Here is a 115343-nt window from a genome sequence, read left to right as displayed (position 1 = left end):
TGAGGATCAGCGACCAGGATGGAACCGTGAGGGCTTACCTTGTGGTCTCCAACCTTCTCAACGATGAGATCCGAGTTGTGGGCGAGAGGGCAATGGTGGCAATCGGGGACCCCTACTACGGCTATCTCCGATCGACTCCCTAGAGTTTTCCGGGATGTGACCACATGGAGACGCTCCTTCTATCCAAGTCGAGGTTTTTGGCCGGAATCCAGTGTCCGCTGCGACTCTGGTATCTGATCCATGAGCCCGGCCTTGCTTCAGAGCCGTCACCGTTCCAGCAGGCGTTGTTCCGGACCGGCCGGAGAGTGGGAGAGTTGGCCAGGAAGAGGTATCCGGGGGGGGTTTTGATCGAGGAGGCCGCCTTCCGTCATGAAGAGGCGATCCGATCCACCCGGGAGGCGGTGAGGGATCGCCGGGTTCCCGCCATCTTTGAGGGAGCTTTTGCTTTCGACGGGGTTCGGATCCGTACGGACATTCTGGAGAGATCGGGGGGCGCGAGCTGGAACCTCGTAGAGGTCAAGTCCGGGACCTCGGTGAAAGAGGAGAATATCTATGACCTGGCCGTCCAGTATTACGTCTTGAAGGGGTTGGGATTCGACATAGAGCGGGCCGGGATCCTCCATGTGAACAGGGAATACCTCTATGACGGCCGGGAACTGGATCTCGAGGCGTTTTTTGTGTTCATTGACCTGAAGGGTCGGGTTGCCCGAATGGAGGAGGAAATCGGCTCAATTATCGGGAATCTAAAGGGTTTTCTGACCAGGAAGACGCCTCCTGCAATTGATCCGTCGAGGCACTGCCGAAGGCCCTACATGTGTGAGTTTTTCAACCACTGCAGACGGTCCATGCCCGATCACTGGGTCTTGGAGCTTTCAGGAATAGGGCAGGACAGACTCGACGAGTTGGCGGAAGAGGGTATCGTTGACATCCGGGACGTGCCTGAATCCTTTGACCTGTCCGAACTCCAGGCGCGGATAAGAGAGTGCGTGATCCATGGCACCGAGTACGTGGGGCCTGATCTCGGAGAGGCCCTTGAACAGTACGAATACCCGATCCATTTTCTAGACTTCGAGACGGTGGCTCCCGCCATCCCCAGATACGCCGATACCCGGCCCTATCAGACAATTCCCTTCCAGTGGTCCGACCACGTTCTCTTCGAGGATGGCACTCTCATTCACAAGGGTTACCTGTGCGCCAGAGACGTATACCCCGTGGAAGAGGTGGCCAGAACCCTCTTGATGGCTTTGGGAGACAGGGGAACCATCTGCACTTACACCATCTTTGAGAATCAGGTGATTGCCGAGATGGCCGAAGAACTAGATTCCTACCGAGGGTCTCTGGAAGCCCTCCTCACCCGGTGTCGAGATCTCCATGCCGAGATTCGGAGAGGATACTACCACCCGCTGTTTCACGGCTCTTTTTCGATCAAAAAGGTCCTGCCCGCCCTCGTGCCCTCCATGTCGTACACTCACCTGACCATCCAAGAGGGGGGACAGGCCGGCCTCGAGTATCTCCGCATGATCGACGGGGATACGCCTCCTGAGGAAAAAGAGAAGATCCGAAAAGCACTCATCGATTACTGCGCCCAGGATACCCTCGCCATGGTCATGATTCGCAGGGAGCTTCTCAAACGTGCCGGCAGGCAGAAGGGAAAGGCAATCCAGCAACCTGTCCTCCGTAGCAAGCCCTAGCCTCTTTTCCTTCTGGCGAGATACCGTGAGAGATCCTTTTCAATCTGCGGATCTATTTCGGGTTTTCTGTACGCGGCGAGCCTCTGGGGCACCAGGGCTCTTGCCCTTTCCTCGAGGGTCTTGCGACCCGAGGCGTTCCAGTTCACGTAGTCCTGCCTGTTGGCCAGGCGTGGCAGGAAAAACCCCGTCCTGCAGTGATCCAGGGTGCTCGGATGGGTGAGGTATTCACCTCCGATTCCTACCTGTTTTATCGTTTCCACATCGATTGCTTTGTCCGATGTATCGATGGGTTCAACTGCCCTGAGTACCATCCCGCAGAGTTCCTCGTCGGCGAGGAACTTCCCGTAGCTCATGGCCATGAACGATCCCATGATACCACAGGCGTGGAGAACAAAATGGACACCGGACATGGCGGCGGTTACAAGGGCGAGGGTCGACTCGATTCCGGCCTGCATGTCCGGGACATGGGCATCTGTCAGGGCTCCTCCCCCCCGCGCGGGGAGACCGTAGAACCTTGCAAGCTGGGCCGTTGCAGGGATCATCATGGAAGTCTCGGGAGCCCCGATAGCAAGGGTTCCTGTCCTCATGTCCGTGGGACAGAGGATCCCACCATAGACGACCGGCAGTCCAGGCCTGATCAACTGGGCCAGAGTAATACCGGCCAAAATCTCTGCACTCTGCAAGGCCAGCAAGCCCGCAGGAGTCATTGGCCCTGAAGATCCGGCCATGACCAGATCTGCAATCAACAAGGGTTGCCCCCATCGGGCAAACTCGATGAGGGCACCTGCCATCTCCGCCGAGTATTGGAGTGGGGAGAGGGGCGTGATAAGGGAGATCATCACGGGTTTGTCTCTGATTTTGTCCTTTCCACCAAAGGCGATGCCACCCATCTCCACGGCGTCTATAGCGGCTTCCCGAGAGATGGGGCTGCCCATAAAGGGTTTGTCACACAAGACGATCCCCCAATAAAGCATATCGAGGTGAGCTGTCTCCGGCGGCACGTCGGTCGGCTCCACCATCAAGAACCCGTTCATATTGATATACTCGGAGGTCTGAACGAGTTTGCAGAAACACCTGTAATCCTCCATCGTAGCCTTCCTCTGCTCCCCCGTTTCTGTAACCATGAAGGGTGCTCCGTAGGCCGGTACCAGGGCCGAGCTCCTTCCTCCGATGACCACATCCCTTTCAGGGTTGCGGGCTGAGAGTGTGAACCTGGAAGGGGCGCTTTCAAGAGCCCTTGCCACATGGCGCTCCTCGAGAAAGACCGTCTTTCCTTCGGTCTTTACCCCGTGCTTCTTGAATATGGCGAGAGCCTCTGGGTCGTGAAAAGCAACCCCCACTTCCCTGAGAACCTCGAGAGAGGCGTGCTGGATTCTTTTGAGGCCCTTCTCGGTCAAGGCCGTGATTCTCCTCTCCATCTTCTTTCCATTCCTTTCACAGGAGAACGATAGGGCAGGAGTGCCCCCTTCACAAAACCAACTCTGACAGCCATTTCTCTTCTCGGCCCGCCTGCAGGGCAGGTCTCTCTGCTGCCGAGCCTCGGACGAGTCAGTCTATTTTCCCGGCTTCTCTGACTCCGGGGTGTTTGTCTTTTCCCCCCGCGCCTCGGGAGGCGCCGCTTTCTGTTCGAGACCTTGTCCCGGTTTTGTCATGCGGCACTTTCCCTCGAATATCGCCCCTTCCGAAACGGCCAGCACGGGTGTCTGGATGTCGCCTAGGATCCTGCCGGGTGGATAGATAAGTATCCGTTTCTTCGCAATCACGTTGCCGTTTACGTTTCCATGAACCGTCAGGGTGTTCACGTGGATCCGCGCACTGATTTCGGCTGTCTCTCCGACAACCAGAGAATCACCTGAAATGATCTCTCCCTCGTACTTCCCATCAACCCGGAACATGCCCTGGAAACTCATCTTTCCTTTGAAGACCGTCCTTTTCCCGATAAAGGCGTTCACCCCGTCGGTAGTCGGTAGCTCGGCCCCATTCCTTTTACCCATCATGATTCCGCTCCTTTCGATCCCCTTCCCCTGCAAGGGGGTGACTATCCCATTAAAGCAGATTATCAGGGGAAGTCAAGGCGATTTCCCGGGAAGGGATTCTTCATGCTTTTTGATGGAAATGTCTCATATTGTCTTGATTTCCAAGCATATTCCCCGATTCTCAGGGGGAAACCCAGTTTGACTCCCCTTTGTTTCTACCTTACAATGTGGAGTCGAGTAGGCGTTTTGGGAAGGTGACGCGAAGACGGCGATCCCGGAGACGGAGAGATGGAGCGAGACCAAGGAGTGATTGACGACTGGAAACGGCTGTACGACGCAGCGATCCGGTTTGGAAGGATTCAGTCGTGGAGATGGATGGCCGATTCGGAGCTTTTTGGGGTTCAAAACCCATACACCGGTGAGATGGGCTACTGCTGTGTCTTGGGAAGCCTGGGGGAACTCTTCGGATTGATGGTCCACCTTGGAACGGAGGGGTTGGTGGGCTACCTCAAGATCCAGGCAGGAGAGATAGGGGCTCATGACATGGACATCGTCCACGTTCAGAAGTGCCTCATGGTCTCTTTCGAGGACAGGGAAGATCTTGATGAACCTGATCTGAGGACCATCAGGCAGCTCGGATTGAGATTCAGGGGGCGCAAGGCCTGGCCCCTTTTCAGAAACTACCTTCCCGGGTATTATCCCTGGTACCTTCAGGGGGACGAGGTTAAGTACCTGACCCTGGTCTTGGAACAGGCCAGAGAGGTTGGGCTCCGCGTAAAGGAGAACAGGACCCTGCTCGCCCCGGTGAGAGAGGGGGTCGTCTTTGTTCGGATTCCCAGAAAGGAGGAGGGGCGTTTCGTATGGAGCGACGCATGGCTTGAGCCTGAGGCACCAAAAAGAAAAGTGGTGAGAAAAGACGAGGTCTTTGACGAGTTGCGCCTGCAAAGGATCAAGAGAAGGGCCTTGAATCACGCGGGCGCGTGGGAGGTGGATTTCTTCTATTCTCCGACCCCTGTCAGGGAAGGGACCGAGCGTCCATGGTTTCCATACACCCTGCTATGTGTGGATCATGACTCGGGCCTCGTCCTCCATGTATTCCTGGCGCCCCATTGGAGGTACAGATCGGAGTTCTTGACCCAGTTGTTGTCTCTCATCGAAAGGGAGGGGAGACTGCCTGAGAGGATACTGGTGGTTAAGACCGAGGTGGATGAGCTCCTAGGCCCGGTTTTTTCGGGTCTTGGGATACGATCAGAGCGTGTGAGGGAATTGGGGGCCCTCGATGAAGCCAAGGTCAGTCTTTTCGAGTTCTTTGCCGACGCCTGATCCCCGGCCTCGCCGTCCAGATGCTGGCAAGTCGGAAAGGAGCCTCCCGATCCCTGTTTGAAGGAATCCCGGCTTGTGCCCTGGAATCCGTTTCTCTCCTTGATGGGTTGTTGCCGCGACATTGGGAAATCCCGAATTCAGAATCAAAGTCTGACCCCGGAGGGTGTGCCATGAGTCCTTGGGAGATCTATTTGAGGCAGCAGCAGGGCCGCTTCATCGATGAATTGCTCGAGTTTCTGCGCATTCCCAGTATCTCCAGCCTGCCGTCCCACGGGAAGGACGTCCAGGAAGCGGCCGAGTGGATAGGGGCGAGGATGGAAGCAGCCGGCATAGAATCGGTCCGGGTGATGCCCACAGGGGGACATGCGGTGGCCTACGGCGAGTGGATTCACGACTCTCACCGGCCGACTGTTCTGGTATACGGTCACTTCGATACGCAACCGGTCGATCCTCTGGAATTGTGGGAAAATCCGCCCTTCGAACCCGTGATAAAGCGGGGCAGGATCTACGCCCGAGGCGCCTCGGATGACAAGGGCAACCTGTTTATTCCCGTTACGGTTACAGAGGCCATGGTGAAGACCAGCGGTGAGCTTCCCCTCAACCTGAAGTTCCTCTTTGAGGGGCAGGAGGAAATCGGAAGTCCCCAGATGCCGGAGTTCGTGGCTGCTAATCGCGATCTGTTGTCGTGCGACCTCGTGGTGAGCGCCGACGGGGGACAGTGGGATGAGAACCAGCCCTCCATGACCCTTGGGACTCGGGGTCTGGTAGCCGTATACATCGACGTACAGGGGCCGGATCACGACCTCCACTCCGGTAGCTATGGGGGTACGATTGCGAATCCCATCCATGCCCTGGCCTCGATCATAGACTCCATGCACGACAGGAACGGCAGGGTCGTGGTGGAAGGGTTCTACGACGAGGTCGTTTCCCTCAGCGAAGAGGAGCGAGCCCAGCTGGCCCGGGTGCCTTTTGACGAGGAGCGGTATCTGAAAGAGACGGGTGCTTCCGGCCTTTTCGGAGAGCCGGGCTTCAGCACATATGAACGGGCCTGGGCACGCCCGACCCTGGAGGTCAACGGGATCTACGGCGGGTTTCAGGGAGAGGGCTTGAAGACCGTCCTGCCGAGCACGGCTCATGCCAAGGTCTCCTGCCGGCTCGTGGCCCGCCAGGATCCGATCAGAATCGGCGACCTGGTCGTGGCTCACGTGAAAAGGGTTTCGCCTCCCGGCGTAAAGGTAGAGGCCACCCGGACCGGGAGCGGAGCGAGGCCCTACCTTGTGCCTGCAGGCCACAAGGGCATGCGTATCGCGGCCTCGGTACTGCGGGATCTTTACGGCAGGGAGCCTTACTGGGTCCGGGAAGGGGGGACCGTCCCGGTGAACGCCCTGTTTCTGGAGCATCTTGGTGTCCATACCGTGGTTTTCGGTTTCGCCCTGCGGGACGAGGGGGCACATTCGCCAAACGAGTTTTTTCGTCTTTCAAGTTTTGAACGGGGGCAAAGGGCCTATGGGATGCTCTTCGAGCGACTGGGCGCAGAATATGGAGCGGTTGACCGAGGAGGAAAGGCGAATCGATAGGTCTATCGGTCAGTTCCTGTCAGGAGACTTTCAGCCCACTCGATGATGGGCAGGAGCCTCGGAGGAACGAGTTCTCGGGCTTCCTTGTAGCTCACCCATCGATATTCGTGGTGTTCGGGCTTCCCGATTTCGGGGTTGACGGAAAAGACTACGGCTGATTGGGGCGTTTCGGCAAGATAGTACCTTGCCGTCTTCCTCCCGCCGCTGTAAGGGGCAGTCTCCTTGAAGACAGAACCCCACCGAAAATTCAGCCTTTCAATGCCCGCTTCCTCCCGCACTTCGCGCTTTGCGGTCTCTAAGGGGTCTTCCTCGGGTTCCACGATCCCCTTGGGGAAGTCCCAGTTTCTATACGCCCTGAGGAGGAGAAACTTCCACTCTCCCCCCTCTTTCCTGACCACTGCTATCCCGGCTGACAGGATCATGATGATCGTCCCTATATCACTTTTCGGCGAGGAATTCAATCTGGAGGACGCCTGTCGATACCGGCGGCCACGGTCTTGTACCGGGGTCTGTCTCCGTGCCGCGTCTGAGGCAGGGGTGACAAAACAGGAAAAAACAGGTAGTCTGAGATACCCTTGTATGCATATGGCCGATGGAGTCCGTCATGGAATACCTCCCAGTCACCGTTGACAAGAGCCACCTGATCACCATTGGGGAGAGGCTCTATTCGGAGAGCATCGAGCTCATACGGGAGTTGGTCAACAACGCCTATGATGCCGACGCCACCGAAGTCGATATCAGGATGGCAGACGACTCTATCGAGGTCAGAGACAACGGCACCGGCATGGATAGAGAGGGATTGAGGCAGTATTTCAATATCGGCTCACCGGAAAAGTTGCTCAAAAGTAAGTCTCCTATTTTTCATAGGGATAGGATCGGCCAGTTCGGCATCGGGAAGTTCGCGAGCCTTTCAGCATGCGAGCGATTCGAGGTCTATACCCAGAAGGGCGACTTTGCCGCCCGGGTGACATTTGACAGGGTTGAGTGGGAAAAGGTTGAAGACCAGTGGAAGATCCCTCTCCAGGTTCTACCTCCTGACAGGGAGAGGGGGGATGGTACGACTGTCACCCTTCTGCGGTTGACAAGGCGGTTTGACCCTGAGGACGTGATCCGGAAGATTGTGGAAGGTACCCCACTTAAAGCTCCCAACTTTGCTGTCAGGCTAAATGGCATGAGGATCTCGCCACGGAGCCTCAGCGGACATCGGATCCCCTTTCTCGAGGGTACGGAATTTGGTCCTGTTCACGGCGAGATTGTGGTTCTACCCTCCTCCAAGGCGTCTCCCCTGGACCTTGGGATAGAAGTGAAAGTCAAGCAGGTCACCATTAAGAAGGAGCTCTTCGGGCTCGATCATTGGGGTAAGGTGGCCTCTCGAATCCGGGGAGAAGTGCATGCGGATTTCCTTCCGATCACCACCGACCGCTCGGGGTTTGTTTTGGACAGCCCACAATACCAGGTCTTCCTGAAGGTCATGGAGAAGGTGATCCGTGATGTAAACGATGTTCTCATACGTCTGGCAGGCCGCAAGGAGAAACGGAGAGCGAGCAAGGCTTTGAAAGAGGCCCTTCAGAGGGTCCACAGGGCCCTGGCCTTGAACCCGGATCTCTCCCCCTTTGGTGCTATTCCCCTGGCTGGCGAAGGGGATGGGATGGGTGGTGCAGGAGTTCTCTCGAGGAGATCCGAGGATAGGCAGAAGGAGGGGAGCCCGGATGAAGAGGGAAGACCGGGGCAGAAGTCCGGGCGATCTCCCCGGGAAACCAAGAAGAGAAAGAAATCGCCCAAGGTGAAGCGGCTGACCCCTAATGCGGTCGTTCAAAGGATGAGATTCGGCCAGATCGGGGTTTCGATTTGTATCGATGATTTCGGAGAGAACGGCCCCGAGTGCTTTACCGAGGGGACGGTGATCTATATCAACCAGCAGCACCCTCTCTATCAACGGGAGGCAAAAGGGCGCGAGGCCCATATCCTCAACATGACGCGCCTTATCACCCAGGAGATTTCCTTGATGAAAGACACAAGGAGCCCCCGCCAGGCCTTTTTGAGACAGAGCAAGCTGCTCAGGGATGCCTTTATTGAAAACCGGGAAAAGTAAGGTTCGGCCGTCTGAGGTCTCTGTCGGGCTTGGTGACCCAGAGGGGGCTGGAGCCAGGTCTTTCCGGGGAGGAGGAAAATGGGAGACCCTTTTCTCCAGGGCGAAGGGCTTCTCTTCTTTGAGCCCGCCGCGGCGGCAAAATCCCTGAAAAACCGGTGGACTCGCATGGCAAGCACCTATGGGTCGATTCAGGTGAGTCTGTCCCGTGACTGTCTGTCGATAAGACCCCGGTGGCCTATCAAATGGCTTACAAGCATTCTTCAGTTGGATCTGGACCATACCATATCGACATCTCAGATCAAAGCGGTCGAGAACATGGGGGAACGCATGGGTCGTGGCAAGATTCTGATCACCTTCGTAACCGTGGAGGGGACCGAAAGAGAGGTCCTCCTCTATCTGAAAAAGCACGGGGAGTTCCTCGCCAGGATGGGGGAACTGACCGGGAGACCGACCCGATGAGCGGGATCTCGGCACGGATCCGATGTTGGGCTCCCCTGATCCTGAGTGCTCAGGAGTGTCGGCTTGAGGAGTTGCCTTTCCTGAGAAGCCGGTACAACCACTTCAACAACTGCGGAAACCGCGTGTCTGGACATTGCGGGGGCACCACTGGAGATACGCGGTTTTGGAAGGCTTTTGCCACAGAGAAGGTGTTCATAGAAGTCGGTCCCGGGGAGTTCTACCGCTTTCCGGAATGATTTGGTCCCCCTCCCGTTTCCTAGGTTACATACAGAACCTTTCGTCGTCTCCAAACCGGTTTCTTTTCTCGTCGGACCGTCTCTGGATTGTTGCTTCTTTCCAGCTGGCGCTATCCCCCAATCGCATCAGGAAAGGATCATTTGCTCAGATCTGGCCACGGCGTCTTGCCGGGGTATGGATTAAAGTAGTTGACCAAGTGGTTTGGCTATGCTAGAAGAAGGTGAAACTCAATCTGGTAATAAGGGCGTCAGTGCTGGCCTGAGAAGATTGGGTACATACTTGGGCTCGGAGACCGGGAAAATGGAAGAGGCCTTGATGGGTGAATTACGGAAGATTGCCATTGATAGTGATGAGTGTCGTGTGGCCGGAGATTAGACGAAAGGATGGATACTGCTATGGACGCTGGAAATGGCGGGAAGTTGTTCGGGCTTTTTGCCACCTGTTGATGAGAGAGGAACATAGATGTGAGGGATGTCTCAGAGGGTGTTCGCAATGAGAGGGAGGTCGTCGATGTTGAGTTTTTGGGAAGTGGCGGATAGGGCTATCACCAAAGGGCCGTTGATGAAGCTCAGGGATTTCGATTTTAGGATTTTCAATACAACGTCTCGTCTGGTAAAGGAGTATGGCATAAGATACGATAAGGAGTTTCCAATTCCCTCTGATGATGACCTTGCAGACCGGGTATTTGAGGGCGGTCTGAGGCTCTATTCAGAAGTCGGGACGTATTGTATGGATACGGAGAGAGTCATTCAGTTTACCGAAGAGGAAATCCGTCAGGCTCTGGTTGATCTTAGCCGGTTGCCTGAAGAGATTGAGATAGGCGAGGGAACTGAGAAGAGACGCTTGATTCGGAGAAAAATCGGAGATCCTAGGAAACCTACCATAGTTGGTGGAGTGGTTGAGAGCAACCCGATTGAAGGACGGGATTTTGTTCAACTATACAAAAGTGTGGCTCAAGAGAAAATCATAGATGGGATCTACTACGGTCCTCCTCCGAAGAGTATTGAAGGCAAGAAATGGCTGTTGAATTCACCGCTGGATTGTCATGCCGCCAAGAGTGCTGTTTCGTGGATGAGAGAGGCATTGAGATCCGTGGGGAGACCGGGGCTGCATTTGCTGGATGCTTGCCCCTCAACCCTTGGGACTATTTCAGCCTTTGATCCGGGGAACGGACTGAGGAAGACAGATGCAATCAGTCTCCCTACGATAAGCGAACTAAAGGTAGATTTCGAAGTGCTGAATAAGGTCGCCTATGGCCTTCACTCTGGATGTCTGGAGAACCCGTTCTGGACCTCAGTAGTAGGAGGCTTTGCTGGCGGCCCCGAGGGTTGCGCGCTGGTCAACGTAGCCTCTGCTCTAAGTGCTGTCATGGTGTACCACGTGGGGGGTAGAGGATACGTATGCAATGCTAGTCTTCTCCAGAATCCTCCGATAAATACGGCGCGCTCGACTATCTGGGTTAGGAACGTCAGTACTCAGGCCCTTGTGAGAAATACGAACCTGATTTGTGGGGGTGGAGGACTTACTGCTGCAGGTCCTGGTACTGAACAGCAGCTGTGGGAGATCGCCGCTCTTGGAGTTCATATTTCCTGTGTTGGCGGGCACATCTTTCACGGCTGTCGTAAATCCGTATTGGTGAAGCCCAACCAGGGAACAGGCATGGAACCCAGGTGGGAAGGCGAGGTGGCGAGAGCGAGTGCTTCCTTGCGACGAGACGAGGCAAACGAGGTGATCGATTTCATACTGAGCAAATATGAGGAGAATATTTCCCATGAAAAAGCACCCCCTGGATACAGTTTCGAGGAACTCTATGATTACGAGAACGTGAAGGTGAAGTCGGAGTATTTCGATCTTTACGGAAAAGTCAAAGGGGAATTGGAAAACAGAGGTCTGAAATTTGATTAGGTGTGGTCGCTACGGGGGCTACGGGATGTTTGTACCCGGAACGGGGAAGAAGTTGTGCCGTTCGGAAAGGAGGTGATCCTGGGTTCCGTGTTTTTTGGAGTTCGGTCAAGTCCATAGACAAGGAGGTTAGAGCGGGATGAAAAGACGGATCATCATGGTTTTTGTTTTCGTGGGGATTCTCGGGTTGGCCTTGAATCCAGGCCGAGCTGAGGCTCAAACCAAAAAGATCAGGTTTTGGTCTGACCAGAGTGAGCCGTGGCAGCAGGAAGTTATCGGGAAGATGATCAGCGAATTCGAGTCGCTTAACCCTGATGTCAAGGTTGAGGTTGAGTACATAGGGTGGAAGGATCGCCAGGCGAAGATGACTGCCGCCATGGCGTCAGGGACAGAGCCAGAAGTCGCTCTGCTTTCGTCTCAATATGCCACCTCCTTGCCGGCTCAGGGCGCTTTGGCAAGGATGGACGATGTAATGGTCGATCTTGGTGGTCCAGAAGCCTTCTATGGAGCAGCACTCAGCCTGGCGTCTTATGAGGGCCACTTCTACAGTATCCCGTATTCGATGCTGCCTGTCGTGATATGGTATCGGAAAGATCGATTTGACAGAATTGGATTAAGACCACCTGAGACGCTGAGCGATTTCTATGAAGCAGCAAAGTTGTTGCATGAAAAGAGCGGCGGAAAGTATTTTGCCCTTGGAACGCCCTACGGAAGGGGCGAGTATACTGATGAAACATTCAGGGCACTCGCCTTGTGGCCAATGGGGGGTAGTGTGTTTGACAAGGAGGGCAAGGTGGTTTTCGATTCACCCGTTACGGCAAGGGCGCTCAGTTTTTACAAGAGCCTTTATCCTTTCACGCCACCTGGAAGCGAGACATGGGGATACAGTGACACCATGAAGTCCTTTGTTAGCGGAAGTTGTGCGATGACCATCTATTTTGGAAGAACTCTGAAGAATCTGCAGCAGTACAATCCCGAGATTCTACCGAAGACCGGCGCGATGCTTCCTCCAAAGGGCGAGTATCAGAGAACTGTGAATCCCCCCCAAAGTATCGGGGTCTTCAGAAATTCGAAATACCCCGAGTTGGGTAAGAAATTCGTGAAATTCTTTTTTACAAGTGACCAGTATGTCAGGTTTCTCTGGGCTACTCCGGGGCACAACGTGCCCGTGCTAAAGGCCAAGGCGGCTGCTTGGAGGCAGAACGAATTGCTTCAGAAGTACCCTGAAATAGTAAAGGTTCTGCTGAAGGCATGCGATCCGAAAATAGGTTTCAGCCCCACAAAACCGCCGGGGAATCCTGTGGCGAGCCCGTATTGGCAGCCGATTAGAGGATCCCGTGTTATCCCAGATGCTGTTCAAAGGGTGACGTTAAAGAACGAGGATCCTGAGAAGGTCGCTAAATGGGCTGCTGAGAAGATCAGGCAGATCATGGCTGAATTCAAGCTGTAGACAACCTGGGACGTCTGTGTGGGATGGGTGAGTCGCCTCTGCCGGTCTTATGAGAAGATTAGAGGCAGGACCTGGGGAGCTTTGAAGACACCGGTACGTGCATGGGAAGGGACAGGTCCTTTCATGACGGACTGTTGGAACGGCAGAGGCGACTCATGGCGGGGTGAATTGGTTTGCGAGCCTGAAAGAAAGACCCCTTGCTCTGGCTTGGGATGACGACAGTTGTTCAATCTAATCAGGCTAGCTTTCTTTGACATGTTTGGGAAGCAGATGCGGGTTTCCGGGGTCGTTTTTCGCCCTCTCATTCGCCCGGCTTAAGATGCATGTTAAGAAGAAAGGATTTAACTTATTCACAAAAGGAAAGCCGCCTTGGCCTCAAGCTGTTGTTGCCAAGTGTTCTGTTCGTGGGGGTCCTTATTGTCCTGCCTATTTTTTACAATATTTATCTCAGTTTTCATTTTGTGTCCGGTTATGATCCGACACATCCACGGTTCGTTGCGCTGGATAATTATGTACGCCTCCTGGGTAACGAGGTCTTCTGGTCTGACCTTAGAAACGCGATCATCTATACATTCGGGTCGGTTCTCTTACAACTTTCTTTAGGTCTGTCGATTGCTCTATTTCTGAATCAGGAGTTCACGGGTAGGAATCTCCTGAGAGGGATAGTCTTGCTTCCATACCTCATTCCCACTGTCTGTGCAGTTTTCATGGCTAGGTGGATGCTTGACCCGGTTCAGGGCATAACCAATGTCATGCTCCGCACGATTTTCGGCTTCACGGTAAACTGGTTGGGTTCACCGGGTAGCGCCATGTTTTCGGCGATGGCTGTAAATACCTGGAGGTTCTTCCCATTCGTCGAGATTGCCCTGCTGGCCAGGCTTCAAACCATTTCCCCTTCCCTCTATGAAGCCGCTGAAATCGATGGTGCTTCTAAGTTTCGAAGGTTCGTCCATATCACCCTCCCGGAATTGGCAGCCGTGCTTTTCGTGGTAGCCCTCCTTAGAACGATTTGGGCTTTCAATGACTTCCAGTTGATCTATATCCTGACCGGAGGAGGGCCGATGAATAGCACAGAGACATTGCCCCTTCTGGCTTACAGAGAAGCTTTTGATAATAACAATATAGGAATGGGTTGTACAGTAGCGATGTTCATGACTATATTTCTTATCTCTGTTTTTGGGCTGTATTACAAGATCTTCAATCCTCTGAGAGAAACTAAGTAGTTACAGTTGAATGTAAATTTAAGGGGCTGCCGTACGGTGGATGAAACGCGTCCTAGTTTTCTTGAAAGCGATAGGTGAGCATGGCCTGTGAAGAGTGGGTTACAAAATGAAGAGCATAATGAAAAGCGCAGTTACGTTCTTTATAGGAATTCTTATAGCACTGTTCATACTTGCACCGATCATATGGACTCTCATATCTTCTCTCAAACCGAGCAGTGAGATTCTGAGATACCCTCCTACGGTACTACCGAATGAGATAACTTTTATCCACTATGTGGAGCTTTTTCGAGAAACTTTGTTTCCATCCTATTTTCTTAACAGTCTATTAGTAGGCATCATTGCGACGCCACTTACTCTCCTAGTTGCTGCTCCAGGTGCATATAGTTTGACCAGATTCAGATACCGGGGAAAGGATATTTACGCTACGTTCTTACTATTCTGCTATATGGTACCCCTTCTTCTGTTAGGACTGCCGATGTTCATGATTATGAGCCGACTGGGAATTCTGAATACGAGGTTGAGTTTAGTTGTTTCATATGTGGCTTTTTGTTTGCCCTTTTGCATGTGGGTGCTGAGATCCTTTTTTGCCAGTATTCCCACCTCCCTGGAGGAGGCTGCCATGGTAGATGGAGCAACCAGGATCCAGGCACTAACTAAGGTGGTTCTTCCGCTGTCGATGCCAGGGTTGATTTCCTGTGGGATTTTTACGTTCATACTCGTTTGGAATGAGTATACACTCGCTTTGCTGTTTATCAGATCCGAGCACCTTAAAACGTTGCCCCTCGGGATGGTGGCTTTTATGGGAAGGGTGGCCTCTCAGTGGAACTACCTTTTACCCGCTATAATCCTGATGATTGCTCCGATACTTGTGGTTTTCATGATCGTTCAGAAGGCACTGGTAAGGGGTTTCCTTGCCGGAGCCACGAAAGGATGATTTTGGGATTCTTGGAATACACGAGTTCCAGGCTTCGCCTCCGGTGCCGTCCCCGGGTGTCTTTTTCCCCTTATCTTTGTGGGCTTGTCAGGAATGAATGGTTGGTTGGGGGAAGGAGAGGATGAGCCCCTGAGAAAATGCTTGACTGTGCGTTCCCGCTGTGCTACGCTGTCAAATCTCGTAACACGAATGAGATCCCAGGATTCGGTGTGGTGGGAAGGTAGATCGCAGGATTTCCAGGTTTTGGGAAGGAGTCGGACTGCTAGTTTCGCCCTCTGTGTTTTCTTTCTGTGCAGTCTGGGATGATGAAGAAGGGCCGGTTCTTCTTGGCTGGCTCAGAGATCCGATTGGGACAAAAGAAGCGTGGTGAAGGGAGAAGAAGATGGAACAAGCTTTGATGGATCAGCTACGGGAGGCCGTCATTGGTTGTGATGAGGACGGTGCCAGGGAGGTATCGGAGAGAATCCTGGAGTTGAACCTGGACGCCTATCAAGCGATTACGGAGGTGCTGACACCGGCAATTCGAGAGATGGGGGATCGTTTTGAGAGGGGAGAGGTGTTTTTGCCACAGCTTATGATGGCGGGCGATGCGATGAACGTGGCGGTCGGAATATTGAAGAAGGCGATATCGAAGGAGGATTTGAAGGCCGCGGAGAAGGGGACGGTTGTGTTGGGAACCGTGAAGGGGGATATTCATAACATCGGGAAGAACATTGTGGGAATCATGTTGACCACGGCGGGTTACGAAGTGGTCGATCTAGGGGTTGACGTGGAGCCCTCGAAGTTTATTGAAGGTGCGGAGAAGGCTGGAGCTCAGATTATAGGGGCATCGGCTTTGATGACTTTTACGGCGTCGAATATGAAGGTAATAGCCGAGTACATGGAGATGGAGGGTGTCAGGGACAAGTACAAGCTGGTATTTGGTGGTGGGCCCTTGACGGAGAGCTGGGCAAAGGAGATGGGTGCCGATGGTTATGCCCGAGATGCGATTAAGGCGGTGGAGGTTGTGGAGGGGCTTATGAGGAAATAGCCAGGGGATTCGACTGACTGTTTTTTTTCGGGGAAAGGGGTGGAATCGATGGTTTCGTTCATCTATCTCAGCCAGGAAGATGTTCTTGCCACGGGAGTCGACATGCCGAAGGTCATGGGTATTGTCGAGAAGGTTCTGGCGTTGCATGACGAGGGGAAGGTAGTTCTTCCCTCCAAGGTGATTTTGGATTTGGGCGAACGAGAGCGCGGGCGGATCAATGCTATGCCGGCTTATCTTGGTGGGGAGTTCGAGTTGTGCGGGATGAAATGGATAGCAGGGTTTCCTCCTAATCCCGTCAAGCATGGAATACCAAGAGCTCATGCACTCACCATACTAAATAGCGCCGACACGGGTGTGCCGTTGGCCGTGATGGACGGCACATATATTAGTGCTATGCGAACGGGGGCAGTGACCGGTGTTGGGGCGAAATATCTTGCCAATTCCGATTCCGAAGTTCTTGGAATCATCGGATGTGGAGTTCAGGCCAAGACGCAGGTTATGGCGATCAAAGTAGCCCTGCCTTCGGTGAAGCGGTTGAAGGGGTACGACATACGGTCTGAGTCGAGAGAGAGATTCGCCGAGTGGGTTTCCCAGGAGCTGGGCATAGAGGCAGAGGCTGTGGGATCGGCGCGCGAGGCGGTGGAAGGTTCGGACGTCGTTGTAACCGTTACGGTCGCTGACGAGCCGATCGTCAAGGACAAGTGGCTTAAGAAGGGAGCTCTTCTTGTGCACGTGGGATCTTATCAGGAGGAGGAGGAAGAGGTGATTCTCAATGCCGACAAGGTGGTTGTTGACCTGTGGCGTGAGGTACTTCATAGGGGGACGCCTCTCCTGGCGAGGCTTTACAACGCGGGTAGGATCAAGGATGAGAGGATACATGCAGACATAGGTGAGATCATTCGTGGCAAGAAGCAGGGCCGGACGAGTAAGGAGGAGAGGATATTCTTCTCACCTTTGGGGTTGGGTAGTGAGGATGTGGGCGTAGCCGGCTTTGTTTATGAGGAGGCCAAGCGGAAGGGGTTGGGGGTCACACTCAAGCTCTGGGAGAAACCTAAGATTCTGTGAAGAGGGACATGGATGATGGCAAGAGGTGGTCAGATCAGAATTCTTTCTGATGATGATATTGAGAACATTCACCTGAGTGCTCTGTCGATCTTGTGGCAGACAGGTATAGAGGTGAGAGAGGACCAGGCTTTTGAGATCCTCAAAAAGGCTGGTTGCCCTACCAATGGGAAAAGGGTTCGCATACCCTCCCATTTGGTTGAGGAAGCGATTCGTTTGGCTCCAGAGGCCTTTACCCTGTATGGGAGGGATCCGAGTCTCAGAGTTACCCTTGAAGGTCGTCGAGTGCATTACGAGCCGATGATTGGTAGGTTGAATATTCTGGATCTGGAGACAGGGATGAGGCGTAGGACGACCCTGGAAGATGTGGCTGACCTGGTTCGCTTGGCGGACTGCCTCGAGCATTACACGCTTTTGCACAGCGGGGCGATCATGCCTCATATTGAGGGCGTTCCGGACGAGGTCTCTCATGTCCGGGGGTACTACGTAAGTGTCAAGAATTCCTCGAAAGTGATCAAAGGCGTTGTCAGGGGAAAACAGAAGGCGAGGGACTGTATTCGGATGGCTTCGGCGGTCGCGGGGGGAGATGAGATCCTGAAGAGGCGGCCTAACATCTTTACCACGTGTAACGTGATATCTCCCTTGCAGTTCAATGTGGAGCAAACCGAGGGCTTGATTGAATACGCGAAGATGGGCCTTCCGGTGGACATCGCATCTGAGCCACAATCAGGTGCTACGTCTCCTGTGACTCTTTCCGGGACCCTCGCTCAGCAAACTGCAGAAATCCTGTCGATGCTGGTTGTGGCCCAGTTGGTCCACCCCGGCACTCCTGTGTTGATGGGTACGGTGGCGGCTGCAATGGACCTTCGCAACGGGACGATTGCGCTGGGCGGGGTCGAGGCTGCCATAATGAATGTCGCCCATGCCCAGATGGCCCGGTTTTATAAGATCCCGAGTCGCGGGACGGGGAGTAATACCGAGTCCAAGACTCTAGACATGCAGGCGGGTTACGAAAAAATGCTCACCCTCTTACTGCCTGCATTGGCTGGTATCAATATGATCTTCTATCCGGGCACTATGGATCACGCCTTGACCGTAAGCCTGGAGAGTTTGTTGATCGACCATGAGATGTGCGAGGCGATCGGTCGGATACAGGCTGGCGTCTCGGTGACGGATGAAAAGCTTGGGGTGGACCTGATCGATGTGGTTGGCCCTGGGGGACATTTTCTTAACCAGAAGCACACCCTCAAGCATCTGGAGGAGGAGCATTTCTTGCCCAAGCTGAGCGACCGGGATTCTTACGAGGTCTGGCTGGAGAAAGGGAAGGCTGGCGTTGTTGAGAAGGCTAAGGGGCAGGTAAAGAGGATTCTCGAAGAACACAGGCCCCTCTCCCTTGACAGCGCCGTGGACAAGGAGTTGGTTGGAATAATCAAGGAGGTCGAGAAGAGAGAATTGGGGATTTGATAGGGAAAGGGGGTGATGAAATCGGTAGATGTTTCGGTTCTTGTCATGAGGAAAGGATTTTCTTGAAAGCTCTTTTAGAGGCGGACTGCATCCGCGCGGGGGAATGAAAACCAACGTGAAAGAGAGTGGATGTTCGGTCCGCAGCTGTGGAGGAGGAAGATATGGAGAAGAAGGGTGTGTTTGTTGGGGTTTTGGTGTGTGTGTTACTCTCGGCTTTCCTCTCGTCAGAGGCGTTCGCGTCTGAAATCAAGCTCCTTAAGATAGGGACTGCGTCACCAGGAGGGAACTGGTACCTTTCGGGGGCGGCTCTGGCACCGAAATTAGAGGAGGTGCTTCCAGGTGTGAGGGTGACCAGCACTACCGGAGGCTCGGTTTCCAACACGGTGAAAGTGAATAGCGGCAGGGAGCTGCAGATCGGGTTGACCATTGCAAATGTACAATACCAAGCCTACAAAGGGATGCCTCCTTTCTTCAAGAAAGCCCATGAAAATATACGCTTCATCGGAACTATCGAGACGATGATATGGCAAATGGTCGTCCCGAGGAAATCAAACATATTTAGCGTCTATGATTTGAAAGACAAGAGAATCAATCCCGGAAAGATAGGCTGGGGCGACCGGGTGATAGCGGAACTGGTTTTGAAAGCCCATGGGTTGAGTTTCAAGATCATCGAGGCCAACGGGGGGGTGGTGAACAGCCTCGGTTTCAATGATGCGGCCACAATGATGCAGGATGGACATCTGGACTGCGAGATGACCTATGGAGCCATCATGCCGTTTCTGCTGAACCTGGACACGAGGCCGGGCCTTCGATGGTTGCCTTTCGGAGGCAAGGAAAGGGATACTTTCCTTTCAAATGAACTGGCCGTTGGATGGGCAAAGGCCACCCTAAAAAAGGGAGCCTATGCGGGTGTTACTGAAGACATTCCTGCCGTGGGAGTTCAGACTACCGTGATAGTCAACAAGGATCTGCCCGACGATATGGTTTACAAGATCACCGAGGTTTTGTTCGAAAGTGGTTTTCAGAAGGACATTTTTGCTGCCGCCGAGAGGAAGGGATTCCCCAAAACCTGTTGCCTGGAAACCGTGATGAACGGGGCCACAATACCGATCCATCCGGGCGCTCTTCGGTACTTCAAAGAGAAGGGAGTCCCTATCAGGAAGTAGATTTTCCCCCCGTGTTGCCGTGAATCCGGCTGTTTTTCGATAGGGGTGTATTGGATAGTGTGAAAGTGGCTGGCGGCGGTTCTTCGTAACTCAACCGTGAAGGGCCGCCGCAAACAATCAACCCAGCAATCGTTGAGGAGGCAAGCAGTGTTATCTTTTTGGGAGGTGGCAGATAGGGCGCTCAACAAGGGCCCACTGATGAAGTTGAAGAATTTTGATCTCAACCTTTTCAAGGTCGCAACGGGCTTGGTCAAGGAGTATGGCATCAAGTACGATCCAGAAGTTCCTATCCCACCGGATGATGGGCTGGCAGATCGTGTCTTTCAAGCCGGGTTGAAGCTTTATGCCGAGACGGGAACCTACTGCACGGACACCGAAAGGGTGATTCGATTCGAGGAGGAAGAGATCCTAGAAGCCCTGTCTGAACTCGGCCGGATGCCTGAAGAGATAGAGATCGGTGAAGGATCCGACAAGAGGCGGCTGTTCAAAAGGACCATTGGAGACCCGAGGAAACCGCTGGTTGTTGGAGGGGTGGTAGAGGACAATCCGGTAGAAGGTCGGGATTTTGTCCAGTTATACAAGAGCATAGCTCAGGAGAGGATCATAAACGGGATCTACTACGGACCTCCTCCACGGAGCATCGAAGGTAAGAAGTGGACCATCAATTCGCCTCTGGACTGCCACGCTGCAGTGAGCGGGGTTGGATGGATGAGAGAAGCCATCAAGAGTGTGGGAAGGCCGGGTTTACACCTCCTCGACGCTTGCCCTTCGGCGCTGGGGACCATATCGGCGTGTAGCTTGGAAAATGGGCTTCGGAGAACCGATGCCATCACTCTTGCTACTATAAGCGAATTGAAAGTCAACTTCGAACTCCTCAACAAAGTCGCCTATAGCCTTCATTACGGCTGCTTGAGAAGTCCGTTCTGGACCTCAATTGTAGGAGGTTTTGCTGGAGGCCCTGAAGGTTGCGCCCTCGTGAACGTTGCTGCGGCCCTAAACGGAATCATGGTCTACCAGGTGGGAGGGAGCGGGTACATCATGAATTCGAGTATCCTCCAAAACCCCCCGATAAACACGGCTCGCCAGACTATCTGGGTAAGAAACATCAGTATGCAGGCCTTGGTGAGGAATACCAATCTTATATGTGGTGGCGGTGGACTCACCTCTGCGGGTCCTGGAACGGAACAGCAACTGTGGGAGATTGCTGCCCTTGGAATTCATACCTCTTGTGTGGGAGGTCACATTTTTCATGGTGCCCGGAAGGCTGTCTTGGTAAAGCCGAACCAGGGAACAGGATTGGAGCCCAGGTGGGAGGGAGAGGCAGCTCGGGCAGGTGCCTCGCTGAGGCGGGATGAGGCGAATGAAGTGATCGACTTCATACTGAGGAAGTATGAGGACAACATCTCACCAGACAAAGCTCCCGCTGGTTACAGTTTCAATGAACTTTATGACTATGAGAATGTCACCGTGAAGCCAGAGTACTTTGACCTTTACTGCAAGGTCAAGAAGGAACTGGAAGACAAAGGGCTGAGATTCGACTAGGCTGAATCCCCCTCTCCTTGACGCCGTAGAGGCACAACCGGGACATCCGTAGAGCATTTCAGGTTGCTGCTACTATTGACTCTTACGGGAAGAAGCGCAGTAGTGAACCAAACTCACGAAAGCCAGATGATCGATCTTTCCCTGGAGGAGAAGAACGATGTTCTATCCTGGACGATCACCAACCCGAGAATGTCCGTCGAGTTTATCTTGGCTGTTCTCTTCCTGGTAAGCGCGGTTTTTTTCTCTGTTTACCACCTCTACACGGGCTACTTCGGCCAACCAGAAGCGCACCTGCACCGTTCGATCCATCTTACCGTAGTCTTCGTGATGGTTTTCATAATGTATCCGATCGACCGGAAACCTTGGAATGCCCCTTTCCGGTGGGTACGGTTGATAGATCTCATCCTTATGTGCATTGCCCTGGTAGCAGAGTTCTACTACCTAGCGGATCTTGAAGGGTACCCGTACCGAATTCCCTCTCCGAGTCTCATGGACATGATTATGGGGGCCACCGTCTATTTCCTCGTTCTTGAAATTACGAGACGAACCGTAGGCTGGCCTATGGTGCTGATAGCTCTGTTTTTCAGTATTCACGCCCTGTACAGTAACTACTTTGTATCAATCCTTTATGGGAGCCCCACCTTCTACGACACCTTTATCGCTGAGACTGTGATGACATCCAGTGGTATTTTCGGGATCCCTATAGCGGTTATGGCCTCCTTTGTGGTGCTTTTTCTTATCTTTTCAGCACTGCTGATCTATACAGGAGCGGGAAAATTTTTCGTGAATCTCGCCTATGGAATCGCTGGGAATCAGGTAGGTGGCCCTGCCAAAGCAGCGATAGTTTCGAGCATGGCATTTGGAACCATTTCGGGGAGTACGGCATCGGACGTCGTTGCTACAGGAAGCTTCACGATTCCTCTCATGAGACGCCTGGGCTACCACAAGCGGTTTGCTGGAGCGGTCGAGGCTGTTGCCTCAAGCGGAGGAGCCTTCATGCCGCCGGTCATGGGGGCTGTGGCTTTCATTATGGCGGCTTTTCTCGGAATTCCTTATTTTTCTGTGATTCTCGCAGCCTTGTTGCCCGCTTTGCTTTACTACACGTCCCTTTTCCTGATGGTGGATTTCCAGGCCAGAAAAAAGGGACTGGCCGCCATTCCCAGGAAAGATCTTCCGGATCTGCGGATGGTCCTGAGGTGGGGCGGGCACCTCGTGATCCCAGTAATAGTGCTGGTGGGTATGCTTGCTCTCAACTACTCAGCTTCGGCGGCAGCCTCCTGGAGCATAGCAGTCTTGTTTGGCGTTACTCTCTTGAAGAAAGAGAGCAGGCTTGGACCAATCGAGATCTTGAGGGTCTTCGAATCCGCTGGAAAGCGTGTGTTGCCTGTTTCCTCGGCGTGTGCCTGTGCAGGGATTATTATCTCCGCTACCACTCTATCAGGGGCGGGTCTGCGGCTTGGCCAGGTGATCATCGAGACCAGCGGAGCCTCCATTTTGGTGGCTCTTGTGTTTACTATGATCCTTTCGATTGTCCTGGGGATGGGTTTGACCACCACAGCCGTCTATATTACTTTGGTGGTCACAGTGATTCCAACAATAGTCAAGCTCGGTGTTCTCCCTATTGCCGCCCATTTGTTCGCCCTTTACTTCGGCGTTCTTTCCAACATAATTCCGCCGGTCGCCATTGCCGCATTTGCTGCCGCCGCTCTGGCTGAAAGCAATCCCATGAAAACGGCAGTCACTGCCTTTGGCATCGGTATAGCCGGTCTTATCGTCCCATTCGCTTTTGTTTACAGGAGAGAGCTACTACTCATGGGTAATCCAGCGGAGATTCTACTGGCTGTTCTTACCAGTCTGGTCGCAGTGGCCGGATTGGCCATGTCCATTCAGGGATGGGCCCGGAGGAAGGTTTCCCTGGTATGGAGGGCCGTCCTCTTTCTTGCCGCAATCGGGTCGTTTAGCCACAACCGGGCGGTCTATGTGACCGGAGCCGTGGTTATCGTGTTGTATTTTCTCATAGGCCAGGTAAAGGGGAAAAGGGCACAGCCTGCTTGAAGGTGATCGATTTGTCGGAAGGTCGATCGGCTGCCCGCGTATGCCGGCCGTGTCCCGCAAGAAAAAGGCGCCCGTCAAAGCTTCTCAGAGGGCGCCGGGTGCAAGCCGGGACTCGAGTCATTCCTGGCTACTGCCCTTGCCTGTGCACGGCCCGCATGGTCCTTGCCAGTTCCTTGATCTCGCCAAGGTCCTTGAGCATCATATTGTAACCATACCAGTAAGCATAGTCGGGGTTGACATGGAAAAACGCCTGGTAGGAACGCATGCGATGCTTCATGAACATCTGGACCAGAACCTGGTCGATGTAGGAGAGCCTGTCGAAATCCGTGTTTCCCTCAGCGCCGCCTGTATGCATGAAAGTGAGCAGGAAGGGATAGTTGGCGGGATAGTCTGCAGGTTTTTGGATGATCCCCTCCTTGTAGAGACCGGCGACCGTCTCAATGGCATCCGCCATCAGGCGATCCACCTTCTGGAGTATGGAATCCCCCATGGCCAGTTGCTCCCTGGCATAGGCTTCTGAGTGACATTGCGAACAGGTCTGGATCATCTTGTCCCGTTCCCTTTGCCAGGAGGGCTGATCGAGGCGCGCCATATCAACGGCTTTGACCGCGTCGAGAATCGGGGTCGCCTTGCCCGTCCCGGGATCGAGAACGCCTAGTGCCTTGAGGATGGTTATCCGGTCAGCCGCCCACTGCTTGTCCTGAGGCAAAGGCAGTCTCACCCCCAGAAATCCCCAGGCCGTGTGGTTTTCGTGGTTGCCATCAGGCATGTGGCATTGCTGGCATGTGGGAGCGACGGCATCTCTCGGGAGGTCGCCGCTGCGAAGGGCGAACCAGCGTTCACCGTGTTTGGAACTCGACCACATCTCCCATTGGGGATGATCGTATCCCATGTGGCACTGCTGGCAAGCTCTCGGGTTTCTTGCCTCCTTCTTGGAGAAACTGTGTCTGGTATGACATTCATCGCATGAGTTGTTCTGGTAGCGGTATCCCTTTTCCTGGAGGTCTCTCTTCTGCTCCTCCGACTTGATGCCCATATTGTGACACCCGCCGCAGCCCCGACCACCCTCTATCAGTTCGTCAGGGGCAAGGTGGCTGGCGGGCAGGGCGTTGAGCGATGTCCAGCCGAAGTTATGTTTGCCCTTGGAGAACTGGTTGAATTTGTCTTCGTGGCAATCGGCACAGACCTTCTCGTCGGGCAGTCTGGCCAGCTTGTAATTCTCAGCCCTTGTATGTCTGTCGCCGTGGCAGGTTGCGCAGCCGAGGTCTTGCCGGGCATGTTCGCTACTCTTGAAGTCCTGAACCTGCCCCGGTGAAATCTTCTCATGGCAGGCGATACAGGAGTCTTCGGCCGCATGGGATGTTCCAAAAAGAAGGATCAATACCAAAACAAGAGCCAACACCAAATGTCTGGTCTTTCCCACAGGTCTTCTCCTTTCCGTCCGGATTCTCCTGGTACAATCGAGAAGCCCGAAACTCCCGGGAAATTCGTCACCCTCCTTGAAAAGCGATACTGGGAAGGCAGAAGGGCGAACTCGGCTTTCCCCGAAAGATCTGGAAAACGGACATCATGGGAATCATATTCAAAGAGGACCGCCGGTGTCAACACCATCTTTGTTCGAGTTTCCTGGCTTTCGGAGAAAACACCCGTTCCCGAGCGACGTTGCCGAGGTGGAGGGGCACCAATCAGGGCGACCGGACGGCCTGCTGTCTGTGTGGTTCTTGGGTACGTGGCCTCCTCTGAAGAACCGCCATGGATCGAAAATTGCCGCTTCTTGGAAGCCGGTCTTGCCAGGCCTAACCAACTCTGTCCGGTCTCAATCGGACGCGCCTCTGTCCTTTGAGCGCCGATTGTAAGCCGGAGATTCGTAGACTTCGGGGTTGACGACATTGGGGGGTCTTCTCCCCCTGAGCATGGCCAGACCGTTCTTGGCGGCCAGGAGAGCCATCTGTTCGCGGGTATCCACCGTTGCACTCCCTATATGGGGCAGCAGGACCACGTTGGGCAGTTCCGAAAGCCCAGAACTGAGCCTGGGCTCGTCCTCGTAAACGTCGAGCCCGGCCCCTGCTATCCTTCCCTGCTCCAGAGCCGCCACAAGGGCCGTCTCATCCACGACCGGGCCCCTGGAGGTATTGATGAGAATGGCGGTCGATTTCATTAGATGGAGTTCCCTTTTCCCGATGAGATGCCGGGTTTCCTCGGTCAGAGGGCAGTGGAGGGTGACAAAATCGCTCTCTTTCAACAGCTCGTCGAGCTCCCTGTATTCCACTCCGCGGCTATTCTCAATGGCATCCCTTTTGTAAGGGTCATAGGCGGTGACCCTCATTCCGAACCCTCGGCTGCGCTTCATCACGGCCTGGCCGATTCTTCCAAAACCTACGATGCCGAGGACCTTCCGCGTTCTGGAGCCACCGGGTCCTATATCGAGCCCCATGAATCGCTTCCAGCCGTCTTGTTGCCATTGGCCGGAGACGGTGTAACTATGGGCCTGGGGGATCATCCTCGCCGTTGCCATGAGCAACGCCCAGGCAAGGTCCGCCGTAGTATCCGTCAGGACTCCGGGGGTATTGGTCACTGGAATACCGAGTTCCGTGGCAGACTTTGTGTCGATATTGTCATATCCCACCCCGTAGTTGGCAATGCCGCGCAGCCTCGGGCCGGCCGTCATCACCTCTCTCCGAATCCGCTGGCCTCCCCTGGGAAGGAGGAGATCCGCCCCTTTTACCGTCTCGATCAGCTGCCCCTCTGCAAGAGGTTCACCTCGTGGTCCATGGATCACCAGAACATCCACCCCAGCCCTGCTCAGCGCATCCACCCCCGCTTTGGGTATCGGCCAGGGAACGAGAACCTTCCGTGCCATCTTGCCTCCTTCATGGGGAAATGCCATCCTTGGCTTTCCCGTGGGACCTGACAGGAATCACCACCACATCACCGTGTTTTCAGGAGAGCCGTCTTACTGCCTCTTTTCATACTCGATGGTTATGGTCACGGTGCGGTTGAGGGCACGGCCTTCAGGGAGGCCGTTGTCGTACAGGGGATCGTGGGGCCCTGCTCCCCTGTATGTGATCCTCTCGGCCGCCGGCATGATCCCTGCCAGTATCCCGTCATAGACGGCCTTTGCCCGGCGCTCTGAAAGCGCCATATTGTAACTCTCATTCCCGATTGTGTCCGTATGGCCCACAATCGTCACCGTGGCCTCGGGGAGGGCTTCGATCCTCTTGATGATCCGGTCAAGGACCGTCTTGTTTCGGTCCTCAATATCCGCCCGGTCAAAATCGAAGAGGATGAGGGCATACCTCTCCATGACTCTGTAGCCCAATTTCCGGGCAACCCGCTCTTCCCTCCTGACGAAGCGGACAGACGAGGTGGCGTCGGTATTGAATGTGTTGCCGGCTTTGTCCGTTACCCCAAGAGTCGCCCTGATCTTCTGGAAAGAGCGAATCCTGTGGAGGCCTGTCTTTTCCAGATCAAAGGTATAGACCGGGAGAAGATCGCCGTCTCCCTCAACCGAGTCCATCTGGAAGCCATCCCCCTCCAGCTTGATACTCCAGTGCTCAATACCGTAGCCGGCCTGGATCCTGGGGAAGACCCGGATCGATTCGGTATCGGCGATCTCCTCTACATAGCTGCTCTTCACGGTATCCAGAATCTCCGGAGAATTCGAATAGATCTCCACACGCTGGTTCTCTGCCCTGCCTTCCTCCAAATTGCCCGGGCTTGCGACGACGGGTGAGTTGCGAGCCTCTATCGCCATTCGCCATGAATCTATCCCCCATATATACCTCAGGTATGCCCGCACCGCTTCTGCTCGGCTCCGTGAGAGGTCGGTCCTCCCTCGCTCCACTCCGCGGTTAGAGTTGCAGCCGACGATTCTTATGCGGGTTTCCGGATTGGCCACCAGGCGCTGCCCGATTATGTTGAGAAGGTGATAGTACTTTTCCATCTGGCCTCTCAGACGCCTCTCATCAAAGGACTCTGTCTCACTCTGGTTCGAAAAGACCACGTACCTTTCGGGAATCTCGCTCTGGCCCGTCTCAAAAAACACGTAGTTCAGCAGGGGAGAGCTATCCACTGTAGTCAGCTCTTCAACGGTGAGGGTCTCCGGTTCTATTTTGAGTTCACCGTGAGGAGGACCGACCAGTTCCCTTATTGCTTCCCTCTTGGAGACCCGAACCACAGAAAGGCCCGTACAGGTGTCAAAGGTATCACCATAAATGTCGGTGACCCTGATACAGGCTCTTATGTTCCTGAATCCTGCCAGCTCGTCCAGGCCGAACTCGTCTAGAGGAAAGGCGTAAAAGGGTTCGAGGTCGCCGGTACCCTCCAGGATCTTAATAGTCCGGCTGTCACCCGAGATGGTAAGCCTCCAGTGAGAAAGGCCGTACTCTGCCGTTATATGGGGCACGATCCTTATCTGGTTTATATGATTTATCTCGACGATGAACCGTTCAGCCGCGGCTCGGCGCAACTCCTCCGATTCGAAGAGTATTTCCACCCGCTGATTCTCGGCTCGGCCGCCCAGAACAATCATGGGTGTCGGGTGGGACGGCAGGTTCCGGGCCTCCACTTCCATGCGGGAGGCGGCTATGCCCCAGACACCGGACAGGTAGTCCCTTACGGCTTGAGCCCTGCGTCTTGACAGATCGAGGTTTTTCTCTTCCGGGCCGGAATCGGAATTACACCCCACGATACGGATCCGGGCCGCAGGATTCTCGGTCAGCCGTCTGCCCACGAGATTGAGGACGTTGTAGTACCTCTCCATGGCGTCTGTCAGGTCTTCTTCCCTAAAGGATTCCGCCTCGGCTCTGTCAGCGAGAAGGACGTATTTGTCAGGGATCTCGGCTTTGCCGGTTTCGAAAAATACCATGTCCGCTATGGGTGCTCCCCCTATCATAGTAACCCTGTTGAAATCGAGTTCAGCCGGCGCCATGGTCAAAGTTCCGTGGGGCGGCTGTGGAATCCGATAGGTCACAACGTAGCGATAAAGCAGCGTGGTGGTAAAGGACTGGAAGATAGGGAGGAGTTCCTTTGCCGACTTGGCCTTCCAGATGCGGCCGCCGTGATTGCCGGCAAAGGATTTGAGGAAAGGATTCATCTTCCTCCTCGGCATGTAGTCCACACAGTAGGCCTCGAAGTTTGGAATTCCCGATGCTTCCTCCTCGACCGTTCTCTCGGTTAGCCTGCTGTTGATATCCTCGCCGTCCGAGAATACGACCAGAAACTTCTGGTCTTTTCCGGGCATCCGGCGGACGATGTCGAGGCCCGCCACCATGGCTTCGTAGAGGTATGTGCCGCTGGTTATTGCACGGCCGAATGCATCCTTGAAAAAATCCCTGAATTGCCCAACGTCATTCGAATGAAAGGCCCTGGTGTGTAGGGTCCTCCCTCCCACCAGCATCTTTTGTCGTTCATCGAACACGACGACATGGATATTGTCTATGGGGCGCACGGTCTGCAGAAAAGAATCAAGGGCGGAAAGAAGGGGCCCTACGGCTCGGCGCTTCTTCATGGAGAAGGAGTTGTCCACGACGAGAACGATGTTCAAGGGAACCTCTTGGGTGGTCTCAAGAGGTTCCGCGGAGAGTATCCTGGCCTTCCTGTCCCCCTTTTGAACAAGGAAATCCTCGGCTTTCAAACCACGGATAGGGCGGCCGTCAGGGTCCAAGACAGAAACCAGGAGCCTGTTCTCATCCACTGTCTGGTATCCCACCCGGGCGCTTCGGCCCGGGGTAAGGACCTGGATGTCGTCAGCAGCACGGCAGTGCAGGGGATGTGCGACGCCAAAGACAAAGATCAACGGCAGGAGTATGCCCTTTTTCATCTCTCCCTCCAAAAGGGTCCATGGGACCGAAAAAAGCGGAAAAGATTCTTTCCTTACAGGGGAGTCAAGGTACCACCAAGAACCTGACACTGTCAAGAAAGAAGCCTGCCCGGGTTGCCTCCCATTACGATCGAGGACTCTTGCGGGTTGCCAACCTCACGACTGCCTCTCTTTCTGACCCGTTAGGATCGAGCCTTTTGTCTTGGCGAGGGTAGCTGGGAGAGCTCGATTCGAGTTTGAAGCCGGATGGGTGCGTGAGGGGCTCAGGAGGATTCCGATGATTTGACGGGGTCTCTTTCAACATCTCTGGAGAAGACTTGACATGGCGAGCCGGTCTAGCATACTCATTAGTCCGGCGTTCTTCTCGGGCTTTACGGGCCTTCTAAAGCATTCGTGAATCAAAAAGGGAAACGGCAGATGATTAAGGGTGTTTTTCTCGATCTTGACGGGACGGTCTACTGTGGGAGCGAGGTGATTCCAGGTGCTCCGGAGTTCATATTTCGCCTCAAAAGAGAAGGGCGGAGATACCTCTTCGTCACGAACAGGTCCAATAGGACACCACGCCAGATAGCCTCACATCTCCAGGACTGCGGGATACCTTGCGAGCCTGGAGATATTGTGACATCCGCCCAGGCAACGGTTGAATACCTGAAGGAGGGCCGCGTCTTCTACATCGGCGAAGAGGGCCTGCACGAAGCCATCGTCCGCGGTGAATTGGAGATTACGGAGGAGGCGCCCGATTACGTCGTGGTGAGTCTTGATCGCCATATTACCTATGAAAAGATGGAGAAGGCAAGCCGGCTGATTCGGAACGGAGCCAGGTTTGTGGCTACCAATGCGGATAGGGTTCTTTACACCGACAGCGGCCCTTCGCCAGGGACCGGTGCAATCGTGGCGGCCATTGCCGCTGCCTCGGATGCTCATCCCGTGTACGTGGGGAAACCCGAGACCATCATCATCGATATGGCCCTGGAACGTCTAGGTCTGTCCAGGCAAGAAGTGGTCATTATCGGGGACAACCTGAAGAGTGACATCAAGGCCGGCAAGAACGCCGGAATTCGTACGATTCTCATTCTTACCGGCGTCTCCTCCAGGGAGGATCTGAGACGGGCCACAGACAAACCCACCTGGGTTGTGGAGGATTACAGAGAACTCGAGGAACTGTTCGACACCATATGAGCAATCCCCTCTCGCACGGCTCCTGGGAAGGTGGCCAGCTCCCTTCTTCCTGCTATCATCGACTGCCGGGAGAGGGCGAGGAGATGGAGAATCCTCCGGCAGCTGCGGCCCCCGCCTCAGCCTCTGTCCACAATGGGCCTCACCCCGGTTATCCTGAAACGAATCGCCGCATGGATCATCTCGGCGGCCTGCTGGCCTGCGGCCGTTGCAATATCGTGTTTTATCTTCCTGTAGAAAGGGCCGCTCGTTTCCATATCCACAGCCTCGAGGTAGACCCTTGCTCCCTTCCAGTCCATAACGGTCTGACCCGGTTCCATGACGATGAAAACGGCCTTGGGATTTCTCTGGAGGTTTCTGAAAGTCCGGTTCTGGCCGATCCCCATGACCACTGTGTTCTCATCGGTCATCCTGGGTGAACCGGACACTGCAACGTTTACATCGCCGGTCTTGTCGGCCGTGCTGAGCGTCCCGATCCTCGGCCACCGGTTGAACAATTCCATTAGTTCCTTTCTCTCCATGAAGCGCCTCCTTTTCGATCCCACCCGTACCGAGCCTCTCCCTGTCACGGGGATATGGAGCGTGAGCAGGGCAGGTCGAGCGGATTGCCTGGTGCATTGCCTCCTGAAGTGTCGTGTTCCCCAATGCCGCCCGGGCCAAAGGGAGTTCTTCAGAGCCGGGGAAAATACCGGGCTGCCCCTCCTTCGATCTTGACTATTTCCTGAGCCCCCTTTCCAGGAGGTCACAGAACTCCATGGCCATGAAAGGGCACCCGGGGAGGAAATACTTGCCCTTGAGTTTCTTGGTGCAGTTTCCCAGGCAGAGAACTCTTTCCCCGGGTGGAAGGCCGCCTATCTTTGAGCCCAGAGCCAACTTTAGATCCGGGAGTCTCTCCAGGAGCCCCCTTTCTTTGGCCCTCTTGAGGCTTAGATAGAGGCTCGCCACGCACCCTGAACAGGGTTGGCCGTCGACGATTTCCACCTCTGGATAGAGACCGGCAAACCCTTCGGTTCGATCCGGGGCGAGCTTCAGGTTCAGGCGGCTTTCGGACAAGGACTCCCCCAGGATATCGATTCTTTCGAGATCCAGGGCTCCGAGATCGGCCCTGCCTGCCAGGCGCAAGTACTCTATTTCATGGGGATCCAGACCGATGACGCTCGAAGCGACCGCATCCACGGCTAACACATCACCGCCTGCGATCAGGATATTCGTCTCTCTCGGCTCGTAGAGTTCGCTTGAGATGATGCCGTCCACGACAGTAAGCCGGGGCCTGACCACCTTGTTCAGGTCGACGATGGCCTTGCTCAAGTCCGTATGATGGAAACGCTTCTTTTCAGCGTCCGGCAGAAGGCCTTTCAGATTCTTCATTCCGATGCTTATGGGTACGGCAAAAATCGTCTTGAGCTTGGGAAGGTCAAGGATCAGATCGACCTCGTCGATTATGGAACTGAGCCGTATTGAGGGCAGGATCAGCGGATCCGGGACCTCCCTGGTCACGATCCCGTGTCTTTTCAGGTCGACCAGCGGTATGCCATACTGCCGTGCAATCCTGTCTACCCCTGCTGCGCGAAATGCTTCGAGCGTGTCTGTGCCCACAACCGAGGACTCTCCGATGATAATCTCCCCTACACCGACTTCTCGGAGCAGGATTATCATTGCCTCGATGACTCTGGGATCTGTGTTCCTCCCCTCCTCGGGTGTTGCCGCCACCCCTATGTTCGGTTTCAAAAGCACCATCGAGCCCTTGGGTGCGAAAGGCTCAAGCCCCCCGAGCGGTTCCAAGCCCCGGTGCAAATCCTCACAGACCGCTTCCAGATCTGGTGAACTCGCGGTACGCAGAATGGAAACTCCGGCCTTCACCGTGTCCTCCCAATCTCCATATGGGTTCTCACCTTGAGCCCCTTGTCGATTCCGGTTCTATCTCTTTACCAGATCAAGGACGACTCCCTCCAAACCGGCTACCACCCTGGCCATCTGGTCGTATCTCACCCTGTCAGGAGTGTCATAGGGGCTGTGGTAATAGGGGTAGCGGAAAGGAGCAGTGTCTGTCACCATTACCGCCTGGTATCCTTGCTGCCAGAAGGCCCAGTGGTCCGATGAGCCTATCCCCGGAATGAAGCCTGGCAGCGCCCCACCCTCTGAAGGATACTGCGCATGGGATCGAAAGGAGGCCACCACCTGGCAGACGAGTCTTCTTGACGAAGTGTTTCCAACAAAGGCGACGAAGTTCCCCGTAGACGGATAGACCAACCCGAGGGGTGCGGGATAGTTCTGGCTTCCCTTTTCGTCGGAATAGTAGCCTATGGTCTCGAGGCTCAGCATGGCGACGATCTTTTCACCACGCTTGCGGCAGTGTCTCGCGTAGACCAGGCTTCCCATCTCATGAGACCTGAAAAAGGGGGGCTCCTCGTTCACGAACTCGACCAGGCGGAGGGTCCGTGAAATCGTCTTGCCCCTGAAAAGGCGGCATAACTCAAGCACAGCGGCGGCGCCGGTCGCATTATCGTTTGCACCGGGCGAGCCACTTACGGAGTCATAGTGGGCTCCAACAACAACAATCTCCTCGGGCCGGTCCCTTCCCTGAATTTCCACCTCGATGTTCTTGCACCTCATTTTTCCTACATCGTAACCCTCCAACCGGACACGGTAGCCCATCTCCGAAACCGAGGTTTCGAGAAAATCGGCCGCGGCAGCGAGGTTCGCGTAGAGCATGGCGTTGCGCTCGCCGATATCACCTGCCAGGGTCTCTACATGGCGCCGGAGGGCATCGCGGAGTCTTGTTTCGGCGTCCGTGAGGGGCGGCACGGATCCCTGATAGCTCTCGCCCGGCATCCGTAGCTTGACAAGCACTTCTTTTCTCCTGGTGAAATACATATCTGGAAGCCCACCCGGATGTCAAGCAGGATGAGGGAAAGTGAACCAATCGGTGATGGGGGGCGAGAGTCTCAGGCTGAAGGGCTTTCCGGGGCATAAGGTTTGACAGGGGAAGGGGGTCGTCCTATACTCGTTTCCAGTAAAAGGAGAGGGAACCGGAGGGGTCGTTCCAGTGGGAAGCCTTTTGCACCGGTTTGTTTGAGACGCCATGCCTGAGGGGGTCTCCCGGAGGGAGCAGGGGCCTGTGAGGCAATCCGGCGTTGTGGATTTCCGGGAGTCTGTGATGAGCACTTATCTGTGGATGAAGATCCTCGAATCCACTCCCGGCTGGTACGACAGGGGTGTGCGTGCTCTTACCCTGGGGAGGCTGGAGAGGACCTACGATCGTCTGTCATCCTGGATAGGGGAGGGGCAGAGGGTGCTTGATCTCGGCTGTGGGACAGGAGCCCTGACGATCAGAGCCGCCTGCAAAGGAGCAAAGGTGAAGGGGATCGATACAAGCCCCGGGATGTTGGAAATTGCAGCGAGGCGGGTAGAGGAATCCGAGCTTTCGGAGAATGTGGAGCTCTGCCAGATGGGTGTGGCCGAGCTTGGAAGGGAAGGAACCGGTTTCTATGATATTGTCATGAGCGGCCTCTGTCTTTCCGAATTCACCGGGGAAGAGATCGCCTTTACGCTGAAAGAAGTTGAAAGAATCCTGAAGCCAGGGGGACTTCTGCTCGTCGCGGACGAGACAAGAGCCACGATCTGCTCAAAGAGGATCCTCAACTGGCTGATAAGGCTTCCCTTTGTGGTTCCGGCCTATCTTTCGGCCCATGGGATGCCAAGGCCTCTCAACAACCTCCCTGAGAAAGTAGGATTTGCAGGTTTGGAGATAGTCTCGGTGAGATCCAATGGATTGGAGAGTTTCATGGAAGTGGTCGCAAGGAAACCTGTGAGGTAAAGACATTGAACGGCCTCGGCTATGCGGCTGTGAACGTGGCAGAAACTCTGTTGAGGGTATCGCCCTTTCCCTGCAAGACAGGCCTTGTCAGGATAGGAGACCCGGGCAGGGATTCCCCGGTCTTTGTCACAGGGAATTACCATCTCACCTTTGTCAGAGTCAGAAGAGCTCTGAAAGGGATAAACGCCTATCTCCTTGTTGCAGATAGCAAGGGGATCAACGTATGGTGTTCTGCCGCGGGGGGGCACCTCACCAACCACGGGGTGATTTCGGTTCTCAAGACCAGCGGAATCGAGGCACTGGTGGATCACAGAAGGGTCATACTGCCGCAACTTGCCGCGGCCGGTGTGGAGGCGAGGGTCGTGGAGAAGAGGACCGGATGGAGGGTTACCTGGGGCCCGGTCTATGCCGCAGATATCCCGGCCTTTGTTGAGAGGGGTTTCTCCAAAACCCGGGAAATGCGAGAGACTGATTTTCCCTGGAAGCAGCGGCTGGAGATGGCTGTTGCCTGGGCATTTCCCATCTCCGCGGTCTCCTCCCTGATCGTGCTCCCCTTTTGGAGAGAAGCGGTTCCCTGTCTTGTCTCTTTAATCTGGGGCTTGTCGCTGGTAATCTTCCTGTCTTTTCCCTTGTATGGCCGGCTGCTGGATTCCGGGGGTAAAAGGCTGGGCGTGATCTTCTTTGATTTTGGAATCTGGGGGCTGCAACTGGTCCTGTGGGGCCTTTTTGTGGCAGCCCTTCTCGTCTATGCGGTCGTGTCCGGCGATGCCGCCTGGGGCTTGGTCCTCCGCTGGGCTGTTGCATCGTTCACCGTCCTTGTCGTGTTGAGTCTCGACCTAAAAGGGAGTACTCCGGTCTACAAGAGCGGGTTGCACGAAGAGGGCAGGGCGAGGGTGATCCTTGACCCGGAAAGATGCAGGGGTGCCGGGCTCTGCGAGGAGGTCTGCCCCCAGGAATTGCTATCTCCTTGACCGGAGGCGTCACATTGCGACGACACCGGGAGCGGATAGGTGCGTTCAATGCGGCGCATGTATAGTCCAATGTCCCTTTGATGCCCTCTTTATTTCTAGGCCCCGATGACAGGGTGGTATCCCCGGAAACGATCAGGATGTACAAGTTAAGCCTCATGGGCAAGCGTCCTGTGAGATCCACGGCAAAGCCTTGGCCCTGAGCCCTCTGGTCCACCGGGGCGGCTGTCGGCGGCAGAGGCCTGGCATCCTGCAGAACTGTAAAGGTCCGAGCCATGAAAAACAGATCTAGGGCCCCTGTTGCGCGGGGTGGAGGCCCGGCAAGAGGGTCCGGAGAGATAGGCATCGGTTTCTTCGGAAGGAACACCCTCCTTGTCGCCCAGGATCTCCTGGGAAAGAAGATCGAGTACAGGGGCTGTACGGGTATCATCGTGGAGACAGAGGCGTATCGGGATGATCCGGCCTCGCACAGCAGGGTGAGATCAAAGAGGACACGGCTTCTCAGGGAGACCTATGGCTCGATTTACGTGTATCTCGCCTACGGCATCCATGTCTGCCTGAACTTCACAACCGAGGCAGACGGTGCCGGTGCGGTACTCGTCAGGGCCGTTGAACCCCTCGAGGGCATCGAGATGATGGAACTTCGGAGAAAGACAAGAGACCGCTATCACCTTACAAACGGCCCTGGAAGACTCTGCCAGGCCTTTGGTATCGGGATGGATTTGTTCGGAGAACCTGTGGGACGGAGGCTGAAGATCCTCGACGGGATTGAACCCCAACGGATCCAAAGAAGCCGCCGGATCGGGATCTCCAGAGCACGCGATCTGGAATGGAGGTTTTTCATCCCGGGCAGCCGCTTTGTCGGTCCTGAAAGAAGCGGCCGGAGCAGACCCGGTACCTGACCCCTATCCCTTTGCAGCAGTCAGCTTCATCATCCGCAGGGCATCATCCCTCATGGAGTTGTTATTGAAGAGGAGGTAGGTCGGTCTCCTTTCAGCCCATCCCTTGAGCCGCACCAAATCGTGATCCGAGTAACGGTAGCCGAAACCCGTGATGCCGTGAAGCCGGAAGTACTGGAAGTCTCCGGACTGGGGCGTGTTCTTGAAGGGGTCGACGCAGTGGACCAGGTCCAACTCCTCGCAGAGCTCGGCGATAAGTCCTTCCGGCCAGAAGCCGCGCGGCTCCCAGGCAAAGCGGAGTCCCCGCCGGTCTATGAGACCGAAAAAACGACGCATATTGGAGAGGTTGTCACGAGTAGGGCCAAAGCTTGCGGGACACTGGAACAGCATGACGGAGGCTCCCAGCGTCCTGGCGAAAAGGCCGGTTTTGTCCCAGGCCTCGAGCACCTCTGCCGTAGGTTGGAACCGCCCGTAGTTTCCTGACCTCGACGGGTCGATTTTGATTCTCAGGCGCCTGTATGTGGGGCTACTTGACTGGTGAGTGATCAGCTGCCAGGCCTTCATGGTGAACTCAAATCCCGGTGGTGCCGAGTCACGCCACCTCTGGGCGGTCCTGAGCTCGGGGAGTTGGTAGAAGGTGTTCTGGATCTCGATCAGCTTGAAGAGTTGAAAGTACTTTTGCTGTGAAACGACGAAACCGCAGCAGCCGACCTTGATTCCGTCTCTTTTCCCCATGGAGTCCGAGCCGTTTCTAGGCCCCCCTCGCCACAAGGCGGCACCGTGGCGGGAGAGGGACCTGAGGGTATCCCCCGTGAGGGTATGATTGAATATAGCACAACCCCTGTGAAACGTCACTCTCATCAGACCGGGGGTTAGAGCCTGTCTGTAAGAAAGGAAGAGATAAGGAGGAAGAAGGGTAGGGCCTCAAGAATCGCCATAACCCCGGCGTTTATTGCAATGGAGTTCGCAAGAGCCGAGTCGAAGGCTCCCTCAACGGTTTTCTCCAGGCTGGACAGGGCCCTTTGCCTGGCCTGACTGGCGGCGGGAGGTCCTTGACCGGGTGCGAGGGAGATGTTGAGCAGGATCATTTCAGGGATACGAGAGGCCATGTCGAGGATCCTCAAGGAGAACCTCGAGGTCATTCGGCACAGGTGGGATCTGCCTGAGGTCATGTGCTCTATCGTCCCTGTGAGGTCTGGTCTTGCCTTCTCGATTCTGGCTTGGATCCCTGCCAGGAGTTGATACTGTTCATCCCTGGAAGGCTTGTTGGTGCCGAGAAATACGTACATCCGGTCGGCTACCGAACCGAGCAGGTCGGAAAGGATGCGATCCTTGAGAATCGACCTTCTCAGCCGGGTTTTCAAACCCATCCATAGAGCTATGGCGGCCCCGCCCGCGGCGTTCACCCCGATCAGGTAAGGGTAGATCCTTGTGGCTCCCATGATCAGAGTGTCGGACCCGTGAACACCGGTACAGGACGGCAGGGCATTGTAGACATAGGCCAGGCCGGTTCCCATGAGAGCTCCCAGAGCGAGCCCTCTGAGTGCACTCGGCATGCTGGCGATAAGAGACCGAAAACATCCCTCGAGCACCGAAACGGCCAGGGCAGGTGCTCTCTCGACGATGAGTGAGGCCAATTCCTGGTCGAGTGGCACCTGACCCGCTGCTTTGTGATCTTCCACGTCCGCTGGGGCCACTGTATCCCCTTTTGACTGCGATATCAGAGGGAGCAATTAAGCAAGAACCATACCAAGCCGATCGGTCTCCTCCGGCCCCACGGGTCGTCTTCCAGCTTTTGTGGTATAGTTCAAAAAGGCCATCAAAGGAGCTCCCAGGAGACCTCCGGTTTCCGTGAGGCCGGGGAGGGAGACGGGGAACGGCCTTTTGACGTATTTCATGTCTCCAGCATCATTTTCTCCGAGGGGAAAAGGTTGTGGTTCTGTCACGTTTCGAGTCTCCGGAAGGGGAGATCTTCTCCTGTTACAAGGCCTGCAGGCTCTGCCCGCGCCAGTGCGGGATAGATAGGACCTCGGGCCAGAAGGGATTCTGCGGGGAGGGAGCCCACATGAGGATCGCCGCGATTGTGGCACACCATGGGGAGGAACCGCCAATCAGCGGTAAAAGGGGCTCTGGTGCGGTCTTTTTTGCCGGCTGTTCCCTGGGCTGCCTCTTTTGCCAGAACCATCAGATATCAAGGGAGGGCGTGGGCAGGGTCTGGTCCGTGCAGGAGGTGGCGGATCGGCTGGTCGAGTTGTATGAGGAGAGCGGTATCCACAATGTAAACTACGTGACATCTGACCACTTTTTCCCTCATACCATGGAGATCGCCAATCTCCTGCAGGAAAGAGGTGTTCGCATACCGGTGGTCCATAACCTTTCAGGCTATCAAAGCTTGGAATCTCTGAGGATGATCGAGTCAGCCAGCGATATCTACCTGGCCGACTTCAAATACGGGGAGAGTGCTCTGGCCCAATCCCTGGCCCGGTGTGCCGACTATCCTGCGGTTGCTCTGGAGGCCCTCTCGGAGATGGTGCGGCAGAAAGGGTTCCTCGATACCTTCTCCGGATCGGATGAGAATCTCGCAACCTGGTCCCAGGGAGAGAGTATCCTTTCAACAGCCGGAAAAGGCGTTCTCGTACGCCACCTCATTCTACCGGGATACGTTGAGAATTCCCTGGAAGTGCTGAAGATGCTCTTCTTGGAGTTTGGCAGAGACTTGCCCTTGAGCCTTATGAGCCAGTATGCTCCGGTCCGTCGGTTCCCTTCCGGCTCTCCCCTCAATCGAAGGGTGACGGGCAAAGAGTTCGACATGGTCCTCGACTACGCCCTGGAACTCGGCTTCAGAAATCTGTTTGTACAATACCCCGATGGGGAAGGGGAGAGCCTGCCGTTTCTACCGGATTTTCGAGAAACAGACCCCTTTCCCGCCACAAGGGCCGGGAGGGAGGGTTGAGGGAAAAGGTCTTCTTCGGCCGGATCCCCCGCGAGCTCGGGAGGAAAGCAAAAGGAGCTCTTTCCCTGAGGATAGAGAAATTCGTTAGAAATCAAAACACTTCGCGACAGGTGTTTCGGAAAATGGGAGAACTTCCCAGAAAAAGAATTGACATTCTTAAAGGATCGTTGTATGGGTAGTACGTGAAGATAGGAAAAACCCTCTATCCTCTCCTTCCGGTGAGGCAGCCTTTCCATGGGGAAAGGGGGACGACTCTTGTCTCTCCCAGGGGTCGGGCCATCCGGAGAAGCCCTGCCAGGGCCTATGCCTCTGGCGAGAGAAGCAGGGTTTCCGGATTCTCCAAGAACCTGCAGGTGGAGCAGGATTGCCTGGCGGTTTCTGCCGGAGATCCCCGGTGGGAGCCCGTGGGAAAGGATTTTCTTCTCTCCCCGAAAGAGATTGAGACTCTCTGGTTCGGCCGCACCACCGTGGAGATCTGTCCCCTTATCGATATCTTCGTGTGATTCTTGCCCGAGTCTTACTTTCCACTCTATTTGCCTTATCTGTGGGGATCCCGGTCCGAAAGAGGCCTTTTCGTTCCTCATGCAGAGACCGGAGACACTGCCCATGGACCGGCTCTGAGCCGGCGGTCTCGGACCGGTCTCACCCGGACTTAGATCATCGCCTCGAGGGCTTTGGAGACCGATTCATGAACGACGACTTCTGCAAGTGAATCGAGGGGAGTCTTGTCTCGGTTGATAATCATCAGTTTCGCCCCCTTCTCGACGGCGTGGACCGGTATGGATGCAGCGGGATAGACCACGAGGGATGAACCCAGTACCATGCAGAGATCACACTGCTCCGCATACCTGAGGGCCTGGGCCATTTTTTGCTCGGGCATGGGCTGACCGAAAGATATTGTATCGGGTTTAAGGATGCCTGAGCAGTCGTCGCAGTAAGGTACTCTCACTCCTGACCTGATCCGCTCTTCGATCTCATCCCTGTCGTACTTCTTCCCGCAACTGAGACAGGAGACCGAGAAGGCGGTTCCGTGGAGTTCGATGATTTTCTCCGGAGAGTTTCCGGCCTTGTGGTGCAGGGAGTCGATGTTCTGGGTCACGATGGCGAGCAGTTTTCCCCTGTCTTCCAGTGTTTTGACGGCCAGATGGCCCCGGTTGGGTGCGGCCTTCTTCATGGTCTGGTAAGCCTCGGTGCTCATCTGCCAGTATCTCGTCCTGGCGCCTTCGTCGGATATGATTCTATCAAAATAGAAGTCCGCGGGATCGTATCTGCTCCAGACTCCCCCGGGGCTTCTAAAGTCCGGAATGCCGGATTCGGTACTGAGCCCGGCTCCTGAGAAGACCAGGATCCTCCGGGCTTCTCCTATCAGGGCGGTACCTCTGATGATTTGAGTATCCATAGCATGCTTTCTCCCGGTCGTTCTGATTTCGGTCTTCTGGACCCGGCCGTCTCAATCGGGGAAGTCCCGTCCCTCCGGGCGAGATCGATCTCCTGATGAGACCCCCAATTTTCCCAAAGATCCGGAGACTCCTCCGATCTTCCAGGGTGACTATGTCTGCCTCTTGGGTACGTATCTCTTGAGTTCGCAGGCCTGGTTGGCCGGACAGACGGAACACCCTCTGGGATGTGTACGGCAGCCCGAACGGGAGGCGTAGGGCCCTGCAAGTCGCGCCTCATCCGATGTGTACTTCTCTCTGGCCCTCGGTTCGGTTTCGGCAACGGTTCCCGGAACGTCGGTCAGTCCGGCCCAGTACGCGTGCTTAAGGCCGGCATCCCCAGCGATCCTGACACAGTCGTCCATGAGATTCCTCCCTGCCCCGGGATGGCGGTCCAGCACGAAATTCGGCCTGAATGCCAGAAAACAGACAGGCAAAGATCGATCGATATCGGCTACGAATCTTACGAGGGGCTCTATCTGGCCTTCGTTGACCCTGGGTATGACGAGGATACGATACTCCCAGAGCTTGTCTTTTGCATATCTTCCGATATATTCGGCGTTCCTCAAGACGGGGTGACTGGATGCCCCCGTGAGGGCGAGGTGAAGCTCATCGTCATAGGCCTTGAGATCGTAAGTGATTGAGGTGGCAAAATCGAGCACTCTCTTCAAACTGGCCTCGGTCATATAGCCGTTGGTATCGAAATTCACTTTGGTTTCCGGCTCTATTCTTCTCGCCTCTTTCACAACCCTTTCGAGATAGGGGAGGTGGAGGGTCGGTTCCCCTCCTGAAAAGAAGATTCGGTCAGCGCCCATCACCTTGGCCGAAAGAGAGCGGAGTCTGTCTATGCACTCCCTGGCCAGTTCCCGGGGATCGATGTAGCCGCGCTGAATCGAACCGTTGTCCGGGTATTGGGAGATGGTACAGTTCTGGCAGTTCAGGCACTTGTAATTGCACCCGGCCATGAAGACAGTGTAGCTTTCAGGCGGGGCAGGATGCAAAGTGGCCGAAGCAACGACTGGCATGTCTACCCGGCAGACGCCTTTCTCTCCTGCCAGCCGGTTGACCCTGCATCTGTGTTCGCAGAGCTCACAGGCAGCCAGTTCCTTGAGAAAGTCCGGGATTTGCATCAGGCCCGCTTCCCCCGTCCAGTGGCCAGAATTCAACGAGTCCCTTCACGAGAGAAATAGAGACCCGTCCCCCCTGGATATCCTTTTCTTGGGGGGCGAGGGTGTCCCTACCGCTGGGTTCATCTCTTTTATATCCAAGGTCGAGCCATTTTTCAAATGCGGGCTGCCCCCCTTGTGGGCTTGTTTTTTGATTAGCCTCTGGTATGATATAGTTTCAAAATCCTACAGGGCCGAGCGAGAGGAGGCGATAGTCGATGAAGAAGGTACTCATTATAGGAGCTGGGGCCCAGGGCGGGCCTTGTGCCTCGATCCTGGCCAGGGACGGAGACGTATCCGAGGTGGTTTTGGGTGATATAGATCTCGATCTGGCTAACAGGGTGAGGGAGAAGATCGGGAGTGAAAAGATCAGGGCAGTCAGGCTCGACGCGAGCAGTATCGAGGACGTGCAAAGAGCTGCTGAGGGGGCGAAGGCTATCATAAATTTGACCCTCACGGCCTTCAACTCGAACATAATGAAGGGTGCCCTGGCCTCCGGATGTCATTACGTGGACACGTCCTTTGGCGAACCCGTCCTACTGGACATAAGGGCCAGGGATAATATCCTGTCGCAGATAATAGAGAACAGACCCCTTGAGCTGGATGGAGAGTTCAAGAAGGCGGGGCTGACGGCTCTTGTGGGGTGCGGGAAGTCTCCGGGGATGGTCAACGTGCTTGCCAGGTATGTCTGTGACAGGCTGAATCGCGTGGAGGAGATTCGCATTCGGCTCTGTACGAAGTCCCTCAAGGGCTCTCGCGAGGTCGTCCGACCTTGGGAACCCACATGGTCACCCTTCCGGGCGCTCTGGGGATATGCGGTTGAACCGACCATATTCGAAGACGGGGAGTACAGAAAACACCCTCTCTTTGACGGTTGCGAAGAGTACGACTTCCCGGATCCGGTCGGCCGGGTTATGATTTCCTATCATCAACATCAGGAACCGATAACGCTTCCCCATTTCATAGGTAAGGGGATCCGATACTGCGACTTCAAGTATGCCGTCGATCCCATCGCCGGGGCTCTTGTCAAGATGGGGTTCGGAGACCCGGAAGCCATCGAGGTGGGAGGCGTGAGGGTGGTGCCACGAGACGTTTTGCTTAAATTGGTCCGCCAGCCTGTAAACGCATTTCTTGCAGAAAATGAAGAGGTTGTCAGACGTCCGCTTGAATCGGCGAGCTTCATGGTTACCGATGTGGCGGGCTTGGTGTCAGGAGAGAGGCTGAACTACACGATAACCTGCCCCTTCTGCTTTCCTCAAGTGGAAGAGAGGATGGAGGTTTACAGGAGATTCGGAACCACCCTGATCGGTGTTGCCCTGCCCGCCGTTGTTGGAGCCAAGATGTGTATGGATGGGGAGGCCGAAAAGGGAGTAATCGCGGCCGAATGCCTTGATGCGGGGAACTTCCTGAAGAGGATGGCCAGGATGGGTGGGCCTGTGAGGTTTCATGAGCTCTGTTCGAGGAACGTGACCGTTACATGATTGGTCGCCTGCGGTTTCTGAGGGACGATCCCCTCAGATGAGGAGCGGTTGTGCAGTGAAGAAGGAGATCGATCCGAGAATGCACTCGGCAGAGCACATCCTGACCCAAACCATGGGCAGACTCTTCGGTTGCGGGCGTCCTGTGACCACCCATATCGAAAAAAAGAAGTCAAAATGCGACTACCCCTTTGACCGACCTCTCGCGGATGCGGAGATAGAGGAGCTCGAGAGGCGGGTCAACCGGGTGATCGAGGCCGATCTTCCGGTGAGCGTGGAGTGGATGTCTGTCGAGGAGGCCGAGAAGCGGTATGATCTCGGGCGGTTGCCGGAAGAGGTCGGCGGCAGGGTCAGGATAGTAAAGATGGGTGACTATGATGCCTGCCCGTGCATCGGACCTCATGTCGAATCGACGGGCGAGGTCGGGAGGTTCAGGATCACCTCCTCGAGTTTTGACGGCGGGTTGTTGAGGGTGAGATTCAGGCTGTGCTGATCATGGAGCGGAGTGACCCGCGGGGACTGAATTCTGGCGGTAAGGTTCAGTTTGTTTTCCTTTCCCATTTTCGGTAGATGAGCCCCCGGAGAGTCATATACTTGAGAAGGCTGAGGTCGACGGGTTTGTTCAGATAGCCGTCGCATCCCATTTCCAAGGCCGTGACGGCGCTCTCCGTTGAGGGATAACCCGTAAGGATAAGGGCGGCTGTGTCCGGGAGAAGATGCCTGATCTCCTTGAGGGTCTGGAGGCCGTCCAACCCCGGCATCTTCAGGTCTGTCAGGACTACATCGAAGTGCTCTCTTCTGGCGAGCTCCAAGGCATCTGCCCCGTCGGCCGCCTCGAATACCTCGAAGCCTTCTCCCTCGAAGAACTCCCTCAGCACGTCCCGAATGCCTCTTTCATCATCGACGATGAGGACCCGTGTGTTGGGCATGGGGGTCTTCCTCTCTGGTGGTGATCTGTCGGATAGGGCTGGTCTGGCCCCTCCAGGTGGTGAAAAACCGTCCTGCTGGGTCGCAGGCTTCTCCCCCCTCTGATTCGATATCCCGGGCGCACGGAAGGGGAGACTCAGAGATCCTCTGATCTCCTGAGCCGCCAAATACTCCAAAGGTGATCTAGCAAGGTTTGTGCCAAACCCGGGAACACCTGTCCCGGCCACCGGCCCTTCGATCTTGGAATGTCTCGAGTTTCCCGACGTTTCGATCAAAGATTCATGCAAGTTGTTAACCTTACGATTGTTTCTCTCTTTGACATGAGCACACCCTTGTCCGTTCCATTCGGCTGGGGTCAGACGCCCCCTCTGACACGCCTCTTCAGCTCCCTTGTCTTTCCGTCCCGGACAATCAGACATTTTGTGTATCCTTCCCTGCAACTCTCTGCCCTGCGTGTTCCGGGGGAAGAGACAAAAAATCACTCGGAAAACCCGTATGAGATCGCCTGTCCGGTTCTCAGTTGGAGTCCACGATTTCTGAGATCCGGTTTTCGAGTATGGAAGTCTCCTTCACGATTATCCTGAGATACCGTTTGTTCGGGTGGTCGTCAGGTGTCTTTTCATACATCCTCCGGGCAAAACCGCCGATGATGGTGAGCGGATTCCTCAGGTCATGGGCCACCCTGTTTGCCATCTTGCCGAGGGCTGCGAGCTTTTCCACTTCGACCAGTTGTCTGCTCTTCTCCTGCAACTCCTCGGTCCTCTCCTGAACCTTCTTCTCCAGTTCCTGGCTGAGTCTGTATAGTTCATCGTGAGTCTGGCGCAGCGCCTCTTCTGCCTGTTTACGCTTTGTGATATCCCGGTTGCTTGCTCGCCTGCCAAGGAGGTCTCCGTTGGTAGCGAAAACCTGCTGGCAGACATGGGCTATCCATCTCTCCTGGCCGCTCCGGTGGATAATGCGAAAGTCCAGGGACAGGATGCCCCGGCTCTTCAACTCCTCTTGCAGGTGTTTCGAGACCGCAGCACGATCCTGGGGGTGTGTGATCGCCTGAAGCAGATCCGGGTCTTTCTGAAACTCCTCTGGGCTATAACCGGTTATCCGCTCACACGACGGCGAAACGTAAACATAGGTTCCTTCCGGGGAGATCCAGTACTCCCAGTCGAACGTAAAATCTGCGACAGCGCGGAACCTCTCCTGTGTCTCGAGCATCGCCTCCTCTGCCTGCCGACGCTCAAGGAGTTCTCTTTCCAGTTCCTTCACCCTTTGTTCCAGTTCTTTGTAAGTGAGTTTTCTGCCCATCAGGGGAACCTCTGTGCATGCGGGAAAAGGGGATCCAAGTGCCGGGCAACCAGCCTCCACGATACGCCCCGAGCCTCAGGGCGATCCCTTTCCGAGACGGAAAGATGCAAGGTATGTCCCATAGGCCCTCAGCGACTGCAATTCAAGTCATATTTACAAAAAGCGACTCCCTTGTCAACGCCTCCGGCTCACCTTGCCTCTCAGGCGCTTCCTCACCTCCCGGCAATGGGCGTGCCTGGCCAATAGAGGAATCTTGAAAGACCGGCTCAGAAGGTATACTACTTAGTCTCGTCAAGCCCGTCTGAGGGCCAGAGCGGCCCTGAGGGACAAAGGGGGCGGTAGGGTATTCGACTGGCCGACGGTAGGGAGAACCGGAGGGGTCGTCACATGGGGAGACTCACAACAATGAGGCCGACGATTCTCCTTGTGGGTCTCGGCGACTTGGGAGGGGTCGTGTTGGATCGCCTCGCCGGGGAGGAAGGATTCGGGCGAATCGTGGTGGCCAGCCGAAACAGCACCCGGGGCATTGCTCGCTGCAACCTTGCCCGATTGAGCGCTCTGGCTGAGGGTCATTCCATTCCGATCTGCTTCACCCCTCTCGACATCAATGATAGGAAGGCCGTAGTCAGGACCGTACGAAGAGAGGCACCCCAGATCATTCTACTCACAGCTACCATGCAGACCTGGTGGCTACCCGATCTTCTGCCGCCCGAGCAGGCTGCCCGAATCAAGAGTGCGGGATTCGGCGTCTGGCTGCCGGTCCACATGACCCTCACCATGAAGTTCATGGAGGCCTTGCAGGAGATGGCCTATGGGGGGATAATCCTGACTGCGCCTTTCCCGGATGTGGTCAACTGTGTCATGGGCCGTCTGGGTCTTGCGCCCACCTGTGGTCTGGGCAACGTAGAGGAGATCGTGTCCAAGGTGCGGCTGCTTGCCTCTGAGCGACTCGAAGAGCCGCTCGAGTCGGTGCACGTGATCCTGGTAGCACACCATGCATTGCAACCAGCAGCTTTCGGAGAGGCCTTCAAAGAGGTTCCGCCTCACTTCCTGCGTGTCGAAGTGGACGGACGGGACGTGACCGAACAGATTCGGGCCGAGGAACTGCTGCTGGCTCCTTATCCAGTACCGCCGGGCCGTGCGATCCACTCCCTTACCGCAGGCTGCACAATGTCCCTTGTCAGGGCATTACTTTCTCAGGATAGAAAGGAACTCCACGTGCCCGGGCCCGGGGGGTTGCCCGGAGGGTACCCTGTTCTCGTGAGCCGTGAGGGGGTGGAAATCGCGCCCATAGAGGGGATAGGGCTGGAGGAAGCAGTAGCCATAAACGAAAGATCCCACCGGTTCGACGGGATTGAGAGAATCGAGGATGACGGGACCGTTGTTTTCTGTCCCGAGGCGGTGCAGATCCTGCGAACCGAACTCGGCTATGATTGCCGGGTCCTCCGGCCCCAGGAGGCTGAAGAGAGGGCTTTAGAGCTGATAGCCAGATTCCGGGAGTACGCGGGGAGTTACGGCGTCGATCTTCAACTTTCCGGAGGTGCAGGTCATGTCTTTTAGCACCGATAGGTCGGGGGCTCTATACGACCGGGCCTTAGGGGTCCTGATCGAAGGGGGAAGTTCTCCTTCGCGGGGACCTGCCAACTACGGGGATTACCCTCTTTTTATCCGGGAAGGGCGGGGTGCGTCTATCTACGATGTGGATTCAAACCGGTACATCGACTGGATGATGGCGTATGGCGCCCTGCCTTTGGGCCACGCCCACCCCTCGGTTGTCGAAGCGGTGAAAGAGGCGGCTTCGGGAGGGACCCTTTTTGCCGCTGCCACCGAGATAGAAATCGAGGTGGCCGAGATGATCCAGCGGCTGGTTCCGAGTGCGGAACGGGTGCGGTTTGCCAATACGGGAACCGAGGCGGCAATGGCCGCTGTCAGACTGGCCAGGGGTTACACGGGAAGGCCGAAGTTCATCAAGTTCGAGGGGCATTACCATGGCTGGTATGACGACTTCCTGGTCAACGCCCATCCCCATCCGGTGGTCTCCCTGGGCCACCGGAACGATCCCATCAAGATCGCCGAGAGTTCGGGCCTCAACCGCCACGCTCTCGAGGACACGGTGGTCGTCCCGTGGAATGATCTCGAATCCGTGGAGCGAGCCATGGAGACTTACCGGGGGCAGATTGCCGCTGTCATCACCGAGGGAATCATGGGAAACATGGGGGTCATACCTCCTGAGCCTGGTTACCTCCAGGGGCTGCGGGATTTGACCCGGGAGAACAGGATACTGCTCATCCTCGATGAGACGGTTACGGGTTTCCGCATCGCTCCAGGCGGGTGTCAGGAGTATTACGGTATCGTCCCAGACATCTCCACCTTCGGCAAGGCCCTAGGGGCGGGCCTCCCTGTGGCTGCTCTTGTGGGCCGCGCGGAGATCATGGAAGCTCTCGCCTGGGGGGGAGTGCTCCACTATGGTACCCAGAACGCCTCGCGTGTGGGACTGTACGCCGCCAGGGCTTGTCTCAGGGAGCTCACCCGAGACGGAGGCGCCGCCTTTCGTCACACCTGGATGATCGGGGATCGCCTCTGTTCCGGGTTGAGGGAGATATTTCGGGGGAAACGTATCAGTGCCATCGTACAAGGGGTGGGACCCATGTTTCAGATCATGTTTACCGGAGAGGAGGCCGTGAGGGATTATCGCCAGTTCTGTGGTTCCGTGGACCGCGGGAAATACCAGAAATTCGTCCTGGCCCTTTTCAGACACGGCGTGTACATGAGCCCTTCTGCGGCTCTTCATTCGGTTGCGACAGTGGCACACCGGGAAGAGGACGTGGAGTTCACCCTCGAGGCGGTCAGGGAGGTTGTGAACGATGGATAGTGTCGAACCGATTCCGGCCAGGGGCCTTCTCAAGGGGAAAGCAGCCCTTGTCACGGGGGGCGCCTCTGGTATCGGGCAGGCCACGGCGCTGCTCTTTGCCAGGGAGGGGGCTGTTCTGTCTGTGGCGGATCTGGACGGCAGGGGTGCTCTTGCCGTTGCACAGTCTATTAACGAGCAGGGTGGGCGCGCCGTGGGTATTCAGTGCGATACTACCCGGGCGGAGGATTGCCGGAGAGCGTTGGAGACGACTCTTCAGGAGCTGGGCAGAGTGGAGATTCTTGTCAACTGTGCCGGGATTATTCGGCGGGCTTCCGTTACAGAGACCGAGGAAGCCGAGTGGGACAGAACCATGGCGGTCAACGTCAAGTCTGTGTTCCTCCTTTCCAAGTTTGCCATCCCCCTCATGGCCGAAGCCGGAGGCGGAGTGATTGTCAATATCGCCTCTGGTTGGGGGCTCGTGGGCGGACGAAGGGCAGCGGCCTATTGTGCCTCCAAGGGAGCCGTGGTCCTGCTCACCAAGGCGATGTCCCTCGACCACGGAAAGGAGGGAATCCGGGTCAACTGCGTCTGTCCAGGCGACACGGACACGTCGATGCTCCGTCATGAGGCTGAACAGCTGGGCCGCCCCCTTGCTTCCTTCCTGGAGGAGGCGGCCGATAGACCCTTGGGGCGGATCGGGAGGCCTGAGGAGATCGCCCAGGCGGTTCTGTATCTTGCCAGTGATGCCTCTTCCTTTGTCACCGGGACCTGCCTGGTAGTGGACGGTGGGGGGCTGGCAGGCTAGGGAGGAGACGGTGCGTGGATTGAGAGGCAAGAGGGTTCTTGTGACAGGTGGAGCCAGTGGCATTGGTGCAGCAACGGCCGCGCGTTTTCTGGAGGAGGGTGCCAGAGTCATTGTGCTTGACAAGGACCAGGCGGGGTGCCGTCGGCTTGAAGCGGAAATGCCATCTCTTTCCGGAACCATCACTGCCGACGTCTCGGACGCTGAAGCAGTAAGCCGCGCCTTCGAGAGAGTCGATGAAAGAATCCAGGGATTGGACATACTGATCAACAACGCCGGGATCAGCTTCCGGAAGCCCTTTGTCGATATCATGCCGGACAGCTGGTGCCGGGTGATCGAGGTGAATCTCAACGGAGTGTTTTGGGTTGCCCAACAGGCGGCGCGACGGATGATCGAGCAGGGGGCAGGCGTCATCCTCAACATGGGTTCAACCAACGGCCTGGTTGGATATCATCACTACGCCTCCTACAACGCCTCCAAGGCGGGGGTCATCGAACTGACCCGCTCCATGGCATTGGAACTCGCCCCTGCCGTTCGTGTAAACGCAGTCTGCCCCGGTTATATACTCACACCCATGCAGGAAGCAGAATATACGGCCGAGATGCTCCAGGCATGCGCCGGTAAAGTACCTCTGGGAAGGCTGGGAAGGCCGGAAGAGGTGGCTGCCCTGTTTGCCTTTCTCGCCTCTGATGATGCTCGATTCATTACCGGACAGGTCTATGTGATCGACGGGGGGGAGACTGCGGGAGGGTTGGCGAGCCAGAAGTAGGTCTTCCCCATGATTGGATAGGACTGTGGAGGTGGGGTCTTTTTCAGTCTCGGGTACCTGCGGCCGCCACGCGCCGGTAGATGGCATTCGCGCCGGGCGGGCATTCATCGATCTTCAGATCTGCGTCAACCTCTCTGGCCGCACACCTGCCCACGGCGACGGACGTCTCAGCTCTGTCCCGGGAGAGCCCGGGACCCTGTCCTACGAGGAAGTGGAGCCTCCTCGAGAGAAGCCCCTTTTCCTGCAACCGTTCCAAGGCAAAAATCAGATTCCCCACGCAGGTGCAGCAGGCCCCATGAGAGCTGATACGGCAGGGAAACCGTTTCGTGAAGTGGGGAGGCGGCGCGAAGCGGGTATCCTTGGAGGGGCGGTTGAGGCGGCGGATGGAGATCTTTTCCAGGTCACATGTACCGAGCCCGGCATCAGCGCTGTGAGCGATATGGCGGATCGTCCTAGGCGCATATCCGAGGATGTCCGCCACAACAGAATCGACTTCAACCGGATTGGTCCCCAGTATCATCGTCTCCATGGCAACAGGGTTCCGGCCTGTCTCGGAGCTTAGATCTCCCTGGAGGCCGTCTACTAGGATCAGGTCCGGCAAGAGGACGCTTGCCAGTTGTGCGATCCCTCGGTGAAGGCCCATGCGGTGAAAGGCCGTCTTCATCTCCCTGGGCATGACACCCTTGAGGTTTTTCAGGCTGCAGGTGAGCAGGGTTTCGGAGTGGGCCTTCATGACCGGCAGGTTGATGAGAAAGTCGCACTCCGTGACGGTCGCCGCTATCTTCATGGTCTCGAAAGGACCGTCGATCGCCACCTCTCTCTCGACGAAGCGGTCCTTCTCGAGATCGACCAACTTCAAACCATACCGCCTGGAGAGATCCCGGTATCCGCAGATGTGAAACGCTCGGGTAGCACTGTAGCCCATCCCGCTCCCATCGGCTACTGTGATTCGACGGACTCCCCTCTCCTTGAGCACCTTGACGAGAGCTTCTACGATCCGCGGGTCTGTGTCGACCCCGGCCCACTCCTGCCGGGAGACGACCAGATTCGGTTTGATGACCACGGTATCATCCGGCCGGAGCGAGCCGAGAGCACCCTGGGAGAGTATCAGCCGCTCCACCATCTTGGTGACATCGTTCCCGTAAACGATGGCTACCCCCATGGCTGTTGAGTTTCCCCCCATCTCCCACCCGGTCCCGTGGTCATTTCCTGGTGACGGCCGCCTAGGATTCTATTTTGGATCCTCCGAATTCTTCCACCAGGAGGGCCAGCGCAGAGTGGTCCAAATCGCCTCTGCCGGTTGCCAGCAGTCCATTCATCAACTCCGCAACCTGTGCCGTGGCCAGAAGGGGGAGTGACGACTCGCGGCCTGTCTGAAGGGCGATGGCCAGGTCTTTCCGGTGGAGTCTGATCCTGAAACCGGGCTCGAAGTTCCGGTCGAGGATCCGCTGTCCGTGGAGTTCGAGGGCGCGGCTCTGAGCAAAACCGCCCAGCAACGCCCTCCTTACGTTGGCCGGGTCCACTCCTGATTTCGCGGCCAGGGTCATGGCTTCGGCTACGGCCAGGATGTTCAGGGCCACTATTATCTGGTTGCACGCCTTCGCTATCTGCCCGGCGCCAGGACCTCCTATGAGAACAACGTTCTTTCCGAGCACCTGGAAGATGGGCAGAGCCCTCTTGAAGGCCTGTTCCGTGCCTCCCGCCATTATGGAGAGGGTTCCCTCGACGGCTCCTTGCTGGCCGCCGGATACCGGGGCGTCGAGACCCTCCACGCCCAGGGCGTGGAGGGTCTCGTAGATCTTCCTGGAAGTACTCGGCGCGATGGTGGACATGTCGATGTAAAGCATTCCCGGGTGGAGCCCCTCCCTCACACCCCCGGGCCCGAGAACCACCTGTTCCACGTCTGGCGAGTCTGGAAGCATGGTTATGACCACGTCGGTCTTCTCTGCAACCTCTCTGGCAGATGAGGCCGGGGTGGCCCCCTGACCGGCCAGTTCCTCCACGGGGCCGTGGCTGCGATTGTACACGACGAGACGGTAACCCCCTTTGATCAGGTTCTCTGCCATGGGTCTGCCCATGATTCCCAAACCGATGAATCCTATGCGCTCCATCTGCCTCCTCCATGTCGAATCTAGTCACAGCATGGCCGCTTTCCCGAAGGGAATGCCGGCCCGATTCCTCTTTTTCATTCAACCCGGCTCAACGTCCCCGATTGGATCTGCGTAACATCATATCACATCTGCTGGAATCACTACAAAAAGGCGTGGTGGTTCTGGTACCCTGCTCTCGCCCAATGTAACGCTTAAGCAAGTGGTTCCCCGAAGAAGGAGCTCGCCGAGGAGATGAGCCTTCTCCAGAGGGTTACACTGTGGTATGATTGAGGAAGCAGAGGAGACCTCGGATGGACAGGCAGGAGTTTTTGCGGGGGCGACAGAGTCTGAACAAGACCCAGAGCCAGATGGCGCGGCTGCTGGGTGTTTCTCTCAAGGCCGTGCAGAGCTTTGAACAGGGGCTGAGGAGGGTTCCTGTCCATGCGGAAAGGCAGCTGCTTTTCCTCCTGGCTTTGAAGGCTTTTTCCAAGAGCAAGCCCGAGCCATGTTGGGCCATAGAGAGGTGTCCCCTGGAGACGAAAAGAAAGTGCCCTGCATGGGAATTCCGTGCCGGTCATCTCTGCTGGTTCATCAATGGCACGATCTGTGAGGGAAAGGTGCAGGAGAGCTGGAGCAAGAAGATGGAGCTGTGCAGGAAGTGCGAGGCCTTCAGACCTATTCTGTCTCTTCTTACCGCCTCACCCGGGAGGTAACCGATGGGAGGGAATACTCTCTCAGGGGATGGAATCGTTGGCGGAGCCGTTTTGGAAGGAGGATGTACCATACCGGTTGGCCCTGTGGGGTGTTGGTAAGCCGGGCAGAGGTGTGGAATGTTTCGGTCAACCCTAAAGGATAGGAGAAGAACCCGAGGTGCTCTTGTTCCGTTTCCGGTCATCATGGCCCTGGTACTCCTTGTGGTTTGGCCGGGTCCCTCTGCGGCAGGCCCGGTGGCTTGGATGGTCTCCGACACCTCCATGCCCCTCTGGTTGGTTCAGGGATCGAGCCCCGGGGAGGGACTGGCTTCCGGAGAGTTTCTCGTGGCAAGCACGCACCTGAGAGATCCCAACTTCTCGGAAACGGCGGTCCTCCTGGTGGATTATGCCCGGCACGGTGCCATGGGTCTGATCATCAACCGGCCGAGTAAGTTGAGGCTCTCCAGCCTCTGGCCGGGGATAGGGCCCCTCGATGAGCGGGCAGATACCGTCTACGTGGGGGGACCGGTGGCAAGAGGCCAGATGCTCATGCTGATCCGATCGAATATCCGGCCCGAGGAGTCTCATCGCGTTCTTGAGAAGGTCTACGTCACTGGCAGCAGGAGCGTAATCGAGGAGATGCTCCATCATCCGAGAAGAGAGGTGGACTTCCGGGCCTTTGTCGGCTATGCCGGCTGGGGCCCCGGACAGCTCGACCATGAGGTGTCCAGGGGCGACTGGTACGTCCTCAAGGCCGACGGAGAAACCATTTTTGACATGGAGCCATCAGAGATCTGGCCTGAGCTTATCCGGCGGAGCTCGGTTCTATGGGCCAAGTTACGGGTTGGCGGCGAGAAGACATCAGGGATCAGTGTCACAGCCCAAGGGAACATCCGGTCAGACCTCTGGAAACGTCACAGACGGGAATCCTGCAGGCCATGAGCCAGGTGGAGGGCGGGGTTCTCACTCGTGATCCCTCATCCTTTGACCCTACTCGGGGAACCCTGATTCTCTGGATTCTGCTTTCTCGAGGAGATATGCTACCAGGACCACTCCCAGCCCTCCAAGGCCGAATACTCCATATGCCCAGCCCCAGGATGCATAGCCAGTTCCCTGGGAACGGGCAGGGTTGAGAATGTCGAGGACGGCTCCGAATGCAAGGGGCGAGATCGCTCCAGCCCCAAACCCGAGGAGGGAGCGCAAGGCGAAAGCTGCTCCCAGGTATGCGGTGCTGACCGACTCGGTGAGCCCTGCAGAGAGGATGGGGGAGTCTCCAAGAGCTGAAAAGGCGTAGATCATGCCCAGAGCGATGACAAAGACCGTGGGAAACCGGATTGACCAACCCATTGTGAAGGAACAGGCCGCGCTCACGCTTCCCACGAGAAGGATGACAGAAGCGCGGCCGAACCTGTCAGACAAGGAGCCCATGGAAAGTGAGGCGACTACTCCCATGAGGTGGAAGGAACTGACGATGTACGCACCGTTGCCTGCTGCCTTCGAGATCCCGGCGCCACCCTTGACCAGGCAGGCCGAGACAAAGGCCGGCGTCCAGGCCCACATTCCCAAGAGCTCCCAACTATGGAAGGTATAGCCCGCGACGTATAGAACCGCCGTCTTGTTATGGAGGACCTCTCTGGAGAACCCCTGGTCTTGGAGCCTGGGGAATGTCCTGTTGGGCGTGGATCCAAGGGCCAACCATGCCAGGAGTAACCCCACTGTCGGCCCTAGACAAGTCAGAAGAAAGCAGGTAGGATAGCCGGCGCGAGACAGTACCAGCCCGCTTATCCCCAGGGAGAGGGCATAACCGACGGAGGTGCTTGCGATGAAAAACCCCATCGCCCTGCCACGCCGGGCGCTGGGGTACCGCCCGGCGATCATCATGAGGGCGGGGGGATAGGTTCCGCCCATGGAGAGGCCGACAAGCGTATAGAGGAACAGGCCCGAGTGATAGGTCCGGGCAAAGACGGCAAAGAGCAAAGCAGTGGCAGCCGTCAGGAACTGCGACCAGAGAAAGACTCTTTTGGCCCCGAGCCTGTCGGCCAACTCGGAAAAGAAGACCAGAGAGACGGCATAGCCGAGCTGGAACCCGGTCGAGATAGATCCTGCAGCAGCCCCGGACATACCCCACTGGTCCCGGAGAACCGGCAATGCCGCGGGGTAGGCCATGAACACGAGGTATGTGAAGACTCGGGCAGTGCAGACCCCCAGGAGCCACCCGTCGATGTTCTTTGAATCTCCTCCCACCGGGGTCTCACTTTCCTCCTTTTCGGAAGAGTGCCTCCCATCGGGCCTCTGCTTCTGTCTTGCCGTCATATTGAGCAGGACCTGCGGTGGAGGGGCGGAACCGGAAGTACTCGCAGAAATTGCCCTTCTCGCGATCAGAGACAGATTCGGCCTGGGGCTCCCTGCACCGGTTGTGAGCGTATTCGTCGTAGAAGAGGCAGTTCACACAGCAGTGGAGGTCGCTGCCACAGTGGGGACACTGATCCTGCCTGGACACCTTTCCATCCAAGCTGATCTCCCTGTGACAGTGGAAGCAGAAGAACGGCATTTTTCTCTCCTGAATGTTTCTGTTGGCAACGCCTTTCTCGGTCCTTCCCCGGGTCCTGGAAGCCCCACCCCTGGTGGGAGGTCTATTACCTCCTGGCCTGCTACGAGTGGTGCATCCTTGAATGGATTTCCAGCTTCTCAAGGGAGAGCCTTATGACATCCCTGGCCAGTTCCTTTTTCTTCATATAGTCCTCGAAGAAGGCCCGCACTTCCTCTTCTCTCCCGATTCCACCCACCGGGACGATGGCCTCGATGACCCTCTCGTAGTGCATGGGATGAAACTGCTCGAGTCTTTCAAGATTGGAGACATACCAGTCCCACATGGAGTCGACTGCATAGGGGTTCAGGGCCATGGAAACAATGGGAATGAACCTGTTCCGGCTGGGTACACTCTCCAGGACGAATTCTCTTGCCTTCTCGATCAGCGGCGTCTCCCTGAAGCACCCTAGGGCGGCGAGCAGATTCATCCTTTCATGCTCACTCTCTGACACCAGGAACTTCCGGGTCAGCCAGTGGAAGGCCCGGTCATGGCCATTCAGAGCGCCCACCTGCATCACACTCTTCAGGATGTCGGGATGGACAGCCTCTCCCCTCATGAGAGACTCGAACTTGTCGCGGGCAAACCCTTCGACTTCGGTCGAACCGTAGATGGCACTATGCCAGATGATCCGGTCCCTCAGGACAGACATGGTGTGTTTTTCGCCCGGTCTCGGTTCAAAGCCTATCTCTGAGAGAGTCCTCTGGAACATGGACCTTGTCAGGGAGCGGATCTTCTCTTTCTCTGTCTCTTTTGCCACGAGAAAAGCCTGGAAGAGATTCCCGTCCATGCCGGCCAGGGGCAGAAAGGAATCCTCCTTCTCGTAATAGGAAAGGAAATTCAGGTAGTCGCCGATAGGGACGTCACCTCGCCGGACCAAGGCATAGAGGTCGTTCTGGAGGCCCCACCTGTCCTCTGGCAGGAGGTCTTTTGCCAAAACTCTCCTGCCCAGTTCACCCAGATCCTTTCTGTCTCTGTATCGGACCCGGTAGAATCCCATCTGCCTGTCATTTACCTTGTATGCCACAGGCTCCATGCCGATCTCCACGACTTGCTCTTTCCCCTCAAGAAGAGTGGACAATAATTCCGTTTTGCCATGTTCGTAGAAGAGCCGCACCGTGAGAGGGATCAACCACTCTTGCCGAGATTCGTGTGGCAGGTATGTAAACCTCGTTTGGCTGACAAAGAGTCTGCCTTCCCTTCTTTCGACCTCCACTATTGGGAATCCGGGCTGTTCGATCCAGCTCTTCGCTATGCGAATGATCGGCCTCTCCGAAACGGCCTCGAAAGCCTTCCATAGGTCGTGGCTGGCTGCACAGCCGTATTCGTGTTCTTTCAGGTAGCTTCTCAGCCCTTCCCTGAAGTTGGGCTTGCCCATATAACCTTCGAGCTGCCTCAGGATACTGCCTGCCTTGTTGTAGATGATTGGAGCCGTCGCTCCGGTGATGGCCGCTCGTTCCCCTTCGGGCAGTTCGATGGGGAAAGTCTCCCTGAGGGCGTCGCGTTCAAAGGCTTGCTGGGTTTGACCCTGCAGGAATTCGTTCCAGATATCCCATTCCGGGTAATAGTGGTCGACAATGCCGTAACCGAAATAGGTGGCAAAACTCTCATTGAGCCAGAGGTATTTCCAATCCGAAGGACTCACCAGATTCCCAAACCACTGGTGGGTGATCTCGTGGGCGACGACCTCGCATATCCTCTCCTCGCCGGCCCTGGAGGTGAGATTCGGGTAGCGGAGAAGAAGGTTCTCACGAAAAGTGATGGCCCCCCAATTCTCCATGGCCCCAAAGGCAAAATCCGGAACGGCGATGAGGTCGAGCTTGGGAAGGGGGTAGGGTATCCCGTAATAGTCCTCGCAGAACTCAAGGGATTTCCGGGCGAACTCCAAGCCGAACCCGGCGTATCGTGACATGCCGGGCACGGTGACCCCACGAACCCTCTGATCCTCAGGATTTGTGGCAAACTCGAACCTGCCGACACCGAAAAAGAGCAGGTAGGTGGACATCTTGGGGGTCTGCCCGAATCTCACGATCTTCTTCCCACCCTCCACGGGTGTCTCTTCGATGACCGGTCCGTTCGATATAGCCACAAGGTCTTCGGGAACTCTCATTTCCACGTCGAAGGTCGCCTTCTTGTGGGGGTGGTCAAAGCAGGGGATAGCCCTTCTTGCGTCACGCTCTTGAAATTGGGTTACTGCGATGTACTCTGTCCTGCCCTGAGTCGAATATCGACTCCGGTAGAAGCCTGTCATCCCAGCGTTGATCGACCCCTCGTACTCTATTCTCAATAGGATTCTACCGGTCTCCTTTTGGGGTAGTAAGACGAGTAGGACCTGCCGGCTCCTGTCCACATGGAAGGAACAATCGAGATATCCGTCTCCTCTCTGCATCTGGCAGCTCATAACGGTCAGGTCCAGGGCGTCCAGAGCCACTTGACTCACCGGCGAGGGGGGCTCAAAGGTGATCTCCACCGTCCCTGAGAAGATGAATCGTTCAAGGTCGGGTTCGAGGTTGATCTTGTAGTTTATTGGTTTCTCACTCTTCATCTCTCCTCTCCTGGGGTTGCCTGATCTCTTCTAAACATAATCGATAAGGAGAGAGAGATCCAGTTTTTCAGGAACAGAGTGAGGGGCATCACCCAGGGGACACCTCCCCTCCAAAGCTTTCTCCCGGGGTCGCGGCCAAAGATCATCCCCCTTTGCCGGCTCTAGGGTTTCAGGGGGCGATTCCGGCACGGTAGCTGGCTTGACAGGAAGCCGGGCGATGGGATAGTAGTGAATCATCCCGATAGAGAGGAGACGGGATAGAGTATCCCGGGTCTCCCCTCTTCCTGTAGGTTGGATCATGGCGACTCGTAAAGGAGGATCGATCCTCTGCCCCAACTGCGGCAGACTCATCGGCTCGGATGAGCTCCGTTGCCCCCACTGCGGTCTGAGCAGTCCTGGTTCATGGTGGAAAAACAACATCTGGACTCGTGGGTTCCGTAATGCCGATCAGGTTGTGAGGGCCATAATCTATACCAATGTGGCCATCTATGCGATTTCTGTTCTCCTCTACCCAAGGGCGTGGAGCCTCTCCTTCAATCCCTTCTCCTTCCTATCTCCCACCGGCCGGAGCCTCCTGCTTCTGGGTGCCACAGGGACCATACCCATCGACCGTCTGCACCGCTGGTGGACCCTCCTCTCTGCCAATTACATCCACGGGGGCCTTCTCCACATTCTTTTCAATATGTTCGCCTTGAGGCAGTTAGGCGGTCTTGTCGCTCAGGAATACGGGATCTACCGGATGGTTGTTATCTACACCCTGGGCGGCGTCATCGGTTTCCTGGTCTCTTATCTCGCAGGTGTGCGGCTGACCATCGGTGCCTCTGCAGCTGTGTGCAGCCTTATAGGAGCCGTCCTATACTACGGGAAGAGCCGGGGAGGGTCATACGGCCAGACGATTTTTCGACAGATCGGCGGTTGGGCCGTGGGGATCTTCCTTTTCGGCATACTGATGCCGGGGATCGACAACTGGGCCCATGGCGGGGGTATCCTTGCAGGCGTGTTTCTCGGCTTCTCGCTGGGGTATCACGAAAGGAGCCGGGAGAGTTTCTCTCACAAGATCCTTGCGGGTATCTGTATTGTCTTGACATTGGCGATTCTGGGGTGGGCGGTTCTATCGAGCATCTACTACCGAATCGCGGGATAGTCTCGAGCGGCCCAGAGGAATCTGCCGGGTGCATCCACGAGACGGAGCCTTGTTGTGCCGTCTGGTCGGGATTTCCCCTTTTTTCATTGTGGGTCTTGCTTCATCTCGCCGTTCCGTGATGGTTACCATGAGTAGGAAGGTCGTGTTGATTGCCAACCCTGTTGCGGGGAAGGGAAGGCCTGAGGAGTTGTTCCACCTCTTCGTACAGGCCATGGAAAGGCGGGGTTACAGAGTTGAAACCCATATCACCCGGACGGCAGGAGAGGCCACCCTTTGCGCCCGGACCGTCAAACCCGAGGTGGAGGCACTTGTCGTTGCCGGAGGCGATGGGACACTCAATGAGGTTCTTAACGGGCTGGTCGATCCCTCACGGATCCCCATAGCTCTCCTGCCCACGGGGACAGCCAATATCCTGGCCCACGAACTGGGGTTGCCCACCCGTGCGGAGGCCGTGGCCGAGACGGTCCAGGGGGGTCGCGTCCGCCGGCTCGACATGGGGCTTATAGGGGGACGCCGGTTTCTGGCGGTTGTTGGTGCGGGTTTTGATGCGATGGTGACGCAGGAGGTCCGCAGGACAAGGCAGAGGGGCCTGGGATACTCGGGATATGTCCTTCCTGTCTTGAGGAGCCTTGTCCGGTACCGCGTACCCGAGTTGAGGATTACGGTGGACGGAGCTGAACAATTCCAGGGAGCCTTCGCTGTGGTCAGTAATACCCGGAACTACGGTGGGATCTTCACGTTTGCGGATCAGGCCCGCTGTGATTCCGGCCATTTTGATGTCTGTGTCTTCCCAAAAGGGACCGTATTCGCACTTACGAGGTACTACTTCGCCGCACTCCGGGGTGGCGTATCGGGGATACCGGAAGTAAGATACGTTACGGGAAGGTCGGTGAGGATAGAGTCTGAAGAACCCGTGGCCGTCCAGGTGGATGGAGACCCCTTCGGTGCAACGCCGGTGGAGATAGACCTCGTACCTTCCACGGTTCCTATCATAGTCTCTCGTCCTGTATCTTAGGAGTTTGGAGAGGGGCTCAAAAACTCAGGATCTCCTTCCACTGGATAATTCTCCCTCCGGAGAGCGTCTCTCATCTCTTCCAGGGTGATCTTTTCATCATCGAAGGTCACGGTAGCCGTATGGTCCCTGTAATCTGTTTTCACGCCTGTGACGCCCCGACCAGACTTTTCAGGATAGAACCTACCCTGGCTGTCGTGGCGGGTCACACACACCCTGGAACCTTCAGTCTCACGATCCGTTCGGCTCCGAGTGCGCCCCTCTGAGAGGCGAGGAGAAGAAGAAGGTTTGCTGCCAGCAGCACCACCAGGGACCTCTTTGCACCCATGATCCGTTCCTTTCTCTCCTGACCAGCACTGGAGGATGGTGGTCTTATTCGACAGGGTTACAGAGACCATCTGAGAGTGTCATACAGCTCGGCTGGCCCTTGAGCTTCCTTATGGCCTTCTGCTCGATCTGCCGCACCCTCTCCCTCGATATGCCGAAGTGGTTTCCAATCTGTTCCAGCGTATAGGTTGAGCGCTCGCCTATGCCGAATCGAAACCGGAGAATCTTCTCCTCTCGGGAGGTGAGTGAAGAGAGAAGGTTTTGGGCTCTCATGGACTTGTCCATATCCTCTATGAGATCTTCATGGACCGTCAGATCCCCCTCGTTCCCGACGGTGTCTTCCAGCTTGCTGCCCTCGTCCCCCACTGGGGCGTCCAGCGAAAGGGGTTCCTGAATTACCTCCATGACCTTCTGGACTTCCCTGACCGGGATCATCAGCCTGGTGGCGATCTCATCGTATCGGGGTGTCCTGCCGAGTTCCTCGACCAACTGGTGGGAGGCTTTGAATATCTTTCTCCTTGTCTCCAGCAGGTGGTTCGGGATACGGACGGTCCTGCTCTTGTCGGCCAGAGCCCTGGTAACCGCCTGTCTGATCCACCAGGAAGCGTAGGTACTGAACTTGAATCCCCTGCGGTAGTCGTATTTTTCCACGGCCTTCATGAGGCCGAGATTTCCTTCCTGCAGGAGATCGAGGAGGGGGAGCCCCTTGTTCACATAGGCCTTGGCGATTTTGACGACGAGTCTCAGATTCGATTGAACCATCTCGGCCTTCGCCTCTTTCACTCTCCTCTCCGTGTCGTTCAAGTCTGCCAGTATCTCATCGAGTCTCTGTCGGTCGTCCGGGGAACGCCCCCCACCGTTTTCCAGTCTTTGCATAGCCCTGGTGACAATCTCTTGCTTTGTCTCGGCCTGAACCTGGGCACCGGCGGGATCTGCCCCCCCTTTGCCTCGCCGATCATCTCCGTCGAGGGCAGCAGAGCATTCCGCAAGGAGTTTCCGGATTCTCTCCCCTCCCTGCCTGATCTGCCTGGCCAGTTCGATCTCTTTCCCCTTTGTGAGCAGGCGAAACCTGTTCATCTCCCTGAAGTATATGCCCGCGATGCTCATATCCGGGTCGACGGATTCCTCTTGGTCGATTGGATCCGTCTCGCCCTCTGCCGGGCAGAGATCGTCGTCCGTATCTTCCCAGAAGGAAGTTGCCCGCTCAAGTGTCTCCCCTGTGGTGAAACTGAAAGCCATAACCATCACCTCCTGTAAGGGATCCCCTCTTCCAGGTGCTGCCGGGTTTGTTCCTAGGGGAACCCTCCAACTTCTGCATTTCTGAATCGAACAATCGGTTTTGCTTCAATTCATGCATAGACTAACCTTCCAGAACGATAAGAAAAATGGGGGAAACCCCGTATTCGCGTGCGGGGAACCGAGTATTTCCCGTGCAATGTCGGAGAAGTCCGCCGTATTCAACTTACCCCAAAGGGCATTTCCTTCTTCCAGGGAGTGGAGAAAGACTCTCACTCATCCGGGTCGGACGGCCGTCTTAAGGGCCGAAATCGGGGCCTCCCTTCAGCAGATGATCGATTCGATCAATCTCACCACCTCCTCCGAGGAGGTGCTCTTTGAAAGAAAGTGGTTGGCCCCGCATCCCCGGGCAGCCTGCCTGTATTCGGGCAGGTCGTGGCTTGTAAGGATGACAAGGATGATATGCGGGTAGTCGCTTTTGATCCTCCTGCAGAGTTCCAGGCCGCTCTGCCCCGGGAGTCTGATATCCATGAATATGAGGTCCGGGATGGCGGCATGTATCTCCTGGAATGCCTGCTTCCCATTCTCCGCCTCTCCGACTTCCATCAGGGGGAACCGGTTTGCCAGAAGATCCCTCAGCGACTGGCGAAATGGGGCACTGTCCTCGACGATCAGTATTCTGGTCATAATGACTTACCTGAGCTCCAAGAAGTGGCTGCGGAAAAGGTATCTCCGAATCCTCGCCTGAAATCCTTCCCATTCCAGCCCTAGCCTGCGGGTTACAGAGGCGGCCAACCAAGACTTCGCCATAAGGATTCGCCCTCGAGGGCTGTGGCTTCTGGCGTTAACTTTACGAATGATCACCTTTGTGATAAATAGGGTGTATCCTGTATTTGCTGCCTCTTGACACTGTAGTTTCCCTGATGCGGCGGTAAGTGGGGGCGGGGTGAAGGTGGTCTGGAGCGGGCCGGCGGGTCCGGTTCCTCACGGGCGGGGTCATTCTTATTGCGGAGTGGGCAGTGAGCGGGAAGCCGCGGATCCTCATTGCAGAGGACCATACGATACTCAGGGAAGGCCTACGGGCGATGCTCTCCTCCAACGCTGATTTCGACGTGGTGGGGGAGGCCGAGGACGGCCGGGAAGCCGTCCGGTTTGTTGAGAGTCTCGCGCCCGACCTCGTGCTCCTTGATCTCTCCCTGCCGAGGATGAGCGGGATAGACGCGATCAGAGAGATCAAGAAGCGGCATCCGGAGACTAAGGTCATCGCCTTGACGGTTCACAAGACCGAGGAATACGTCCTGGAAGCTTTGAGGGCAGGAGCGGACGGATACATCTTGAAGGATGCCACGTTGAATGAACTGCTGATGGGGATCAAGAGCGTCTTGAAGGGGAGGGCATATCTGAGCCCGGGTGTTTCAGACAAGGTGATAGAGGGGTATCTGGCCGGAAAGAAGACCGCCCGGATTGGAACTCCATGGGATACCCTGACTCGGAGGGAGAAAGAGATCCTGAAACTTATCGCCGAGGGTTACAGGAACAAGGAGATCGCGGGTTACCTCTATATCAGCGTCAAGACCGTGGAGAAACACCGGGCCAATCTCATGAAGAAGCTCAACCTCCACGGTATTTCCGAATTGACGGCCCTTGCCATAGAGAAGGGACTGGTCACGAAATAACAGCGGTTCGCCACGTTGCCCGGATCAGTGTACCCTTTGCCCTCGTGGACCGGACGGAAAACTTCCCACCTGATAGTTCGATTCGCTCCTTCATGCTGACGAGTCCCAACCCCTTGTTCGTTGTCTGCACGTCGAAGCCCCGGCCGTTATCCTGAACCACCAATTCCAGGGAGCCTCTTGTTTTTCTGAGAGAGAGGCGTACCGCATCGGCCCGGCTGTGTTTGGTTACGTTGTTCAGGGCCTCTTGGAGGACGCGGAAAATGACCGTCTTCACGATATCCGGCACCTGATCTTCCTGGACCGTGATGTCTTGCTCGATGCGGATTTCCGGGTAGGTCCTTTGGGACTCCCTGCAAAACCACCCAATGGTTGCAACGATGCCGAGATCATCAAGGATCGAAGGGCGCAGGTCCGACTGGATCCTTCGGACCTCCTCGATGGCGGCCTGTACCATTGAGATCAGAGAAGTCAAAGAATCGGTGAGATGCCCCGTTACTTCCTGGCTTGCCAGCTGCACGAGACTCTCCATTCGAAACTTCAGGGCTGCCAGTGTCTGCCCGATGCTGTCGTGAAGCTCCGCGGCGATCCTCTTTCTCTCTTTCTCCTGGGCCGAAAGAAGCTCTGAGGAGAGTCGCCTGAGCTGTCTCTCCGAATCCCTAAGCGCTCTTTCCGCCAGTTTGCGTTCCCTTATTTCTCCCTTTAACTGAGCCGTCCTCTGTTCTACCCGGTGTTCCAGTTCGTCGTTGGCGCTCTGGAGTATCTCCTCGCTCCGTTTGCGCTGGACAGCAAGAGCATAAAGGGCCGCCAGCCGTTCGATGACCGCCAGATCCCGCTCGGTGTAGTCACGGCCCGGATTGGCAAGAGCGATCTGTCCAACCAGCGTTCCATCCAGAAGGGCGGGGACCGATAGGAATCGATGGATAGGCACGTGGCCCACGGGAGTGCCCGAGGATCTGGGATCAGAGGATGGTTGGTTGGTAAGGAGTGATTTGCCGTGGTTGAGCACCCATCCCCAGAGGCCCTTGAACTCTTTGAATACCACGTCCTTGTCCGGGACCCGGCAGATCTCCCAGATGTCCCTCGTCAGTGTGGAACTCACGTTGTAGCCTGTCCGTGGGTCGATGAAGGAGACATATCCGAACTGGCTGCCGGTTATCCGCTTTGCGTGCTCCAATATGGCAAGAGATATCTCCTCTATCGGCTTGGGCAATATCAAGGCCTTTGATAGATCGGTCAGGGCTTCGTTGACCGAGGTCTCCCAGAGAAGCCTCTCCCATATCCCTTCGACCCCCCTGACCAATCGGTTGATGAGCTCTTCCTTCGGCCTGTTTCTCATTCTCTCTTACCCGTGAGATATGGAGGCCTTTCTCTTCCGGCCCTCAATCCCCGCACTGGAAGGGTACACAAGAATACGCCCAAACCACCGGCCAAGTCAATTCCGGGAAAGCCCGAGGTTTCCGCCCTTTGGATTCGATGCTTCCGGGCAGGGAAGCATACCCCTGCCTGCCGGCGGGGAACAGATGACGCCCGGCACTAGTCGATGGGTGGCACACCCCCTGCTCGGTGTCGCTCTCGGATGGGGATGCCGGAGTCGCGAAGCTCGAGTGGGAAGGCCTTGGAAGGCAGAGGAGAAAGGAGGAGAAGTTGTGCTATAATAATTAAAATTGGGGAGGTGTTAGAGGTGAAATATTCGGGATTCGTTTCTGTTTTTGCCGTCTCGGTCTTTTTGGGCCTTTCACTTTCCGCTCCCCCGGGACACACCGAAGTGTACAAGTGGGTGGACGGGAGCGGGACTGTCTGGTTTTCCGACGATCCAGCCAAGCTACCCAAGGAGTCTTACGGCCGGGCTGAAAAGCAAGATCTCTCTGAAAAGGCAGGGGAAGACACTGGCGCCAAGAGAGCGGGTGATTTTTCCACAGAGGAGGCCGTGACTTCTCCGCCGAGTGAGACCCCCCCGGTGGATGCTGCGGGGCGGGCCGAGGAGAAAAGAGCCCTCCTCGAGGATATTTCACGGCTCGAAAAGGAACTCTCCAGGGCCAGAATGGCACTGGGTCGGGTCTCCTTGACCAGCCGACGTGGATTCTGGTACATCATCGACGCCGGGGGAAACAAGGTAAGGGCCTCGTACAAAGATCCAGGGGCGCGCTGGAGTACCTCCACATGGCCGGGGGCCCCACCGGCTACCAGAACGAGGGAATCGGATGAGCGAAGGCGGATCCAGAGAGATATCTCGGAGATGGAGAAGAACCTGGGTCGGATGAGAGAGCGGCTGTCGGCCGTCTCTCGCGGGCTGTAGGTAGACCGAGGAGTCTTCCGGAGAGTTACGGGCCCGAGGCAGATCGGCTCCGGTCGGAGCAGAACCGAACCTGCGGAAGACGGAGTCTACCGTTCGAGTCGTCCGGTTCCTGAAACAAGGGGCTAAAGTTCTGCCCTAATTCTGCCGATAAGGAACGATGAAGAGGTGTCCCAGAAACTCGGCCTGAGAGGCTGTGAAAGGGGAGTTCGTGGGCAGGTGCCAGCAAACTTGCGGGCTTCCCGGGAGAGAGATGAACGGGGATGATTGAGATTCGGCCCGTAAATCCGAGATGGCGTTTCCTGGCGGAACGGATCGAATCGGAGATTGCCGGGGACTACAGGTCCAGACACGATCGGAACGGTGACGGCCTCGTGGAGAGATCGGAGTTCTCCGGTACGAGTGCGGTCTTCCAGAGGATCGATCAGAACGACAATGAGCGTCTTGAGTCTTCCGAACTGAAGCGTTACGTGGATCTTCTGAAACGCCGGTGGCCGATGAAAGATTCGGAAGCCTCCGGGGAGAAGGCTCAATCTGACAATGAGCTCTCCTTCTCGGCTTCATCCTATGCGAGGCTTACCGGGGCTGTGAGGGAGTTCTTTTCCGAGGAAGTGTGTAGTCTCGACAAAAACGGAGATGGTTTTGTCGGAACCGATGAGTTTGTCGGCACTACAGAACAATTCTCTGCCCTGGACCGGGATGAGAACAACCTGATCAGCTCCCGAGAGTGGGCCGAGGGCTTTGTGGAGACTCACAACCAGATTCAGATGGCTCTGAAGGCATACCGGTTTTCCCAGGGCATCTTCCAAAACACCGGTGGTATCGTTCAGATGACCGTCTAGCAAGTCCCCTTTTTTCCCTCGGGCCGGCATCCCGTCCTCTCATCCGACCGGTGAAGCAGTCTGATCACCGTTATTTCAGGAGTCGAGAGGAACCGTATCGGAGGACCCCATGTACCTGCCCCTCTGCTCACATACAGAAGAGAGCCTTCGGCCAGCCGGACGAGTCCGGCTGCGACCGGGAAGAAGAGCCGAGTTATGAGGACGAATGGGAAGATCTGTCCATTGTGGGTGTGTCCTGAGAGTTGCAGGTCAAAGAGACCCAATGCACCGGCGTCGACAACGGGTCTGTGTTTCAGAAGGATAGTGAATTTGTCCTCGGGCAGACTGGAAAGCAGTTCTCTCTCTGAAGAACCCCTGACAAAGCCGAAGTGTTCGCCTGTCGGATCGTCGAAACCGACGATGTTTACTCCATCCACCGTGACCGCCTCTCCCCTCAGCACGGTGAAGCCCGCCTTTTCCGTGAAATCGATTGCCCGATCAAGGCCGGCGTAAAACTCGTGATTGCCTGTGACCGCGAATTTTCCGTATCGCGGATGGATGGCTCCGAGGGGTTCTGCAAGACCCTCCAGGTCGTCAACCTGTCCATCCAAGAGGTCACCCGTGGACACAAGGATATCAGGTTCCGCCCTCTTCACTTGTTCGAGGATTCTCTCCAGCCTCGCTCTTTTTGCGAGGAGCCCCAGATGGATATCAGAGAGGGCGACGATGGTCATCCCCCCGCTCTCTCGCGGAATCTTGGGGCTCTGGATGGTCAGGGTTTCGTTCCTAATGTTGCGGGCCTCAAGACAGCCGTAAGAGGCGATGGCCAGGGTGACGAGCAGGGGAAGTGTAAAGGTCAATCGATGCGAATGGATGAAGGGCGAAAAATCCCTGTGGAGAAGAAGCCCCGTACCATGAAGGGTGAGACGAAAGAGGTCGACAAGAAGAGAGAACGAAAAGAACAGAAAGGCAAGGCCCATCCAGGTATACCCGATGTGCGAGATGGCCCGGGCCAGGAGGCTCAGCCCGCGGCTGGTGGATATCCTGACCAGAAGCGGTGCGGCCACCATTATGCCCATGAAAGCCGCCAGAATTAAAGAGAGGGCAGGTCCAAGGACCAAAGCGTCTGTCACTTTCACAAATACATACAGATGGAGGGAACCGTAGAGGAGGAAGAAGGCTATCAGGGGAAGAATCATTTCCGTCTCTCCCTTTTTGCACCAGGGCCCGGCTGCGAGGGCTAATCATATCAGAACCGAGTGGACTATTTCAACCATCCTGGTCGGTGGCTTCACGGAACGCGGTCCGCCCCGCCATGCGCAAATTGGCATCAAAAATGCAGGAAATCCCACCTGTCTATCGATAACAGATGAGTTCGGGGAAGACGCATGCTTGCTTTGAGGTTCCTCCAGTTTTCCGACCTTCATTTTGAGAGCAGGGATTACGAGCGCGAGTGGCAGTGCCCGGAAGAGAAAAGAAAGATCCTCGAAGACGAGATGAAGCAGGTGGTGGAGAAGATCGTAACCGTCGCCAGGGAGTATGAGGTCCGTGCGGTCCTTGTTGCCGGTGATCTCTTTGATGGGCGGACCGTGAGTCTCGAGGGTGTGCGTTTTCTCCAGGATTGCTTCCGGAGTGCCGGGGATATTCAGATCTTCATCGTGCCCGGAGACCAGGATTGTTTTGGTGTGAGCAGCCTCTATAATCCTGAGCTTCTCAAGGGAATCGGGATGAACCCCTGGCCCGAGAATGTCCATATCTTCAAAGAAGGGCCTTCCTCTTCGATCCTTCTTCCAGGAAGCGACGATATCGCCATAACAGGAATACCCCACATTGGGCGGGGGCTGAGAAGAGAAAGGCCTCTGGCGGTTCCCATACCAAAGGACGCCACGCGACTGAACGTGCTTCTTCTCCACGGAGCATTTGAAGAAAACGGGGGATCCAAAGCCGAGGCAACCCTCTGTTTCAACCGCGAGGAGGTCCACTCCCAGCATTTCGACTACATCGCCTTCGGGCACTTCCATCAAGGGGAGGAGATCAGAGACGAAGAAGGGAAAGTCCGAGCAGCCTCATCGGGTTGTCCATATGGTCTGAGGACCGAAGAGTTCGGGGAGAAGAGTGTTATTGTAAGCGAGATCGAAAGGGGAGGAATCCGGCCCGAGAACATAGAGAGAATCCGCGTGGCGCCTAGAACCGTGAGGGAAGTGAAGATCCATTGCAACGGTTTGAAACGGGCCGATTCGTTACGGCAGAGAATCGAAAAGGGACTCCACCGAGAGAAGATCGAGGCTACGGACCTGGTACATATTCGTATCGAGGGGCAGGGCAGCCACCAACTGGCATGGAGGGTGTATGAAGAATCCATAAGAGAGGGGTATTTCCTGGCCAGACTCGATACTTCCGGGCTGAGGCAAAAGTTCGATCTTCGGAGGTACACTCGGGGTGTCGATACCGAACTCACCACAGAGGGGCTCTTTGTCCGAAAGATGAAAGAGCTTCTCGACAGTACCGAAAATCTGCAACAACTGAGAGCCGTCGAGAAGGCCCTTGAGTGGGGATTGGAAGCACTAGCCGGCAAAACGATCGAGTTCAACCATGAGAATCAAGAGATTTGAGACCAATGGATTTGGGTGTTTGAGGGGCTGTTATGAGTTCCGGTCCTCGCCTTCTACGCTCATAATCGAAAAGAACGAGAAGGGGAAATCCACATTCGTTGCCGGAATCCTCGCAGCCCTGTATGGATTGGATGAGAACGGGTCGTTGGAGCTCGGAGAGATAGAGCGGTTCAGGCCCATGAGATGGGAAGGCTTCGATGTGGCCCTCTCCATCCAGATCGGGGAGAGGGAGTATCGAATTGTGCGGGATTTCAATACAGGCTCTGTTGCGGTCTGGGACGAGAAGGCCGGCCGCGAAATCACTTCGGAATTCACGGAGCAGGACGGCGAGATAACGGTTGGAGAGAGGCTCCTCGATCTTTCCAGAGAGGGTTTTCTCAAGACCGCCGTGATTCGCCAAAACGAAATCCAGAGGCTCAACGACCCGTCCCAGATAGCGGAGAAGATCGAGGCCATGATCGACACCCTTTCGGGAGACGCGACCGCCCGCCAGGCAATCGGCCTTCTCGCTCAAGCCCGTGACCGATACCGCAAGAACAGGTCTCTTGAGGGGGAAATCGATAGTCTTCGCGAGAACCTGAATAGTTACCGAAACGAGCTGGAAGCCCTGGAAAAGGAGCGGGAGATGATTGACGAGAAGGTCTCCCGTCTTGTCGAGCTCGGCGGTCGGAGGGATGAGCTTAAAGGTCTGCTTGAAAGAAAGCGGTATGCATCTCTGGCATCACAGAAGGATGTACTCGAGGGGAGGATATCCCGTTCTAGAGAAAACAGAAAGCGCCTCCGAGAGCTGGAGGCAGAAATGGAGTCGCTGGAGGATACGGCTTCCTTCCCCAGGGACGGCAAAGAACGCCTCACCCGGGCCGTAGCAGAACTCGGTGGTATCAGGGAACAAATCAGGGAGTTGAAAGCAGAACTGAGAGAGGCGAAAAAGCGGGTCAAGAGGGCAGACAGACGGGCAGCCCAAGAGTTCAGGGGATTCGATTCCCTTGCAGAGGAGGAGATTTCCGAGATTCCCCTTATCATGAGAGGTCTTCAGAGGGACCTTTCGGCAGTCGCGGAAATGCGGAACCAGTACCACAAAGAGAAAACCAAGATCATCCAGGAAGGCTACCCCCTGAAGGAATACTCGAATCTGAAGAAACTCCTCGGGGGAATCACCGCGGAAGAGAGATCCCGGGTTGCGCGATACCGAAAGGAGTTGGCCACAACGAAGAACGAAATCATCTCCCTCAAACGGGATATCCGGACCGAGGAGGGGAAAACGGAGAGCCTCGAGAAGGAATTGGCAAGGACAAAAGGGTCGAGAAAACGGGCTCTTCTGTTTGGAGCTTTTCTCGTGTTGCTCGGTGGTGCCGCCTGGGGTCTGGATAGGGGCCTACACCTCTGGATCTTTACATTGTTGCCCTTAAAGGCGGGACTGGTCCAGGCAGTATGCGGGGGTCTCGGCTTCTTTGCGATCCTGTGGGGGTTGATGAGAGGTGGGAGGGGCCTGAAGGAGACGAGCGAGGCCTGGTCCCAAAGCCTGAAGAGCCTCGAGGGCCTGCTTGCAAAGAAGGAAGAGATGGAGAAGAAGTTCGAAGGCGAAATAGCCAGGATGGAGGAACTGGCCCATCGCTGTGGACTTCGCTCTCCTGATGAATTGTTCGAGAAGTTGAGAGAGCTCGACCGTCTCGAGGAAAGGACGGTGGATCTCCGAGCGCTGTTGGCCCGTTTGAAGGAGACAAAGTCTCGCATAGTGACAACCCGTTCGAGATTGTCGGATTCCATGAAGAAGGTGGGACTGGAACCCGGAAAGACTTCCTGGGCGGAAACGGTCCGTTTCTACCGGAAGGCCGGGGCCTTCCCGCGGGTCAGATCTGAAAGAGACGGAGCCAGACAGAGGCTCGCGCAACTGGAGAGCTCTTTCCGGCAAGCTGAGACCGAGAGAAGGCAGACAGAAGAGGAAATAGGCCGTATCCTGGGTCAGGCGGGGATTACCTGGGATGGAGATAGTGAAAGAGCGATCAGAGAGTTCGAGGAGAAACTGCGGCGGTTCCATCGATTCGTAGAACTCAGAGATGAGCTGATTCCAAAGGCCCGGCTTGACCAGATTCCAGCAGAGACCTTTGAGAGTATCTCTTCCACCCTGGACAAGGTCGGGGCTTCCATGATGGAGATAGAAAAGAGGTATCCTGAAGTGAAGAGCAGGGCATCCCTACCCCCGGAAGCCCAAGGTGCAGGCTCAGAAGGCGAAACAGAGGCTGAAATCGAAAGAATCTCTGAAGAGCGTCGTCTTCTCAGCAGTGAGATCGTCAATTTCCTGGTGCGGTACAGGGAGGAAGTAGCCAGGTTGCAAAGGGAGATTGATGACTGCCGGAATGAACTCGAGAAGGCAGAATTTTTCGACAGAGCCGCAAAACTCGCTATCCAGTATCTGGAAAACGTGCAACGGGAACTCCATCACCGGTGTGCAGAGTTTCTGAATCAAAAGGCGAACGCCGTGGTCTCTCATATCATGCCGGCGTGCGACTCCATTCAGGTCAACCCGGACCTCTCCTTTTCGATCAACCACAGGGGGCTTCGAACCACGCTCGACCAGGCCCACGTGGACGGATTGCTCAGCGTGGGTGCAAGAGATCAGATCTATCTGGCCCTCCGGCTTACCATCGGGCAGTATCTTTCAGCCTCGGGTATTCATCTCCCATTCATACTCGACGATGCCTTGATCACGAGTGATGACGAGAGGTTTGCCCAGACCATGAACTTCATCATCAAGGATTTGACCGGAGACCACCAGATAATCCTCCTCACCTGTCACGAAAAACGCCATCAATGGTGGCTCAATCAGGTACCCCGGGAGTACAGGGGCCGGGTAGAGGTCTCAAGGCTCCAGGATCGGGCCTCTGCCTAGCAGAAGGGGGACGTCTCGGCTCACCGTGCCGCCGCTGGTCCCTCTTGAACGTTCTGCTTCCACCGTAACAGAGGTGGGTGGCCGAAGGCCATCCCCTTTCACTGCTGTTCCATTCCCTTGAATCGTTTTGTCATCCTCTTGACCACATCGATGGAGAAGTGGCCCTTTCTGACTACCTCCACGTCACTTAAGAAGAGGATTCCCGCATAGTTGGGCAGAATTTCGGAAACCCTCTCCACGATCTCCATGATCACGCGCTCGGGGGCGATCACAAAAATTCCGGTATTCTTGTGGGGGTGAGCGAAACCGATGTCCGCCCTGGATTCCCTCATCCCCTCTCCATCCACCTCGGAGTAAAGGGTGTAGCCTGTCGCCCCTGATTTCTTGATAATATCGATGAACTCGTCCCGTTCCGCCGTCTCGATGATGATATCGAGACGCTTCATCTTTGCCAGCTGCATGGAGGCCTCCTTCTACGCCGCTCTTTCCGTTGCAGTCTCTCTTCTGTTTTGGTACCAGAGAATCACCGTGATGTCAAACCGCCTGGGGGCCGGAGCTGCCTACAGACCCTGGAGGATCGGCCGGAGCACTGAGAATGGGGGACCGGGGGGCTCTTCCGGCCGGCCCCACGCCCTTGACAGCTTGCTTCGGGCTCTGCTAGGCTTGATAAGGAAAACGGGTCTTTGAGGAGAAGAATCGTCCATGGTGAGACCACCTGTTATGATGGCCTGCCAAGTACTTCAGGACATGATCCGGAACGAGATACCCGGGGATATACCTTTCCACGTGACCTTCTTCGAGTACGGACTCCACAGAAATCCCCGCGTGATGAAGCGGGTGCTCCAGAATGCTCTGGACGAGATCGAGGAACCGAGGACCGTGGTTCTGGGCTACGGCTTGTGCGGGAACGGCCTTGACGGACTCCGCGCAGGACCCCATACGCTCTTGATACCGAGGACGGATGACTGTATAGCCATTTTGCTGGGTTCCTATGAGGCTTATCAGAGGGAGTTTTGGTCGACGCCCGGAACGTACTATCTGAGCAAGGGGTGGCTTGAATGCGGGAGCCATCCTCTTAAGGAATACGAAGAAGTCGGGGCGAAATACGGCAAAGATGAGGCTGAATGGATCCTGGACATGCAGTATAAGAAGTACGAACGACTCTGCCTTGTAGCCCATAGCAGGGCCGATCTGGAGAAATATCGCCCCCAGGCTCAGGAGGTCGCCCGGTTCTGCGAGCGGTGGAATTACAGGTACGAAGAGATCTTGGGCTCTTCCGCCTACGTCAGACGGCTCCTGGAGGTTGCAGTCGATCTTTCGAAGGCTGACAGCGACTTCGTCCTGGTCCGGCCTGGCGGTGTGGTGACCCAGAGTCTCTTCATACGCTGAAGCCACGGCGGTATCGGCGAGTCGGGAGACCTTGGTGCGGCCAGCCAACTACCGAGTAATTTCAGGCTTGGTAAAATAGGCGATCTGAGAGAGGATGATATTGATCACGATGCGCCTGTCGTAGGCGTTCAGCCTGGACAGATACCCGCCCCCTTGAGCCGACTCCCTTTCCAGAAATGAGAAGGCGCGGCGATAGCTGTCGTAGCCGTCGATGCGGATCATGCGGCGGGGAGCATCTCTCGCCTGGAAAGAGCTTTTCCACTCGCCTCTTATGTTTTGGGGTAGGTCATCGAGGGATACGATGGTCCTTTTGGCAGGATCGAGATCGGCTTCCTGAATGGCAAAATTGGCCAGCCTGTAAGGCCGGTTGTTCTTGCAGAGGATGTCCTTGACCGTGATGAATCGGAGGTACGGTCTTTCGCCGCGGTAGTAGATCGTCTCCCCAAGGTCGTAGAACCTGTTCTTTTCCTTCAAGGTCAAGGCGAACTCGAGTCCCAGGCCAGTCCCGAATATCTTGACACCCAGGTCGATATCGGCCTCTGCGCCGACCCTGCATCGCAATGTTTCGAGGTCTGTGAGAAATGAGGTGATCACCGCGACGTCCATGCCGACTATTTCTCGGATCCTTTCGGCGATTCTCGACAGATAACCCTCGTCCTGAACCGTGTCGCCCCCGGAGACCCGGGGGTGTTCCGATGGCAGGGCTTCGGGGGAAAGAATCAGCACCTCACCGTCGGCCACCCATCTCTTTCTCAGCCTTCCCCTGTCCGGTGGGCGTTTGGTGGTTGCTGTCCACTGCAACTCGACATCGTAGAACTCGGGATCACGGTCGTCGACGACGGTAAGATAGACCCCGTCAGAACGGGAAAACTCCGACAGCGTCCGGGCCTGATACTTGGTAGAAGCCTGGGTGCGAATAGGAATGCGCCGATTTCCCACAGGGATGAGAACCTCCTTTTCGCCAAGATCGACCTTGAGGTCGTTCCTGAGGAGTCCTGCCAGGCCCATGTCTGTCCGTACGAAAAGATACTGCTCGTACCCATCGAGGGCGTAGTTGAACAGCTCCCTCATCTCCGTATTCGGATCGAAATACACGACCGTTCCGATGGGAAGGTAGCCAACCAGATCGTGAACGAGTCTCCCGTTTTTCCAGACTCGGGGCTTCTCGCTCAGCAAAAAGGCACCCTCCCTGACAAAAGCGGCGCCTGCCTCGAGAGCCCGGACATGGACAGGAACAAACCAAACCACCACGGCTAGAGCGAACAAGAGGCCCTTGATTCGTCCATGGCTGCGCAGGCCCATCGATTCCACCTCCACTATCCGATTCAGACAACCCAACTAACGTTGAATGGAGTATAATCAAAACTGCGGGAAAAGGAAACGGCCGCTCAGAGGGAAGGATGTTCCCTGTCCGGGGTCCCTTTTGTCAGGCTGTTGCCGTAAATCCCTTTCATGGCCGGATGGGCCTCTCCACTGCCGGGCATGAAAGGCAAAGCAGCCGCCCCGGCGCAGCGGCCGAGGAGGATGAAATGCACAGACGCGGCTTCACCCACAGGAGAAGGCCTGCCAGAGGAGCAAGACCTCTCAGAAAGAAGAGTCTCGAAGAGAAACTCAGAAGGCTTGATTCGACTCAAGACGACTACCGCCGCCAGTCTCTGGCCATTCACGGATCGATTTGCGCAAGGTGCGGCATGGAATTCAACTCCTCGAACCTCCACCTCCTGACGGTCCATCATAAGGATGGAAACCCCCACAACAATCCGAAGGACGGGAGCAACTGGGAGAATCTCTGTATTTACTGCCACGATGATCTCCACAGCAGAGGGGTCCTTGCCGACTATCTGACGGGGGACGAGAAATAGGAGCTCATCCTACCGGGGGCTTGTACCGGATTCTGCTCCGGTTTAGAGTCTCCTCCTCGGTTCAGCCCCTGAGGACGCCGGTGATTTCCTCTACAAGAGGCTTCGAACCGACATAGAGGGCTGTTCTCTGATGACACTTTTCCGGTTGGATGAGGAGAAGGGGGGTTCCGGTTTCATCCACAGCATCTCCACCCGCCTCGTGGCACATGAAAGCCACCACGGCTGCCTCATACATAAGGCGGAGTTTTCCATGAGGCCGGTTTTTTTCTGGATTCGGATGATTGACGATGGCAGGATACATGAACATGCCGCCGTTGGAGAGAATCCTGTGAAAATCCCCTGCCAGGGCCCCGAGATATCGAAACGCGTATTTTCTCTCATTCTCCGCAATCCACTGCTGAACCCCTCTGGCAAAGGTGTAACGGTTTGCCTCGTTGAAGGAAAGCTCCCAGGTCTTGGTATCCTGGGGAAGCTTTACCTGTACCGGTCTCACAAAATTCATGGTTTCATCGATATGGAATCGCCAGGTTCCTGATTGATGAAGTGCGAGGGTGAAGGTGCCGGTTGGGATCACGAACATGCCGGCAGCAATGTAGTCTTTTCCTGCACGGAGGTGACCGTCCTCAGGCCCTTCGAGATTTCGCTTGGCGATACCGAAGAGAAAACCGACCGGAAGCCCGTGGGAGACATTCGAAGAACCGTCGAGGGGGTCGAAGTAGACAAAATACCTGCCCCCTTCCACATTCAGGGGGATTATTCCTTCTGACTCCTCGCTGATGGCATGGATCACTCGTCCGGAGCTTTTCAGATAGTGGATGGTGATCTCATGGGCGATTTGGTCCATGCGCATCACTTCTTCACCCTGGACGTTCACGCGGCCCGCAAGCCCGAGATTCCCCTTCAGAGCCCCGGTCAGGTAGTAGTGCTGGATATGCTTGGCCGCACTGATCAGGGCTTCCATGAGGATCAAAAAATGATATGTACGCCTGTGCTTCTCCTGATGGTGAAGGATAAAGTTCATGAAAGTCTGTTCGAGACGCATGCTCCTCCTCCCGGCAGTACTCGGATCACCCAGACAGGGGGGTGAGGGGCTTCTCTCCCTTGGCCCGGGCCCGCCCCACCGAGTAAATATAGGGCAACACTCCGGCAAATACAACCCTGAAGTCTCCTTGATCTGCGATCGAGTGTTCTCAAAAGCCGTTGACGTTACGAGGTCTTTTTCTTCTTCTCCTTCAGCGATGAACGCGTTCTCCGGTCATGGGCAATTTGGAGGCGCACGGTCTACCCGGTTTCGGGTGAATTTTCTCGGGCCCTGGCGCTTGACAGGAGAGAAGTATCTGGCATAGATGTTCTGTGGGACGCGGCGTTTCCTAGGCGAAGCGAGTCCCCAGTGTGGACAGGTCGAGGCCCGGATACCGTGGCACAGACATTTCGTAAGGATCTACAGTTCTACAAGTTTTGCCTCTATGGGTTCCTCAAGAACTTGAGATTCTTCGAACCCTTCTTGATCCTCTTTTTTGCCGAGAAAGGGATCTCCTATCTTCAAATAGGCACGCTTTACGCCATACGGGAGGTGCTGAAGAATCTTCTCGAAATACCCACAGGAGTCGTTGCCGATGCGCTAGGCAGAAGAAGGACGATGATATATTCATTTGTTTCCTATATAGCATCCTTCGTCATTTTCTTTTTCTCCTCACAGTACGGGCTCTTTGTGATTGCCATGGTTTTTTTCTCCTTTGGCGAGGCATTCAGGACTGGCACACACAAGGCGATGATCTTTGAATACTTGGCTATCAAAGGATGGAAAGATCAAAAGGTGTACTATTATGGAAACACGCGGGCATGGTCTCAGATAGGATCGGCATTGTCGTCCCTAATTGCTGCTAGTATTGTTTTCCTAAGCGACAGCTACAAATCGGTGTTTCTATATGCAACGATACCTTATGTAATGGATCTGTTGCTCATGATTAGTTACCCGAAAGAACTGGATGGCGATATCCGGAATATAGAGGGAGATAAGATAAAACGGAATTTCGTGAAAGTTACGAGAGAATTCATCCATTCATTCAAAGATATTGAAATACTGAGAGCCGTTGCAAACATATCGGTCTATAGCGGTTTCTACAAGGCTATCAAGGATTACATCCAACCGGTTCTAAAGACATTCGCACTGGCCTTGCCTATCTTACTCTCTCTCGAGGGCAAGCAGAGAACTTCTATCGTCATAGGCGCCGTCTACTTTGTCATATACATACTCACCTCCTTTGCTTCGAGAATCTCAGGGAAAACCGCTGAGAGGTTCAAGAGCCTTCGTACTCCTCTGAATATTACGATGATTGCGGGATTTTCCATGGGCATCTTAAGCGGGATTTTCTACAATACCGGGTTGCTTGCAGTGTCGATTGCACTCTATGTGGGAATATACCTAATAGAGAATCTAAGGAAGCCGATGGGGATATCCTATATCACAGACATGATGCACCGCGACATACTGGCTACGGCCCTCTCAGCACAATCCCAGGCATCCTCGCTTGTTGCCGCAGTGGTGGCGCTCTTGATAGGTTTTCTTGCCGACCTGTACGGTATCGGATGGAGCCTCGCCGTGGTGTCCATCCTACTGATCTCGGCCAGCCCCTTTTGCATGGCCTGGGAGAGGCAGAGAAGGTGACCGCCATGATGCCGGAAGCTGCCGGGTAGGGGTATTGGCGGCTTGTTCCTTTTTTTGTGACACATCGAGTGTGGCTCTTCCATGTCCGGTTCTTCGAGGGACTCAGGGTTACCCCGGAGGTTACCAGCCTCTTGGCGAGGGGAGAGTGCGGCCTTAAAGGGCTTCGGTTTCCCTGCCGATAGAGCAAGGGAGAGCGGAACAATCCGGTGGACTGCCATGGAACCGTATGAAATCATCCACGCCATCGCCGAAATGACGGAAAATCTGCAGCCCATTCCCCAGGTGGCGGCAAGAGTGATGGAGATGATGGGGGACGCCGATACGAGTTGCAAAGAACTCTCGAGTGTCATTTCAAAGGATCCCGGGTTGACTTCAAGGATACTGAGCCTCTCCAATGCGCCTTACTACAGGCGGATGGAGTCCATAACGTCCCTCAACATGGCTGTCATGATACTGGGCTTCGGCACCATCCAGAGCCTCGTACTGACCATCGCGGTGGGTCTGATCTTTGGCCGCACCACGGCCCGGGGGAGCCTTGCCCAAATCTGGGAACACTCCGTGGCTGCGGCTCTCGTTTCGGAACTCCTGGCCAAAAGGCTCGGCCTTCGTGAGCAGGAGACTTACTATATTGCCGGGTTGCTCCATGACGTTGGCAAATTCGTCTTCTGCCAGAGGTTCCCGGAGAAATTCAGGGAAGGGTTGAAGATGGCCCGGACAGAAGGTATTCCCTTTTTCGAATCGGAAAGAATTCAGTTCGGTTTCGACCATGCGCAGCTCGGACAGGCGGTCTTGCGAAAGTGGCATCTGCCCGAGATCTACCATGCCCCTGTGGCCCACCACCACAGGACGGATAGCCTGCGGAGAGGCGAAACACCCACTCTCGTCGTCCACGTGGCTGACAACATGGCCCACGAGATTCTGCAGAGCGAGGGGGACGGGGAATGGAAGCCCGAGGCGGTGGCCCTGGAAAGGCTCGGAGTCGGAGAGGCAGATATTCACGAAATGGCCAGCAAAGACAAGGGGATGATTCTCGAGAATCTCGAACTGATAGTCAAATCTTGAAACTGAAGAGGATTTACATGAGGTCTCAGAAGGCATTGAAGCTTGTAGAGGAAGAAGAGAATCTTCCGGTTCTTCCTCAGCTTTTCTACAGGATCGTCGAGGCGGCATCTAACCCCGAGACACCGGTTTCGAAGCTCTCCAGCCTCATCCTGGAGGATCAGGTCCTCACGGGAAGAGTTCTGAGAATGGCCAATTCGGCCTATTATTCGATGCCCCAAAAGATCTCCACTGTGACCAGAGCCGTCATGGTCCTGGGGTTCATCACCCTGAAGAACTTCATAACCGCTGCAACCGTTGTCGACACCCTCTACAAGGGGGGTTTCAAAGGTGGGCTGTATGAGACCTTTTGGATCCACGCCCTGACCTGCAGCCTCCTGGCCAGCCTGCTGGCGGAAAAGCTGAAGGTTGATCAAAGGGAAGTAGCTATGGTGGCGGGCCTCGTACATGATTGCGGCAAGCTCTTCCTCGACTATCATTTTCCAGAGACATATAGAAAGGTGGCCGAGGAGACCCTGAAGGGCAGGGATTTTCTGGCGGCTGAGAGGAAATTCTTCGGTGTCACCCATGTGGACGTGGGAGAGAAAATCGCCCGGAAATGGGGCCTGCCGGCAGCCCTTATCGAGGCCATCCGGGACCATCACCGTTTTTCAGGTGCATCGAAGGACCTGGCCCTTTCGGACGTCGTCTACATGGCTGATCTTCTCTCTCCCTATGCCATCCCGGAGAGTTGGGCGGACCGGATCGGAGGGATATATCCCAAAGAGAGCCCGGACGAATGCTGCCGCGGGATATGGGTGGGGTTGGGTCTCACGGAGGAGACGATTCAAAGACTCATCGAATCGGCGAAGCAGAACGTCCAGCGCGTGGCCGAAGACCTCAATCTCACGTTTCTCAGTCCATCCGCCCAAGACCTGGAAGAGCCCTCTCCTGAGATATTCCGGCTCCAGAGGGAGATGGAGAGGAAGGAGCGGCAGCTGGCAATGGTCAATGAGATCAGCGGATTCATCCTGGAGAATCCACGGCCGGAAGAACTCATTCAGATCGTGCTTGAGGCCGTCCACAGGGGAATAGGTTTCAATCGGACCCTCTTGTTTCTCCTCGACGGAGCGGGCAAGACCGTGGCGGGAAAGTTCGGCTTGGGCCATGACGTCCCTCCTTTTCTGAAGAGTATTTCGGTCCCCATAGACTCGGATGGGTTGATGGGCAGAGCCATTCGAGAGAAAAGGGCTTTCAATGTCGTAGACTCTAATTCCCGTTCCTGCAGTGACCTTCCGCGGTTGGAGGTTCCTGTTCTTGCGGAGATAAAGACCTTCGCCCTAGTCCCGTTTATCGCGGGAAGGGAGGTCATCGGCCTTGTCATGGTGGACAATTCGGTCACCCGCGAACCCATCAGAGATCAAGAGGTGGAACTCATAAGAACCTTTCTCACTCTTGCAGGAGTCTACCTGGAGAGTTACAGCAAGAGGCCGGATTGACGGAACAGGCGTCTGGGAGAGGTCTCTTGGAGACCATGTGTTCTTGCTGAGAAAGACCCAAAGAGAAGCCGACCTTGACAACCATACTCATCATCATTGGATTTCTTCTTGTCCTGGCCGCTCTGGCCGGCTGTTTCCTGCCCGCCATCCCGGGGCCTCCACTGGGTTTCCTGGCTCTGATCGTTCTTTCCTTTGCAAAGGACGGGGAAGCCTTTAGCACGACTTTCTTGATTGTCATGGCATGTCTCACCGCACTGGTGACTGGCCTTGACTATGTGCTCCCTGCAATCGGGGCAAAGAAATACGGGGCTTCGACATCGGGTGTGTGGGTTTCCATTGCCGGGATGGTAATCGGCTTTTTTCTGTTGCCGCCATGGGGAATGCTTGCTGGTGCCTTCCTGGGCGCACTGATTGGAGAACTCATAACCGGTAAGGGAGGAAAACAGATGTTCCGAGCCGGTTGGGGTGTTCTAGTCGGAAACCTCCTGGGAATCGGACTCAAACTTGCCCTATCCGGGGTAATGTTCTTCTTCTATGTCAAGGAGATGTTTTGATGCTGCTGCCGGGAGGAACTTGCCCGGGCGCTTCTTGGAAGTCAGGAAAGTCGATTTCATTCGCTTGTGGAGCCTCCCGAGTTTTCGGCCGAGGATTCTTGCAAGTATCTGACTTCACGATTTTTTGCTGTTTTGGCAGTAGAACGCCCTTGTCCCCTCGCTCCTGAGCTCACGGGGTGACCCTATCAAGGTTCGCAGGTGGACAGTTCCTGCCCCTTCCCCACGAACACGAATCACGACCCACGAACACGACCCACGAACACGAATCACGAACACGAACCACGAACACGAACCACGAACACGAACCACGAACACGAACCACGAACACGAACCACGAACACGACCTTTCCCCTCCCCGCTCACCCTTGATGGGTACCCCACCGCTTCCGCAATGTCGCCCGGAGGCAAGGGTGTCTTCCAAAAGTCAGGAAAGTCGATTTCATTCGCTTTCTTGACAACCAGGGTGTTTCCTGCTAATAGACGGGTTCATGGAAGAACTTATGACGACCAAGGAGCTTGCCGGTTTGCTCCGCCTCAACGAAAAAAAAGTCTACCAACTCGTACGGGAGGGAGGCCTTCCCCATGTAAGGATAGCAGGAAAATGGCTCTTCCCGAAAAAACATATCTTCCGTTGGATCGACGAGAACGTTCGACGGCAAGAGGACATCCTGATTGCTGGGAGTGACGATGTCCTCCTCGGGAGGGTGTTGGCCTCCTATTCGGGAGAAAGGTTTCCCACGTCCCTGGTGTTCTATTCCCCTGTGGGGAGCCTCAGGGGTATCGAATGTCTCCGCCGGTACAAGGCACAGGCCTGCTGTGTCCACCTGTTCGATGAAGAGACCGGACAGTACAATATTCCCTTTCTGGAAAGGCTCCTTCCCTCTGTCGGCTATGTAGTCGTCAATCTCTGGTATAGGAGCCAAGGCCTTATCGTGAGAAAGGGGAACCCCCTCGGGCTCAGGGGCCTTGAGGATGTCGTCAAGAAGAAGGCGAGATTCGTAAACCGGAACAGGGGATCTGGTACAAGATTCCTCCTTGAATACCTCTTGAAGCTCAGGGGGTTGCAGAAGAGTGATCTGGCAGGCTTTGAGGACGAGACCGACAGCCACCTTGAGGTTGCCTTCCGGGTTTTTTTCGGCGAGGCCGATGTCGGACTCGGCATCGAGTATGTCACCCATCTCGTCCCTCTGGATTTCATCCCCCTTCAGGAGGAACGGTTCGATCTTGTCGTTGCGAGCGAACTCTGGCCGACAAAGGCCTTGAAAGGGTTCATGGAATACATAAACCCTGCCGGAATTCGGAACCTGTCCCGGTCTCTGCCCGGATATCGATTGGATGACACAGGGAAGGTTCTCCTGAAAACCCGCTGAGAGAGCCGGGGTTGAAGGCTCGCCGGAGAACCCTTTGCCTCTCATCTCTTCAAGGGCCCTGCAGAGGCACTCCCCGCCAGCCCCGATCGGTCGAGACCTCTAAGGCACGGCCAGGGGGATGAAAAGAGATTGGCCGAATATGTCTTTCCCAAAGTTCCTGATTATCTCCTGCCCCTCCGCAGAGGTCACCCATCCTATGTAGGCCATGGCCAAGACATAGTTGACTGCGGGGTATCTTGCAGGATTGACGGCTATGATTCCATATGGATTGAAAAGCAGCCGGTCTCCCTGGGCCAGGATGACGAGGTCGATCTTCCCCCTGTAGGCGAGATATGTGCCGCGATCGGAAAGGGTATAGGCCCTCTTCTCCTGAGCGATCTGGAGGACCGCGCCCATGCCCTGGCCGGACTCTATGTACCATCGGCCTCTTGGAGCGAGACGGGCTTTTTTCCAGAGAGCCTTCTCCCTTTTATGCGTTCCTGAATCGTCACCTCGTGAGACGAAGGAGGCCTTGGCAGAGGCGATTCTTTTGAGCGCTTCCACGGCGTCTTTGAGACCGGCTATTCCCGCAGGATCCTTTTGGGGGCCGACGATGACAAAGTCATTATACATGACGTCCCGCCGGTTCACACCGTAACCGTCTCTGACAAACTTCTCTTCAGCCGGGCGGGAGTGGACAAAGACCAGATCACAGTCGCCCCTTTCGGCTGTTTTGAGGGCTTTTCCGGTCCCCTGGGCAATAACGTCGACGGCGGCGTGAAATCTATTCTCAAAGGGAGGGTTCAGCGCACCGAAGAGCCCGGTGTTATCGGTACTTGTGGTGCTGGCGACTCGCAGCCTCTCGCTTTGGGGATGTCCCGAGACCGGGATCCAAAAACAGAACATAACAGAGAAAAGAACAACCGCCTTCTTCATGTGACGTCTCCTTTCCTGGGCTTGTGTCGATCTGCATGGCGTGAGGTGGGCGCGGGCGGTTCCCCAGCCGTTTGCAGACGTTGACTTCGGGGACCAAGGTGGATATAGTTAGCATAATTGGAAATCTCTGTCAATAACGGTAAGTAATTATCCTTTTTCACGCTTTTGAAGGCCTTTCTGGGATAATTTTGGTCTCGGAACCGAGCCCTGCGGGGGGGGTTGTGGGCTTTCTGTTGAGTGCTGTCGTGAGATCCTTTGATCTGATTCTCTCTCTCGACGGCGAGATCTATGGAATCGTCCTGCGATCTCTGCGTTTCTCCCTGAGTGCCACAGCTCTCGCCGTGCTCCTGGGGGTTCCGGTTGGATTCCTCATCGGGTCGAGACGATTCAGAGGGAGATCTGCGGTCATCACCCTGCTCAACACGGCCATGGCCTTACCCACCGTTGTCGTTGGGCTCTTGGGTTATTCATTTCTCTCGAGAAGCGCTCCCCTTGGTTTCTTGAATCTCATGTTTTCCCCCATGGCCGTGATTCTCGGAGAGTTTCTGCTGTCCCTTCCGGTTATTACGAATCTCACGGTCGCGGCTGTCCAGTCTGTGGACCCAAGAGCACTGCTCACCGCCAGGGCCCTGGGGGCAGGGGCTTTTCACACGGCTTGGACTGTCCTGATGGAGGCGAGATTCTCTCTGATGGCAGCGATTGTCGCGGGTTACGGCCGTGCGGTCTCAGAGGTGGGATCGGCCATGATGCTCGGGGGTAACATCAGATTCCACACGCGGACAATGACCACAGCGATAGCACTCGAGACCAGCAAAGGGGAATTCGGTTTCGCCCTTGCTTTGGGCTTTTTTCTTCTTCTTCTGGTCTTGTCAATGAACATTTTCTTCCATTACTTCCAGATAAAGGCCCGCACTTGGTAAGAAGGCATGGGGATTCTCGACCTCAGGGGCATCGTCCACGTTTGTCAGGGCAGGAAGATCCTGGAGATACCGAGCCTGTCTGTTCAGAGGGGAGAGATCTACGGTGTAGTGGGCCCGAACGGCTCCGGTAAGACCACGCTCCTTTCGATAATGGGTCTTATCCTCAGGCCGACACAGGGAGAGGTCTACTTCGAAGGGCACCGGGTTGTCCCTGACAAGAGATCCCTCATGGGATTTCGTGAATCCGTGGTAATGGTCTTCCAATCTCCCTATCTTTTCAAGACGTCCGTGGCAAGGAATGTCTCTTACGGATTGCGCCTGAGAGGAGTTCCGCGGAGGAGATGGGAGGCCAGAGTAAAGGAGGTCCTCGAATTGGTCGGTCTGACGGGTTTCGAAAAGAGGAAAGCCGGTGAACTCTCAGGGGGCGAGACCCAGTTGGTCGCCTTGGCCAGAGCGTTGATTCTCGATCCCAAGGTGCTTCTTCTCGACGAGCCCACGGCCAATGTCGATCCCAGGCAGGTACATCGCTTTGAGGGGATCATCTCCAGAATAAACAGCGAGCGGGCGACCACGGTCGTTCTGACCACACATAATCTGGCTCAGGCCTACCGGTTGAGTCAAAGGGTGGTTTCCCTGTTCGAAGGTTCTTTGGTGGAATCGACCACCCACAACCTATTTTCAGGAAGGATCGTTCAGACCGGGGAGGGCCCGTGCTTTGATACGGGAACCATCCGTATTTGGATCGTTCCAGGATACGAACCCCTTGATGCGAGGTACGCTTCAATCGATCCTGAAAATGTGATTCTCTCACGAGAGCCCTTCTCGTCGAGTGCGAGGAATCAGTTTCATGGAAGGGTCGCCGAGATTACGGAACTGGGCGGGAAGATCCTGCTGAAGGTGCGCTCGCAGGAAGACTTCTACGTCCAGATCTCGGAGCAGTCTCTATCGAACATGGCCCCCACCGTAGGTTCACCGGTCTATCTCACTTTCAAGGCTTCCTCGGTCAAGCTCCTGTAGAGGACGAATCCGCCAGAGATGCCCGAGCAATGAAAACAGGCCGTCTGCGAGCCACGCGATTGAACATAGAATGGCACGACAATTGCTGGGATCGCGAGGTTGAGGGCGTGCCTAGGGAACCGATCCCTCCCCCATAAATCGTCACTCACTTTTAGATCCTCCCCTCCCGGGGTATCCAAAACAGAGGCGTGGACCGACCCGAGAGCTGAAAGGAGACCTAATGGGGCAGTTGGAGACCTCGGAGACCGGCCGGGCCCTTGGGGAGACGCCAGCCGAGCCAAAAGAGCTGAGGCCCCAGGCTGCCCGACTGGCCGGCCTGTTGGACCGCATGGCAAGAGGGGGTACTGACGCCGAGGGCAGGGACATTTCCTCACTCCAGGCGGCTAAGGAAGAATTCCTGGAAGGGCTCGGGGAATTCCTGGCAAAGGCCCCGAGTCTCAGTCTCGAGATCGGCCCTTTTGCCTTCCTATGGCAGGGAGAGACGATTTACGAAAACACCGATCCCAGCGCTGTTCCACACAGGCTGTACAGGGCAGGGATGAGGAGAATCGAATTCCACCCTGGAATCGATCAAGGGGAGTTGGTGAGGTTCCTCGGCTTGCTCGGAGACTCCGGCCCTGGCACCGGGGAGGGAGAGCCTTGTGTCTTCCCGCTCCTCGATGAGGATCTCCCCCACCTCCGTTGGGTAGAGGCCGATGAGTACATGAAGGTCCACCCCCTGCCTGTGCCCGGGAGTCTGGAGGATCTGAAGCACCGGTACCCCCGGTGCGACATGCCAAAGCGGCGGCAGTCAAAGATCCTGAGAGAACACTGTCCCGGTTCTGAAGCCGATTTCTTGGAGCCTCTGGGGGAGAAACACTCCCGAGCAGCCGTGGGATTTCCGGTCCTGGGCAAGGTCTATCACATCACACTTGATGAAGTGGAAGCCATCAACCGCCGGATAGTCGATGAATCGACACCGCCCTTCAGGTTGAAGACACTGGAGACCCTCATTGAAGTCCTTTTGATGGAAAGATCGCATCGAGACTTCGAGGAGATCATCTCGACGATCCTCGGAATCCTCGATGCTTCTCTGAGAGCAGGGGATTTTCATGGAGCGGTCCGGGTCCTCAAGAAGTTCTACCGGTGTCTTCACGTGGCCGGGTTCGACGAGACACAAAAAAGACAGATCAGAAAAGCGATCTTCGAAGCGGGAAACGAATCCCGCGTGCATGCCGTACACGAGGGCGTCAAGTCCTCGGAGGAGCAGGACTTCGACGGGCTTGCCGAGTACATCGCACTTCTCCAGAGAAACGCGGTTCCTCATCTGTGCCGGCTTCTGGGGGAACTGGAGGGCTCAAAACCGAGGAGGATCGTCTCGGATGCCCTGGCCGAGCTCGGCAAGACGAGTGTCAGCGTTTTTGGCGCGTTTCTCGACGATCACCGCTGGTACCTGGCCCGGAACATGGTCTACATTCTGGGTCGGATCGGTAGAAGGGAGTGCTTCCCCTATCTGGAGAAGGCCCTGGACCATCCAGATCCCAGGGTTCGGCGTGAAGCCGTCCAGGCGATCCCGGCAGTGACGAGTAAGGAAGAGGCCATAGCTCACCTCACAAGGAAACTCGACGACCCGGACAGTAAAATCAGAAGCATTGCCTGCCTCCAATTGGCCAGAGTGGGCAAAAAAGAGGCCCTGCGCCCTCTGCTCGATCGGGTGGTATCCAAGGCTTTCCGGAAAAGGGAGACCCGGGAGGCGAGGCTTTTTCTCCAGGCTCTCGGCCTCGTGGGTTCTGATGAGGCGGTTCCAGTGCTTCTTCGTATCCTGATGAAGAAGACCTACCTCGGCAGGATCAGGGGGGATGAGATCAGGAGAAGTGCTGCCGATGCCCTGGGGGCCATTGGAACTGACAAGGCCGTAGCGGCCCTACAGAGGAGCACCGTCACGGGGGACGAGGTGGCCAGAGAGGCCAGCCTCGCCGTTCTCAACCGAATCAGTAGATGACAGACATGGTATCGCAACCCACGAATCGGGGTCTTCTCATCTCACCCCGGGGAAACGAGCTGGTCCTGAGGCTTTACAATGCCATCAGATCTCTCGTCAGGGCCCGCCACGACGTCTCGGCCCTCCACGAGACCATCGGGCGTCTCCTCGAGGAAGAGGGCCAGGTCTCGATTGAGATCCGCAGGGATCGCTTCTTGCTGAACGACAGGAAGGTGGAGATGCGCTCCGGCCATGCGGTCAATCGAATACTCTTGGCCGAACTTAGGAAGAGGGGAATCGGCAGGATCGAATTCTCTGGGCTTCCCGATTGCCCGGGACTGGAGGACTTTCTCAAATCCCTGATGGGGATGGGGGGCGAGGAAGGGTTGAGTGGCGAGACCGCCGTCGAGCCCACGGATGAGGTAAAGATCGGCTCTGTGCGCGTGAAGGGCCTGGAGCCGGACGTCAAAAGTCGGGAAGCGGGTCCGTCCGGTGGGGAGCGTGCCTGTTACGCCTGGGTCTATTTCTACGCCATTGATCTGGTCAGAGAGTTGTTTCTCCAGGCCGAAAGGAATGAGCCCCTGGATCTGGCTCTTGCCAGGCGAGTCACACGGGCGGTGGTTTCTGGGTGTGGAGATGCACCGGCAAATTGGATGGGCCTTGCAACCTTCAAGACCAACAGCGAATTCCTGGCGAACCATTCGGTAAACGTCGCCATCTATGCGGTCGCCCTCGGTGACCGGTTGGGACTACCCCGCAGGTTTCTGGTCGATCTGGGTCTGGCGGCTCTGCTCCACGATGTAGGTGAGGTTGGATTCCACTTCTTGGAGGACGGGCAAGGACCGGAATTGACCCTTGACCAATGGGAAGAGATACAGAAGCATCCTGTTCTGGGTGTCAAGAAGGTTCTCGGGTCGAGTGGGTGTGATGAGGCCGCCATGGACCGCGTGATCGATGGGATTTTCAGCCATCACCTTCACTACGACCTCTCGGGATTTCCGAAAGGGAAGAGAAAGGGGCGAACCTCACTGGTGGGGAGTCTGATCTCATTGGCCGACTTCTACGACCTCGCGGTAAGGCCATTTGGTGAACGTCGATTTCCCTGCTTTTCCGACCGGGTGTTGGAGCTTATGATCGACAGGGCTGGGACGGACTTTGATCCGCTTCTGGCCAGGTACTTCATCCGTACGGTTGGAGTTCCTCCTGTCGGAACTCTGTGCCGGTTCGATACCGGCGAGCTTGGGATTGTTTCCACCATCATGGGAGAGGGGAGCGGGGAAGAAGGGTCCCGCGTCCAACTCCTGGAGCGTACCGGGGAGAGATACAGAAGAGGTGAGTTGATCTCGCTCGGCCCTCCTGATCGCAAGGCGGGCAGGACTCCTAGAGCCATCCGGGCAGTGGTCGATCCGAACGAACTCGCGATCGACGTCGCAGAATATCTCATTGAGTTCTGACCCGATCCGGAAGCCGGTGCGACCTTGCATTCTGTACTCTCAAATCCGAGGTCGAAGGCCGTTCCATGTCGAGGGCGGTTCTTGAACCCTCCGTGTAAAGCCCTTTCCACCTGGGCATGAACCGGATCGTACCCCTCTGGGCGGGAGAACACTCCTATCGCTTTGATCCCAAGCTGCCGCCACTCGGGATTCACGGGCGAGCCTTCCAATTCCCTTCGGCTCCACCCAGGACAACGGCCACTCACTCCTGACGGGCATCCCGTACCTTCGCAATATCACACAGGTAACGGGTGTTACCCAAAAGTGAAGGAACCCAAAACGAGCCCCGTGTTGACCAATCGGTCTGGAAATGGAATAATGAACGTGAAAGAAGGGGGGACATGATAAAAGACACTCGTGAAAGACGGAAGTATCCACGATACGAGATCTCCTTTCCCATTAGCTTCCGGGTCTCCGGGCTTGCCCCGGTGGTTTCAAAGGCTGAGAGCATCGAGGGAATCGGGACCAGAACCACCGGGAAGGTGGGGAATATCTCCCTGGAGGGTCTTCTCATTGAGGCGAACCCGACTCGGGATCAAGTGAGTGAGATCATCAGGGCCAAGCAGGGAGACGACCGGTTTGACATCGAGATCGAAACCAGCCTGGGTGGGGAGAGCGTCAAGGTGACCGGGAAAGTCGTCTGGTACGATATAAACTTCTTGGAGGAGGCCCCTTACCATTTTCGTGCAGGCATATTCTTGGAAGAGATGGACCTGGCAACGAGGAGGGTCTGGAAGGCCTTCATTTCGAGAGCAAGGGGTTAGCAGGGAGTCCCTTGCAGGGTGCAGTTCCAAAGGGATCCGCCTTGATTGTCGAGTGCCCCCGGTGTCATACCCGGTACAGGATTAACGAGCTTCTCTTCATAGAAAATTCCAGGAACGTTCGTTGCTCTCGTTGCCGTCACGTGTTCACGGTGGCAAAAGTATCACGCCTCAGCTGCTCCATCTGCGGCAAGGAGATCTCACGCACCGAACAATACATGATCAGATACTACAGGAGGTCCCCCTACGCCATCTGCCCACTCTGTGCCAACACCTATCGGGGAGCGCTGGGAAGAGACAAACAAAAGGGATAAGAAGCGGGTGACGGGACTCGGACCCGCGACCCTCAGCTTGGGAAGCTGATGCTCTACCAACTGAGCTACACCCGCACTCGATCTACCTCTTACCGACTATCTTCAAGATATTGCAAAACCTATGCAAGGTCAAGAGTCAAGGAGAGTGGAGTTTCCTGACTTTTGGAGAACACCCTTGCCTCCGAGCGACATTGCGGAAGCGGTGGGGGTACCCATCAAGGATGAGCGGGGAGGGGAAAGGTCGTGTTCGTGATTCGTGTTCGTGGCGGAGGGGCAGGAACTGCCCACCCGCGAACCTTGACAGGGTGACCGCGTGAGCTCAGGAGCGAGGGGACAAGGGTGTTGTCCTGCCAAGACAGAAAAAGATCGTGAAGTCATATACTTGCAAGAATCCTGGGCCGAAAACTCAGGAAACTCCACTCCATGAGACCGGAGTCTCCCGACTTTCGGAGAAGGCGCTTCTCCTGCCAAAGAGAGAAAATAACGGTAGAGCTATCTACCAGAAAAAATCCTCGACCGGGAGCCAAGAAACCCAGGCCCTGACAAGACACCGAGGAAGCCCCGTGAAGGGCTACTTCACCCTCTCGATATACGCGCCGGTCCTTGTGTCGATCTTGATCACGTCCCCTTGGTTCAGAAAAAGGGGTACCTGAACTGTTGCCCCGGTCTCCAGGATGGCCGGCTTAGTCCCACCCGAAGCGGTGTCTCCCCTCACACCCGGCTGTGTGTCTACGATCTCGAGTTCCACAAAAATGGGCAGCTCGATCCCTATGGGCTTCCCGTTGTAGTAAAGAAGGGAGACATTAATATTCTCCTTCAAAAAGTCCTTGCTCTTTCCCACCTGATCTTCGGTAAGAAAAAACTGTTCGTAAGTCTCATTATCCATGAAACAGTATTTTTCTCCGTCCCGGTATAGATACTGCATCTGCCTCTCCACGACGTCCGGACTCTCCAACCGGTCGGAGACGCGAAAGGTCTGTTCCCGAACGTTTCCTGTGATCAGGCTCTTGATCTTTGCCCGAGCGAATGCACCGCCCTTGCCTGGTTTGACGTGTTCGTAGTCGACGAGTACAAAGGGTTCTCCGTTGAGCTCGATCTTGAGTCCTTTTCTAAAATCGTAGATGGTTAACATAGCGGCTCCTTCAAAAGACCCTGAGACCCTTGTCGATCTGGGTCAGGACCTCGCACTCCTCTTTTCTTACCAGAACCATGTCCTCGATTCGGATCCCCCCCCATCCTGGAATATAGATACCGGGTTCGACGGTGAAAACCATGCCGCCTTCGGCAACACCCTCACTGTCGAAGGAGATTCTCGGCTCTTCATGAATCGCCAGGCCCACCCCATGGCCGAGGCCGTGCCCAAAACGAGCCCCGTACCCCTTATCTGCGATATACCCCCTGGCGACTCGGTCGATCTCCTGGAGGGACACACCGGCTCTGATCGAAGAGATGGCTCGATCATGGGCTTCTTTCACGATGGAGTAAATCTTCCGCTGTTCGGCAGTGGGCTCGCCCAGGCAGAAAGTACAGGTTTCATCGGAATGGTATCCGTTGAACCGGCTGCCGAAATCGATGAGAAGGAGATCTCCCCTTTTCAGTCTCTTTTCGGTGGGTTTACCATGAGGGAGGGCCGCTCTGTAGCCCGAGGCGACGATAGTCTCAAAAGCGACTGTCTCTGCGCCGAGCCGCCTCATCTCGAATTCGATCTCCCGGGCGAGTTCCTTCTCCGCGATTCCCGGTTCCACCCGGCAGAGGGTATTGAGAAGGGCCTTTTCTGCAATTGAGATGGCTTTTTTCATGAGGCGAATCTCAGAAGGGTCCTTTCTGATTCTTGCCGCCCGGACCTCCCTTTCCAGCGGGACGAGAGCGATACCTGTGAGCTTTGCCGAAAGCTCGGCCCAGAATGCATAGGTGACGTGCTCTGATTCGAAACCCAGCCGTTTCACCCGGGAAGCGAGGATCGCGTCTGCAATCCCTTCCACCTTTTTGGAGTATTCGGCCAGCTCGTAACCGGATGCCTCATCTGCGGCCTGGGTTATGTACCTGGAATCAGTCAGCAGCCGCCTCCTATCTCCTGTGAAAAGGAGGGCGGCATCAGAACCAGTAAAACCGCTCCAGTACCTGACGTTTTCAGGAGAAGTGACCAGCAGCCCGTCCAGGTTCCTGTGGTTGAGAAGTCTGGTCACCCATTGGAATCGTCGTTTCTTCAAACTACGTCCCCTTGTCTTCGCCGCCTCTGGATGTTCCGAATCTTCTCCCTCCATTTTTCCAGCTTCTTGATCTTTTCACTCCTGCCAGTCCCGTCTCCTTGATCCACGGTATTGGCCTGGGCAGGCCGCTTGACCCTGGACTCAAGCACCCTGATAGCCTCGCGGATCTCCTCGTTGGAGGGCTCTTGCTCGAGTACTTGCTGGTAGATCTCAAGGGCCTTCCGAGTATCTCCCTGCTCGAGATAGAGCTCGGCGAGGGTTTTTGTGGCGATTTTCTCCCCCACGGTTCCCCTCCCGAATTTTAGAGAAAGTTAAGGATGTTTGCTTGAAAAGTCAAGAGAACTCGCGGCCCTCAATCTCATGCTTGAATTCCAACGGCTTGCAAATATGGGCTGAATCGGGGTTTGCCGACTCAATCCGGATCGTCTCGAGTCGGCCCGGTTTGCATGGAGTGAGGCCGTCGAGAGGGTGAGGTTTGTGCCCACAGGGAGTTGACAAAGTGTGTTTCAACCATATAAGATTCCCGAAAAACGTGAGGGGTCCATGGCAAAGAAGCTGAAGAGACGCACGAAGAAGATCGAGGAGCCAAAGGAATCGGTTGTTTTCAAGGAGATCAGGGATCGGTTTGTTCGAAACTGGAGACTTTTTACCCTGGCGGCTATCCTCCTGGCTGTGCTGGCAGGCGGGATTGTGTGGTGGCGTGCCAGTCTCCGGGAGAGGGAGAGTAGGGCCTCCTTCCTGCTGTCCCAAGGGGTGGAAAGATTGAAGGAGGCGGAAGGCTTGAGCGGGAAGGAGGCCGATGGGGCGTATAGGGATGCCCTCGAAAGATTGACGGATCTTCTGAAGCGATACCCTTCCACGGAGAGCGGTAGGCTCGCCCTCATCTATGCGGGGAGGTGCTTGTCAAGAATGGGGCGGTACGGGGAAGCTATCCAGAAGTATCAGAAGTTTCTCTCTAAGGACGGCGGTAAGCCGCTGTGCCGTTGTCTTGCCTTGGAGGGGCTCGGATATGCCTACCTGCACGAAAAGAAGTATGAGGAGGCTCTGGCCTCATTCAAGGAGTTGGGGGGGCTGGATCAGTGCTTTCTCGGGGGTGAGTCGATTCTGGGGCTTGCCAGGACATATGAGGGAATGGGTCGAGACAAGGAGGCCCTCAAGGCTTACAAGGACTTCCTGAGCCGGTACCCCGACGCCGCCGAGTCGGATCTGATCAAAAGGCGGGTGGCGTTACTGGAAGAGAAGCTCCGCTAGTCCCGGGCTTGGAGGCTTTGGCTCAGGAGGAATTTCTCCGTCTTAGGTCAGAGGGGGAAGCAGGATTGAAAGATTCGAATCATGGGGAAGAGGGGATGAAGAGAGTCTTGAAAGGGAACGAAGCGATTGCAAGGGGAGCTTACGAGGCGGGGGTGAGATTCGCTGCAGCCTACCCTGGCACACCGAGCTCGGAGATCCTGGACACGATCGGAAGAGAATACGAAGAGATATACGCCGAATGGGCACCCAACGAGAAAGTCGCTCTGGAAGCAGCTATCGGGGCGAGTATCGGTGGAGCCCGTGCGATGGCCTGCATGAAGCATGTTGGGGTCAATGTGGCCGCAGATCCCCTCATGACCCTTTCCTACACGGGGGTGAGGGGAGGGATCGTGTTGGTTACGGCAGATGATCCGGGGCTCTATTCCTCGCAAAACGAACAGGACAACCGCAACTACGCGAAGTTCGCAAAAATCCCCATGTTGGAGCCGAGCGACAGCCAAGAGGCCAAGGATTTCGTCAGGATCGGGTTTGACTTGAGCGAAGGATTCGACACACCGGTGATGGTGAGAAGCGTGACGAGAATATCCCATTCCAAGACCGTGGTGAGGCTGGAAGACCGGTGTCAGGCTCCGATCCCCGTAAAGGTGGAGAAGAATCCGCCCAAATGGGTCATGCTGCCTCTGTACGGGCGAGAGAGGCACAAGACAGTGGAAGAGAGGCTCGCCGAGCTCGAGGCTTACGCGGCGGACTTCCCTGAGAACCGCATGGAACTCAATGACCCGAAGAAGGGTATCATCACGGCTGGGATTTCCTATCAGTATGTCAAGGAGATTTTCCCTCATTACTCGTGCCTCAAGCTCGGAATGGTCTGGCCTCTTTCAAAAACCCTTATCCAGAGGTTTTGCGACCAGGTGGAAGAGGTCTATGTGGTGGAAGAGCTGGATCCATTCCTGGAAGAGAACCTGAAGATCATGGGCTTCCCTGTCAATGGAGGCAAGCGGCTCTTCCCACGCTGTGGTGAACTCAACCCTCTCCTCGTCGAAAAGGGATTGAAGGGGCCCGACTTCAGGGAACCGGCTGGCGTCGAGGCGGGTACATTGCCGCCGCGCCCCCCCAACATGTGTGCGGGGTGTCCCCACCGGGGGATATTCTACGTCCTGAAGAGAAAGGGCTTCTTTGTGGCCGGTGACATCGGATGTTACACCCTCGCTGCTCTTCCTCCATTGACAGCCCTCGATTCATGCATCTGTATGGGGGCCAGCATAGGGCAGGCCCACGGCCTTTCCAAAGTGCTCGGCCCCGATGACAGACGGCGGGTCGTTGCGGTGATCGGCGATTCCACCTTTATCCATGGTGGAATCACACCACTGATCGACATAGCCTACAACAGAGGCGATGCTACGGTTATCCTTCTTGACAACCATGCAACGGCCATGACCGGGTTTCAGGAACATCCGGCCACCGGTTTTACGATAAGGGGGGAGCCCACCGAGCGTCTCGACTTTGTCGGTCTGGCCAAATCCGTGGGGATCAAGAACATACGGGTCACCAACCCATGGAATCTGGAGGAGATCGAAAGGGCGATCACCGAAGAGACGGACAGCGGGGCTTCGTCGCTGATAATCAATCAAGGGCCCTGCGCAATGCTTCGCAGGGAGATCAAGGAGTACCATCCCCCGTATGCCATTGACCAGGATAAGTGTACGGGATGCCGGATGTGCCTCGGCCTGGGGTGTCCCGCCATCTCGTGGAACCCGGTGAAGGGAGACGAGGCGGCCCAGGCTGAAGGGAGGAAAGGAAAAGGATTTTCGTCGATCGAGAAGAGCCTTTGCCCTGGGTGCGGGCTGTGTGTGCAGGTGTGCAGATTCGATGCCATTTACCCCACGGGGGGTGAGGCCGTCTGCGGGTTCGAAACGAGGAGTCGGGAGTCTTCGGAGGGTCGCACCTCTTTGGAGGGGAAGCATGGAAAATGAGGTGACAAACATCCTCCTTGTCGGTGTGGGAGGGCAGGGAATCATTGTAGCCAGTGATATCATGACAGACGTCTTTCTGGAGGCGGGATACGACGTGAAAAAGAGCGAGATCCACGGAATGGCTCAGCGGGGAGGGAGCGTCACGAGTCATGTCCGTTTCGGGAAGAAGGTCTATTCTCCCATCATTAAACAGGGGGACGCGGACATTCTCCTGGCCTTTGAACGACTCGAGGCACTGAGATGGGTGAACCACCTCAGGGGAGACGGCACGGTTGTCATGAATGACCACAAGATCAACCCGCCGGCAGTAAACCTCGGGCAGATGTCATATCCCGAGAGAATCGAAGAGATCCTGGAAAAGCACTGCGGCCGTCTCCATGTACTGCCGGCTACGCGTCTGGCTGAGGAGGCGGGTGACATCCGTTCAACCAACGTGGTGCTCCTTGGAGCTCTATCGCACCTGTGTTCCATCCGTGAAGGCCTTTGGATCGATGTGATCCTCAAGAGGCTTCCCCCCAAGGTCCACTCACTCAACCAGAGGGCTTTCTCCCTGGGACGGCGACATCTCCGGGGGTGACCCGACAGGAGATCCTCAGGGTCGCCGGGGGATCTACTCCCGCCGTGATTCTGGGCATCTACCACTCCCAAAAGGCCTGTCGACACCGCTTTTCGCCGTCGACACCGAAAGAACAGGATGTTCGTCAGGAGATCCACAGAGCTGCATGAATCCCCGGTTGTGAAAGAGGTCCGGGTGGAGGACTTCGATCTCTCCTCGACCCTGGAAAGCGGGCAGATCTTCCGCTATGTTCGTGCTCCCGGCGGATATCTCGTCCACCACCGGGACCGGGTTTTCAGGGTCTGGCAGAGAGGAAACGCTCTTGGTTTTGAAGGTGCGGACGAAGCCGCTGTGCTTGAATACTTGGGTCTTCGTCACAACTACGGGGAGATCATGAGATGCCTGCCTAGGCAAGGACCGCTGGGGGAGGCAGTGAATCTCTACTGGGGGCTCCGGATCCTTTGCCAGGACCCGTGGGAGTGTCTAATCTGTTTTCTCTGCTCATCGGCAAAGAGCATCGCCCAAATAAAGGTCGTCGTGGAGGGGCTGTGCCGGGCCTTTGGGAAGCCCGTCTCTCTAGGGCGCTATCAGGGGTTTACCTTCCCCCGGGAGGGAACGATTGACGATTCCGAAAGGCTCAGGTCCATAGGCCTCGGGTTTCGAGCCCGCTATGTTTATGAGGTCAATCGGATGGTTGCGGGAGGATACCTGTCCGGCCTGGCGGGCAGACCTTACCAGGAGGCGAGGGCGCTGCTCATGGACCTTCCCGGTGTGGGGGAGAAGGTAGCCGACTGCGTGCTCCTCTTCTCTCTTGGTTACCTGGAGGCCTTCCCGGTGGACAGGTGGATAAAGAGAGGGATGCAGGAAGCCTACTTCCACGGCAGAAAAGTATCTGCAGGGAAGATCAGCGAGTTTGCCCGCAGGCATTTCGGGCAGTTTGCCGGATATGCCCAGCAGTATCTGTTCCACTATTGGCGGAATTCATCCACCCGCTTATCGACGCAAAACCCGTAGGGTCACGGTGCGCGGCGGTAGACAAGCTCTATCCTCATGACCCTGCGCCGGTAGGGGCCGCCTGCACCGAAATGGATGACCACATAGGTGTCCGAATAGCCATCATCATAAGTCCAGCGGTCCTGCCCGGTATAAGTGGGGGCTCCGCACTTGCTCATCACGTTACTGTCCAGATCCCCCAGATAGACGACGTTCAGCCCGCACTGGATGGACGAGACGTCGAGGGCCAAAACCGGGGTTGCAAGCAGTGCTACCAGAACAAGTATCGCAACAAGTCTCACCGTTCTCATAAGATACTCCTCGTGAGGGAACCCCGAGAGGTTCGTCCCAATTTGTTGACATCCCATCTGTTAACACACAAGCCCCTGGAGGGGCAAGCCTTCTTATTCAACCCTGGACCACCCGGCCGCTTCCTCCTCCTTTCTAGCTCCGATAAAAGGCCCCGATTTTCTCGACCACGTATCGCTGTTCCTCAGGGGTAATTTCCGGGAAAATCGGGAGTGCCAGTGCCGTCCTGCATGCCTCTTCTGAAACCGGGAATTGCCCCTCCTTGTATCCGAGATGGTGGTAGCATTCCTGAAGATGGAGAGGGCGGGGATAGTAGACATCTGTGCCGATGCCATGGGCCTGGAGAAACAGGCGAAGCCGTTCCCTTTGTGGCACCCGTATGACATATTGGTTGAATACGTGACGGTTTTCATACTGGACAGAGGGGAGTGAAATCCCCAGATCTTCGTATCCCATCTCTTGAAACAACCGGCTGTAGCGGGCTGCATTCTCTTTCCTGGCGTGCGACCAGCCGTCCAGGTACCTCAGTTTGACTCTGAGAACAGCTGCCTGGAGAGCATCGAGACGGCTGTTCAAACCGACAAGGTGGTGGTGGTACTTGGGTCGGCTTCCATGAACCCTGAGCATCCGCACCCTTTCGGTCAACTCCGTGTCTCCTGAAACCACCATACCTCCGTCTCCAAACCCGCCCAGGTTCTTGGAGGGATAGAAGGAGAAACATCCGGTTGTGCCCATGGTGCCCGCTTGGCGTCCAGGCCGGTGGGGGCTCGGTCTGTACTCAGCCCCGATCGCCTGAGCCGCATCCTCGATGACCAGCAGCTGGTATCTCCCGCATATCTCCATTATGGGGTCCATGTCGGCGCACTGGCCGAACAGATGGACGGGTACGACCGCCCGTATGGGAACGCCTTTGTCCTTGTGGAAGAGTCGGCCGCTGCCATCCACCCGGCAGTCGGTTTGAACAAAGGCTCTCAGTTTTTCTGGATCCATATTCAAGGTTCTCGGATCGATGTCCACAAAGAAGGGGATGCAGCCCAGCCGGGAGATGGATCCCGCAGTGGCGAAAAAGGTAAAAGGCACGGTGACGACGCCTTCCCCTTCCTTGAGGCCTAAGGCCATGATCGAGACGAGGATTGCATCGGAGCCGGAAGCGACGCCCACCGCTTCTGCGGCTCCACAGTAACGGGCGAGCTCCCTTTCAAGGCCCTCCACCTCCTCGCCCAGGATGAATTTCTGGCTCTCCAGAACCGCACGGACCCTCTCCAATATCTCCCCGCGAATAGCCTGATACTGCCTCTTCAGGTCGAGGAAAGGTACATCCATGGAATATCCTCCTTTGAACCCGCCAAAACCGGCGAGTAACCTCCCCTGCTTTGATCGCCATGCACGGCTCGTGCCAGAGAGTCTTTCTCGGGCGTTGATCTCCTCCCGTCCCTTTCTCGACAGCGAGATCCCAGGAGACGCAAATAGAGTGCCGGTCTGGCCAGGCGCCGGGAAACCCCTTGGACATTTCCGGAGTCCTCTCAACGGGGCAGAAGCCGTCTCCTGGGATGGAGGTCGGAGAGAATGGAGAAGAGGGTATCCTCGTCCCCCTCTTGCAAATGCTCCCAGCCTCCCACGTGGAGCAGTTTCTCAGGTCTCGAGGAACCGAGAATATCCCTTATTTTCCCGGCCATGTAGCGGTCCCTCAAGAAGAGTTCCCAGCCGTCCTGCCTCCGAAAGACCAGGCTCCGGCCGCACTCAATCACCATCGATGCGAGGACGTACTCCCTGTCGACGTCGCCCCGCACCTGGTCGGGAGCCAGCTGACTAAGTCTCCTCAGGTTTTCCATGGTCAGGAGTTCTTCTTCCAGCCTCGAGATCTTGCTCCTGGAGAGGTCCGATCTGTCGATACAGTGGAAGGGAACTCCTCTGGATCTGGAAAAGGCAGAGGCCGCCATGTATTCATATGGAAAATCGATCACAGACAGGACGTTTTCTATGGCCGGATGGAGAGAATCTCCTTTCCAGTGAGGCTGACGGATTTCCCGGTTCAGTCGGCGCATTGCCTTCTCCACCCTGTTTCTCAGAATTTCCCGCTTCTCTTCCCTGAATCGAACCGCATAGGGACTCATCTCGAGGGTGATACATTCCGGGTCCTCCTCCTCTAGAATCGAAAGGAGCTTGCCGTATCCATCTGGATCTCGGTGAACCGTACCCACCAGAACGACTCGAGCCATACCGGGATCCCTGGTTTTGCAGCGCCCTGAGGTCTCTCGTTCCCCCCTCTACCGAGAAAAGACCGTCACTCCTTCCTCTCTGGAACGAGCTTCTCCAGGATCGGCTTGAACAGGTCGATGGGTATGGGAAAGACAGTAGTCGAGTTGTTCTCCGTGGCGATCTCGGCCAGGGTCTGCAAATACCTGAGCTGGAGGGCCATGGGATACACACTCATCACCTTCGCCGCCTCCGATATCTTCTGTGCAGCTTGAAACTCACCCAAGGCCCGAATCACCTTCGACCTTCTCTCTCTCTCCGCCTCGGCCTGCTTGGCCATGGCCCGCTGCATCTCCTGGGGAAGATCCACGTGCTTGATCTCCACCATGGAGACCTTGATGCCCCACGGGTCGGTATGGCGATCGAGAATCGTCTGGAGTTCGTGGTTGATCTTGTCTCTTTCGGATAGGATTTCGTCCAGTTCGGCCTGCCCTACAACACTCCTCAGGGTGGTCTGTGCCAGTTGCGACGTGGCGTAGAGATAGTTTTCCACCTGAACCACAGCATCAGCCGGATTTACAACACGGAAGTACACCACCGCATTGACCTTGATCGAGACATTATCCCGGGTGATCACGTCCTGGGGAGGAACGTCCATGACCACGGTTCTCAGGCTGATCTTGAGCATCCGGTCGATTCCCGGAATAATCAGAAACAGCCCAGGCCCCTTGGGTGGCAGAATCAGCCGGCCCAATCGGAACACTACCCCTCGCTCGTACTCCCTGGCGACTTTCACGGCAGAGAGCAGGATGATAATAACAAAAAGAACCAAAACCGGAAGGAAAACTGGCATGGGTTTTCTCCTTTCCCCTGTCTAGTGTCACACCTTCTTGACGGTCAGTCTCAACTTGTCGACTCCGATCACCTCCACCTTGTCCCCCTTTTTTATCTTGTCTTCGCTCTCCGCAGTCCAGATCTCTCCGTAGACCGCCACACGGCCGTCTGGCCGGAAATCGACCTCTGCCACACCGATTCTCCCCACCAGTCCCTCGACTCCGGTGGTGGGTTTCTTGAGGCGGGCCCGGATGGCCATGGTCACGGCGAAGATGAAGAAACTTGCACTAACGGCCACTGCAGGTAAGATGACCTGCCAGGAGAGTCTCAGGTAATCGGTAGGATTGTCTATGAGCATGAGCGAACCCATGAGAAGACAGAAGACCCCGGCCACGGAGAGGAGCCCGTAACTGGTCACCTTGATCTCCGCGATAAAGAGGATACCTCCCAGGATTATCAGCGCGAGACCCGCGTAGTTTATCGGAAGAACCTGCATGGCAAAGAAAGCCAGGATGATGGCGATGCCTCCGATAACCCCGGGCAGGATGGCGCCAGGATTTGAGATTTCGAAATAGATTCCCATCATGCCTAAAAGGAATAGAAGGTAGGCGATCTGGGGATGGGAGATGGCGTCTAGAAGGCGGTCTTTCCAGTTCATGGGGATTCGATGGACCAGGGCGCCCTTGGTATGGAGAATGACGGCCTTACCATCGAGATCGATCTTCCGGCCGTTCAGCTCTTGAATCAGGTCCTCCAGGCTGGGACTCACGAGGTCGACGACCTTCAGTTTGACCGCCTCATCGTCGGTGATGGAAACGCTTTTTTCCACGGCCTTGGCGGCCCAATCCTGGTTTCTGCCCCGTTTCCTGGCGATCGACCTTGCATAGGCCACCGTGTCGTTGACGATCTTCTCCATCATCGTCTTGTCCTGTTCTTTGCCCCCGAGTGTAACAGGATGAGCAGCACCGATGTTGGTGCTGGGAGCCATGGCAGCAACATGGGCCGCCATGGTGACAAAAACACCGGCCGAAGCCGCCCTGGCACCGCTCGGGGCCACGTAGACCACAACGGGAACCTCGGCAGAGAGCATCTTCTTGACGATTTCCCGCATAGATTCCATCAATCCCCCTGGTGTATCCAGGGTGATGATGAGACATTGAGCGCCCTCTTCACTGGCACGATCGATTGAGCGGACGATGTATTTCGCCGAGACCGGGTTGATGATCCCATCGACTTCAATCACATCGATGTGACTCTCCTGGTGGATCTGTTCCTCCGACTCGAAGGAGACAGAACCCAAGGAAAGAAAGACCAGCAGGACCACGACAAAAGACCAAATCTTCATTATTCCTCCCTTGTCTTACTATATATCCAATGTTTCAGTAGTGTCAACACGGGCAAGACTCCAGGAAATCGACCCTCGGGCTCGGACCTTCTGGAAGTGAACGCCGAGTTCGGACTCATGGTTTCGGTCTCAAGGGGCCGCTTCTTCCCTACACGGCCCAGGACACAGCAGAGACTGCCCGAACGTTCCGCCGCTGCCCTGGTGACGGCAAGAGTCCGGAAAGGATGGGACGGGCGGATTCCCGGTCTCCGCCGGTGGTGGGAGCCCAAAAGCTCAACGGGGCAGGCCGGCAAGGAGGGTGAGGATGTAGCCCCCGCGTTTCACCTTCTTGTAGTGGAGTTGGGAGAAACTGAGTTCGGACTGGAATCCTTTGGTCGGGATCAATCCCACATCTACCAGATCCTCAAGAGAATCGGGGTACTCCCCGTTTTCGAGATAGTAGAGGGTGAGAGCCTTCCTGATCCCTTCAGAGGCAACCTGCTTTACGAAGGACCTGGGCAGGGCGATACGGGTTGGACTCATCCCTGCCTCTGAGAAGAGGCCGAATCTAGCGGAGAAGACCAGTGCAATCGAGATGGCCAAGACCATGCCGTAGGTAACGAGGGTGGAGGTGCTCTTGAAGGAGCCGAGACCCACCTTGGCCCCCATCATCCTCGTAAAACTGGGCTTGCGGATGCCCACCCGTTCGACATAGCCCTTGTCCCACAAGTCGACCATGGCCTCACATGCGTTGAACTTCCCGAGAAGGCTCCTGTCTATCACCTCCCGGAGAGTGAGGTTGCCATCGGTCAGATCGTAAACCACACGCTTCTCAGGAGAGAACTCTTCCTGGTTCTCGGGCAGGGGTTTGACCTTCCTGAATACCACATAGAGACTGGAGATCTTGGACTCGATGTCGGGCCACTCATCGATCATCCGTAAAACATTGAGCAGGACGTGCTCCGGGCTCAGGGCGATGGAGATCTTCTTGTAGCTTTCGACCGCCCGCAGTTCGAAGCGGAACTCGCCTTCTTTCCACGTCAGCAGGTCGTAAATGGTCTCATATACCTGCGTGGAAATAACCCGTATGATCTCCTCCTCGGTCAGGATCTTCAAGTCGACCATTATCTCCCCCGCATACTGGAGGGTCTCGGCTTGGAGCTTCAGAACCTTTTCGAGCTGGTCCTGGGAGATCTTCTTGGCTTTGAGGAGAATCTCACCGAGCAGGTCCTTCTTGGACCGGTAGTTTGCCATCACATGTACGATCAACCCATCGAGGAAAAAGACTTCCACGAATTTTCGGCCGCTCTGGACGTGAAAAACCCCTGTCTTGAACTGCTGTCCGATGAGCTGAATGATCTCGGTGATTCTGAAATCCGTCAGTGACCCCTCAAGGCCCATATTCAGACTCCACTGGACCGGATGCGCAGGGAACTCCTGAGCACTCCGAGATAGAAGACTCCAAAGACTGCGAGGAAGACAAGCCCCACCCAGAAACCCGGGCCCTGTCCCACGAGGGTGGTTGGATTCCGGACTATTCCGTTCCAGAAGAAGAACTTCAATCCAAAGAGAAAGAAAACGAACAGAAAGGCCGATCCCTTTACCGGCTGATCCTTCCAGAGGTGTCCGCCCCCGGGGAGGATGAAGGAGAGGACGTGCCAGATCACCGACTTTTTTCTCCCGTATCGTTTCACCTGGTTCATTCTTCTCTCTTTCATCTTCGGATCGATGCTGTCCTTCTTCACAAAGAGGCGGTTGCACCCAAAGCAGACCCGGTCGCCCTGTATTCTTCTCTCAAAGAACCTGACGCTCGGCGTTCCACACATGGGACAGCGCTTTGGGAATTTTCTCCTGGAAGAGAGCAACGCGGACACTATCAGAAAAACCAGGAAGAAGAGGGGACAGGTGTACCTGTATCTCCCCGGGACCTCCTTGATCCAGGCCCGCAGCATCCTTTCCCCGAAAGGGTACCGCCCTTGGAGAAGCCGAGCCACCTTGCCCGACAAGCGGCCGACCGAGAGAGTATCGTCGACCACGGACCGGTTGCTGTTTTCCGAATATATCTCCGTCTGATATGCCACCAGATCCTGATCCAGCTTGTTTGCCATCTCGAGCGCCTGTCCCACCTTTTCCGAAGAGAGGACAGAGTCCCTGGCAAAGGCCCTGTGGAGGTTGAAGTAGAAGGACGCTCTCCCGGGTGAGAGTGATATGGCACGCTCATACTGCTCGATTGCATCTCTCAGCCGGTTGGTGACGAGGTAAACATTTCCCAGATTGGAAGTACACTCGGGCCAATCAGGGTCGTACTGGAGGGCCTTCTTGTAGTAGCGTTCCGCCGCATCATAGCGACCCTCCCTCTTGTTGAGAAGGCCCATGGTGAAGAGAACATCCGCATCTCCGGGGTTCCTCCTGATCCATCTCTTGAGGTCCCTCTCGATTTGTGGATTCCAGTTCTCCTGGTTGGCCTGGTGGAGGGTAATCAGGACCTTTTGATCCGGACCTTCCAGCAGGCGGTTTGTCTGGTCCAGACACCATGGAACATAGACGAGGACGAAAAGGAAGACCACAAGGGTCTGCCTCTCTCTCCTTGCCATATAACCCCACACCAGAATAGTCCAGTAGAGGAGACTCCAGAGGAGATCAAGCCTGAGTAGGACGGGCACAACAAAGACGGAGATTTTGGCGAGGCCGGTCATGAACTTCACCGGCGTGAGCTCGAACTCCCTCCTCACCTCATAGAAGTAGAGAGAAAGATACTTGATCAACATGATCAAGGCGAAGCCGACAAAGGCCAGCAAAAGGGCGCCTGCGATCATGTACAGTGTGTTTATGGATTTGAAAAAGAGGATTCCAAAATTCCTGAATATCGCCCAGATTCCGGCCAGATCCTCCCGGACGGCCAGGTTGACCAGCTTCTTGCTGCGGGTCCAGTAGATCCTTGCCATGGTGAAATAGGGGAGGGGAAAATCCCGAGCAAATTTTTTCGCGTACAGGCAGAGAGACTGAGCGGTTTCCAAGTCGTTCCTGTCGAGAGCTCTCAGGCTCTCGCGCACGAGAAGAGAGGAGAGGATGGGAAGGTTTCTGACTCCGTGGTTGAGCTGGGCCTCGTAGATGGCGTCGAGCTCCTTCTTGCCGAGGCGATCCCCGTCGAAGAGAATCCTCTCTTTTCTTTGAAACCAAAGAGTAGCGACGAGCTTGCTCAGTTCACTTGAAAGTTCAACATCGTGGGACCCGTCCACTTTGGTGGGGAAGAAAGAATGGGCTTCGACCGCGAAAAGCAAGAAAAAACCGATCCAGCCGACGATGGCGAGGAGGCCCCACGGAGTCTTTCTCATTGAAAGGTCCCTGATTCCAGGTTTGAATCAGAAGGGGAATATTCAAAAACCGTACCAAGGCAGGCTCCTCCTTTCCTATTCCACGCGATAGTTGGGGGCCTCCTTGGTTATGATGACTCTATGGACGTGACTCTCCCTCAATCCGGATGGCGTAACCCGGATGAACTTTGCCTTCTTCCTCAGGCTTTCGATATCGTCGCAGCCCACATACCCCATCCCGGACTTCAATCCGCCGACCAGCTGATGGATGCACGAGGAAAGGGATCCCCGGTAGGGTACCCTTCCCTCGATACCTTCGGGAACGAGCTTGGATCCCATTTCGTCTTCCTGAAAGTACCTGTCTCGGCCACCCTGTTTCATGGCCTCCACGGATCCCATACCCCTGTAGACCTTGTAGGACCGGCCTTGGTACAGAACCATCTCGCCCGGGCTCTCATCGGTTCCGGCAAAGAGGTTTCCGATCATGGCACAACTCGCCCCTGAGGCGAGGGCCTTGGTGAGATCCCCAGAAAACTTTATGCCCCCATCGGCGATTATGGGAATTCCGAGGGGCTCGGCAGCACTCGCCGCAGCCATAAGGGCACTCAATTGAGGGACTCCTATCCCGGCCACGACTCGGGTCGTACAGATGGATCCTGGCCCGATGCCCACCTTCACGGCATCGGCCCCAGCCTCGATCAAGTCGCGCGCACCTTCCTCCGTCGCTACGTTGCCGGCAATCAGTTGGACACCCGGATAGTCCTCCTTAATGGCCCTCACCGCCTCAAGCACGTTCCTGCTGTGCCCGTGGGCAGAATCGAGCACCAGCACGTCGATGCCCGCCTTGACAAGAGCCTCGGTTCTCGCCTCCCTGTCCTTCCCTATACCCACGGCGGCCCCCACTCGCAACCTCCCGAGTTCGTCCTTACAGGAGTTCGGGTATTTCCTTCTCTTCTCAATGTCCTTTATGGTAATTAGGCCCTTCAGGTTGTTCTTCTCGTCAACCACCAGGAGCTTCTCGATGCGGTTCTCATGGAGGATCTTCTTTGCGTCTTCAAGAGTGGTGCCCATTGGCACGGTGATCAGATTCTCGTGTGTCATGACAGTGGAAATCTTTTGATCGAGCCGTGTTTCGAATCGGAGGTCACGGTTCGTCAAGATCCCGACCAGCTTCTTGCCGACCGTGATGGGAAGTCCGGAGATGCCGTGGGTCTTCATAACCTCCAGGGCCTCATAGATCTTCTGATCAGGGTGCATGGTGATCGGATCCACGATAATCCCGCTCTCATACTTCTTCACCTGGTCGACCTCTGCTGCCTGGCGATCTATGGTCATGTTCCTGTGGATGATTCCTAGTCCGCCCTCCTGAGCCATGCGAATGGCCGTTCTTGACTCTGTCACCGTGTCCATAGCCGCACTGATCAGGGGGATGTTGAGGCGGATCTCCCGGGTCAGATAGGTCGAAACATCCACGTCCTTGGGCAGAACCGAGGACTTGCCCGGCAGGATCAGAACATCGTCAAAAGTCAGGTATTCGGGAAACTCTCTCATCTCTTCCCTCCTTTTCCCTTTTCAATACAAAAAAGGGAACCTGTCGGTTCCGATTTTTCTCAAATATTGAGCATACCTTTGGATCCAACTCACATCGGGCCTTGCTCACCCTCCTCTGGAGGGGCAGAAACAGCCCTCTTTTTGGAAATCATATATCAAAGGGGTTCGGCTTTGTCAACGACGCGTCCCCGTGGCGTTCGGACCTCAGGGAACTTCCCCTCTCGTATTCATCGTTGCTATGGCGAGGGGGCCTCCAAAGCCTCTCCTCGATTGCGGTTAGAAGGCGGGGAAGGGTGGACCGGCGGACCGCCGAAATCGGGATTCCACCGAAGCGGTGGCACACGTTTCGAACCAGGTCCTCACCCACCAAATCCTCCTTGTTCAGAACCAGAAGCCTCGGGAGGTGCATGAGATCCAGGTCGGCGAGGATCTTTTGTACAGAACGGATATGTTCCTCAAACCGGGGATTACTGATATCGACGAGATGGATCAGCAGGTCGGCGTCTCTGAGCTCATCCAGAGTGGCGCGAAACGCCCCTATAAGATCAGGGGGCAGGTCCCGTATAAAACCCACCGTATCTGTAACGATGACGTCCCGGTCTCTGGGAAAGCGGAGTCTTCTCGTAGCAGTATCGAGGGTGGCAAAGAGCCGGTCTTCGACCGCAACATGGCTGTTTGTGAGGCTGTTGAGAAGAGTCGACTTACCCGCGTTTGTATAGCCGATAATGGAAAGGATGGGGATTCCGTTCCGCAGCCGTTTGGAACGTCTCTGGTTTCTCGCCCTGGAGAGAAGATTAAGCCTCTTTTCCAGGGCGTGGATTCGATCCCGGACCCGGCGTCTGTCGATCTCGAGCTTGGTCTCTCCAGGACCTCTCCCTCCGATTCCCCCGGCCAGCCGTGAGAAAGCTGTGCTCTTGCCCGAGAGGCGGGGCAGGAGATACCTCAATTGGGCCAGTTCAACCTGCACCTTCCCGTCCGGGCTCTTGGCTCTCTGTGCGAAAATGTCCAGGATCAACTGGGTTCGGTCGATCACCCTGACCTCGACAAAGTCGGCGATGGCGGCTGCCTGAGTCGGTGTCAGATCGTTGTCGAATATGATCAGATCGACTCCCAACTGGTTGCACCGAATCACGAGGTCTTTCAACTTCCCCCTGCCGATGAGGAAGCGAAAATCGAGCTCATGGGGACGCTGAATCACACAATCTACCACGGTCACTCCGCTGCTCCGGGCAAGATCCTTCAACTCCTCCATCGATTCTTCTGCACGGTGCCTGGACTTCCTATGAACCCCTACGAGAAGAGCCCTCTCACCGTCTCTAGGGGAGCCGCTGAGCCCCTGCGACCTCCGGAACTCGTCCTCCAGGGAACCTATGAAGCTCAGGAACTCGATGTCGCATTGGCTGGGTGACGGGTAGGACGATACGGCCCAGCGCTCTCCTCTGGGATTGTCGGCCAGTAGGTGGCCAACCTCCATGCGCCGCGATCCGCCGTTTGCATCGACGGCAAGGGCGGTCATGAGATCCAAGCGGAGAAGGGCAAGATCGGTCAAGTCATCGTCTGTCAATCCTTCACCCCGCAGATGGGTGTGGATACACCGGAGTCCCCTCAGCCGATTAGGACCACCTCTGTGGCGGGAAAGATCCGGGATCAGGATCCCCTTTTGATCTCCTACAATTACGTATTCGACCGTACCTCTCCGGTTTACTAGGATGCCAACTTGCCGCCCTATCTCTAGGGATACTTCCGAGAGGAAACGGGCAGCCTCTGGAGAGATGACCTTGTCGGGGTGAATTTTCCGTCGGTAGAGGCGCTGGATTCTGTCGATTTGACTGGGCTTTAGACCTGTAGCGTTGCCGTAGATTCTAATTGAGGTTGCTCCTCCAAAAACCAAATTTTTCGCACACTTATAGTATATTTTAGGGGGCGTCAGAAGTCAAGACGGGCGGCCCTCGGCGTGCTGGCTGTTTCCCTGGAAGGAAGAATACCCTTTGCCTGCCCCCTGCTTGACCGATTCGCCGGGTAGCTGATAAACTTGAGTGAGATCCACCCCCGGGCAGCAACGGCCGGAACAGAGTTTCTTCTGGGAGGGCCGATGTCTGGGCGGATGGTTTTGCCGGCTCGGCTGGCGAGGGATGGCGAATAGGAAAGAGGTGGTTCCATGGGTCCGGAAGGGGACAGGATCCTTATTCTCGACTTCGGCTCTCAGTACACACAGCTGATCGCTCGACGGATCAGAGAGCTGAAGGTATACTGCGAGATCCGTCCCTTCGACGTATCAAGGGCAGAGATAGAGGCTTTCTGCCCAAAGGGGATCGTTCTGTCAGGAGGGCCGGCGAGTATCTATGAGCCGGAGGCCCCACGGTGTGACCCTTCCGTTTTGGAGATGGGGGTACCCATTCTGGGAATCTGCTACGGGATGCAGCTTACGGCCCATCTTTTGGGGGGTAGAGTGGCTGCCTCACCCAGGAGGGAGTATGGCCAGGCCAAGGTGACCATAGACAAGGAGGTCGATCTGTTTCGGGGAATCTTCTCGGAGGGGTCCGATAGAGAGGTCTCCGTTTGGATGAGCCACGGGGATCATGTTGAGGCCCTTCCAGAGGGGTTCGAGGGACTTGCTCATTCCGAAAACTGCCCGATTGCCGCTTTTGGAAGCACCCGGCGGAGGATTTACGGCCTGCAGTTTCATCCAGAGGTGGCCCATACCTCCCATGGCACGGCGATGCTCAGAAATTTTCTCTTCGAGATCTGCCACTGCGAGCCGTCTTGGAGCATGGAATCCTTTGTCAGGAGAACCGTGGAGGAGATCCGGAACAGGGTTGGCCCTGACAGGGTGATATGTGCTCTAAGCGGAGGGGTGGACTCTTCGGTTGTAGCGGTTCTCTTGCATCGTGCGATCGGCGATCGATCGGTCTGTATTTTCGTGAACAACGGTCTTCTGAGAAAAGGGGAGGCCGAGAGCGTGATAGCGGTCTTCCGGAACCGCATGCATCTGAACCTTCGGGCCGTGGATGCGGAAGATCTCTTCCTTGCAAAGCTCAGGGGTGTCTCCGACCCGGAGGAGAAGAGAAGAATCATCGGGAACGAATTCGTGTTCCTCTTTGAACGGGAGGCGCAGAGATACGGAAATGTTCGATTCCTGGCTCAGGGGACCCTCTATCCGGATGTTATCGAGAGTGTCTCCTTCAAGGGACCGTCTGCCCGCATAAAGAGTCATCATAATGTTGGGGGACTTCCGGACAAGCTGAACCTGAGGCTCCTCGAACCCCTCCGTGAGCTTTTCAAGGACGAAGTGAGACAGGTGGGGCGGGAACTCGGAATCCCGGAAGAGATCGTGGGTCGGCAGCCCTTTCCAGGCCCCGGGCTGGCCGTGAGGATAATCGGGGAAGTCGACCGTGAGAGACTCCGGATCCTGAGAGAGGCCGATGCCATAGTTACGGAGGAGATAGCTAAGTCGCCCCTCTCTGGTGAGATCTGGCAAGCCTTCGCCGTATTGCTGCCCGTTCGGACAGTGGGTGTCATGGGGGATTCGAGAACCTATGAGCACGTCATCGCTCTTCGGGTGGTGAGCAGCGTGGACGGTATGACAGCGGACTGGGTCCGCCTTCCTTACGAGCTGCTGGGAACCCTTTCAAACCGGATCGTCAACGAGGTGAAAGGGATAAACCGGGTGGTCTATGACCTGAGTTCAAAACCTCCCAGTACTATTGAATGGGAGTGAGCGGCGGCACGATCATGAAGCGATCGAATTTTGTCCATCTCCATGTACACAGTCAGTATAGTCTCCTGGACGGAGCTATCCGTTTTGGGGATCTCCTCGATAGGGCCCGCCAGTTTAAGATGGATTCCCTTGCCCTCACGGACCACGGGAACATGTTCGGGGCAATCGAGTTCTATCAGAAGGCGATTCAGAAGGGCGTTAAACCCATAATCGGTTGTGAGGTCTACGTGGCACCAGGCAGCCGTCACGAAAAAAAACCGGGAATGGAAAAACCCTATCATCTGACCCTGCTTGCGAAGAACAGAACAGGATACCACAACCTGGCACAGCTGGTCAGCCTGGCCCACCTTGAGGGTTTCTACTACAAGCCCAGAGTGGACAAGGAGCTCCTCGGCCGGTACCAGGAGGGTCTCTTTGCCCTGAGCGGATGCATGAAGGGAGAGATATCCCTGTCCATCCTTAACAACGACATGGAGGGTGCCGTCAGGACGGCACAACAGTACAGGGAGATCTTTGGTGAGCGTTTTTTCCTGGAGATTCAGGATAACAGGGTGGAGGGCCAGAGGCGCATCAATGAGGGAATTGCCGAAATCGGAGAGAGACTCGGAATCCCCCTTGTTGCGACCAATGACTGCCACTATCTGAGCAGGGAAGACGCCAGGGCCCACGACGTCCTCCTCTGTATCCAGACGGGAAAGACGATCAATGATGAGGATCGTATGAAACTCTCCTCTGAAGAGTTCTATTTCAAGTCGGCCGAGGAGATGGGGGAGCTCTTTTCCGGGTACCCGGAGGCTCTGGAAAACACGCTGCGGATTGCCGACCAGTGCAACCTCGAGTTGAGATTCGGCGAGTACAAATTCCCGCGGTTTACGCCGCCCGAGGGTAAATCTCTCAATCTCTATCTCGATGAGCGCTCCAGGGATGGTCTCAGGGAACGCTTGCACCGCATTCCAGAACCTCACGACAAGTACTGGACCCGCCTTGAAAAGGAGCTGGAGATCATCAAGTCGATGGGGTTTGCGGGATATTTTCTCATCGTTGCAGATTTCATCAACTTCGCCAAGGAGAGGGGCATCCCAGTCGGACCTGGGCGGGGGTCGGCAGCGGGCAGCCTGGTGGCCTTTGCTTTGAAGATCACCGATATCGATCCCCTGCGATACGGTCTTCTCTTTGAGCGGTTTCTCAACCCCGAGCGGATCAGTATGCCCGATGTGGACGTCGATTTCTGTATGGAACGAAGGGATGAGGTGATCCAGTATGTGACCGAGAAATACGGCAAGGATAACGTGGCCCAGATCATCACCTTCGGAAAAATGCAGGCAAAGGCGGTGGTTCGGGATGTTGGCCGTGCTCTGGACATGCCCTACAGTGAGGTGGATCGAATAGCCAAACTCATCCCCAATACGCTCAACATAACCCTCCGACAGGCACTGGACCAGGAACCGGCTCTGAGGGAGATGGAAGAGAAGGACGAACAGGTGCGAAACCTCATCTCCATAGGCCTTGCGCTGGAGGGACTGACGAGGCATGCTTCCACCCATGCTGCGGGTGTCGTCATTTCCAACAGACCCTTGAGGGAATACCTTCCCCTCTACCGGGGGCAGAACGGTGAGGTGATTACCCAGTATTCGATGAAGGATATAGAGAAGATCGGTTTGATCAAGTTCGATTTTCTAGGGTTGAAGACCCTTACCGTGTTGCACAAAGCCGAAGAGGCGGTGAGAAGGCACAGGGATCCAGGCTTCAAGCTCGAATCGATCGATCTTGCCGATTCAAAGACCTACGAGCTTCTCGGCTCCGGGGCCACCAACGGGGTGTTTCAGCTTGAGAGCCCGGGGATGAAGGAGCTCCTGGTCAAGCTCAAGCCCGAGACATTTGAAGACATAATAGCCCTGGTGGCCCTGTACCGGCCCGGCCCCCTGGGCAGCGGGATGGTGGACGACTTCATCAGGCGGAGGCACGGGGCCGAGGCAGCAGAGTATGTGCTCCCCGAACTCGAAGAGGTACTGGGAGAAACTTACGGGGTTATTGTCTACCAGGAACAGGTAATGAAGATTGCCACTCTCCTGGCTGATTTCAGCCTTGGAGATGCAGACGGGCTTCGGCGGGCCATGGGTAAGAAGATACCCGCCGAAATGGCGAAACAACGAGAGAAGTTTATGGAGGGTGCCCGGAAGAAGAGAATCAGCCCCGAGAAGGCCGAAAGAATCTTTGAGCTCATGGCCAAGTTTGCCGAATACGGGTTCAATAAGTCCCACAGCGCCGCCTATGCCCTCATCGCCTTCCAGACCGCGTACTTGAAGGCCCACTACCCCGTGGAATTCATGGCTGCTCTGTTGACGAGCGAAGTGGACACCACCGACAAGATCGTCAAGTACATCGCCGAATGCCGGGATATGAAGATAGAGGTCCTTCCCCCGGATGTGAACGAGAGCTGGAGGGATTTTACGATCGTAGGCGACCGGATCCGTTTTGGCCTGGCGGCTATCAAGAACGTGGGGACCGGGTCCATCGAATCGATTCTGACAGAGAGAGAAAGAGGGGGGAATTTTCTTTCCATCTTCGATTTCTGCGGCCGGGTCGATCTGCGGAGGGTCAACAAACGGGTCCTGGAGAGTCTGATAAAGAGCGGCGCTTTCGACTTCACGGGACTGGCTCGGGCTCGGATGATGGCGGTCCTTGATGAGGCCGTAGACCGGGGCCAGAGTCTCCAAAGAGCAAGGGAGAGCAGGCAGATGGGGATATTCCCTCAAATGGAAGGCGGAGGTTCGAAGGAGGATGGGGAAGGGCTCCTTCCAGAAATCGACGAGTGGCCTGAAAATCAGCGGCTGGCTTTCGAGAAGGAGGCGGTCGGTTTCTACATTACCAGCCACCCCCTTGCCCGTTTTGAGGATGAGATCAGGCGCTACGGCCAGGATGACACGGTCAGTATTCTGGAACGGCAGAACGGCAGTGAGGTGAGTGTCTGCGGGGTGGTGAACTCCATCAAGGAGATTCAAACCAGAAAAGGGGACCGCATGGCCTTTCTCTCCCTGGAAGATATGAAGGGCTTTGTGGAGGTGATTCTCTTCCCCGATGTTTTCAAGGCAAGCCTGCAGTATCTTAGAGCGGACGGCCCGGTGGTGGTCCGTGGAATTCTGGATATGGAGGATGAGAATCCCAAGATCAAGGCTTCCCAGGTTTTGCCCCTCTCCCAGAATGAGAGGACTCGCGTCTCCAAGGTCCATTTCATTCTGAAGAGCCCGGGGATCGGGCGGAATGAGCTGGTGGATTTGAAGAAGATCCTGCTGGAGAACCAGGGAGAGAGCACGGCCTTCCTCCACCTGATCGTGCCCAGCAAGGGTGAAACCGTGATCCGTCTTCCCATAAAGGTCGATCCCTCTTCCGCTTTGCTCGCCTCTCTTGAGGCGACCTTCGGCTATCCTGTCGCGAGGTTTGAATAGGTTAGGGTTCCGGCCATCGTCGCTCGATCGAACGGCTCTGGAGAGTCGAGGCTTAGAGGCGGGGATTCGATATTCACATATACAGAGGTTTGCCATGGCCCAGAAGATCCAAGTCCTTTCCGGCGAAGTGGTGAACCGCATCGCTGCAGGGGAGGTCGTCGAGAGGCCGGCCTCTGTCGTTAAGGAACTCGTTGAGAATGCCGTCGATGCGGAGGCGAGGGAGATTCTTATCCATGCAAGGAGTGGAGGGCTCCGTAGTATCCGGGTCGTGGACGATGGAACGGGCATGGAGAGGGAGGATGCCCTTACGGCTTTTCAGAGACACGCAACGAGCAAGATCAGAGTGAGCGATGATCTGGAAAGGGTCAGTACACTCGGGTTCAGGGGAGAGGCCCTGCCGAGCATCGCTTCGGTTTCCAGAGTGAGGATGGTCACCAGAGAGCACCGGTCCCTGATCGGCACCGAGATCCTCCTTGAAGCCGGGCAGGTCAAGGAGGTCCGCGAGACCGGGTGCCGGGGGGGAACGGATATTACGGTGGAGGATCTTTTCTTCAATACCCCTGCCCGAAGGAAGTTCCAGCGGTCCGTGGCCACGGAGTTCTCCCGTATCACGGAGGTGGTTGTCCGAATCGCCCTGGCCGAGTGTGGGATTCATTTCAAGCTGTTTCATAACGACAGGCAGGTGCTCGATATTCCACCAACAGGGGAGAGATTGGAACGTATCGGGGTCCTCCTGGGCAGGGAGGTCTACAGGGCTCTGCGTCGGGTGAAGGTAAGGATGGATTCTGTCGAGATTGAGGGTTATCTGAGCGATCCGGCATTCACCCGCCCCAATTCCAAGGGATTCTATTTCTATGTAAATCGTCGTTTTGTGAGGGATCGAATCATCCACCATGCCGTCATGGAGGCCTACCGGAATCTCATACCCAAGGACCGGTATCCGGTGGCGATCCTTTTCCTTGATGTGCCGTTCTGGAATGTCGACGCCAACGTTCACCCCACCAAGATCGAAGTACGCTTCCGCTCGACAGACCTGATTCATAGGGGAGTAATCGGCTTGTCCCACGGCCTGCCCGGGCAGAGGAGAGGGCCCCCGGCTGTTCCTTTGCCGGCAGGCCTGGGGGAGCATCGGGCGGACTCTCTGGCCGTGGCAGAACCGGCCTTCGTGTACGGTCCTGTTCCGGGGGCTGAACCTCAAGAGGCTAAGGTCGACTCCCGGGCTCCGGATGGAGGGCTCTTCAGCAGTACAAAAACCTCCCTGAGGATCCTCGGACAGATCGGAAAGACCTATTTGGTCTGTGAATCCTCAGGAGGGCTCATCCTGGTGGATCAACATGCGGCCCACGAACGAATCGTTTTTGAACGGCTGAAAAGAGACGCAGAGGGTGGTATTCCCGAGGTTCAGACTCTTCTTTTCCCTGAGACCGTGGAACTCTCCCCTGCAGAATGGGAGGGGGCGAACCGCTACTTTTCGGATTTGAAACGGATCGGTTTTGACCTGGAGCCCTTCGGGCACAACACGGTTGCCATCAAGTCCGTGCCCTCCATCCTCTCCCGGAGTGACAGCCGCCGGATCGTCTCGGATATCCTTCGAGGTTTGGCGCAAGAGGAAGCCCGGGGAGGTGAGGCGGCTTTTGAGACGGTACTCAAAGTAGCAGCCTGTCACGGCGCCATCCGGGCAGGGCAGGTGTTGTCTCACGAGGAGATGACGAGGCTTGTCGAGGAGATGGAAAAGGAGGGGTTTTTCTTCACCTGTCCCCACGGAAGACCGGCATGCCTGGAGATCGGTCTGCCGGAGTTGGCCAGGAGATTCAAGCGATCCTCATGAGTCGTCTGGGTTGTCGATGCCGTATTTCTCCAATCGATAGCGCATGGATCTGAAATTGATATGGAGAAGCTCGGCCGCTCTCTTCTTTATCCCTCTGGTTTTTTGCAGAGCCTTAAGGAGGAGGGTTCTCTCTAGGTTCTCCACTACCTGTTCGAGATCGATTCCCTCTCTTGGAATCTCCAGATCTATGTCCATCCTGGCCATGTCGCGCTGCTCGTCTATGTAAGAGGAGAGGTTCTGAGGGGTAAGGACATTCGAGCTTTCCAGGGCAACGGCTCTTTCGATCATGTTTTGGAGTTCCCGGACGTTTCCTGGATAGTCATAGTTCATGAGGAGTTTCATGGCGTCGGGGGAGATTTGCCGGATGTCCTTGCCGAGTTCAGCAGAGAAGAGATTGAGAAAATTCTGAGCCAGTAGAGGGATGTCGTCCTTCCTCTCCCTCAGATTAGGAAGCCTTAGATGGATCACGTTGAGCCGGTAAAAGAGATCTTCACGGAACTCGCCCTTTCGGACGGCTTCTTCTATGTCTTTATTGGTGGCGGAGATGATCCTAACGACCACACGGATCGGCTCGGTGCCGCCCACTCTGGTAAACTCGCGATCCTGAATC

100 protein-coding genes, 1 tRNA gene and 1 pseudogene (1 of these 102 running past the window's edge) are annotated in these 115343 nt (G+C 55.9%); 59 read left to right on the top strand and 43 right to left on the bottom strand.

What is annotated here, in order from left to right:
- Together JRJ26_00510 and JRJ26_00505 are read left to right on the top strand one after the other, a co-directional pair.
- Positions 1 to 143, top strand: partial view of a hypothetical protein gene (locus JRJ26_00510; GenBank protein MBW2055957.1) — the final stretch only. Its footprint begins 295 nt before the window's first position; only the last 143 of its 438 coding nucleotides appear in the window; its start codon lies beyond the left edge, outside the window; its stop codon occupies positions 141 to 143.
- A gap of 21 nt (positions 144 to 164) precedes the next feature.
- Positions 165 to 1691, top strand: coding sequence for a DUF2779 domain-containing protein (locus JRJ26_00505; GenBank protein MBW2055956.1), 1527 nt, complete (start codon positions 165 to 167; stop codon positions 1689 to 1691).
- Here JRJ26_00505 and JRJ26_00500 read toward each other — a convergent pair.
- Together JRJ26_00500 and JRJ26_00495 are read right to left on the bottom strand one after the other, a co-directional pair.
- Entirely contained in the window at positions 1688 to 3109 is a 1422-nt protein-coding gene (locus tag JRJ26_00500) for a trimethylamine methyltransferase family protein (protein ID MBW2055955.1), read from the bottom strand. The genes JRJ26_00505 and JRJ26_00500 overlap by 4 nt on opposite strands.
- A 135-nt stretch (positions 3110 to 3244) precedes the next feature.
- Complete coding sequence (locus tag JRJ26_00495) at positions 3245 to 3688, bottom strand: polymer-forming cytoskeletal protein (protein ID MBW2055954.1); 444 nt, start codon at positions 3686 to 3688, stop codon at positions 3245 to 3247.
- A gap of 267 nt (positions 3689 to 3955) precedes the next feature.
- On the opposite strand from JRJ26_00495, the gene JRJ26_00490 reads away from it, so the two are divergent.
- Both JRJ26_00490 and JRJ26_00485 read left to right on the top strand, forming a co-directional pair.
- Complete coding sequence (locus JRJ26_00490; GenBank protein ID MBW2055953.1) at positions 3956 to 4990, top strand: hypothetical protein; 1035 nt, start codon at positions 3956 to 3958, stop codon at positions 4988 to 4990.
- A gap of 170 nt (positions 4991 to 5160) precedes the next feature.
- The gene (locus JRJ26_00485) at positions 5161 to 6567 is read left to right on the top strand and encodes a dipeptidase (GenBank protein ID MBW2055952.1); all 1407 of its coding nucleotides are present in this window, start codon (positions 5161 to 5163) and stop codon (positions 6565 to 6567) included.
- 2 nt (positions 6568 to 6569) lie between these two features.
- On the opposite strand, the gene JRJ26_00480 is transcribed toward JRJ26_00485, so the two are convergent.
- Complete coding sequence (locus tag JRJ26_00480) at positions 6570 to 6989, bottom strand: NUDIX domain-containing protein (protein ID MBW2055951.1); 420 nt, start codon at positions 6987 to 6989, stop codon at positions 6570 to 6572.
- Positions 6990 to 7159: 170 nt separating this feature from the next.
- Here JRJ26_00480 and JRJ26_00475 point away from each other — a divergent pair, with 170 nt between their 5' ends.
- The 13 genes from JRJ26_00475 (at position 7160) to JRJ26_00415 (ending at position 23183) form a co-directional block, all read left to right on the top strand.
- Positions 7160 to 8659 (top strand): ATP-binding protein, encoded by a 1500-nt coding sequence (locus JRJ26_00475; GenBank protein ID MBW2055950.1) that lies wholly within the window; start codon positions 7160 to 7162, stop codon positions 8657 to 8659.
- Positions 8660 to 8737: 78 nt separating this feature from the next.
- A complete protein-coding gene (locus tag JRJ26_00470) occupies positions 8738 to 9118 on the top strand; it encodes a hypothetical protein (protein ID MBW2055949.1) in 381 nt (126 codons plus the stop codon).
- Positions 9115 to 9354, top strand: coding sequence for a hypothetical protein (locus JRJ26_00465; GenBank protein ID MBW2055948.1), 240 nt, complete (start codon positions 9115 to 9117; stop codon positions 9352 to 9354). The genes JRJ26_00470 and JRJ26_00465 overlap by 4 nt, the downstream gene beginning before the upstream one ends.
- 511 nt (positions 9355 to 9865) lie before the next feature.
- Positions 9866 to 11260: a monomethylamine:corrinoid methyltransferase gene (locus JRJ26_00460; protein ID MBW2055947.1), complete on the top strand. Its 1395-nt coding sequence runs from the start codon at positions 9866 to 9868 to the stop codon at positions 11258 to 11260.
- A 136-nt stretch (positions 11261 to 11396) separates the two neighbouring features.
- Positions 11397 to 12707, top strand: a complete 1311-nt coding sequence (locus JRJ26_00455; GenBank protein ID MBW2055946.1) for a sugar ABC transporter substrate-binding protein — start codon at positions 11397 to 11399, stop codon at positions 12705 to 12707.
- 323 nt (positions 12708 to 13030) lie between these two features.
- On the top strand, positions 13031 to 13930 hold the full coding sequence (locus JRJ26_00450; GenBank protein MBW2055945.1) for a sugar ABC transporter permease: 900 nt from the start codon (positions 13031 to 13033) through the stop codon (positions 13928 to 13930).
- Positions 13931 to 14036: 106 nt separating this feature from the next.
- Positions 14037 to 14864 carry a carbohydrate ABC transporter permease gene (locus JRJ26_00445; GenBank protein MBW2055944.1) on the top strand — a complete coding sequence of 276 codons (828 nt, stop codon included), beginning with the start codon at positions 14037 to 14039 and terminating at the stop codon, positions 14862 to 14864.
- Between the two features lie 382 nt (positions 14865 to 15246).
- A complete protein-coding gene (locus tag JRJ26_00440; GenBank protein MBW2055943.1) occupies positions 15247 to 15894 on the top strand; it encodes a corrinoid protein in 648 nt (215 codons plus the stop codon).
- A 39-nt stretch (positions 15895 to 15933) separates the two neighbouring features.
- Positions 15934 to 16959, top strand: coding sequence for an ornithine cyclodeaminase family protein (locus JRJ26_00435; protein MBW2055942.1), 1026 nt, complete (start codon positions 15934 to 15936; stop codon positions 16957 to 16959).
- A 12-nt stretch (positions 16960 to 16971) separates the two neighbouring features.
- Entirely contained in the window at positions 16972 to 18420 is a 1449-nt protein-coding gene (locus JRJ26_00430) for a trimethylamine methyltransferase family protein (GenBank protein MBW2055941.1), read from the top strand.
- A gap of 161 nt (positions 18421 to 18581) precedes the next feature.
- Positions 18582 to 19586 (top strand): TAXI family TRAP transporter solute-binding subunit, encoded by a 1005-nt coding sequence (locus tag JRJ26_00425; protein MBW2055940.1) that lies wholly within the window; start codon positions 18582 to 18584, stop codon positions 19584 to 19586.
- A gap of 147 nt (positions 19587 to 19733) precedes the next feature.
- Positions 19734 to 21128, top strand: a complete 1395-nt coding sequence (locus JRJ26_00420; protein ID MBW2055939.1) for a monomethylamine:corrinoid methyltransferase — start codon at positions 19734 to 19736, stop codon at positions 21126 to 21128.
- A 102-nt stretch (positions 21129 to 21230) separates the two neighbouring features.
- On the top strand, positions 21231 to 23183 hold the full coding sequence (locus tag JRJ26_00415) for a TRAP transporter fused permease subunit (GenBank protein MBW2055938.1): 1953 nt from the start codon (positions 21231 to 21233) through the stop codon (positions 23181 to 23183).
- A 127-nt stretch (positions 23184 to 23310) separates the two neighbouring features.
- Here JRJ26_00415 and JRJ26_00410 read toward each other — a convergent pair whose 3' ends face one another.
- From JRJ26_00410 to JRJ26_00400, 3 genes are all read right to left on the bottom strand, one after another.
- Positions 23311 to 24588, bottom strand: coding sequence for a cytochrome C (locus JRJ26_00410; GenBank protein MBW2055937.1), 1278 nt, complete (start codon positions 24586 to 24588; stop codon positions 23311 to 23313).
- Between the two features lie 411 nt (positions 24589 to 24999).
- Positions 25000 to 26043, bottom strand: a complete 1044-nt coding sequence (locus tag JRJ26_00405) for a D-glycerate dehydrogenase (GenBank protein MBW2055936.1) — start codon at positions 26041 to 26043, stop codon at positions 25000 to 25002.
- Positions 26044 to 26136: 93 nt separating this feature from the next.
- Entirely contained in the window at positions 26137 to 29004 is a 2868-nt protein-coding gene (locus JRJ26_00400; GenBank protein MBW2055935.1) for an OmpA family protein, read from the bottom strand.
- Positions 29005 to 29421: 417 nt separating this feature from the next.
- Here JRJ26_00400 and JRJ26_00395 point away from each other — a divergent pair, with 417 nt between their 5' ends.
- Positions 29422 to 30183, top strand: a complete 762-nt coding sequence (locus tag JRJ26_00395) for a TIGR01457 family HAD-type hydrolase (protein MBW2055934.1) — start codon at positions 29422 to 29424, stop codon at positions 30181 to 30183.
- 116 nt (positions 30184 to 30299) lie between these two features.
- Here the strand turns inward: JRJ26_00395 and JRJ26_00390 are convergent, their stop codons facing one another.
- The 3 genes from JRJ26_00390 to JRJ26_00380 form a co-directional block, all read right to left on the bottom strand.
- Positions 30300 to 30683 (bottom strand): pyridoxamine 5'-phosphate oxidase family protein, encoded by a 384-nt coding sequence (locus JRJ26_00390; GenBank protein ID MBW2055933.1) that lies wholly within the window; start codon positions 30681 to 30683, stop codon positions 30300 to 30302.
- A 211-nt stretch (positions 30684 to 30894) separates the two neighbouring features.
- On the bottom strand, positions 30895 to 32040 hold the full coding sequence (locus tag JRJ26_00385) for a DUF362 domain-containing protein (protein ID MBW2055932.1): 1146 nt from the start codon (positions 32038 to 32040) through the stop codon (positions 30895 to 30897).
- 57 nt (positions 32041 to 32097) lie between these two features.
- Positions 32098 to 33012: a M28 family peptidase gene (locus tag JRJ26_00380; protein ID MBW2055931.1), complete on the bottom strand. Its 915-nt coding sequence runs from the start codon at positions 33010 to 33012 to the stop codon at positions 32098 to 32100.
- Between the two features lie 325 nt (positions 33013 to 33337).
- Between JRJ26_00380 and JRJ26_00375 the strand changes: the two genes are divergently transcribed.
- From JRJ26_00375 to JRJ26_00365, 3 genes and pseudogenes are all read left to right on the top strand, one after another.
- A complete protein-coding gene (locus tag JRJ26_00375; GenBank protein ID MBW2055930.1) occupies positions 33338 to 33997 on the top strand; it encodes a class I SAM-dependent methyltransferase in 660 nt (219 codons plus the stop codon).
- Positions 33998 to 34002: 5 nt separating this feature from the next.
- A pseudogene (locus tag JRJ26_00370) lies at positions 34003 to 35168 on the top strand (4Fe-4S binding protein).
- A gap of 72 nt (positions 35169 to 35240) precedes the next feature.
- Positions 35241 to 35867 carry a DNA-3-methyladenine glycosylase gene (locus tag JRJ26_00365; protein ID MBW2055929.1) on the top strand — a complete coding sequence of 209 codons (627 nt, stop codon included), beginning with the start codon at positions 35241 to 35243 and terminating at the stop codon, positions 35865 to 35867.
- Between the two features lie 3 nt (positions 35868 to 35870).
- Here JRJ26_00365 and JRJ26_00360 read toward each other — a convergent pair whose 3' ends face one another.
- Both JRJ26_00360 and JRJ26_00355 read right to left on the bottom strand, forming a co-directional pair.
- Positions 35871 to 36599: a DUF72 domain-containing protein gene (locus JRJ26_00360; GenBank protein MBW2055928.1), complete on the bottom strand. Its 729-nt coding sequence runs from the start codon at positions 36597 to 36599 to the stop codon at positions 35871 to 35873.
- Positions 36600 to 36736: 137 nt separating this feature from the next.
- Positions 36737 to 37561, bottom strand: coding sequence for a hypothetical protein (locus tag JRJ26_00355; protein ID MBW2055927.1), 825 nt, complete (start codon positions 37559 to 37561; stop codon positions 36737 to 36739).
- Between the two features lie 236 nt (positions 37562 to 37797).
- Here JRJ26_00355 and JRJ26_00350 point away from each other — a divergent pair, with 236 nt between their 5' ends.
- The 3 genes from JRJ26_00350 to JRJ26_00340 are packed head-to-tail and all read left to right on the top strand — an operon-like array spanning position 37798 to position 39320.
- A complete protein-coding gene (locus tag JRJ26_00350; protein ID MBW2055926.1) occupies positions 37798 to 38817 on the top strand; it encodes a radical SAM protein in 1020 nt (339 codons plus the stop codon).
- Complete coding sequence (locus JRJ26_00345; protein MBW2055925.1) at positions 38814 to 38996, top strand: hypothetical protein; 183 nt, start codon at positions 38814 to 38816, stop codon at positions 38994 to 38996. The genes JRJ26_00350 and JRJ26_00345 overlap by 4 nt, the downstream gene beginning before the upstream one ends.
- Positions 38997 to 38999: 3 nt before the next feature.
- Positions 39000 to 39320, top strand: a complete 321-nt coding sequence (locus JRJ26_00340) for a hypothetical protein (protein ID MBW2055924.1) — start codon at positions 39000 to 39002, stop codon at positions 39318 to 39320.
- Positions 39321 to 39469: 149 nt separating this feature from the next.
- On the opposite strand, the gene JRJ26_00335 is transcribed toward JRJ26_00340, so the two are convergent.
- On the bottom strand, positions 39470 to 40216 hold the full coding sequence (locus JRJ26_00335; GenBank protein MBW2055923.1) for a Sir2 family NAD-dependent protein deacetylase: 747 nt from the start codon (positions 40214 to 40216) through the stop codon (positions 39470 to 39472).
- Positions 40217 to 40366: 150 nt separating this feature from the next.
- On the bottom strand, positions 40367 to 41383 hold the full coding sequence (locus JRJ26_00330; protein ID MBW2055922.1) for a radical SAM protein: 1017 nt from the start codon (positions 41381 to 41383) through the stop codon (positions 40367 to 40369).
- 254 nt (positions 41384 to 41637) lie between these two features.
- Between JRJ26_00330 and JRJ26_00325 the strand changes: the two genes are divergently transcribed.
- Together JRJ26_00325 and JRJ26_00320 are read left to right on the top strand one after the other, a co-directional pair.
- Positions 41638 to 42900 (top strand): saccharopine dehydrogenase NADP-binding domain-containing protein, encoded by a 1263-nt coding sequence (locus JRJ26_00325; GenBank protein ID MBW2055921.1) that lies wholly within the window; start codon positions 41638 to 41640, stop codon positions 42898 to 42900.
- Between the two features lie 55 nt (positions 42901 to 42955).
- The gene (locus tag JRJ26_00320; protein ID MBW2055920.1) at positions 42956 to 43390 is read left to right on the top strand and encodes a hypothetical protein; all 435 of its coding nucleotides are present in this window, start codon (positions 42956 to 42958) and stop codon (positions 43388 to 43390) included.
- Positions 43391 to 43436: 46 nt separating this feature from the next.
- Here the strand turns inward: JRJ26_00320 and JRJ26_00315 are convergent, their stop codons facing one another.
- Both JRJ26_00315 and JRJ26_00310 read right to left on the bottom strand, forming a co-directional pair.
- Positions 43437 to 43826, bottom strand: a complete 390-nt coding sequence (locus tag JRJ26_00315; GenBank protein MBW2055919.1) for a response regulator — start codon at positions 43824 to 43826, stop codon at positions 43437 to 43439.
- Positions 43827 to 44340: 514 nt separating this feature from the next.
- Entirely contained in the window at positions 44341 to 45123 is a 783-nt protein-coding gene (locus tag JRJ26_00310) for a PAS domain-containing protein (GenBank protein ID MBW2055918.1), read from the bottom strand.
- 387 nt (positions 45124 to 45510) lie between these two features.
- Here JRJ26_00310 and JRJ26_00305 point away from each other — a divergent pair, with 387 nt between their 5' ends.
- From JRJ26_00305 to JRJ26_00290, 4 genes are read left to right on the top strand one after another with little or no spacing between them, the layout of a single operon-like run.
- A complete protein-coding gene (locus JRJ26_00305; protein MBW2055917.1) occupies positions 45511 to 46683 on the top strand; it encodes a hypothetical protein in 1173 nt (390 codons plus the stop codon).
- Positions 46673 to 47995, top strand: a complete 1323-nt coding sequence (locus JRJ26_00300; protein ID MBW2055916.1) for an aspartate aminotransferase family protein — start codon at positions 46673 to 46675, stop codon at positions 47993 to 47995. The genes JRJ26_00305 and JRJ26_00300 overlap by 11 nt, the downstream gene beginning before the upstream one ends.
- Positions 47988 to 48779, top strand: a complete 792-nt coding sequence (locus JRJ26_00295) for a glucose 1-dehydrogenase (protein MBW2055915.1) — start codon at positions 47988 to 47990, stop codon at positions 48777 to 48779. The genes JRJ26_00300 and JRJ26_00295 overlap by 8 nt, the downstream gene beginning before the upstream one ends.
- A gap of 10 nt (positions 48780 to 48789) precedes the next feature.
- Positions 48790 to 49545 carry an SDR family oxidoreductase gene (locus tag JRJ26_00290; GenBank protein MBW2055914.1) on the top strand — a complete coding sequence of 252 codons (756 nt, stop codon included), beginning with the start codon at positions 48790 to 48792 and terminating at the stop codon, positions 49543 to 49545.
- 43 nt (positions 49546 to 49588) lie between these two features.
- Here JRJ26_00290 and JRJ26_00285 read toward each other — a convergent pair whose 3' ends face one another.
- Together JRJ26_00285 and JRJ26_00280 are read right to left on the bottom strand one after the other, a co-directional pair.
- Positions 49589 to 50728 carry a DUF362 domain-containing protein gene (locus JRJ26_00285; protein MBW2055913.1) on the bottom strand — a complete coding sequence of 380 codons (1140 nt, stop codon included), beginning with the start codon at positions 50726 to 50728 and terminating at the stop codon, positions 49589 to 49591.
- A 40-nt stretch (positions 50729 to 50768) separates the two neighbouring features.
- Positions 50769 to 51656: a 2-hydroxy-3-oxopropionate reductase gene (locus JRJ26_00280; protein MBW2055912.1), complete on the bottom strand. Its 888-nt coding sequence runs from the start codon at positions 51654 to 51656 to the stop codon at positions 50769 to 50771.
- A gap of 290 nt (positions 51657 to 51946) precedes the next feature.
- Between JRJ26_00280 and JRJ26_00275 the strand changes: the two genes are divergently transcribed.
- Positions 51947 to 52348, top strand: a complete 402-nt coding sequence (locus JRJ26_00275) for a transcriptional regulator (GenBank protein MBW2055911.1) — start codon at positions 51947 to 51949, stop codon at positions 52346 to 52348.
- 117 nt (positions 52349 to 52465) lie between these two features.
- Positions 52466 to 53269 (top strand): YqgE/AlgH family protein, encoded by an 804-nt coding sequence (locus JRJ26_00270; GenBank protein MBW2055910.1) that lies wholly within the window; start codon positions 52466 to 52468, stop codon positions 53267 to 53269.
- Positions 53270 to 53317: 48 nt separating this feature from the next.
- Here JRJ26_00270 and JRJ26_00265 read toward each other — a convergent pair whose 3' ends face one another.
- The 3 genes from JRJ26_00265 to JRJ26_00255 all read right to left on the bottom strand — a co-directional run bounded on the left by JRJ26_00265 (position 53318) and on the right by JRJ26_00255 (position 57459).
- Positions 53318 to 54571 (bottom strand): MFS transporter, encoded by a 1254-nt coding sequence (locus tag JRJ26_00265; GenBank protein MBW2055909.1) that lies wholly within the window; start codon positions 54569 to 54571, stop codon positions 53318 to 53320.
- A gap of 7 nt (positions 54572 to 54578) precedes the next feature.
- On the bottom strand, positions 54579 to 54878 hold the full coding sequence (locus JRJ26_00260) for a hypothetical protein (GenBank protein ID MBW2055908.1): 300 nt from the start codon (positions 54876 to 54878) through the stop codon (positions 54579 to 54581).
- A 100-nt stretch (positions 54879 to 54978) separates the two neighbouring features.
- Positions 54979 to 57459 (bottom strand): M1 family metallopeptidase, encoded by a 2481-nt coding sequence (locus tag JRJ26_00255; protein ID MBW2055907.1) that lies wholly within the window; start codon positions 57457 to 57459, stop codon positions 54979 to 54981.
- A 298-nt stretch (positions 57460 to 57757) separates the two neighbouring features.
- Here JRJ26_00255 and JRJ26_00250 point away from each other — a divergent pair, with 298 nt between their 5' ends.
- Together JRJ26_00250 and JRJ26_00245 are read left to right on the top strand one after the other, a co-directional pair.
- Positions 57758 to 58603: a rhomboid family intramembrane serine protease gene (locus JRJ26_00250; protein MBW2055906.1), complete on the top strand. Its 846-nt coding sequence runs from the start codon at positions 57758 to 57760 to the stop codon at positions 58601 to 58603.
- A 127-nt stretch (positions 58604 to 58730) separates the two neighbouring features.
- Positions 58731 to 59618: a diacylglycerol kinase family lipid kinase gene (locus JRJ26_00245; protein ID MBW2055905.1), complete on the top strand. Its 888-nt coding sequence runs from the start codon at positions 58731 to 58733 to the stop codon at positions 59616 to 59618.
- A gap of 369 nt (positions 59619 to 59987) precedes the next feature.
- Here JRJ26_00245 and JRJ26_00240 read toward each other — a convergent pair whose 3' ends face one another.
- Positions 59988 to 61181: a sigma-70 family RNA polymerase sigma factor gene (locus JRJ26_00240; GenBank protein MBW2055904.1), complete on the bottom strand. Its 1194-nt coding sequence runs from the start codon at positions 61179 to 61181 to the stop codon at positions 59988 to 59990.
- A gap of 321 nt (positions 61182 to 61502) precedes the next feature.
- A complete protein-coding gene (locus JRJ26_00235; protein MBW2055903.1) occupies positions 61503 to 61865 on the bottom strand; it encodes a response regulator transcription factor in 363 nt (120 codons plus the stop codon).
- A gap of 332 nt (positions 61866 to 62197) precedes the next feature.
- Between JRJ26_00235 and JRJ26_00230 the strand changes: the two genes are divergently transcribed.
- Positions 62198 to 62854 (top strand): response regulator transcription factor, encoded by a 657-nt coding sequence (locus tag JRJ26_00230; protein MBW2055902.1) that lies wholly within the window; start codon positions 62198 to 62200, stop codon positions 62852 to 62854.
- Here the strand turns inward: JRJ26_00230 and JRJ26_00225 are convergent.
- Complete coding sequence (locus JRJ26_00225; GenBank protein MBW2055901.1) at positions 62844 to 64190, bottom strand: GAF domain-containing sensor histidine kinase; 1347 nt, start codon at positions 64188 to 64190, stop codon at positions 62844 to 62846. The genes JRJ26_00230 and JRJ26_00225 overlap by 11 nt on opposite strands.
- A gap of 345 nt (positions 64191 to 64535) precedes the next feature.
- Between JRJ26_00225 and JRJ26_00220 the strand changes: the two genes are divergently transcribed.
- Positions 64536 to 65150 carry a DUF4124 domain-containing protein gene (locus JRJ26_00220; protein ID MBW2055900.1) on the top strand — a complete coding sequence of 205 codons (615 nt, stop codon included), beginning with the start codon at positions 64536 to 64538 and terminating at the stop codon, positions 65148 to 65150.
- A gap of 260 nt (positions 65151 to 65410) precedes the next feature.
- Entirely contained in the window at positions 65411 to 65989 is a 579-nt protein-coding gene (locus tag JRJ26_00215) for a hypothetical protein (protein MBW2055899.1), read from the top strand.
- Here JRJ26_00215 and JRJ26_00210 read toward each other — a convergent pair.
- A complete protein-coding gene (locus JRJ26_00210) occupies positions 65986 to 67167 on the bottom strand; it encodes a metallophosphoesterase (protein MBW2055898.1) in 1182 nt (393 codons plus the stop codon). The genes JRJ26_00215 and JRJ26_00210 overlap by 4 nt on opposite strands.
- 189 nt (positions 67168 to 67356) lie before the next feature.
- Here JRJ26_00210 and JRJ26_00205 point away from each other — a divergent pair, with 189 nt between their 5' ends.
- Positions 67357 to 68580 (top strand): metallophosphoesterase, encoded by a 1224-nt coding sequence (locus JRJ26_00205; GenBank protein ID MBW2055897.1) that lies wholly within the window; start codon positions 67357 to 67359, stop codon positions 68578 to 68580.
- Positions 68561 to 71470, top strand: a complete 2910-nt coding sequence (locus JRJ26_00200) for a hypothetical protein (GenBank protein MBW2055896.1) — start codon at positions 68561 to 68563, stop codon at positions 71468 to 71470. Before JRJ26_00205 ends, JRJ26_00200 begins: the two co-directional genes overlap by 20 nt.
- A 98-nt stretch (positions 71471 to 71568) precedes the next feature.
- Here the strand turns inward: JRJ26_00200 and JRJ26_00195 are convergent, their stop codons facing one another.
- Complete coding sequence (locus JRJ26_00195) at positions 71569 to 71931, bottom strand: hypothetical protein (protein MBW2055895.1); 363 nt, start codon at positions 71929 to 71931, stop codon at positions 71569 to 71571.
- A 241-nt stretch (positions 71932 to 72172) separates the two neighbouring features.
- On the opposite strand from JRJ26_00195, the gene JRJ26_00190 reads away from it, so the two are divergent.
- Positions 72173 to 72859, top strand: coding sequence for a DUF1638 domain-containing protein (locus JRJ26_00190; protein ID MBW2055894.1), 687 nt, complete (start codon positions 72173 to 72175; stop codon positions 72857 to 72859).
- A gap of 48 nt (positions 72860 to 72907) precedes the next feature.
- On the opposite strand, the gene JRJ26_00185 is transcribed toward JRJ26_00190, so the two are convergent.
- Both JRJ26_00185 and JRJ26_00180 read right to left on the bottom strand, forming a co-directional pair.
- Positions 72908 to 74161 carry a hypothetical protein gene (locus JRJ26_00185; GenBank protein MBW2055893.1) on the bottom strand — a complete coding sequence of 418 codons (1254 nt, stop codon included), beginning with the start codon at positions 74159 to 74161 and terminating at the stop codon, positions 72908 to 72910.
- Positions 74162 to 74247: 86 nt separating this feature from the next.
- On the bottom strand, positions 74248 to 74394 hold the full coding sequence (locus JRJ26_00180) for a hypothetical protein (GenBank protein MBW2055892.1): 147 nt from the start codon (positions 74392 to 74394) through the stop codon (positions 74248 to 74250).
- Here JRJ26_00180 and JRJ26_00175 point away from each other — a divergent pair.
- Entirely contained in the window at positions 74389 to 74721 is a 333-nt protein-coding gene (locus JRJ26_00175) for an HNH nuclease family protein (GenBank protein MBW2055891.1), read from the top strand. The genes JRJ26_00180 and JRJ26_00175 overlap by 6 nt on opposite strands.
- A gap of 61 nt (positions 74722 to 74782) precedes the next feature.
- Here the strand turns inward: JRJ26_00175 and JRJ26_00170 are convergent, their stop codons facing one another.
- Entirely contained in the window at positions 74783 to 75763 is a 981-nt protein-coding gene (locus JRJ26_00170; protein MBW2055890.1) for a hypothetical protein, read from the bottom strand.
- A gap of 375 nt (positions 75764 to 76138) precedes the next feature.
- On the opposite strand from JRJ26_00170, the gene JRJ26_00165 reads away from it, so the two are divergent.
- The 5 genes from JRJ26_00165 (at position 76139) to JRJ26_00145 (ending at position 81850) form a co-directional block, all read left to right on the top strand.
- Positions 76139 to 77389, top strand: coding sequence for an MFS transporter (locus JRJ26_00165; GenBank protein ID MBW2055889.1), 1251 nt, complete (start codon positions 76139 to 76141; stop codon positions 77387 to 77389).
- 216 nt (positions 77390 to 77605) lie between these two features.
- The gene (locus JRJ26_00160) at positions 77606 to 78451 is read left to right on the top strand and encodes an HDOD domain-containing protein (protein MBW2055888.1); all 846 of its coding nucleotides are present in this window, start codon (positions 77606 to 77608) and stop codon (positions 78449 to 78451) included.
- 17 nt (positions 78452 to 78468) lie between these two features.
- The gene (locus tag JRJ26_00155; protein MBW2055887.1) at positions 78469 to 79926 is read left to right on the top strand and encodes an HDOD domain-containing protein; all 1458 of its coding nucleotides are present in this window, start codon (positions 78469 to 78471) and stop codon (positions 79924 to 79926) included.
- Positions 79927 to 80000: 74 nt separating this feature from the next.
- Positions 80001 to 80480 (top strand): DUF456 domain-containing protein, encoded by a 480-nt coding sequence (locus JRJ26_00150; GenBank protein ID MBW2055886.1) that lies wholly within the window; start codon positions 80001 to 80003, stop codon positions 80478 to 80480.
- Between the two features lie 500 nt (positions 80481 to 80980).
- Positions 80981 to 81850 carry a helix-turn-helix transcriptional regulator gene (locus JRJ26_00145; GenBank protein MBW2055885.1) on the top strand — a complete coding sequence of 290 codons (870 nt, stop codon included), beginning with the start codon at positions 80981 to 80983 and terminating at the stop codon, positions 81848 to 81850.
- 99 nt (positions 81851 to 81949) lie between these two features.
- On the opposite strand, the gene JRJ26_00140 is transcribed toward JRJ26_00145, so the two are convergent.
- Positions 81950 to 82765, bottom strand: coding sequence for a substrate-binding domain-containing protein (locus tag JRJ26_00140; protein MBW2055884.1), 816 nt, complete (start codon positions 82763 to 82765; stop codon positions 81950 to 81952).
- A gap of 221 nt (positions 82766 to 82986) precedes the next feature.
- Here JRJ26_00140 and JRJ26_00135 point away from each other — a divergent pair, with 221 nt between their 5' ends.
- The 6 genes from JRJ26_00135 (at position 82987) to JRJ26_00110 (ending at position 89230) form a co-directional block, all read left to right on the top strand.
- Positions 82987 to 83685 (top strand): ABC transporter permease, encoded by a 699-nt coding sequence (locus tag JRJ26_00135; protein ID MBW2055883.1) that lies wholly within the window; start codon positions 82987 to 82989, stop codon positions 83683 to 83685.
- A 6-nt stretch (positions 83686 to 83691) separates the two neighbouring features.
- Positions 83692 to 84702 (top strand): ATP-binding cassette domain-containing protein, encoded by a 1011-nt coding sequence (locus tag JRJ26_00130; protein MBW2055882.1) that lies wholly within the window; start codon positions 83692 to 83694, stop codon positions 84700 to 84702.
- A gap of 220 nt (positions 84703 to 84922) precedes the next feature.
- Positions 84923 to 86683 carry a HEAT repeat domain-containing protein gene (locus JRJ26_00125; GenBank protein MBW2055881.1) on the top strand — a complete coding sequence of 587 codons (1761 nt, stop codon included), beginning with the start codon at positions 84923 to 84925 and terminating at the stop codon, positions 86681 to 86683.
- A complete protein-coding gene (locus JRJ26_00120; GenBank protein ID MBW2055880.1) occupies positions 86680 to 88116 on the top strand; it encodes an HD domain-containing protein in 1437 nt (478 codons plus the stop codon). The genes JRJ26_00125 and JRJ26_00120 overlap by 4 nt, the downstream gene beginning before the upstream one ends.
- A gap of 380 nt (positions 88117 to 88496) precedes the next feature.
- Positions 88497 to 88919, top strand: a complete 423-nt coding sequence (locus JRJ26_00115; protein ID MBW2055879.1) for a PilZ domain-containing protein — start codon at positions 88497 to 88499, stop codon at positions 88917 to 88919.
- A gap of 41 nt (positions 88920 to 88960) precedes the next feature.
- Positions 88961 to 89230 (top strand): zinc-ribbon domain-containing protein, encoded by a 270-nt coding sequence (locus JRJ26_00110; GenBank protein MBW2055878.1) that lies wholly within the window; start codon positions 88961 to 88963, stop codon positions 89228 to 89230.
- Positions 89231 to 89232: 2 nt separating this feature from the next.
- Here JRJ26_00110 and JRJ26_00105 read toward each other — a convergent pair.
- From JRJ26_00105 to JRJ26_00090, 4 genes are all read right to left on the bottom strand, one after another.
- Positions 89233 to 89305: transfer RNA gene (locus JRJ26_00105), tRNA-Gly, on the bottom strand.
- 496 nt (positions 89306 to 89801) lie between these two features.
- Positions 89802 to 90362 (bottom strand): elongation factor P, encoded by a 561-nt coding sequence (gene efp / locus JRJ26_00100; GenBank protein ID MBW2055877.1) that lies wholly within the window; start codon positions 90360 to 90362, stop codon positions 89802 to 89804.
- 10 nt (positions 90363 to 90372) lie between these two features.
- On the bottom strand, positions 90373 to 91494 hold the full coding sequence (locus tag JRJ26_00095; GenBank protein ID MBW2055876.1) for an aminopeptidase P family protein: 1122 nt from the start codon (positions 91492 to 91494) through the stop codon (positions 90373 to 90375).
- Complete coding sequence (locus tag JRJ26_00090) at positions 91437 to 91724, bottom strand: tetratricopeptide repeat protein (GenBank protein MBW2055875.1); 288 nt, start codon at positions 91722 to 91724, stop codon at positions 91437 to 91439. The genes JRJ26_00095 and JRJ26_00090 overlap by 58 nt, the downstream gene beginning before the upstream one ends.
- A 259-nt stretch (positions 91725 to 91983) precedes the next feature.
- Between JRJ26_00090 and JRJ26_00085 the strand changes: the two genes are divergently transcribed.
- From JRJ26_00085 to JRJ26_00070, 4 genes are all read left to right on the top strand, one after another.
- Positions 91984 to 92691, top strand: coding sequence for a tetratricopeptide repeat protein (locus tag JRJ26_00085; GenBank protein ID MBW2055874.1), 708 nt, complete (start codon positions 91984 to 91986; stop codon positions 92689 to 92691).
- A 95-nt stretch (positions 92692 to 92786) separates the two neighbouring features.
- Positions 92787 to 94664, top strand: coding sequence for an indolepyruvate ferredoxin oxidoreductase subunit alpha (gene iorA / locus JRJ26_00080; GenBank protein MBW2055873.1), 1878 nt, complete (start codon positions 92787 to 92789; stop codon positions 94662 to 94664).
- Complete coding sequence (locus tag JRJ26_00075; GenBank protein ID MBW2055872.1) at positions 94654 to 95241, top strand: indolepyruvate oxidoreductase subunit beta; 588 nt, start codon at positions 94654 to 94656, stop codon at positions 95239 to 95241. The genes iorA and JRJ26_00075 overlap by 11 nt, the downstream gene beginning before the upstream one ends.
- Before the next feature lie 117 nt (positions 95242 to 95358).
- On the top strand, positions 95359 to 96234 hold the full coding sequence (locus JRJ26_00070) for a DNA-3-methyladenine glycosylase 2 (protein MBW2055871.1): 876 nt from the start codon (positions 95359 to 95361) through the stop codon (positions 96232 to 96234).
- 2 nt (positions 96235 to 96236) lie between these two features.
- Here JRJ26_00070 and JRJ26_00065 read toward each other — a convergent pair whose 3' ends face one another.
- From JRJ26_00065 to hflX, 9 genes are all read right to left on the bottom strand, one after another.
- Complete coding sequence (locus JRJ26_00065) at positions 96237 to 96524, bottom strand: DUF2845 domain-containing protein (GenBank protein MBW2055870.1); 288 nt, start codon at positions 96522 to 96524, stop codon at positions 96237 to 96239.
- A gap of 133 nt (positions 96525 to 96657) precedes the next feature.
- Positions 96658 to 97845, bottom strand: coding sequence for a DegT/DnrJ/EryC1/StrS family aminotransferase (locus JRJ26_00060; GenBank protein MBW2055869.1), 1188 nt, complete (start codon positions 97843 to 97845; stop codon positions 96658 to 96660).
- A 200-nt stretch (positions 97846 to 98045) separates the two neighbouring features.
- Positions 98046 to 98741 carry a hypothetical protein gene (locus tag JRJ26_00055; protein MBW2055868.1) on the bottom strand — a complete coding sequence of 232 codons (696 nt, stop codon included), beginning with the start codon at positions 98739 to 98741 and terminating at the stop codon, positions 98046 to 98048.
- A gap of 65 nt (positions 98742 to 98806) precedes the next feature.
- Positions 98807 to 99571 (bottom strand): slipin family protein, encoded by a 765-nt coding sequence (locus JRJ26_00050; GenBank protein ID MBW2055867.1) that lies wholly within the window; start codon positions 99569 to 99571, stop codon positions 98807 to 98809.
- 27 nt (positions 99572 to 99598) lie between these two features.
- Positions 99599 to 100897, bottom strand: coding sequence for a nodulation protein NfeD (locus JRJ26_00045; GenBank protein ID MBW2055866.1), 1299 nt, complete (start codon positions 100895 to 100897; stop codon positions 99599 to 99601).
- Positions 100898 to 101170: 273 nt separating this feature from the next.
- Positions 101171 to 102277: a DUF4388 domain-containing protein gene (locus JRJ26_00040; protein ID MBW2055865.1), complete on the bottom strand. Its 1107-nt coding sequence runs from the start codon at positions 102275 to 102277 to the stop codon at positions 101171 to 101173.
- A gap of 2 nt (positions 102278 to 102279) precedes the next feature.
- Positions 102280 to 104211 (bottom strand): tetratricopeptide repeat protein, encoded by a 1932-nt coding sequence (locus JRJ26_00035; protein MBW2055864.1) that lies wholly within the window; start codon positions 104209 to 104211, stop codon positions 102280 to 102282.
- Positions 104212 to 104286: 75 nt separating this feature from the next.
- A complete protein-coding gene (gene guaB / locus JRJ26_00030) occupies positions 104287 to 105741 on the bottom strand; it encodes an IMP dehydrogenase (protein ID MBW2055863.1) in 1455 nt (484 codons plus the stop codon).
- Positions 105742 to 105889: 148 nt separating this feature from the next.
- Positions 105890 to 107608, bottom strand: a complete 1719-nt coding sequence (gene hflX / locus JRJ26_00025) for a GTPase HflX (GenBank protein ID MBW2055862.1) — start codon at positions 107606 to 107608, stop codon at positions 105890 to 105892.
- 291 nt (positions 107609 to 107899) lie between these two features.
- On the opposite strand from hflX, the gene guaA reads away from it, so the two are divergent.
- The 3 genes from guaA to mutL all read left to right on the top strand — a co-directional run bounded on the left by guaA (position 107900) and on the right by mutL (position 114733).
- Positions 107900 to 109459 (top strand): glutamine-hydrolyzing GMP synthase, encoded by a 1560-nt coding sequence (gene guaA / locus JRJ26_00020; GenBank protein ID MBW2055861.1) that lies wholly within the window; start codon positions 107900 to 107902, stop codon positions 109457 to 109459.
- A 14-nt stretch (positions 109460 to 109473) separates the two neighbouring features.
- Complete coding sequence (gene dnaE / locus JRJ26_00015) at positions 109474 to 112905, top strand: DNA polymerase III subunit alpha (GenBank protein MBW2055860.1); 3432 nt, start codon at positions 109474 to 109476, stop codon at positions 112903 to 112905.
- Between the two features lie 94 nt (positions 112906 to 112999).
- Entirely contained in the window at positions 113000 to 114733 is a 1734-nt protein-coding gene (gene mutL, locus JRJ26_00010) for a DNA mismatch repair endonuclease MutL (GenBank protein MBW2055859.1), read from the top strand.
- Here the strand turns inward: mutL and JRJ26_00005 are convergent.
- On the bottom strand, positions 114728 to 115343 hold a 616-nt coding region (locus JRJ26_00005; protein ID MBW2055858.1), incomplete at its 5' end, for a sigma-54-dependent Fis family transcriptional regulator. The two genes, mutL and JRJ26_00005, sit on opposite strands and share 6 nt — an antisense overlap.

The organism is Deltaproteobacteria bacterium (assembly GCA_019308905.1).
Lineage (GTDB): Bacteria > Desulfobacterota > BSN033 > WVXP01 > WVXP01 > JAFDHF01.
Note: the sequence above shows the minus strand (reverse complement) of the source record. Positions and strands in the feature narration are given on the sequence as shown.

What these genes read in the sequence shown, in the direction of transcription:
- JRJ26_00505 (MBW2055956.1), top strand. Translation starts at nt 165, where the DNA reads ATGGAGACGCTCCTTCTATCCAAGTCGAGGTTTTTGGCCGGAATCCAG.
- JRJ26_00500 (MBW2055955.1), bottom strand. Translation starts at nt 3,109, where the DNA reads ATGGAGAGGAGAATCACGGCCTTGACCGAGAAGGGCCTCAAAAGAATC.
- JRJ26_00495 (MBW2055954.1), bottom strand. Translation starts at nt 3,688, where the DNA reads ATGATGGGTAAAAGGAATGGGGCCGAGCTACCGACTACCGACGGGGTG.
- JRJ26_00490 (MBW2055953.1), top strand. Translation starts at nt 3,956, where the DNA reads ATGGAGCGAGACCAAGGAGTGATTGACGACTGGAAACGGCTGTACGAC.
- JRJ26_00485 (MBW2055952.1), top strand. Translation starts at nt 5,161, where the DNA reads ATGAGTCCTTGGGAGATCTATTTGAGGCAGCAGCAGGGCCGCTTCATC.
- JRJ26_00480 (MBW2055951.1), bottom strand. Translation starts at nt 6,989, where the DNA reads ATGATCCTGTCAGCCGGGATAGCAGTGGTCAGGAAAGAGGGGGGAGAG.
- JRJ26_00475 (MBW2055950.1), top strand. Translation starts at nt 7,160, where the DNA reads ATGGAGTCCGTCATGGAATACCTCCCAGTCACCGTTGACAAGAGCCAC.
- JRJ26_00470 (MBW2055949.1), top strand. Translation starts at nt 8,738, where the DNA reads ATGGGAGACCCTTTTCTCCAGGGCGAAGGGCTTCTCTTCTTTGAGCCC.
- JRJ26_00465 (MBW2055948.1), top strand. Translation starts at nt 9,115, where the DNA reads ATGAGCGGGATCTCGGCACGGATCCGATGTTGGGCTCCCCTGATCCTG.
- JRJ26_00460 (MBW2055947.1), top strand. Translation starts at nt 9,866, where the DNA reads ATGTTGAGTTTTTGGGAAGTGGCGGATAGGGCTATCACCAAAGGGCCG.
- JRJ26_00455 (MBW2055946.1), top strand. Translation starts at nt 11,397, where the DNA reads ATGAAAAGACGGATCATCATGGTTTTTGTTTTCGTGGGGATTCTCGGG.
- JRJ26_00450 (MBW2055945.1), top strand. Translation starts at nt 13,031, where the DNA reads ATGTTAAGAAGAAAGGATTTAACTTATTCACAAAAGGAAAGCCGCCTT.
- JRJ26_00445 (MBW2055944.1), top strand. Translation starts at nt 14,037, where the DNA reads ATGAAGAGCATAATGAAAAGCGCAGTTACGTTCTTTATAGGAATTCTT.
- JRJ26_00440 (MBW2055943.1), top strand. Translation starts at nt 15,247, where the DNA reads ATGGAACAAGCTTTGATGGATCAGCTACGGGAGGCCGTCATTGGTTGT.
- JRJ26_00430 (MBW2055941.1), top strand. Translation starts at nt 16,972, where the DNA reads ATGATGGCAAGAGGTGGTCAGATCAGAATTCTTTCTGATGATGATATT.
- JRJ26_00425 (MBW2055940.1), top strand. Translation starts at nt 18,582, where the DNA reads ATGGAGAAGAAGGGTGTGTTTGTTGGGGTTTTGGTGTGTGTGTTACTC.
- JRJ26_00405 (MBW2055936.1), bottom strand. Translation starts at nt 26,043, where the DNA reads ATGGCACGGAAGGTTCTCGTTCCCTGGCCGATACCCAAAGCGGGGGTG.
- JRJ26_00400 (MBW2055935.1), bottom strand. Translation starts at nt 29,004, where the DNA reads ATGAAAAAGGGCATACTCCTGCCGTTGATCTTTGTCTTTGGCGTCGCA.
- JRJ26_00395 (MBW2055934.1), top strand. Translation starts at nt 29,422, where the DNA reads ATGATTAAGGGTGTTTTTCTCGATCTTGACGGGACGGTCTACTGTGGG.
- JRJ26_00390 (MBW2055933.1), bottom strand. Translation starts at nt 30,683, where the DNA reads ATGGAATTGTTCAACCGGTGGCCGAGGATCGGGACGCTCAGCACGGCC.
- JRJ26_00380 (MBW2055931.1), bottom strand. Translation starts at nt 33,012, where the DNA reads ATGCCGGGCGAGAGCTATCAGGGATCCGTGCCGCCCCTCACGGACGCC.
- JRJ26_00375 (MBW2055930.1), top strand. Translation starts at nt 33,338, where the DNA reads ATGAGCACTTATCTGTGGATGAAGATCCTCGAATCCACTCCCGGCTGG.
- JRJ26_00365 (MBW2055929.1), top strand. Translation starts at nt 35,241, where the DNA reads ATGAAAAACAGATCTAGGGCCCCTGTTGCGCGGGGTGGAGGCCCGGCA.
- JRJ26_00360 (MBW2055928.1), bottom strand. Translation starts at nt 36,599, where the DNA reads ATGGGGAAAAGAGACGGAATCAAGGTCGGCTGCTGCGGTTTCGTCGTT.
- JRJ26_00335 (MBW2055923.1), bottom strand. Translation starts at nt 40,216, where the DNA reads ATGGATACTCAAATCATCAGAGGTACCGCCCTGATAGGAGAAGCCCGG.
- JRJ26_00330 (MBW2055922.1), bottom strand. Translation starts at nt 41,383, where the DNA reads ATGCAAATCCCGGACTTTCTCAAGGAACTGGCTGCCTGTGAGCTCTGC.
- JRJ26_00325 (MBW2055921.1), top strand. Translation starts at nt 41,638, where the DNA reads ATGAAGAAGGTACTCATTATAGGAGCTGGGGCCCAGGGCGGGCCTTGT.
- JRJ26_00315 (MBW2055919.1), bottom strand. Translation starts at nt 43,826, where the DNA reads ATGCCCAACACACGGGTCCTCATCGTCGATGATGAAAGAGGCATTCGG.
- JRJ26_00310 (MBW2055918.1), bottom strand. Translation starts at nt 45,123, where the DNA reads ATGGGCAGAAAACTCACTTACAAAGAACTGGAACAAAGGGTGAAGGAA.
- JRJ26_00305 (MBW2055917.1), top strand. Translation starts at nt 45,511, where the DNA reads ATGGGGAGACTCACAACAATGAGGCCGACGATTCTCCTTGTGGGTCTC.
- JRJ26_00300 (MBW2055916.1), top strand. Translation starts at nt 46,673, where the DNA reads ATGTCTTTTAGCACCGATAGGTCGGGGGCTCTATACGACCGGGCCTTA.
- JRJ26_00295 (MBW2055915.1), top strand. Translation starts at nt 47,988, where the DNA reads ATGGATAGTGTCGAACCGATTCCGGCCAGGGGCCTTCTCAAGGGGAAA.
- JRJ26_00285 (MBW2055913.1), bottom strand. Translation starts at nt 50,728, where the DNA reads ATGGGGGGAAACTCAACAGCCATGGGGGTAGCCATCGTTTACGGGAAC.
- JRJ26_00280 (MBW2055912.1), bottom strand. Translation starts at nt 51,656, where the DNA reads ATGGAGCGCATAGGATTCATCGGTTTGGGAATCATGGGCAGACCCATG.
- JRJ26_00275 (MBW2055911.1), top strand. Translation starts at nt 51,947, where the DNA reads ATGGACAGGCAGGAGTTTTTGCGGGGGCGACAGAGTCTGAACAAGACC.
- JRJ26_00270 (MBW2055910.1), top strand. Translation starts at nt 52,466, where the DNA reads ATGTTTCGGTCAACCCTAAAGGATAGGAGAAGAACCCGAGGTGCTCTT.
- JRJ26_00260 (MBW2055908.1), bottom strand. Translation starts at nt 54,878, where the DNA reads ATGCCGTTCTTCTGCTTCCACTGTCACAGGGAGATCAGCTTGGATGGA.
- JRJ26_00255 (MBW2055907.1), bottom strand. Translation starts at nt 57,459, where the DNA reads ATGAAGAGTGAGAAACCAATAAACTACAAGATCAACCTCGAACCCGAC.
- JRJ26_00250 (MBW2055906.1), top strand. Translation starts at nt 57,758, where the DNA reads ATGGCGACTCGTAAAGGAGGATCGATCCTCTGCCCCAACTGCGGCAGA.
- JRJ26_00245 (MBW2055905.1), top strand. Translation starts at nt 58,731, where the DNA reads ATGAGTAGGAAGGTCGTGTTGATTGCCAACCCTGTTGCGGGGAAGGGA.
- JRJ26_00240 (MBW2055904.1), bottom strand. Translation starts at nt 61,181, where the DNA reads ATGGCTTTCAGTTTCACCACAGGGGAGACACTTGAGCGGGCAACTTCC.
- JRJ26_00235 (MBW2055903.1), bottom strand. Translation starts at nt 61,865, where the DNA reads ATGACCAGAATACTGATCGTCGAGGACAGTGCCCCATTTCGCCAGTCG.
- JRJ26_00225 (MBW2055901.1), bottom strand. Translation starts at nt 64,190, where the DNA reads ATGAGAAACAGGCCGAAGGAAGAGCTCATCAACCGATTGGTCAGGGGG.
- JRJ26_00215 (MBW2055899.1), top strand. Translation starts at nt 65,411, where the DNA reads ATGATTGAGATTCGGCCCGTAAATCCGAGATGGCGTTTCCTGGCGGAA.
- JRJ26_00210 (MBW2055898.1), bottom strand. Translation starts at nt 67,167, where the DNA reads ATGATTCTTCCCCTGATAGCCTTCTTCCTCCTCTACGGTTCCCTCCAT.
- JRJ26_00205 (MBW2055897.1), top strand. Translation starts at nt 67,357, where the DNA reads ATGCTTGCTTTGAGGTTCCTCCAGTTTTCCGACCTTCATTTTGAGAGC.
- JRJ26_00200 (MBW2055896.1), top strand. Translation starts at nt 68,561, where the DNA reads ATGAGAATCAAGAGATTTGAGACCAATGGATTTGGGTGTTTGAGGGGC.
- JRJ26_00195 (MBW2055895.1), bottom strand. Translation starts at nt 71,931, where the DNA reads ATGCAGCTGGCAAAGATGAAGCGTCTCGATATCATCATCGAGACGGCG.
- JRJ26_00190 (MBW2055894.1), top strand. Translation starts at nt 72,173, where the DNA reads ATGGTGAGACCACCTGTTATGATGGCCTGCCAAGTACTTCAGGACATG.
- JRJ26_00185 (MBW2055893.1), bottom strand. Translation starts at nt 74,161, where the DNA reads ATGGGCCTGCGCAGCCATGGACGAATCAAGGGCCTCTTGTTCGCTCTA.
- JRJ26_00175 (MBW2055891.1), top strand. Translation starts at nt 74,389, where the DNA reads ATGCACAGACGCGGCTTCACCCACAGGAGAAGGCCTGCCAGAGGAGCA.
- JRJ26_00170 (MBW2055890.1), bottom strand. Translation starts at nt 75,763, where the DNA reads ATGCGTCTCGAACAGACTTTCATGAACTTTATCCTTCACCATCAGGAG.
- JRJ26_00160 (MBW2055888.1), top strand. Translation starts at nt 77,606, where the DNA reads ATGGAACCGTATGAAATCATCCACGCCATCGCCGAAATGACGGAAAAT.
- JRJ26_00155 (MBW2055887.1), top strand. Translation starts at nt 78,469, where the DNA reads ATGAGGTCTCAGAAGGCATTGAAGCTTGTAGAGGAAGAAGAGAATCTT.
- JRJ26_00145 (MBW2055885.1), top strand. Translation starts at nt 80,981, where the DNA reads ATGACGACCAAGGAGCTTGCCGGTTTGCTCCGCCTCAACGAAAAAAAA.
- JRJ26_00140 (MBW2055884.1), bottom strand. Translation starts at nt 82,765, where the DNA reads ATGAAGAAGGCGGTTGTTCTTTTCTCTGTTATGTTCTGTTTTTGGATC.
- JRJ26_00130 (MBW2055882.1), top strand. Translation starts at nt 83,692, where the DNA reads ATGGGGATTCTCGACCTCAGGGGCATCGTCCACGTTTGTCAGGGCAGG.
- JRJ26_00125 (MBW2055881.1), top strand. Translation starts at nt 84,923, where the DNA reads ATGGGGCAGTTGGAGACCTCGGAGACCGGCCGGGCCCTTGGGGAGACG.
- JRJ26_00120 (MBW2055880.1), top strand. Translation starts at nt 86,680, where the DNA reads ATGACAGACATGGTATCGCAACCCACGAATCGGGGTCTTCTCATCTCA.
- JRJ26_00115 (MBW2055879.1), top strand. Translation starts at nt 88,497, where the DNA reads ATGATAAAAGACACTCGTGAAAGACGGAAGTATCCACGATACGAGATC.
- efp (MBW2055877.1), bottom strand. Translation starts at nt 90,362, where the DNA reads ATGTTAACCATCTACGATTTTAGAAAAGGACTCAAGATCGAGCTCAAC.
- JRJ26_00095 (MBW2055876.1), bottom strand. Translation starts at nt 91,494, where the DNA reads ATGGAGGGAGAAGATTCGGAACATCCAGAGGCGGCGAAGACAAGGGGA.
- JRJ26_00085 (MBW2055874.1), top strand. Translation starts at nt 91,984, where the DNA reads ATGGCAAAGAAGCTGAAGAGACGCACGAAGAAGATCGAGGAGCCAAAG.
- iorA (MBW2055873.1), top strand. Translation starts at nt 92,787, where the DNA reads ATGAAGAGAGTCTTGAAAGGGAACGAAGCGATTGCAAGGGGAGCTTAC.
- JRJ26_00075 (MBW2055872.1), top strand. Translation starts at nt 94,654, where the DNA reads ATGGAAAATGAGGTGACAAACATCCTCCTTGTCGGTGTGGGAGGGCAG.
- JRJ26_00070 (MBW2055871.1), top strand. Translation starts at nt 95,359, where the DNA reads ATGTTCGTCAGGAGATCCACAGAGCTGCATGAATCCCCGGTTGTGAAA.
- JRJ26_00065 (MBW2055870.1), bottom strand. Translation starts at nt 96,524, where the DNA reads ATGAGAACGGTGAGACTTGTTGCGATACTTGTTCTGGTAGCACTGCTT.
- JRJ26_00060 (MBW2055869.1), bottom strand. Translation starts at nt 97,845, where the DNA reads ATGGATGTACCTTTCCTCGACCTGAAGAGGCAGTATCAGGCTATTCGC.
- JRJ26_00055 (MBW2055868.1), bottom strand. Translation starts at nt 98,741, where the DNA reads ATGGCTCGAGTCGTTCTGGTGGGTACGGTTCACCGAGATCCAGATGGA.
- JRJ26_00050 (MBW2055867.1), bottom strand. Translation starts at nt 99,571, where the DNA reads ATGCCAGTTTTCCTTCCGGTTTTGGTTCTTTTTGTTATTATCATCCTG.
- JRJ26_00045 (MBW2055866.1), bottom strand. Translation starts at nt 100,897, where the DNA reads ATGAAGATTTGGTCTTTTGTCGTGGTCCTGCTGGTCTTTCTTTCCTTG.
- JRJ26_00040 (MBW2055865.1), bottom strand. Translation starts at nt 102,277, where the DNA reads ATGGGCCTTGAGGGGTCACTGACGGATTTCAGAATCACCGAGATCATT.
- JRJ26_00035 (MBW2055864.1), bottom strand. Translation starts at nt 104,211, where the DNA reads ATGAGAAAGACTCCGTGGGGCCTCCTCGCCATCGTCGGCTGGATCGGT.
- guaB (MBW2055863.1), bottom strand. Translation starts at nt 105,741, where the DNA reads ATGAGAGAGTTTCCCGAATACCTGACTTTTGACGATGTTCTGATCCTG.
- guaA (MBW2055861.1), top strand. Translation starts at nt 107,900, where the DNA reads ATGGGTCCGGAAGGGGACAGGATCCTTATTCTCGACTTCGGCTCTCAG.
- dnaE (MBW2055860.1), top strand. Translation starts at nt 109,474, where the DNA reads ATGAAGCGATCGAATTTTGTCCATCTCCATGTACACAGTCAGTATAGT.
- mutL (MBW2055859.1), top strand. Translation starts at nt 113,000, where the DNA reads ATGGCCCAGAAGATCCAAGTCCTTTCCGGCGAAGTGGTGAACCGCATC.